The organism is Streptomyces sp. NPDC001493, assembly GCF_053597235.1.
Map to the genome: position 1 here is coordinate 1 of NZ_JBSFHV010000028.1, position 92,644 is coordinate 92,644.

Below are 92,644 nucleotides of genomic sequence, written 5' to 3' on the forward strand. Positions count from 1 at the left end.
GTACTGCAGGGGGGACCCTGTGGGAGAGTAGGACGCCGCCGAACAATTTTTCCGGGAGACCCCCGTGCCTTTGGGCACGGGGGTTTTCTGCGTTTACGGCGTTTACGGGATATCGCGGGCCGTCTCCGCCGGGAGGCCGGCAGGCGGTGCGGGTGGTGCGGACCGTACGGACGGAGGGACGGACGTGCAGGCAGGCACGTTCGGATCGGTGAGCCGGCGGACCCGGCCGCCCGTCGGCCCGGTCCATCCGGCCGCACCGCCGGTGCACCAGCCCCGTCGGGCGGCCCGAGGTGGGCTGCGGAGCGGTTGCTTCCTGGCGAGCACGCGAGAAGCAGGCGGGGCGAACACACGCTGAAGTGGCTGCCCGTGACGGGTTCTCATGACTGTCCGGACTCCGCGTGGCAGGTGGTTCTGAAGACCCCGGAACTGGGGTATGCTTATCTCGTTGCACAGCAGAGCGCAGCAAGCCCCAATAGCTCAGTCGGTAGAGCGTCTCCATGGTAAGGAGAAGGTCTGCGGTTCGATTCCGCATTGGGGCTCAGCAAAGAAGAAGGCCCCCACCATTCGGTGGGGGCCTTCTTGCTTTCCGAATTCTTCCCGGTCCTCCCCGGGCCGTCTCTCGGCGGCCCGGGGCAGTTCCGGATCAGATGGTCTGCGGCTCCGGTACGCGCATGGCGAGGATGGCCATGTCGTCCGAGGCCGGCTCGGCGGCGAACCGCTCCACGGCCCGCAGGACCCGCGCGGCCACCGCACCGGCCGTCAGCCCTGTGCAGTTGGCCAGGACCTCCGCCAGGCCGTCGTCCCCGAGCATGCGGGTCCCCTCACGGCGTTCGGTGATGCCGTCCGTGACACAGAGCAGGACGTCGCCCGGGGCGAGCGTGACCTCCTCCTCGTACAGCTCCAGGTCCTCGATGACGCCGAGCAGCGGCTGAGGCTCGGCGGCTGCCTGGACGGAACCGTCCTGACGGAGACGGAGCGGCAGGGGGTGGCCGGCGCACACGACCTTCAGGAGGGCGCTGCCGTCCTCCTGGGGACGCAGCTCGCCGTAGAGGAGCGTGAGGAAACGGCTGCGGGAACCCTCGTCGAGGATGGCCGCGTTGAGCCGCTCCAGCACCGCGGGGCCGCTGAAGCCCTCGCGGGCCAGCAGCCGCAGGGCGTGCCGGGCGAGGCCCGTGACGGCCGCGGCCTCGGGGCCGGTACCGCACACGTCGCCGATGGCGAAGCCGTAGACGCCGTCGCGGATCGGGAAGACGTCGTAGAAGTCGCCGCCGACCTCGTTGCCCTCGCCGGCCGCGCGGTAGATGACCTCGATCTCGACGTTCGGCACCACCGGCTGGCTCGGGGGCAGCAGGCTGCGCTGGAGCGCCTGACTGATGGCCGTGCGCTCCGAGTAGAGGCGGGCGTTGTCCAGCGCGAGGGCGGCCCGGCGGGACAGGTCCTCGGCGAGCTCCAGGATCTCCTGGCGGAAGTGGTCGTCCGACGGTTTGCCCAGCGTCAGCATCCCGATGACGCGGTTGCGGGCGACGAGGGGGAGAACGACCGTCTCCCCGCCCACCGCGGCGGCCGTGGCGAGGGTCGTGCGGGTGGAGTTCGCCATGCTCAGCGGGGCGTCGCTGCTCAGGCTCCGCATCGACGTGCGCAGCGCGGCCTCGTGGGCGGCCTTGGTCGGGGCGCCCCACACCCGGGCGCCCGGGGAGGGCACCGGCTCGGGCGGATCGATGCGGGACAGCAGGGCCTTGAGCCCGTCGATCAGATCCTCGTCCTCGTGCAGGACGTAGGAGAGGAAGGGCTCCGAGGCGGGGTCGGCGATGGTGTAGACGGCGCACCAGGTGGCGAGGGTCGGGACGGTCATCTGGGCCATGAGGGCCAGGGTCTGGTCCCGGTCGAGCGTCCCCGCCAGCAGGTCGGACGCCTCGACGAGGAAGGAGAGGGAGCCTCTGCGGAGCCGTTCCAGCTCGCCCAGGCGGGCCGACTCGACGGCGAGCGCGATGCGGTCGGCGGCGAACTGGAGGCGCAGGGCCTCCTCGTTGGTGTACCGGCCCGCTGCCTCCGCCGCGACGCCCAGCGACCCGGTGAGCCGGCCCTCCACCTTCAGCGGGACCGTCACCACCGAGCGCATCCCCGTGCCGCCCAACAGCGGAACGGCACCTTCGACGGCCGTCAGGTCCTCGTGGACGGCCGGCATCCGGGCGGAGCCGTAACGGCCGGCGCCCGCCTCGACGGGGACCCGGGCGAAGCGCTGGCGGGCGGACGGCAGACCGGTGGTGGCACGGACCTCGAGCTCGGTCTCGTCGTCCGTGGCCAGCAGCAGGAAAGCGGCGTCGGCGTCGAGCATGTCCCGCGCCCGCTCGACGGTGCGCTGGAGCAGGCCGTCCAGGTCGTCGGGGGCGGGGGAGCCGATGAACACCTCGAAGGGGTCCGCCGAGCGGCTCTCGCCGGTGTCGGTGACCGGCGCCCGTACCGGGCTCTGCAGCACCGCGCGCTCGTCGTCACGGACCATCAGGCAGACCGTGGACGGAGTGCCCCCGGTGTCCCGGACGCGCAGGTGCGAGGCGTAGACGGGGACGACCCGGCCGTCCGCGCACCGGAAGCCGTAACTGCCCTCCCAGCGCGAGAGTTGCAGGGCCGCGACGATGCCGGTGCTGGTGCCGGGGGTCTGCGGCCAGGCGGCGAACTCGGTGAGCTGCTTGCCGACGACCTGCTCGGGGGCGTACCCGAAGAGGAACGAGGCGTCCTCGTTCCAGGAGGCCACGGCACCGGACATGTCGATCTGCACGACGGCGACCCGGATGCGCCGGTCGGCGACCGGCAGGCTCTCGACGGGCAGCAGCGGACCGGCGGAGCGGATGCCCACCGGCCGGTCGGGCAGATCCAGCTGGAACCAGACGTGTTTGCGAGTGGGGGTGTACTCCACGCCCCAGCGGGAGGCCAGTGCGGCGCAGAGCAGAAGGCCCCGGCCGCTCTCCCGGTCGGGGCTGCCGAAGTCGACCGCCGTGCTCTGGAGCGGGACTTCACGCTCCGGATAGTGGTCGGCGACCTCGACGCGTACGCCGTCCTCCGCGCGCAGGCAGAGGACGTCCGCGGCGGTGCCCGCGTGCACGACCGCGTTGGTCACCAGTTCGCTGGTGAGCACGACGGCGTCGTCGATGACGTCGGTGTAGCCCCATCCCTGGAGCGTGTCCCTGACGAAGGCGCGGGCTGTCGCTACCGAGCGACCGGCCGGCTCGAAGGTGGCGGCCGCCCGCGCGGTGATCACTGCACTCCCCATATGGTGTCGCGTCGCTTCCCCGAGTCCAGTGCCCGTATCTCGCAGCTTCGATTCGCCCGACAGCTGTCCCGTGGTCCCTGGCGGATGCGCGACGAACCACCGGACGGCCCTCAGCCAGGCTAGACGCTCGCCGGGGCCGCCGGGTACACGAGGCCGGACTTCACCCCGGACGAGCGGAATGGGCGTACGCGGGCGCGCGCAAGGGGCGCCGCCCGGTGTGACGGCTGGGTGGAGCGGGTGTCGGTGGAGTGACGAATCCCATCGGTGCCCGCGGGCGGAGTGCGGCCTGGTACGTTTCAAGGATTTGACGTTTCCATGGGCACCCGTCGACGGTGTGCTGTGGCGGTGAGGTACCTCGGAACTGGGAAGGCTCCCAGAATCACCCGAGCGAGACGGTCAACCCTGCGGGAGGGACACGGTGGAGTCTGACGTGGCGGCGCGGGGTTCAAGCACGCGTACAAGAGGCGGACAGCCCGTGAAAAAACAGCGCCAAGGAACCGTCGAGGTGGACGCGGCGGCTCTCAGCAGACTGCTCTCCGCCCTGCTCGCGATGCGCGACGGCAACTTCCGCAGGCGGCTCACCGTCTCCGGGGACGGACCGCTGACGGAGATCGCGGCCGTCTTCAACGAGGTGGCCGACCGCAACCTCCACCTCACGGGTGAACTCGCCCGTGTCCGGCGGGTGGTGGGCCGCGAGGGCAAGCTCACCGAGCGGCTGGAGACGGGGGCCTGCGAAGGTTCCTGGGCCGCCGCCATCGACGCGTCCAACGAGCTCGTCGACGACCTCGCGCGGCCCGTGTCCGAGGTCGGCCGGGTGCTGTCCGCGGTGGCCGACGGCGACCTCGACCAGCGGATGGAGCTGCGCTCCCACACCGCGGACGAGACGGTACGGCCGCTGCGCGGCGAGTTCCTGAAGGTCGCCCGTACGGTCAACAACCTGGTCGACCAGCTGTCGGCGTTCACCGAGCAGGTGACGCGGGTCGCGGTCGAGGTGGGTACCGAGGGCAAGCTGGGCGGCCAGGCGCAGGTACGCGGCATGTCCGGTTCCTGGAAGGACCTCACGGACTCCGTCAACACGATGGCGTACCGGCTCACCGCACAGGTGCGGGACATCGCGCTGGTGACGACGGCGGTGGCCAAGGGCGATCTGTCGCGCAAGGTCACCGTCCACGTGGCCGGGGAGATGCTCCAGCTGAAGAACACCGTCAACACGATGGTGGACCAGCTCTCCTCGTTCTCCTCCGAGGTCACCCGGGTCGCCCGCGAGGTCGGCACCGAGGGCGAGCTCGGCGGGCAGGCCACCGTGCCGGGTGTCGCCGGTGTGTGGAAGGACCTCACCGACTCCGTCAACACCATGGCGGGCAACCTCACCAACCAGGTGCGCGGCATCGCCGAGGTCACCACGGCGGTGGCCAACGGCGACCTGTCGCAGAAGGTCACCGTGAGCGCGCGCGGCGAGGTCGCGCAGCTCGCCGAGACGATCAACCAGATGACCGAGACACTGCGCACCTTCGCGGACGAGGTGACCCGGGTCGCCAGCGAGGTCGGCGGCGAGGGTCTGCTCGGCGGCCAGGCGCAGGTGCCCGGCGCCGCGGGGACGTGGAAGGACCTGACCGACTCGGTCAACACCGTCTTCCGCAACCTGACCACCCAGGTGCGCGACATCGCCCAGGTGACGACGGCGGTGGCCAGCGGCGACATGTCGCAGAAGGTCACCGTCGACGTGGCCGGGGAGATGCTGGAGCTGAAGAACACCGTCAACACGATGGTGGACCAGCTCCAGTCCTTCGGTTCCGAGGTGACCCGGGTCGCCCGGGAGGTCGGCGTGGAGGGCCGGCTGGGCGGCCAGGCCGAGGTGCCCGGCGCCGCCGGCACGTGGAAGGACCTCACCGACTCCGTCAACACGGCGTTCCGCAACCTCACCGGACAGGTGCGGGACATCGCCCAGGTGACGACCGCGGTGGCCAACGGCGACCTCTCGCAGAAGGTCACCGTCGACGTGGCCGGCGAGATGCTGGAGCTGAAGAACACCGTCAACACGATGGTGGCGCAGCTGTCGTCCTTCGCCGACCAGGTGACCCGGATGGCCCGCGAGGTCGGTACGGAGGGCATGCTCGGCGGCCAGGCCCGCGTCGACGGCGTCTCCGGTACGTGGAAGGAACTCACCGACTCCGTCAACTTCATGGCGGGGAACCTCACCGACCAGGTCCGCCAGATCGCCCAGGTGACGACGGCGGTGGCGCGCGGTGACCTGTCGCAGAAGATCGACGTGGACGCGCGCGGCGAGATCCTGGAGCTGAAGAACACCATCAACACGATGGTCGACCAGCTCTCAGCCTTCGCGGAACAGGTGACCCGGGTCGCCCGCGAGGTCGGTACGGACGGCCGGCTCGGCGGCCAGGCGCAGGTGCCCGGAGTGGCCGGCGTGTGGCGCGACCTGACCGACTCGGTGAACGGCATGGCCGGCAACCTCACCGCCCAGGTCCGCAACATCGCGCAGGTCGCCACGGCGGTGGCGCGCGGTGACCTGTCCCAGAAGATCGACGTGGACGCGCGCGGCGAGATCCTGGAGCTGAAGAACACCCTCAACACGATGGTGGACCAGCTCTCGAACTTCGCCGAGCAGGTGACCCGGGTGGCCCGCGAGGTCGGTACGGAGGGCATCCTCGGCGGTCAGGCCGAGGTGCAGGGGGTCTCCGGTACGTGGAAGGACCTCACCCAGTCCGTGAACGGCATGGCCAACAACCTCACCCTCCAGGTGCGGAACATCGCCGAGGTCACGACCGCGGTGGCCAAGGGCGACCTGTCGAAGAAGATCACCGTCGACGCCAAGGGCGAGATCCTCGAACTCGTCACGACCGTGAACACCATGGTCGACCAGCTGATGAACTTCGCCGACGAGGTCGCCCGGGTGGCCCGTGAGGTGGGTACCGAGGGCATCCTCGGCGGCCAGGCCCGGGTGCGCGGCGCGACGGGCATCTGGAAGGACCTCAGCGACAACGTCAACCTGATGGCCAACAACCTGACCAGCCAGGTGCGGAACATCTCCCGGGTCTCCTCGGCGGTGGCCAACGGCGACCTGACGAAGAAGGTCACCGTCGAGGCGCGGGGCGAGGTCGCCGAACTGGCCGACACCGTCAACACGATGGTGACGACGCTCTCCTCGTTCGCGGACGAGGTGACCCGGGTGGCCCGTGAGGTGGGTACCGAAGGCATCCTCGGCGGCCAGGCGCGGGTCCCGGGGGTGTCGGGGACCTGGAAGGACCTCACCGAGTCCGTGAACTCGATGGCCTCCAACCTCACCGGACAGGTGCGGCAGATCGCGACCGTCACCACGGCCATCGCCAAGGGCGATCTGACCAAGAAGATCGACATCGACGCGCAGGGCGAGATCCTGCAGCTCAAGGACACCATCAACACGATGGTCGACCAGCTGTCGTCCTTCGCCGACCAGGTGACCCGGGTCGCCCGCGAGGTGGGTACGGAAGGCCAGCTCGGCGGCCAGGCACGGGTGCGGGACGTCGACGGCACCTGGCGCGACCTCACCGAGTCGGTGAACGAGATGGCCGGCAACCTCACCCGGCAGGTGCGGGCCATCGCGGCCGTCGCCACCGCGGTGACGCGCGGCGATCTGAACCTCAAGATCGACGTGGACGCGGCCGGTGAGATCCAGGTGCTGCAGGACAACATCAACACGATGATCGCCAACCTGCGCGACACCACCCTCGCCAACAAGGAGCAGGACTGGCTGAAGGGCAACCTCGCCCGGATCTCCGGCCTGATGCAGGGCCGCCGCGATCTGGACGACGTCGCCTCGCTGATCATGAGCGAGCTCACCCCGGTGGTCTCGGCCCAGCACGGCGCGTTCTTCCTGGCGATGGGCGCGGGCGACAACGACGAGGTGGGCGCGGACAGCAGCGCCGAGGGCGCGTACGAGCTCCGGATGCGCGGCAGTTACGGATACTCGGCGGGCTCCATGCCGACCTCCTTCCGGCCCGGCGAGTCGCTCATCGGCGAGTCGGCGGCGGAGCGGAAGACCATCCAGCTGGACCACGCGCCGCCCGGATACCTGAAGATCTCCTCCGGCCTCGGCGAGGCGCCCCCGGCCCATGTGATCGTGCTGCCGGTGCTCTTCGAGGGCAAGGTCCTCGGGGTGATCGAGCTGGCCTCCTTCCAGCCGTTCACCCAGATCCAGCGGGACTTCCTCAACCAGCTCGCCGAGATGATCGCGACGAGCGTCAACACCATCAGCGTCAACACCCGGACCGAGAAGCTGCTGGAGCAGTCGCAGGAGCTCACCGAGCAGCTCCGCGACCGCTCGGAGGAGCTGGAGAACCGGCAGAAGGCCCTCCAGGCCTCCAACGCCGAACTGGAGGACAAGGCCGAGCTGCTGGCCCGTCAGAACCGCGACATCGAGGTGAAGAACACCGAGATCGAGGAGGCCCGGCAGATCCTGGAGGAGCGCGCCGAACAGCTCGCCGTCTCGATGCGCTACAAGTCCGAGTTCCTGGCGAACATGTCGCACGAGCTGCGCACTCCGCTCAACTCCCTGCTGATCCTCGCCAAGTTGCTCGCCGACAACGCCGAGGGCAACCTCTCTCCCAAGCAGGTGGAGTTCGCCGAGACGATCCACGGGGCCGGTTCCGACCTGCTCCAGCTGATCAACGACATCCTCGATCTCTCCAAGGTCGAGGCGGGGAAGATGGACGTCAGCCCGACCCGTATCGCACTGGTCCAGCTGGTCGACTACGTGGAGGCGACCTTCCGGCCGCTCACCGCCGAGAAGGGGCTCGACTTCTCCGTACGTGTCTCGCCCGAACTCCCCGCCACCCTGCACACCGACGAGCAGCGGCTGCTCCAGGTGCTGCGCAACCTGCTCTCCAACGCGGTGAAGTTCACCGACAGCGGGGCGGTGGAGCTGGTGATCCGGCCGGCCGGACCGGACGTGCCGAACGCCATCAGGGAGAACCTGCTGGAGCAGGGCATGCTGCGGGACTCCGACGATCTGATCGCCTTCTCGGTCACCGACACCGGGATCGGGATCGCGTCCAGCAAGATGATGGTGATCTTCGAGGCGTTCAAGCAGGCGGACGGCACCACCAGCCGCAAGTACGGCGGGACGGGCCTCGGCCTCTCCATCAGCCGGGAGATCGCGCGGCTGCTGGGCGGGGAGATCCACGCGGCGAGCGAGCCCGGCCGCGGTTCCACTTTCACTCTCTACCTCCCGCTGCGCCGCGGTGAACTTCCCGCCCAGGGGTACCCACAGGGGGGCTCCGGCGCCTACGAACCGCCTTCCGGTACGGGGGAGTACACGCCCCCGGCCGACTCCGCGCCGCTGGGCGACCCGGCCAACTCGGCGGGGGTGTTCCGGCGTCGGCGCCAGGCGCTCGGCGATGCGCGCCGCCGTCCGGAGCTGCCCGCGCCCAACCGGCCCGGCGCCGGGGCGGGCTCGGACGCGGAGAGCGCCGCGCAGGAGGACTGGGTCCAGGGCGGGCAGACGCCGGAGGCCCGGAAGTCCTTCAGGTTCCGCGGCGAGAAGGTGCTGATCGTCGACGACGACATCCGTAACGTCTTCGCTCTCACCAGCGCCCTGGAGCAGCACGGACTCTCGGTGCTCTACGCGGAGAACGGGCGCGAGGGGATCGAAGTGCTGGAGCAGCACGACGACGTGGCGGTCGTGCTGATGGACATCATGATGCCCGAGATGGACGGGTACGCGACGACGACGGCGATCCGGCGGATGCCCCAGTTCGCGGCTCTGCCGATCGTCGCGCTGACCGCGAAGGCCATGAAGGGCGACAAGGAGAAGGCGCTCGACTGCGGTGCCTCCGACTACGTCACCAAGCCGGTCGATCCCGACTACCTGCTCGGCGTCATGGAGCGGTGGATGCGCGGGGAATGACGCGGTCGCCGGGGACGGTGCCGGGTCTCCGGCCGGTGCCGCCCCCGGTGGTGGTTCCGGCACCCCCCGGCGGACGCTCCCGCGCCGCCTTCCCGGGAGAAGTACGGAGACGCTTTTCGCCGGGAACCTTCTGAACTCCCGCCGCGTTCTTGTTGTGTGCACAGTGACATCGCGGTGACAGGGTGTGGCGGCGGCCGGGGTGCGGCTACGATGACCGGCACAAGACGGACGGCGATACGGAGCCGTCCCCTGGGGCGGCACCCGGTGCGACGCCGGGATGAGGAGGGCGGGCCATGATGCAGAAGGCCAAGATCCTCCTGGTCGATGACCGGCCGGAGAATCTGCTCGCGCTGGAGGCCATCCTCTCTGCGCTGGATCAGACGCTGGTGCGGGCATCGTCAGGGGAGGAAGCGCTCAAGGCGCTGCTCACGGACGACTTCGCGGTCATCCTGCTCGATGTCCAGATGCCGGGCATGGACGGCTTCGAGACGGCGGCGCACATCAAGCGCCGTGAGCGGACGCGGGACATTCCGATCATCTTCCTCACCGCGATCAACCACGGCCCGCACCACACCTTCCGGGGATACGCGGCCGGCGCCGTCGACTACATCTCGAAGCCGTTCGACCCCTGGGTGCTCCGCGCCAAGGTGTCGGTCTTCGTCGAGCTGTACATGAAGAACTGCAAGCTGCGCGAGCAGGCGGCCCTGCTGCGGGCCCAGCTCGACGGCGGGCGCTCGGGCGAGGACCGGGAGCCGGCCGGGTTGCTGGCCGAACTCTCCGCCCGCCTCGCCGCGGTGGAGGAGCAGGCCGAAGCGCTCTCCAAGCAGTTGGACGACGAATCCGCCGACGCGGCGGCCGTCGCCACGGCGGCGCACCTCGAACGCAAGCTGACGGGTCTGCGGCGGGCCCTCGACGCCCTGGAGCCCGGTACGAACGGCGCCACCGGCATCCTGCCGTCACCGAACTGACAGCCCGGCACCGGCAGATCGGTGAAGGGCGGGCCGGACGGGAACGGGCGGACCGGGGCGGGCGGCCACGGGGCTGACGGCGTACGGAACCAGCGCCGCCGGTCCGCTTGCCGCTGCCCCACGTAGCGCCGTTCAACCCTCCCGCAAGGGTGAGCTGGCGTCAGTTTTCCTCCCCTGCAAGGCGACACGGTCGGGTGAACCCGACGGGCACGTGTCCCGACGCGTCGGCACCGGTAACCTCGGCCCATGGCCTCACGTACGTCCGGCAAGGGTTCCCAGAGCTCGGCGGGCACCGCCAAGAGTGCCGGCCGTACCCCGGGGCCGGCGAGAAAAGCCGCGCCCGCGAAGAAGGCGCCGGCCGGGAAAGCGGCGCCCCCGCGCCGGGCGCCCGCCAACAAGGTGCCCGTCAAGAAGGCGGCGGCCAGGAAACCCGCGCCAAAGCCCGCCGCGTCCCCCACCAACGGGGTCTTCCGGCTGGTGCGTGCCGTCTGGCTCGGCATGGCGCACGGTGTGGGTGCCCTGCTCCGTTCGATAGGGCGTGGTGCCAAGGGGCTCGACCCGGCCCACCGCAAGGACGGGCTGGCGCTGCTGCTGCTGGGGCTCGCGCTGATCGTCGCCGCGGGCACCTGGTCGAATCTGCGCGGACCGGTCGGTGACCTCGTCGAGATGCTGGTGACCGGGGCGTTCGGACGGCTCGACCTCCTCGTACCGATACTGCTGGGCGCGGTCGCCGTGCGGCTGATCCTCTATCCGCAGAAGCCCGAGGCCAACGGACGCATCGTCATCGGTCTCTCCGCGCTGGTCATCGGCATCCTCGGCCAGGTCCACATCGCCTGCGGCAGCCCCGGCCGCGGGGACGGCACGCAGGCCATACAGGATGCCGGCGGCCTGATCGGCTGGGGTGCCTCCACCCCCCTCGTCTTCGCGATGGGCGACGTCCTCGCCGTTCCGCTGCTGCTCCTGCTGACGGTGTTCGGCCTCCTCGTCGTCACGGCCACGCCCGTCAACGCGATTCCGCAGCGGCTCCGGCTGCTCGGGACGAAGCTCGGCCTCGTGGACTCGCCGGACGCGCGCGAGGACGGTTACGAGGAGTACGCCGACGACGAGCGGTACGACGACCAGTGGCGCGAGGCGCTGCCCGGCCGGACACGCCGCGCCCCCGGCCGCCGCCCCGAAGGGGTGTACGACCCGGACGACGCCGAGAACGAGGCGCTGGCCCAGCGCCGCAGGCCCCGTCGGCAGACGGCGCAGCCCGGTACGAACCGGCCGATGGACGCCGTCGACGTCGCGGCGGCCGCCGCGGCCGCGCTGGACGGAGCGGTGCTCAACGGCATCTCGCCCTCACCCGTCGTCGCGGACCTCACGCAGGGGGTCTACGGCGACCGGGACCACACCGGCGACCGGGACCGCACCGGGGAGCGGACCGGCACGCCCGTCCCGGGCGCGCGCGGGGCCCGGTCCGCCGGGGAGGCGGACAAGGAGCGGACCGGCCGCAGGCCCGCCGGTGCGCCGCCCGCCGGCGTACCGGACCTGACCAAGCCCGCGCCGGAGCAGACCCGGCCGCTGCCCGCCCGGGCCGAGCAGCTCCAGCTCTCCGGCGACATCACCTACTCGCTGCCCTCCCTCGACCTGCTGGAGCGCGGCGGCCCCGGCAAGACGCGGAGCGCGGCGAACGACGCGGTCGTCGCCTCGCTGACCAACGTCTTCACGGAGTTCAAGGTCGACGCGGCCGTCACCGGCTTCACCCGGGGCCCGACGGTCACCCGGTACGAGGTGGAGCTCGGCCCGGCGGTGAAGGTCGAGCGGATCACGGCGCTCACCAAGAACATCGCCTACGCCGTCGCCAGCCCCGACGTCAGGATCATCTCGCCGATCCCCGGCAAGTCGGCGGTCGGCATCGAGATCCCCAACTCCGACCGGGAGATGGTCAACCTCGGTGACGTCCTGCGGCTCGCGGACGCGGCCGAGGACGACCACCCGATGCTGGTCGCGCTCGGCAAGAACGTCGAGGGCGGCTACGAGATGGCCAACCTCGCGCAGATGCCGCACGTGCTGGTCGCGGGGGCGACCGGCTCCGGCAAGTCGTCCTGCATCAACTGCCTGATCACCTCGATCATGGTCCGGGCCACCCCGGACGACGTACGCATGGTCCTCGTCGACCCCAAGCGGGTCGAGCTGACCGCGTACGAGGGCATTCCGCACCTGATCACGCCGATCATCACCAACCCGAAGAAGGCCGCCGAGGCGCTCCAGTGGGTGGTGCGGGAGATGGACCTGCGCTACGACGACCTCGCGGCGTACGGCTTCCGGCACATCGACGACTTCAACCACGCGGTGCGCGACGGCAAGGTGAAGGCGCCCGAGGGCAGCGAGCGGGAGCTGTCGCCGTACCCGTACCTGCTGGTGATCGTCGACGAGCTGGCGGACCTGATGATGGTCGCGCCGCGCGACGTGGAGGACTCGATCGTCCGCATCACCCAGCTCGCCCGGGCCGCGGGGATCCATCTGGTGCTCGCGACGCAGCGGCCCTCCGTCGACGTTGTCACCGGACTCATCAAGGCCAACGTGCCCTCCCGGCTGGCGTTCGCCACCTCCTCGCTCGCGGACAGCCGGGTCATCCTGGACCAGCCCGGCGCCGAGAAGCTCATCGGAAAGGGTGACGGTCTGTTCCTGCCGATGGGGGCGAACAAGCCGACCCGTATGCAGGGCGCCTTCGTCACCGAGGAGGAGGTCGCCGCCGTCGTCCAGCACTGCAAGGACCAGATGACCCCCGTCTTCCGGGAGGACGTGGTGGTCGGGACCAAGCAGAAGAAGGAGATCGACGAGGACATCGGCGACGACCTCGACCTGCTCTGCCAGGCCGCGGAACTCGTCGTCTCGACGCAGTTCGGCTCGACCTCGATGCTCCAGCGCAAGTTGAGAGTCGGCTTCGCCAAGGCCGGAAGGCTCATGGACCTGATGGAGTCACGGAACATCGTCGGTCCCAGCGAGGGGTCGAAGGCCCGCGACGTGATGGTCAAGCCCGACGAGCTCGACGGGGTGTTGGCTCTCATCCGCGGGGAAACCGCTCCCTGAGGCCGGCGGCTCCCCGAGGCCGGCCGCTCCTTGAGGCCGACAGCTGCGTGAGGTCACGGAAACATCGCGGAATCCTCTTCCCGGCAGGGCGGGGGCAACCGTTTACTCCGGTCGTACGTCAAGTTCAAGTGGAGGGTGCGGCCGTGGCCGCTCCCGCGGTACGGCCCAAGGGGTTGTCCGTCGGGCCCGATGGCGTACAAAGTCGTCGCGCCCGGTTGCCCCACCCTTTCGTACCCCCCCTAGACTGAACATCCAGCAGGTGGCTCACGCTCGAAAGGCGCCCCCGTGTCCATCGGCAACTCCCCCGAAGACGACCGGCCTTCGATCGGTCGTGTGCTTCAGCAGGCTCGTATCGCCGCAGGTCTGACGGTCGACGAAGTCAGCGGCTCCACCCGGGTGCGCATCCCCATCGTGCACGCGATCGAGGACGACGACTTCTCGCGCTGCGGCGGAGACGTCTACGCGCGCGGTCACATCCGTACCGTCGCCCGCGCCGTCGGCATCGATCCGGAACCGTTGGTTCAGCAGTACGACGCCGAACACGGCGGCCGTCCTGTGCCCACGCCCGCGGCTCCGCTCTTCGAAGCGGAACGCATCAGATCCGAACCCCGGCGTCCCAACTGGACCGCGGCCATGGTCGCGGCCATCGTCGCCGTCGTCGGGTTCGTCGGCTTCACCCTCTTCCACGGTGAGGACGACGGAACCAGCACCGCACATGTGGCCGAGGGCTCCACGCCCGACAAGACGGCCACGGCCAAACCGACCCCCACCAAGCCCGCCGACCCCAAGCCCGTGCCGTCGGAGAGCGCCATCGCGGCGGCTCCGCTGGACAAGGTGACGGTCAAGCTCAGCGCCACCGAGGGCAAGAGCTGGATCTCCGCCAAGGACCACAGCGGGCAGATCCTCTTCGACGGACTGCTCCTCCAGGGCCAGTCGAAGACGTTCCAGGACGAGGAGCGCGTCGACCTCGTCCTCGGCAACGCCGGATCCATCGACCTCTTCGTGAACGGCAAGAAGGTCCAGGACCAGTTCGAACCCGGACAGGTCGAGCGGCTTTCCTACGCGAAGGGCGACCCCGAGGCGGGCTGAGAAGGCCCCGCCTCCCGCACGACCCCAGCCGTCAACGACGAGCGCCCGGCCCAGCCACCGGGCGCTCGTCGCGTTTCTGCGCCCCCTCGGTGGGAGGCGCCGGCCGTGTCCGGCACCACTCCACCACCGGCGCGTTCGTCGCGTTTCCGGGTGGGCGACGTGACTTTGGGTAGCGGGGAACCCTGCGCGGCGGGAGGCCCGCCGCGACAAAGTAGTCTTGATTCCATGCCCGAACGCCGTACCGTCGCCCTCGTCACTCTTGGCTGCGCCCGTAACGAGGTGGACTCGGAGGAGCTTGCAGGCCGCTTGGCAGCGGACGGCTGGGAGCTCGTCGAGGATGCCTCCGACGCGGATGTCGCCGTCGTCAACACCTGCGGCTTCGTCGAAGCCGCCAAGAAGGACTCCGTCGATGCCCTCCTCGAAGCCAACGATCTGAAGGATCACGGCAGGACCCAGGCCGTCGTCGCGGTCGGCTGCATGGCCGAGCGCTACGGCAAGGACCTCGCCGAGGCCCTGCCGGAAGCGGACGGAGTCCTCGGATTCGACGACTACGCCGACATCTCCGACCGGCTCCAGACCATCCTCAACGGCGGCATCCACGCCTCGCACACCCCGCGCGACCGGCGCAAGCTCCTCCCGATCAGCCCGGCCGAACGGCAGGACGCCGCGGTGGCCCTGCCCGGGCACGCGCAGGAGATCGCCCCGGCCCCCGCCGACCTCCCGGAAGGCGTCGCTCCGGTCTCCGGTCCGCGCGCGCCGCTCCGCCGTCGCCTCGGCACCAGCCCCGTCGCCTCGGTGAAGCTGGCCTCCGGCTGCGACCGCCGCTGCTCCTTCTGCGCCATCCCGTCCTTCCGCGGCTCGTTCATCTCCCGGCGTCCCTCCGACGTGCTGGGCGAGACCCGCTGGCTGGCCGAGCAGGGCGTCAAGGAGGTCATGCTGGTCTCCGAGAACAACACCTCGTACGGCAAGGACCTCGGCGACATCCGCCTGCTGGAGACCCTGCTGCCCGAGCTCGCCGACGTCGACGGCATCGAGCGCATCCGCGTCAGCTACCTCCAGCCCGCCGAGATGCGCCCCGGACTGATCGACGTCCTGACCTCCACGCCGAAGGTCGCCCCGTACTTCGACCTGTCCTTCCAGCACTCCGCTCCCGGCGTGCTGCGCGCCATGCGCCGCTTCGGCGACACGGACCGCTTCCTGGAGCTCCTGGACACCATCCGCTCCAAGGCCCCGCAGGCCGGCGCCCGGTCCAACTTCATCGTCGGCTTCCCCGGCGAGACCGAGGCCGACCTCGCCGAGCTGGAGCGTTTCCTCACCGGCGCCCGGCTCGACGCCATCGGCGTCTTCGGGTACTCCGACGAGGAGGGCACCGAAGCGGTCGGCTACGAGAACAAGCTGGACGCCGACACCATCGCCGAGCGCCTCGCCCACATCTCCCAGCTCGCCGAGGAGCTCACCTCCCAGCGCGCCGAGGAGCGGGTCGGAGAGACGCTGCAGGTGCTCGTCGAATCCGTGGAGTCCGAGGAGGACGGGCCGGTCGCCATCGGCCGCGCCGCCCACCAGGCACCCGAAACGGACGGCCAGGTGGTCTTCACCACACGCGAAGGCCTCGTCCCCGGCCTTATGGTCGAGGCGAAGGCAGTGGGCACCGAGGGAGTCGACCTGGTGGCCGAACCCCTCACAACACTCTCGGAGGCGGCCAGATGACGGGAGCCCCGGCATCCGCGACAGGCGGTTCCGGCGCGACGCCGGTCCGCGGCGGCAAGCTGGGCACCGCGGCCGTGAACCAGGCCAGCCTGTGGAACATCGCCAACATCCTCACCATGATCCGGCTGCTGCTCGTGCCCGGCTTCGTGATGCTGCTGCTGGCCGACGGCGGGTACGACCCCGCCTGGCGGTCCTTCGCGTGGGCGGCCTTCGCCATCGCGATGATCACGGACCTGTTCGACGGGCACCTCGCCCGGACGTACAACCTGGTCACCGACTTCGGGAAGATCGCCGACCCCATCGCCGACAAGGCGATCATGGGGGCCGCGCTGATCTGCCTGTCGTGGCTGGGCGACCTGCCGTGGTGGATCACCGGAGTGATCCTCTTCCGTGAGCTGGGCATCACGCTCATGAGGTTCTGGGTGATCCGGCACGCGGTGATCCCGGCCAGCCGGGGCGGCAAGATGAAGACGCTGGCCCAGGGAACGGCCGTCGGGATGTACGTCCTGGCGCTCACCGGGCCACTGGCCACCTTCCGCTTCTGGGTGATGATGGTCGCCGTCGTGCTGACGGTGGTCACCGGACTCGATTACGTACGCCAGGCGGTCGTGGCGCGCCGCAAGGGGCTCGCCGCCGAGCGGGTCGCGGCGCTGGAGGCGGCCGTTCTGGCGCTGGACCCGGAGCACGCGGAGACCGGCGCGGTCGCTCCGACGGCGGCCCCCACGGCCTCCTCGGCCGCTCCGGCCGCTGCAGCCCCTTCGGTCCCTGCCGCCGGCAGTGCGAGCGTCGACGCGGCCGCGGTGGCCGGCGGCGAGACACTCCCCGGAGCCGCGGTGGGCGACCCCGCCGAGGCCGAGAGGTGACCCTCGCGGCCCGGGTACTGCGGCAGCTCGCGGAGCGGGGGGAGACCCTCGCCGTGGCCGAATCGCTGACCGGTGGCCTGGTCGCGGCCGAACTCACTTCCGTACCGGGCGCCTCCCTCTCCTTCCGCGGCTCCGTGACGGCGTACGCGACACCCCTGAAGCACGAGCTGCTGGGGGTCGACCCGGCGCTCCTCGCGGAGCGCGGGGCGGTGGACGCCGAGGTCGCGCGCGGGATGGCCGCCGGCGTGCGCCGGGCGCTCGGCGCCGACTGGGGAATCTCGACGACCGGGGTCGCCGGCCCCGAACCGCAGGACGGTCAACCCGTGGGTACCGTCTTCGTCGCGGTTGCGGGCCCCGCAGGGCTCGGTAAAGTCTCCGCACTGCGGTTGAACGGCGAGCGGACGGACATCCGTAGAGAGAGCGTGCTCGGCGTCCTTGAGCTGCTCTCCGGCGAACTCGCAGAAAATGCGGGGGCACAGGATACGGAACAGAACGGGGGGAATTGATGTTTGCAGCCCTGAGAGAACACGACATCGCTCCCCGCACGGCCGCAGCGCTAAGCGGTACGGTGGGGCGTGAAGGATGCGGCTACGCGGTCCGAGGAGGGAGCCACCGATGATTCTGCTCCGTCGCCTGCTGGGTGACGTGCTGCGTCGGCAGCGCCAGCGCCAAGGCCGTACTCTGCGCGAAGTCTCCTCGTCCGCCCGGGTCTCGCTCGGCTATCTCTCCGAGGTGGAGCGGGGGCAGAAGGAGGCATCCTCCGAGCTGCTCTCCGCGATTTGCGACGCGCTTGACGTACGGATGTCCGAGCTCATGCGTGAAGTGAGCGATGAGCTGTCACTCGCCGAACTCGCCGAGTCGGCAGCAGCCAGTGATCCGGTCCATGTGCCGGTGCGCCCCATGCTCAACTCCGTCTCCGTGGCATCGGTGGCGGGTGTACCGGCGGGACGGGTGACGATCAAGGCGCCCGCGGAAGCGGTGGATGTCGTCGCCGCCTGACCCGCACGGTCCGGTGTGACAGAACCCCGGTCGGCCCTTCGAGGGCGGGCCGGGGTTCTGCCGTGTGCGGGGGCGGTGTGCGCGTGTACGGGCTGCGCGACGGGTGTACCGGCTGCGGGGCGGGTGCACGGGCTTGTGGGGCGGTGTACCGGCTGCGCGACGGGTGTACGGGCTGTGGGGGTGTGCGCGGCGGTTCGCGGGGCAGACGGAGAGCGAGGCTGCGGATGGTCGCTTTGTCAGCTTCTGTGCCATCGTGGATGGCGTGCTGACCGCGGCTGTCGAACCAGCCGACGAAACCGTCGGCGCGACGGGACAGGGCCTTCGGTGCCCGGTCCACCGCCGACAGAACGGAGAGAGTGCATGTCTGTCGTGAAGAGCCCGCTTTCCGATGCCGACCTGAAGACAGTGGGCGAGGCCCTGCAGGGCGCCCTGGTCGATCTGGTCGACCTCTCGCTGGCCGCGAAGCAGGTCCACTGGAACGTCGTCGGCCCGCGCTTCCGCTCCGTGCACCTTCAGCTCGACGAGGTCGTGGACACCGCGCGCCAGCACTCCGACACGGTGGCCGAGCGCGCCTCCGCCATCGGCGTCAACCCGGACGGACGGTCCGCGACCATCGCCCGGACGACCGCCATCAACGTCGTGCCGGACGGCTGGATCAAGGACGTCGACGCGGTGAAGGTTCTGGTGGACGCGTTGGGGATCGTGATCGGCCGGATGCGGGAGCGCATCGAGGCCACCGCCGACCCGGACCCGGTGAGCCAGGACACGCTGATCGCCGTGGCCGCCGACCTCGAGAAGCACGCGTGGATGTTCCAGGCGGAGAGCGCCTGAGCCGGTCGGGGGCGACCGGGGCCGTCGCGACGGCCCCGACCCACCGAAAAGCAGCCGTCGAGGCCGCAGAGCGAGAACTGCCCCGTCACCGGGTGATCCGGTGACGGGGCAGTTCTGTGTGCGGGGGCGGTGGCCTGCGGCTCGGGTGTGCGCGGCATTCGTCCTCGCCGTCACCCCCGGAGGAATTTGCCGTCACCCCCGCAGGAAGGAGTGGCTGCGGCCGATCCCGGTGAACCCGCGGCGGACGTACCAGCCGCGCGGCCAGTCCGTCTCGTCCGCGACGAGGAAGAGCCGGGGGATACCGGCGGTGGCGGCCAGCGCCAGGCCGGTGGCGAGCAGGGTGTCGCCGTGGCCCCGGCCGCGATGCGGCTCGGCGGTGACCAGATCCTCCAGTTGGGCCAGCCCGCCGGCCCGGTCGAGATAGAGGTCGGCCCAGGCCGAGATCTCCCCCTCCGGTGTCCGGACGGCGAGGAAGAGCACCTCCGGCGCACCGCGCAGCCGGGCGGCGCGGCGGTCGGTGAGCTGCTGGGCGAGTTCCTGGTCCTGGAACCAGAGCAGCTGCTGGCGGAGGACCGCGTCCCGCAGCCCGGCCAGGGCGACCGGGTGCGCGGCGGTGTCGGGCAGCGCGCAGCCGGCCGTATCCCGTGCCAGCACCACATGGGTGTCCCGGTGGTAGCCGGCCGCCGCCAGCGCCGGGGTGACCCGCTCGCCCAGCGCGTCGTCCAGCACGGTGATCCGGTACTGCGCACGCGGCCCGAGGCTCTGCGCGGCCTGCCCTGACAGCGCCACCGGATCGGCGTCGGGCGCGTCGACGATCAGCTGGTTGTGCTCCTGGGAGAGGAAGAACTCCGGGTCGCGGACCGCGAAGGCGCCGGTCAGCTGGACGGTCTCGGCGGCCTGGCGCCGGGCGAAGGCGGTACGGAAGGCGGTCACGCGCTCAAGCTGATGCGGCATCCCGCCATGATCGGTCCGCCCGGGGGCGGTGGGCCAGGGATTTTCGTACCGGCGGCGCCCTCTCCGGGCGGGCCCGCGGGCGCGGACCGGGCCCGGCTCTGGATGCAGCGAGGCCCGTCCCGGGGCAGACTGCCGGACAGAGGCCCGACCGGCGGGCCGGTCCCGGCGTTCGGTTCGTCCCGGCTCATGGCCGGGGTGCCCGGCCGGAGGAGGCCGCAGTGATACGGAGACGGGTGCGGCCGGTCCTGATGTCCGCCGGACTCCTGATATGCGGCGGACTGTGGTGGTGGGCCGCGCTGCGGCTCGTCCTCGTCCCGGGACAGGCCGGAACGCTGGAGGGCACGGTGGTGGCGGGCGGCTGGGGGCTGAGCCTGCTGCCGGTCCACGTGACGGCGGCCGGGACGAGAAGCCGGGCTCCCCGGTACGACGGCTACCGGGCTCCCCGCTACGACGGCTCCATATCCGGCCGGCCGTTCCTCCGCCACGCGCGCCGATGGTTTGGGCGCAGGCGTGGCGTACGGAGAGAGGGACGGCCGGGCATCGGATTCCGCGGGAGGCGGCCGGGCCGGTGAGATCCGGCGGGTGGCATGCGGCCTGCGGGCCAGCGGGCCTTCTGGCGGGAGGCGGTCAGTGCGGGACGGGGCCCGACTGGCAGTGGGGACACCAGTACGTGGGGCGGTCGTCCTGGTCCACCTTGCGGACGGGGGTGCGGCAGCGGAGACAGGGGCGACCCGCGCGCCCGTAGACGTACACCGGTTCGCGGGTGCGGCTGAGGGCCGCGATCCGTCCGGTGGTGGTGCGGGTCGAGCGGTCGCGGTTCGCGTCCAGCAGCCGTGCGGCGGCGCCCACCAGTCGGGGGAGGAGGGGAGCGGGTAGCTCGCCCACCGGGAGCCAGGGGGTGACGCGCGCCAGGAAGCAGAGCTCGCACTTGTAGACGTTGCCGATCCCGGCCAGATTGCGCTGGTCGAGCAGCGCCTCGCCGAGCGGGCGGTCCGGCGCGGAGAGCAGGTTCTCCACGGCCGTGTCCGCGTCCCAGTCGGGCCCCAGCAGGTCCGGGCCCAGATGCCCGACCACCCGGTCCTCGTCGGCGGTGCGCAGGAGCTCCAGTACCGGGAGGCGGTAGCCGACCGCGGTGTGCTCGGTGTTGCCGAGGACGGCCCGGATCTCGTACGCCGGACCGCCGCGCCACCGCTCCCCTGGGGCGAAGATCCGCCAGGCGCCGTCCATCCGCAGATGGCTGTGGAGCGTGAGGCCGCCCTCCAGCCGGGCGAGGAGGTGCTTGCCCCTCGGGGTCACGTCGAGGACGGTGCGGCCGGTCAGGTCGGCGGTGGCGAACCGGGGCACCCGCAGATCGGCGTGGGTGAGGACTCTCCCGGCGAGAGCGGCGTGCAGATGCTTCGCCGCCCGCGCGACCGTGTCTCCTTCGGGCATGCCTCCATCATGCGGCAGTGGCGCCGCCGGGGCGGGGGGCTCGGTGGTGTCCGGCGGATCGGAACCGGACACCACCCGGGCCGCGTACCTGGGGCTGCGCGCCGCCCGCGACCGCCCGTCTCCGGTCAGGCGCGCAGCCGCATCCCCTTGGGGGTGGCCAGGAAGCCGGCCGCCTCCAGCACCCGGCCCACCGGCGAGGTCAGCGAGGACACGCCGTTGGTGCGCTCCACCGTGACCGTGCCCAGGGACCCCGCCTTCGCAGCCGCCGCGAGCGCCTCGGCCGCGGCGCGCAGCGCTGGGTCCTCGGGGTCGGAGGGCCAGGCCAGCAAGGATTTGCCGCCGCGCTCCATGTACAGCGTCAGCTCCCCGTCGACCAGCACCACCAGGGCGCCCGCCTTGCGGCCCGGCTTGTGACCGGCGCCGTCCGGGGACTCGGGCCAGGGCAGCGCCGCGCCGTAGGCGTTGGCCGGGTCGGCCGCCGCCAGCACCACGGCGCGCGGCACGCTCCCCGGGTCCCGGCGGTCCCGGGCGGTCGACGCCGCCCGCAGCCGGTCCACGGCACCGTCCATCGCGAACTGCGCGGCCCCGAGCCCCTCGACGACGTACCCGCGCCTCGCCTGCCCGTTGTCCTCGAAGGCGGCGAGGATGCGGTACGTCGCGGAGAAGCCGCCCTCCACGCCCTCCGCCTGCACCGCGCCCCGGGTGACCACGCCGTGCCGGTCCAGCAGGGTGCGGGCCAGCGCGTGGGCGCGGTGGGTGGGCTCGGGTTCGCTCGCCGGCAGCAGCGCCCACCGGCCCGAAACGGTCGGCGGGCCCGTCCGGGAGGCCGGGCGGGCGGAAGCGGTGAGCGAGCCGTACCGGCCACGCGGCACCGAGCGCCTGGCCCGGTGCGCGGTCGACCCGGCCGTACGCCCCGACCCGAGGAGCGAGCGCAGCGGCGCCAGCGTGTCGTTGGTGAGCCGCCCGGACCACGCGAGGTCCCAGAGCGCGTCCGCCAGCTGCGCGTCCGAGGCGGACGGGTGCGTCGTGGCGCGGACCTGATCGGCGATCTGGCGGAAGAAGAGGCCGTAGCCGCCGCGGAGCGCGGTCAGGACCGACTCGTGCAACGCGGTCAGCTCCAGCGGATGGGGCGGCGGCAGCAGCAGCGGGGCGTTGTCCGCCGGGTAGAGCGCGAGCCAGCCGTCCTTGCCGGGGAGGGCCCCCGCCCCGGCCCAGACGACCTCGCCGGTCGTGGTCAGCTCGTCCAGCAGGGCGGGGGTGTAACCGGTGACCCGGCTCGGCAGGATCAGCCGCTCCAGCGCGGAGGCCGGGACCGGCGCGCCCTGCAACTGTTCGACCGCCCGGGCCAGCCCGTCGATTCCTCGCAGCCCGTGGCCGTCCAGGTGCTGCCACTGCGGCAGGAACGTCGCCAGCGCGGCGGGCGGCACCGGCTCCAGCTCGTGGCGGAGGGCCGCCAGCGAGCGGCGCCGCAGCCGGCGCAGCACGGTGGCGTCGCACCACTCCTGTCCGATGCCCGCCGGATGGAACTCGCCCAGCACGACCCGCCCCGAAGCGGACAGGCGCTGCAGAGCGCCCTCCGTCACCGCCGCGCCGAGCCCGAAGCGCTCCGCCGCCCGCGCCGAGGTGAACGGGCCGTGCGTACGGGCGTACCGGGCGAGGAGATCCCCCAGCGGGTCCTTCACCGGCTCGGTGAACGCCTCGGGCACACCGACCGGGAGGGCGGTGCCGAGCGCGTCGCGCAGCCGGCCGGCGTCCTCGACGGCGGCCCAGTGGTCGGCGCCCGCGATACGGACCCGCAGCGCCCGGCGGGCCGTCTCCAGCTCGGGCGCCCAGGACGGCTCCGCGCCGCGCTCGGCCAGCTCCGCCGGGGTGAGCGGGCCAAGGACCCGCAGCAGGTCGGCGACGCCCTCGACGTCCTTGACCCGGCGCTCCTCGGCCAGCCACTGGAGCTCCCGCTCCAGCTCGGTCAGCACGTCGGCGTCGAGCAGCTCGCGCAGCTCCGCCTGGCCGAGCAGCTCCGCCAGCAGGTGAGAGTCGAGCGAGAGGGCGGCGGCGCGCCGCTCGGCGAGCGGCGAGTCGCCCTCGTACAGGAACTGGGCGACGTAACCGAAGAGGAGGGAGCGGGCGAAGGGGGAGGGCTCGGTGGTGGTCACCTCCACGAGGCGGATGCGGCGGGCTTCGAGGTCGCCCATGAGCTCGGTCAGTCCGGGTACGTCGAACACGTCCTGGAGGCATTCGCGCACCGCTTCGAGGACGATCGGGAACGACCCGAACTCGGAGGCCACCTGGAGCAGCTGGGAGGCGCGCTGGCGCTGCTGCCACAACGGGGTGCGCTTGCCCGGGCTGCGCCGGGGCAGCAGCAGGGCCCGCGCGGCGCACTCCCGGAAACGCGAGGCGAACAGGGCCGACCCGCCCACCTGGTCGGTGACGATCTGCTGGACCTCGCCCTTGTCGAAGACGACGTCGGCGGCGCTCACCGGTGCCTGCCCGCTGTCGTAGGCGGCGTCCGGGAGCATGAGACCCCGGTCGGGGTGCGTACCGTCGCCGGAACCGCCGGAACCGCCGGAACCGCCGGAACCGCCGGAACCGCCGGAACCGCCGGAACCGCCGGGCGCGTCGAAGTCGAGCAGATCGAGGCTCATCAGGTCCGCGTCCGGCAGCCGGAGCACGATGCCGTCGTCGGCATGCATGACCTGGGCGTCCATGCCGTACCGCTCGGCCAGGCGGGCGGAGAGGGCGAGCGCCCACGGGGCGTGCACCTGCGCGCCGAACGGGGAGTGCACCACCACCCGCCAGTCGCCCAGTTCGTCCCGGAAGCGTTCGACGAGGATCGTCCGGTCGTCCGGGACGTGGCCGCAGGCCCGCCGCTGCTCGTCGAGGTAGGAGAGGATGTTGCCGGCCGCCCAGGCGTCCAGACCGGCGGCGAGCAGCCGGAGCCGGGCGTCCTCCTCGGAGAGCCCCCCGACCTCCCGGAGGAACGCGCCCAGCGCGCGGCCCAGCTCCAGCGGACGCCCCAGCTGGTCGCCCTTCCAGAACGGCAGGCGCCCCGGCACCCCCGGTGCGGGGGAGACCAGCACCCGGTCGCGGGTGATGTCCTCGATCCGCCAGGACGTGGTGCCGAGCGTGAAGACGTCCCCGACCCGGGACTCGTACACCATCTCCTCGTCGAGCTCGCCGACCCGGCCGCCGCCCTTCTTGGGGTCCGACCCGGCGAGGAAGACGCCGAACAGCCCCCGGTCCGGGATCGTGCCGCCGGAGGTGACGGCGAGCCGCTGCGCCCCGGGCCGCCCGGTCACCGTGCCCGCGACCCGGTCCCACACCACCCGCGGACGCAGCTCCGCGAAGGCGTCCGAGGGATAGCGGCCCGCCAGCATGTCGAGCACGGCCGTGAACGCCGACTCCGGCAGCGACGCGAACGGCGCGGCGCGGCGGACGAGGGCCAGCAGGTCGTCCGCCTGCCGGGTGTCCAGCGCCACGATCGCCACCAGCTGCTGCGCCAGCACGTCCAGCGGGTTCGACGGGACGCGCAGCGCCTCGATGGCGCCCTCGCGCATCCGCTCGGTGACCACGGCCGCCTGCACGAGGTCGCCCCGGTACTTCGGGAAGACCACGCCCGTCGACACGGCCCCCACCTGGTGGCCCGCCCGGCCCACCCGCTGGAGGCCGGAGGCCACCGAGGGCGGGGACTCGACCTGGATCACGAGGTCCACGGCGCCCATGTCGATGCCGAGCTCCAGGCTGGACGTGGCGACCACGGCCGGCAGCCGGCCCGCCTTGAGGTCCTCCTCCACCTGGGACCGCTGCTCCTTGGAGACCGAGCCATGGTGCGCCCGGGCCAGCAGGGCCGGAGCACCCTTCGCGCCGCCCGACTGCGCCATGAGCTCGGCGGGGGAGTGCGCCTCCGGCATGGCCTCGCCGGTCGCGCGTTCGTACGCGATCTCGTTGAGCCGGTTGCAGAGCCGCTCGGCGAGACGCCGGGAGTTGGCGAAGACGATCGTGGAGCGGTGCGCCTGGACGAGGTCGGCGATCCGCTCCTCGACCTGCGGCCAGATCGACGGCTTGTCGGACTGGTCGGCCCCGCTGTCGGGGGCCGGTGAGCCGCCCAGCTCGCCGAGGTCCTCCACCGGTACGACGACGGAGAGGTCGAACTCCTTGGCCGAAACGGGCTGCACGATCTCCACCCGGCGCTGCGGCGAGAGGAACCGCGCCACCTCGTCGACCGGCCGGACCGTGGCCGACAGCCCGATCCGGCGGGCGGGGCGCGGCAGCAGCTCGTCGAGCCGCTCCAGGCTCAGCGCGAGGTGCGCGCCGCGTTTCGTGCCGGCGACGGCGTGCACCTCGTCCAGGATCACCGTCTCCACCCCGGCGAGGGCGTCCCGCGCCGAGGAGGTCAGCATCAGGAAGAGCGACTCGGGGGTCGTGATCAGGATGTCCGGCGGTTTCGTCACCAGGGTCCGGCGCTCCGCCGGAGGCGTGTCGCCCGAGCGGATGCCCACCCGGACCTCCGGCTCCGGCAGCCCCAGCCGCACCGATTCCTGACGGATGCCGGTCAGCGGCGAGCGGAGGTTGCGCTCCACGTCGACGGCGAGGGCCTTCAGCGGGGAGATGTACAGGACGCGGCAGCGCTTCTTCGCCTCCGCGGGGGGCGGTACGGAGGCCAGCTGGTCGAGGGAGGCGAGGAAGGCCGCCAGGGTCTTGCCCGAGCCGGTCGGCGCCACGACCAGCACGTCCGACCCCTCCGCGATCGCGGACCAGGCGCCCTCCTGCGCGGCCGTGGGCGCGTGGAAGGCACCCGCGAACCAGCTGCGGGTCGCGGGCGAGAACGAGTCCAGGGCAGAGCCGACCATGCCCACCATCGTGCACCCCGCCACTGACATCGGCCGGTGCACACGGGCGGACCTGCGAGAATGCCGGTATGGCGGCAGGTCCGGAGGGAGATCCGGCGACGAGGGAATGGGCGAGGCACTGGCAGTACGCCGCCCTGCCCGGCCTCGACCTGCTCCGGGCCCACTACGTCCGCCACACCTTCCCCCGCCACAGCCACGAGGGGTACGTCGTCGCGGCCGTCACCCGGGGCATAGAGGACGTCGGGCTGCCCGGCGGCACCCTGCACGCGGGCCCCGGCACCGTGGTGATGATCAACCCCGAGGTGCCGCACACCGCCCGCGCCGGAGCCCCGGAGGGCTGGGCGTACGCCACGCTCTACCCGTCCGCCCGCGCCGTGCACGCGGTGGCGGCCGAGGTCACCAGCGTGCGCGGCACGGTCGGCTTCGACACCTCCTGCACCGCGGACCCCGAGGCGGGCCGGCTGATCCACGAGGTGCACCGCGCCGCCGAAGAGGGCAACGCCCTCGCGGCCGACACCCTGTTGCGGGTCGTGCTCGCCCGCCTGCTCGGCCGGCACGGCGGCCCGCTGTCACCCGCCCCCTCCCTCAGCGCCGGTGCCCGTGCGGCGGGCCTCGCCAGGGCCGTACTGGAGGACCGGCTGACCGCGCCGCCCACCCTGGAGGTGCTCGCGGCGGAGGTCGGCGCCACCCCGTTCGCGCTGCTGCGCGCCTTCAAGAAGCGGTACGGAATGCCCCCGCACGCCTGGCTCACCAACGCCCGGGTGCGGCGGGCGCGGGAGCTGCTGGAGGCGGGGATGCCTCCCGCCGCCGCGGCCGCCGCGGTGGGTTTCACCGACCAGCCCCATCTGAACCGGCATTTCACCCGGATCGTGGGCGTGCCACCCGGCGCCTACCAGCGCGAACGCGCAAGAACGTACAAGACCGGGACCGGCCCCCGCCCCTAGGGTCGCGGACGTGGCAGAACAGACGACACCCCTTTCCACACCTCTCCCCGAGCCCCTTCCCACCGTCGGCCCCGGCGGCAGAACCGTTTCCTCAGGCGCATCCGGAGAAGCTGACACATCTGGCATACCCGGCAGTACCGGTGCGACGAAGACCGACGCGGCCGTCGTCCGGGACGCGCTGGGCGTCGGCGTGGCCGTCGGGCTCTCCGGATTCGCCTTCGGCGTCACCTCCGCCGGCGCCGGACTCACGCTGCTCCAGACCTGCGCGCTGAGCCTCCTCGTCTTCACCGGCGCCTCGCAGTTCGCCCTGGTCGGAGCCCTCGCGGCCGGCGGCAACCCGTACACCGCGGCGGCCGGGGCCTTCTTCCTCGGCGTACGCAACGCGTTCTACGGGCTCCGCCTCTCCCAGCTGCTCGCCCTGCCCCGCGCGCTGCGCCCGCTCGCCGCGCACTGGGTGATCGACGAGACCACCGCCGTCACCCTGGCCCAGCCCACCCGCCGGGCAGCCCGCCTCGGGTTCACCGTCACCGGCGCCTCGCTCTACGTGCTCTGGAACCTCACCACGCTCGCGGGGGCGCTCGGCGCCGAGAAGCTCGGCGACACCGACGCCTGGGGGCTGGACGCCGCCGGACCGGCCGTGTTCCTGGCGCTGCTCGCGCCCATGCTCACCAGCACCACGGAACGGATCACGGCGGCGCTCGCCGTCGTCCTCGCCCTCGGACTGCTGCCCGTGCTGCCCGCCGGGGTGCCGGTCCTGCTCGCCGGACTCGCCGCTCCGGCCGTGCTCTTCCTCAAGGGGCGGGCGGGACGCGGCTCCGCCGGCCCGGACACCACCACCACCCCGGGAGTCGGCCGATGACCGTCTGGATCGCCGTCGCGCTCACCGCGGGCGGCTGCTACCTCGCCAAGCTCCTCGGGCTCCTGGTGCCCGCCGGCGTCCTGGAACGGCCGCTGGTCCAGCGGCTGGCCGCGCTGCTCCCGGTGGCGCTGCTCGCCGCCCTCACCGCGCAGCAGACGTTCGGCGACGGCGCCCGTCTCGTCCTCGACGCCCGGGGCGCCGGGCTCGCGGCGGCGGCGCTCGCCCTCGTACTGCGCGCGCCGTTCCTGGTCGTCGTGGCCGTCGCGGTCGCCGTCACCGCCGGGGTGCGGGCTCTCGGGTGGTAGCGGGTGGCGGGCCCGTCACCCCAGGTCGCGGCCGTGCGCCCGCAGGATCTGGAGGGCGCGCAGGGTGACGAGCGGCCGCCCCTCCAGGGCCGTACCGGGGGCCCACCGCCGCCAGGTGAGCGGCCAGCCGCCGTCCTCGCGCTGTTCGGACGCGAGATGGTCGAGGGAGGCGGACAGCTCCTCCTCGGTGAACCATCCGCAGGCCAGCGAGGCGGGCGTACGGGCGTAGTCGTACGGGAAGTGGTACTCGCCCGGCGCGTACCCCGGTGCCAGGGGGTAGTCCTCGCGCCGCCGCGGGTCCAGCACCGCCAGGCGCTGCTGCCGCACCAGCCGGCCCAGCCGCCGGGCCGCCGCCCGGGCCCGCTCCTGGTCCGGAGCGCCGTCCAGGAAGGCGACCGCCGCCTCGATCTCGTACGGATGCGAGACGGTCAGCGACTCCACGGCCGACCAGCAGAAGTCCGTCGCGCGGAAGAGCCACGCGTGCCAGACCTGGTTGCGGTGGAGCAGGCCGACCACCGGTCCGGTGGCCAGCAGTTCGGCGGGCGGATCGTCGACGATCGGGATGAAGGGCGCGGCGGGGTACCCGCGCTGGGTGGGTCTGAGCGCGGGCAGCGCCCCTTCCGTGGTGGAGACCGCTGTCAGATAGCGGCAGATCCGGTCCACCCTGGGCCCGTGACAGCGGCCGACGGAGTCCAGGACGCTCAGCGCGTGCGCGGTGTGCAGGGGCTGGCTGACCGGACCCCGCAGATCGGGTTCGAGGGCGTGGCCGTAACCGCCGTCCTCGTTCAGATAGGCCGCGAGCGCGGTCTCGACCGCGTCCGGGTCTCCGTCGAGAAAGTCGTGGGCGAACCTCCGCTGTTCGAGTACGCGGGCCGTGAGCCAGATGAACTGCTCGGCGCGGGCGAGGGGACGTGCTGCGGTTCCGGGCATGGACCGACCGTAGAGCGGAAAGCACCCCGCGGTGCCTCACGCGTCGGAGCGCACCCCGGGAGCGGGATACTGGGGTCATGCGGTTGACGATTTTCTGGGAGCGGATGGCCGACCACTTCGGCGGCGGGTACGCGGAGTCCTTCGCGCGTGACCACGTCATGGCGGAGCTGGACGGTCTCACCGTCCATCAGGCGCTCGACGCGGGGTGGGAGACGAAGGACGTCTGGCGTGCGGTCTGCACGGCGATGGACATCCCCGCCGAGCGCCGCTGAGCCACCGCGCACCCCGGCGACGCGCCCCCGGTGGACCGCCGGCACGGCGGGTGCCGCAGGCTTTGGGGCCGACGGGCCGGGGGACCGGGGGCTCCGTCCGTAGGCGAGACTTGTGGGCGTGGCCCCGACAGACGAGACCGTGCAGAACCCGCAGCACTCCGCCGCGCCTCCCGTCCCGCCCGCCGTGCCACCGGAGCCCCCGGTGGACGACGGACCCGAACGCATGCCCCGGTGGCTCCCGCGTGCCGTGGTCATGGCATTGGCGCTCTACGCCTGCTTCCGCCTCGGAAGCTGGGCGTTCGACCAGCTCATCGGTCTGCTGGTCAACATCCTCATCGCCTTCTTCCTCGCCCTGGCCATAGAGCCGGCGGTCGGCCGTATGGCCGGGCGGGGCATGCGACGCGGTCTGGCGACCTTCCTCGTGTTCATCGTCGTGTTCATCCTGGGCATCGGGTTCGTCTTCCTGCTGGGCTCGATGCTCGCCGGACAGATCGTGGACATGTTCGACGAGTTCCCGAAGTACCTCGACTCGGTGATCAAGTGGGTCAACCAGACGTTCCACACGGAACTCTCCCGGGTCGAGGTCCAGGACAGCCTGTTGCACTCGGACTGGCTCCAGAGGTATGTGCAGAACAGCGCGACCGGAGTGCTCGACGTCTCCACCACCGTGCTCGGAGGACTGTTCCGGCTGCTGACGATCTTCCTGTTCTCCTTCTACTTCGCGGCCGACGGGCCCCGGCTGCGCCGCGGGCTCTGTTCCGTACTGCCGCCGTCCCGCCAGGCCGAGGTGCTGCGGGCCTGGGAGATCGCGGTCGACAAGACCGGCGGCTACCTCTACTCGCGCGGTCTCATGGCGCTCATCTCCGGCATCGCGCACTACATCCTGCTCGTCGTCCTCGGAGTGCCCTACGCCCCGGCGCTCGCGGTGTGGGTCGGCCTGGTCTCCCAGTTCATCCCGACCATCGGCACGTATCTCGCGGGCGCCCTGCCGATGCTGATCGCGTTCACCGTCGATCCCTGGTACGCGCTCTGGGTGCTCGGCTTCGTCGTGATCTACCAGCAGTTCGAGAACTACGTGCTGCAGCCGAAGCTGACCTCGAAGACCGTCGACATCCACCCGGCGGTGGCCTTCGGATCGGTGATCGCCGGTACGGCCCTGCTCGGCGCGGTCGGCGCGCTGATCGCGATCCCCGCGGTGGCCACGCTCCAGGCCTTCCTCGGCGCGTACGTCAAGCGGTACGCGGTGACCGACGACCCCCGTGTGGGCGGTGGCAGCAGCAGGCAGCCCGGCGAACCCGTCTGGACACGGGCGCGGAGGCTGGCGCAGAGGGCGGGACGAGGACCCGGCCCGCACTCCGGCGGCGACCGGCGTGCGAGCGGGGCGCGCGAGGTGACGGGTCCGGGCGGTTCCGGCGGGGCCGCAGGTACGGACGACGGGAGCGGCGGTACGGACCACGGGGGCCCGGACGGCGGGAGCGGCGGTACGGGCCACGGGGGCCCGGACCGGGGTTAGCAGGTGCGGTCGGCGGGCCAGGGGCAGGGATCAGGGGCCGGGGATCAGGGTCAGTGGGCGAAGAGGGGTGACACGGCGCTCCGCGCGTCGCTCTGCCAGAACGTCACGCGGGCCATCCTGTCCACGTAGACGCCTTCCTCCCGGGGCGGCTCGATGAGCGCGCCCTCGTCCGTACCGCCGACGGCGGTTTTCCTGCCCGGAGGGCCGAGCACGATGGTCGTCTCGGGGGAGCTGTTCTCCTTGTTGCTCTGGCGGGCCAGCAGGCCCGCGTACGCCTTCTGGCCGGGAGCCAGCTCCACCGGGGTCCGCGGTTCGGAGTTCTTGAGGACCGGCAGCACGTACCCGGCATCTCCGAACGTGATCACCGGATAGTCGTACAGTGTGCAGGGCTGGTCGCCGGTGTTGGTGGCGACGAGCAGGTACTTCGCGTCGTCCTCCTCGGGCGACAGGGCGAAGTCCATGGTCACCTCGGTGTTGGCGTTCGCGTCGCCGCAGGTGCCGTCGTACGGCACGGGCTCACCGTCTCCGGGGGCGCCGAGGGCGGTGCGCGAACCACTCGACCCGCTCGGAGTGGGCGACGCGGAAGCGGAGGGCCGGGGCGGCGGTGTGCCGTCCGCCCGGTCGTCTCCCGCCCCGCAGGCCGTGGCCGCCAGAAGCACGGCGGCGGTGAGGCCCGGGACGACGAGTCCCCCGGCGCGATGTGCGGTCGTGCGGAAGGCGCCCATCGCGTTCCCCCGTGGTTGTTGATCGACGTACGTTCACCGTTCGGCGTTCAGCATGCGGTGCCCGGGCGCCGGGTTCACGTCCTGCGCGTGATCGTTACGGGACGCGTACGTGGAAGGCGTGGTTCCGCGGTGACGCGCCGGGGCCGGGGCCGGGGCCGGAGCCCGCGGGGCCCGGAGCCTCCGGAGCTTTCGGAGCGCAGACCTCGCCGGCCCGCGGGCCGTTCAGGACCGCTGCCGCTCCGGGGCCCGTGCCGACTTCTCGGATATCCCTGCGCGGACGTGATTCTCGTCCCAGCTGCCCATCGGGAGACCGTGGCAACGGCGTCCGCGCAGGTGGGCGCGCGGTACCGCCCGGGCCGTGCGCGCGGGGCGGCGTGGTGCGCTTGACACCAAAATCGAACATCCATTCTCATGGCAACCGGGCCCGGGTTTCCCGGGCACGGCCGTGGAGTTTTCCACAGGCCGGGAGGACGTCGAGGCCCATTGTCAGTGGCAGGGGTTAGCGTCTTTGACGTGAAGCGATCGACTCAAGCAAATCGGGTGGAACCCATGGCAGGCAACGACCGCGAGAAGGCGCTGGACGCCGCTCTCGCACAGATTGAGCGCCAATTCGGCAAGGGCGCGGTGATGCGCCTCGGCGAGCGGCCGAACGAACCCATCGAGGTGATCCCCACGGGATCCACCGCGCTCGACGTCGCCCTCGGCGTCGGCGGTCTCCCGCGTGGCCGCGTGGTGGAGGTGTACGGCCCGGAGTCCTCCGGCAAGACGACCCTGACCCTGCACGCGGTGGCCAACGCGCAGCGGCTCGGCGGCCAGGTGGCCTTCATCGACGCCGAGCACGCGCTCGACCCGGAGTACGCCAAGAAGCTCGGCGTCGACATCGACAACCTGATCCTCTCCCAGCCGGACAACGGCGAGCAGGCTCTGGAAATCGTGGACATGCTGGTCCGCTCCGGCGCGCTCGACCTGATCGTCATCGACTCCGTGGCGGCCCTGGTGCCCCGCGCGGAGATCGAGGGCGAGATGGGTGACTCGCACGTGGGTCTCCAGGCCCGTCTGATGAGCCAGGCGCTCCGCAAGATCACCAGCGCGCTCAACCAGTCCAAGACGACCGCGATCTTCATCAACCAGCTCCGCGAGAAGATCGGCGTCATGTTCGGCTCCCCGGAGACCACGACCGGTGGCCGCGCGCTGAAGTTCTACGCCTCGGTCCGTCTCGACATCCGCCGCATCGAGACGCTGAAGGACGGCACCGACGCGGTCGGCAACCGTACCCGCGTCAAGGTCGTCAAGAACAAGGTCGCGCCGCCGTTCAAGCAGGCCGAGTTCGACATCCTCTACGGCCAGGGCATCAGCCGCGAGGGCGGTCTGATCGACATGGGCGTGGAGCACGGCTTCGTCCGCAAGGCCGGCGCCTGGTACACGTACGAGGGCGACCAGCTCGGCCAGGGCAAGGAGAACGCCCGGAACTTCCTCAAGGACAACCCCGACCTCGCCAACGAGATCGAGAAGAAGATCCTGGAGAAGCTCGGCGTCGGTGTCCGCCCGGAGAGCGACGCTCCGGCAGCCGGTACGGACGCGGCGGACGCCGCGACCGCAGGGGCCGCCGACAGCACCGCGAAGCCGGCGACCACGGCTGCGGCGGCCAAGGCCAAGGCCACCAAGACCGCCGCGGCGGCCAAGAGCTAGGGCTCTCGTTCCCGTGACACGGCGTACGGAGTGGTCGGAGCCGGCCACCGGATTCGGTGCGGAGCCCCACCCGCGGCATGCGGGCGGCTTCGCGGGCGGACCGGGGGCGGGTCCGGAGTCGGACAGCGAAGCGGAGTTTCGTTCCGGAGCCCGTCGGGGGGCGGGCCCGGGGACGGGATTCGGCGGCGGTGCGGGATTCGGCGAGGGAGCGGGCCGTCGCTCCCGTTCCAGAAGCAGCGGTTCCCCCGGCTCGTCGAGGGCCGAGACGGGGGAACCGCGAGACCCGGTCGAGCAGGCGCGCAACATCTGCCTGCGCCTGCTCACCGGGACCCCGCGCACCCGCAAGCAGCTCGCGGACGCGCTGCGCAAGCGGGAGATTCCCGACGAGGCGGCCGAGGAGGTGCTGTCGCGCTTCGAGGACGTGGGGCTGATCGACGACGCGGCGTTCGCGGACTCCTGGGTGGAATCCCGGCACCACGGCCGAGGTCTGGCACGCCGGGCGCTCGCCCGTGAGCTCCGCACGAAGGGCGTCGATTCCGCGGTGATCGACGAGGCGGTCGGGCAGCTCGACTCCGAGCAGGAGGAGGAGACGGCCCGCGAACTGGTCGCGCGCAAGCTCCGGTCCACGCGAGGGCTCGACCGGGACAAGCGGCTGCGCCGCCTCGCGGGCATGCTCGCCCGCAAGGGATACGGAGAGGGCATGGCACTCCGCGTGGTGCGCCAGGCGCTGGAGGCCGAGGGGGAGGACACGGAGGGCCTGGACGAATCGTTCTGACGCGCGCCGAGGAGGCTCGGCCCTTACGGACGTGCTCGGTGACGTGTCGAGGTGGTCCGTGGGGGTGGTGCGGAGTGCGGGCTGCCGGATCCGGCAGCCGAACTCCGGCCCATGGTCAGGCTGGCCGATGGTCAGCCCCGGTCGACGGGGCGATCCTGGTCGACGGTCGATCCCGGCCGACGGTGAGTGGCCGGCCGACGGTCAGTGGCTGGCCGACGGTCAGTGGCCGGCCAGGGAGGCGCGTCGGATGGTGGCGTCGATCAGGGCGAGCGCGTCGGAGGCGGTGCGGCCGGGCGCCCGGTTCCAGGGGCCGATCAGATCGGTCCAGCCCTGCGAGCGCAACTCGGTGATCATCCACGCCCCGGCCCGGTCCACGGTCTCGGCGGAGCCGTAGCCGAGCCGGTGTGCCGTGAGCATCGCCCCGCACACGCACCGTGCGCCGCGGGCGTTGCGCAGCCGGTACGGAGTGTTCTGCCACCCCCACTCCGTCAGGATCAGCCGCGCGTACGCCAGGTGGACCGAAGGGCGTACGTCGCTCCGGCCGATGCGCCGCCAGGAGTGGAGCCGGTCCGGCAGCATCGCGCCGAGCCGCCCGGGAAGGCGCCGCTCGGCGGGGGACGCGGCGGGCAGCGCGCGCAGGGAGTCCGCGACGAGCTGATCGACGGGTACGGAGAGCAGCCCGCGCCAGTGCTCCGGTGACCGCGCGGGGAGTACGTCGGCGGGGTCGGGGGCGGTCGTGAGCGCACCGGCGGGCTCGTCGGGTTCGGCGGCCGGGCGGAGCCGCGCGGGTTCGGCGGCCGAGTGGTCCCAGCCGGTGACGATCCGGCGCCAGGCCTCCGATTCCTGGAGGCGGGACGCCTGGAGGTCGAGTTCGTCCGGGGTGAGGACGGGGGAGTCCATGTCCATCAGCGCGCCGTCTCCGTACACATTCGCCTCGTGGTGCATGAGGCGAATGTCGGGCCTGCGCGGGGACCGCTCCACCGGGGAGCGGCCGTTCGGGTAGGCCGCGGGAGCGGTGTGCCTGCGAACGGGGGCCCGTGCCGCCCCAGGAACAGGAGTGAGCGGTACGGGCCGGAGAGGACGGTAAGCCGAGGCGGGGGCGTTTCCCGCTCACCCCTCTGTCCGCCGGAACGCGGTGCGGGCCTCAGGCCGAGGGGTCCACGTTCCAGAGCGCGGGCAGCTCCCCGTCGCAGAACACGCAGACGAAGTGGCCCTCGCGGACGATGTTGTGTGCCCGGCAGCCGGGGCAGCGCCGGAACACCACCTCATGGGTGAAGCCGTCCGGCCGGGCGAGTCCCGCGCGGTCCAGCGCCCGCGCGACGGCGTGCCAGGAACTGGTGTCCGGGCAGTAGCCGGTCGACTGGTTGCTGATCCCGTCGACCGCCCACTTGCCCCCATCACGGGTGAAGCCGATCTCTCCCGCGCCCAGTACGGCCTCCCCGTCGGCGCAGGCCACATGTTCGCTGCGGCGCGGGGCCAGCCGCAGGGTGCCGTCCCCGGCGACGACGTAGGTGAACGGCTCACGCAAATCGGGCGCCGGGCGCAGGGCCACCCATCCATCGAAGTCCGCCGCCGAGGCGATCCGGCAGCCGCCAACGGACCGGATGCCGTCGGAGGGGTCGGCGTGGGGCCTGACGTCGTGGGGCCGAGCCATGGGCCACAGGTCGGCCGGCCCCACGTAGCGGTAGCTCCGCACCCGTACGGTCACTTGGGGGCGGTGACCGGGAGGCCGGCCGCCCGCCATGCCTGGAAGCCGCCGATCAGATCGGTGGCGCGGGTCAGGCCGAGCTGGTGCAAGGAGGACACGGCGAGGCTGGAGGCGTACCCCTCGTTGCAGACGATCACGATCCGCAGGTCGTGGCCGACCGCCTGTTCTGCGCGGTGGCTGCCCCACGGGTCGAGCCGCCACTCCAGTTCGTTCCGTTCGACGACCAGCGCGCCCGGGATCAGACCGTCGCGTTCGCGCAGAGCGGCGTAGCGGATGTCGACGAGCAGGGCGCCCCCGGCGGCTTCCGCCGCGGCCTTTTCCGGGCCGATCCGCTCGAAGCCCTTCCGTACCCGTTCGAGGAACTCGTCGATGCCGACCGGCGCGGACGCCGAGTCGCCGCCCGAAGCGTCGTCGCCCGCCGTGCGGATGTACTCGTGTTCGCTCACTGCCAGTCCTCCGGAATCTCGGTCTGCTCCAGCCGGAGCACCGCGCCCGTACGGCTGTAGCGGCGGATGCGGGGCAGCGGCGGGTAGTAGGCGTGCACGGAGACGGCGTGCTCGGTGGTGGACTCGTTGAGCACCTCGTGCACATGGTGGCGACCGAACGCGCGTCCCTGACCTGTCGTCAGTTCACGGCTGCGGTCGATCCCTTCGGTCAGCTCCAGGGTCTTCCAGCCGTCGGTGGGCAGCCGGGCGGCCAGCGAGTGCTCCTTCAGGGTGCCGGAAGCGGTGAGGAAGGCGCCGACCGAGTCCGCGTGGTCGTGCCAGCCGGTACCCGTGCCCGGTGGCCAGCCGATCAGCCACGCCTCGCTGCCCGCCGGCCCGTCCAGCCGCACCCAGGTGCGGCCCTCGGGGTCGAGCGGCAGGGAAGCGATCAACTCGGCGTCGGCCGCGGCCCGGCGGGCGAAGTCGAGCAGTTCCGCCACCGTCGGCGCGGTTGCCGGGGGTGGCGCGACCGGGGGCGTACCGGCTTCGGCCGGAAGCCCGAGGGCCTGGAGGCCTTCGGGGGCTTCGAGGGCTTCGGGGCTTTCGGGGGCAACGGCGGTTGCGGAGGCAGCCGCCGACGCCGGGGAGGCAGCGGGCACGGAAGAGGCGGAGAGCGCAGACACGATGACCGTCCTGAGAGTTCGCGTGGAGGCGCGTGCCGGTGCGGAGGCAGCACGGCACGGCGGGGAAGGCGAGTCAGCAGGAAGGGCGACACACGCAGCCCGCGTAGCGGACGAGGTCCATGTGGACTCTCCGCCACAGGCGTACGCAGGTGTCGTCGGTCATGTTCTGGAGTACACCACGCGTGTTGACGCCGGTCAATTGAGTGTGGCGGCCCTCTCGGAGCGCGCGGAGGTGCGCGGGGTCGAGTCGTCGTCCGCGGGGGGAGCGCCGGGCGTACCGGGTGTTCCGGGCGGACCGCCCCGCGCGGCGTCCGCCGCGGCGAAGAGTTCCGCCGGCCGCACCCCGGCGAACGAGGCCACCAGGTGTCCGTCCGGCCGGATCAGCAGAACCGTGTGGGCCGCCGCGCCCGGATAGCTCTCCGTGACGAGGAGTTCGCTCTCCACCGGGAGGGCGCGCACGGCTTCCGCGAGACGGGGCATCACGCCCGCCGTCATCCAGTGCCGCCGGTCCCAGACGCCGGTGCCCGGGGCGATCAGCACCACCAGGAACCGGCCACGCCCCAGCCGGGCCCGCAGTCGTACGGATGTTCCGTCCGGAGCGGTCGCCCGAACCTCGGCGACCGGCGCACCGGGGGGCGTACCGACCGGGACGTGCGCCTGGGCGTGCTGTGGTGCGAGGGGGGAGTGCGTGTACGAAGGGGGCGCGCCGAGCGGGCCGTACCCGAGGTGTGCGTCGAAGAAGAGGGTGTCGTGCCCGCGTGCGCCGCCCGCCACCAGGGTCCGCAGGCCGCCTCCGCCGCGCAGTATCGGCAGCGACTGGTCGGCGGCGCGCAGCCGGGCGGCCACGGCGGCCCGGCGCTCGGCCTGGTAGCTGTCGAGCAGGAGTTCGGATGCCCCGTGGTGCCAGGCATGGGCCAGTTTCCACGCGAGGTTCTCGGCGTCCCGCAGTCCCTCGTCCACGCCCTGGGTCCCCAGTGCGCCCATCAGGTGGGCGGCGTCCCCCGCCAGGAAGGCCCGCTTCACCCGCCAACGCAGAGCGAGCCGGTGGTGGACCGTGTGGACACCGGTGTCCAGCAGCTCGTAGGGCGGGGTCTCCCCGCACCAGCCGGCCAGGGTCTCCCGGGTACGGGCGACCAGCGCCTCGGGCGTGACCAGTTCACCGCCGGTCGGGAGCAGCCAGTCGAGCCGCCAGACCCCGCCCGGCAACGGGCGGGCCGTCACCTCCGTGCCGACCGCGCGCCACGGCGGCTGACGGTGCAGCACGGCCTGTCGCGGCCACGGGAGTTCGACCCGCAGCGCGGCGACGGCGTGACGTTCCACGGCGGTCCGGCCCGGGAACCGGACGTCCAGGAGTTTGCGCACGGTGGAGCGTGCTCCGTCGCATCCGACCAGGTAACTTCCGCGCCACCAGGTCGCGTCGGGGTCCTTGGTGTGCACGGTAACGCCGGACGCGTCCTGCTCCAGGGTGTCGACCCGGCTGAGCGGCACGAGCCGGATCAGCTCGTGCGCGGCCACGGCGGCCCGCAGCCCCCGGGTGAGCGCGTGCTGCGGCAGGTGGACGGGCGCGGGCACCGATCCGCTTCCGGGGCCGCCCTCGCCGAGCGGTACCTCACGTACCAGCTGGTTCCGGCGGAGCGAACGCCAGCCCGACCAGCTCAGTGCCGCGCGGTCCGGAGTGGCGCAGCCGAGCCGCATGACCAGGTCGGCGGTGTCCTCGCGCAGCACCACCGTGCGCGCGGGGCGCGGTTCGTCCTTGCCGAGCCCCTCGTCGAGGAGGACGGAGGGCACGCCGTGCGCCGCCAGGGCGAGGGCGAGCGTCAGACCGACGGGTCCGGTGCCGACGACGATCACCGGGTCCACGGTGCGTACCCTCCGGCTCGAACGGTCATGCGAAACCTGGTAGTCGAAGCGGTCGAAGTCCGGTGCGTGATCACAGAACGTATGCAACCCACTGGGGGTGCCCGCGTCAAGCGAGCGAGGCAGCGGCGCATGCGCCGCTGCCTCGAATGCTCCCCGCTCCGGGCGGGCCGTTACGACTTCCCGATGGTCCCGGGGTCCCCTTCGGTCCCCCCGGTCCCGTCGGTCGCGACCGTCTTCGCGACGGTCTCCGCGGCCGGCGGAAGGTCCGCGCCCCCTGCGCCCCCCGGCCGGGCGGCCGGGATGCCGGCCGTTGCGACGGGCGCGTCGATGCCGGCGGCCGGAGCGGCCGACGCCACGGCGATGCCCGTCTTGGCGCGCCGGCCGCGCCGCTCGATCCAGGTCGCGAGCGCCGACAGCAGCAGACACATCGTCACGTAGATGGTGCCGATGACGACGATCGTCGAGACGTACGGGTACTTGCCGTCGACCAGAGTGTTGGAGGCGATCAGACGCGCGGTCTGGAGCAGCTCCGGGTACAGGATGATGTAGCCGAGCGAGGTGTCCTTGAGCGTCACCACCAGCTGGCTGATGATCGTCGGCAGCATCGCCCGCACGGCCTGCGGCATCAGTACGCCGAGCATCACCTGCGTCTTGCTCATGCCGAGCGCGTACGCGGCCTCGCTCTGGCCCCGGGGGACCGAGTTGATTCCGGCCCGCAGCACCTCGGCCTGGACGCAGCCGTTGTAGACGGAGAGGCCCAGGGCCAGCGCCCACATCGAGTAGTCGGTCAGGAAGCCGACCCAGATCGCGTAGATCGTGATGAGCAGCGGGATCGAGCGGAACAGCTCGATGAACGTGGTCGCCACCCAGCGCACCGGCCGGTGGTCGGAGAGGCGGCCGACCGCGAGCACCACGCCGAGGACGACCGATCCGACCGCCGCCAGGCCGAAGACCTTGAGCGTGGCCAGCACCGCGTCGGCGATGTTCTGCCGGATGCCCGCGTAGTTGAAGATGTCCCACATGCCGGAATCGAGGTTGCCCGTGTCCGACAGCCGTTTGATGGCGAAGACGATCAGCGCCAGGATGGCGACGCCGCCGACCACCGCGTAGACGCGGTTCCTTACGGTGGCCTTCGGGCCCGGCGCGTCGTAGAGAACGCTGGCACTCATCGGGCGACCTCCATGCGGCGCTCCAGCAGCCGGAAGAGACCGCTGATGACAAAGGTGACGACCAGGTAGCCGAGGGCGACCCAGATGAAGACGGGGGTGATCGCGTAGCCGCGGTCGCTCATCAGCTTCTGCCAGCCGAACAGCTCGGTGACGCTGAAGGCGCCGGCGATGGCCGAGTTCTTCGTGAGGGCGATGAAGATGCTGCTCAGCGGCGGGATCACGGACCGGGTCGCCTGCGGGAGGACGACGAGGCGCAGGGTCTGCGGGAAGGACATGCCGATCGAGCGGGCGGCCTCGGCCTGGCCCAGCGGCACGGTGTTGATGCCGGAGCGGACGGCCTCGCAGACAAAGGACGAGGTGTAGAAGCCCAGCGCCAGCGAACCGAGGACGAACGGGCTCAGGCCCGAGAAGAAGACCTGCGGCACGACGAAGAAGAAGATCAGGAAGAGCAGCGTCAGGGGGGTGTTGCGCAGCAGCGTCACCCAGGCCGTGCCGAAGATCCGCAGGGGCGGCACCGGTGAGACCCGCATGCCGGCGATGACGACGCCGAGCACCAGCGCGATGACCGAGCTGACGGCGGTGATCGACACCGTGCCTATGAAGCCGTCGCGGAACTCCGGGAAATTGTCGAGCAGTACGTTCATGAGGTCTCCGCGTCGGCTGTCAGCGGCATCGGGCGTACGGGGCCGGTCGGGCGTACGGGTCGGGTCGTGCGGGCGGTGCCGCCCGGCGTCGGGGAAGTGACGCCGGGCGGCACGCCGTCAGTAGCGCTCGATGGCCGGCGGGGCGGTGTACGCCGAGCCGGACAGGCCGAGGGTCGCGTCGTAGATCTTCTTGTACGAGCCGTCCTGGACGTGCTTCTCGAGCGAGTCGTTGATCGCGTCCCGCAGAACCTTGTCGTCCTTGTTCAGGCCGACGCCGTAGGGCTCCTCGGTGAAGGGCTTGCCGATGACCCGCAGCTTCTTGGGGTTCTGGGCGGCGTAGCCCTTGAGGATCGAGTCGTCGGTGGTGACCGCGTCGACCTGGTTGGTCAGCAGCTGCTGCACGCAGTCCGAGTACTTGGCCAGCTCGACGACGCTCGCGCCGTACTCCGGCTTCTTGATCTCCTGGAGCGGGGTGGAACCCACGATCGAGCAGACCTTCTTGCCCTTCAGCGTGTCCGTGCCGGTGATGGCCTTCTCGTCGGAGCGGACCAGCAGGTCGGCGCCCGCCTTGTAGTACGGACCGGCGAAGCCGACCAGCTGCTTGCGCTTGTCGTTGATCGTGTACGTACCGACGAAGTAGTCGACCTGGCCCTTGGAGATCGCCGTCTCGCGGATGCCGGAGTCGACGGTCTTCCACTCGATCTGCTTGTCCGAGAAGCCGAGGTCCGCGGCGATCATCTTGGCGATCTCGATGTCGAAGCCGGAGCGCTCCTTCGTGGACTGGTCCTCGAAGCCCAGGTACGGCTGGTCGGCCTTGGCGCCGATGATCAGCTTGCCGCGCTTCTTCGCCTCCTTGAAGGCCGGCGAGTCCAGGTCGACGCCGGTGGCGACGGTGTACGTGGGAAGGGCGGGCGCGTCGGAGGCGCCGGGCTTGGTGCCCGCGGGCTTGTCCCCGGCCGAGCCTTCCTTGCCCCCACAGGCGGTGGCGGTCAGAGCGATGACGGCGATGGCCGCGAGGGCGGCCGACTTGCGGAGCTGCATCTGAACTTTCCTTCTGTCGTAGGTCGTTGACGTCAGTGGTGAAGGATCTTCGACAGGAAGTCCTTGGCCCGGTCGCTGCGGGGGTTGCTGAAGAACTGGTCGGGCGTGGCCTCTTCGACGATCTTTCCGTCCGCCATGAAGACGACGCGGTTGGCGGCGGAGCGGGCGAAGCCCATCTCGTGGGTGACGACGATCATCGTCATGCCGTCCCGGGCCAGCTGCTGCATGACTTCGAGGACCTCGTTGATCATCTCCGGGTCGAGCGCCGACGTGGGCTCGTCGAAGAGCATGACCTTCGGGTCCATCGCCAACGCCCTTGCGATGGCGACGCGTTGCTGCTGACCGCCGGAGAGCTGGGCAGGGTACTTGTCCGCCTGGACGCCCACCCCGACCCGGTCGAGCAGAGTCCGGGCCTTCTCCTCCGCGGCCTTCTTGTCGGTCTTGCGGACCTTGACCTGGCCCAGCATGACGTTCTCCAGCACGGTCTTGTGCGCGAAGAGGTTGAACGACTGGAAGACCATGCCCACATCGGCGCGCAGCCGGGCAAGTTCCTTGCCCTCCTGGGGAAGTGGGCGTCCGTCGATCGTGATCGATCCCGAATCGATCGTCTCCAGGCGGTTGATCGTGCGGCACAGCGTGGACTTGCCGGACCCGGACGGTCCGATGACGACCACGACCTCGCCGCGGGCGATGGTCAGATCGATGTCCTGGAGCACATGCAGCGCGCCGAAGTGCTTGTTGACGTTGCTCAGTACGACGAGGTCGTCGGCCTCGGGTGCGGCATCCTCGGCGGCCTTCGTCACTGAAACTCCGCTCATCGGCTCTTGCTCCGTCCTCCTCGGGTGGCCAGCACCTCGGCCCGCAAGGCGAACCCTGCGTGTCGAGGCACTTGGACACTAGTGACGCAGCGCGATGACCGTCAGTAGATCTGAGCGAGAATTGAGGATAACGATCCGGCATTCCCTGGATACTCGGTGTGAAGGGGCCGGGCGCTCCGTGTCCGTCGGCGTACCGGGTGGGTAACGGAAACCCCGTCGTAACGGGCCGGGACTTGACTGGATCCCTCGCGTCGGCGTTGATGCCCAGGAGGGTGACGGAGGCGGACCGGAGGCCGGCGGCACGTCCCGCGGGCGTGCCGGGGGGAGCGAACGCCGTCTATCGTCTCCTCCTGGGGTAACGCCCTGTAGGCGGCGCCCGGGGATCACCACCGGCGAACACGGAGAGGAGGGCCAGTGAGACTGCTGCTCGTCGAGGACGACAACCACGTCGCCGCGGCCCTGTCCGCCGTGCTCGCCCGCCACGGCTTCCGGGTCGTGCACGCCCGCGGTGGCGAGGAGGCGCTGCGCGCCCTGCTCCCCGCCGAGCGGGAACCCTTCGGGGTCATCCTGCTGGACCTCGGGCTGCCGGACCAGGACGGTTACGAGGTGTTCGGCAGGATCCGCAAGCGGACCTCCACCCCCGTCATCATGGTGACCGCCCGGGCCGACGTCCGTTCGCGCATCCACGGTCTCAACCTCGGCGCCGACGACTACGTCACCAAGCCCTACGACACCGGTGAACTGCTCGCCCGCATCCACGCCGTCGCCCGCCGCACCACCAGCGGCGAGGACACCGCGCAGATCCCGCTCGCCGCACTGCTCCTCGGAGCCGTACGGGTCGAACTGCCCACCCGCCGCGTCAGCGTCGACGGCACCGAAGTCCAGCTCACCCGCAAGGAGTTCGACCTCCTCGCCCTCCTCGCCCAGCGCCCCGGCGTGGTGTTCCGGCGCGAACAGATCATCAGCGAGGTGTGGCAGACCAGTTGGGAGGGGACCGGCCGGACGCTGGAGGTGCACGTCGCCTCGCTCCGCGCCAAGCTGGGGCTGCCCGCGCTCATCGAGACGGTGCGAGGGGTCGGCTACCGGCTCGTCCCGCCGGCCGTCTGAGGACCCGTCGCTCCGGTGCGTACCCGTCTGCTGCCCCTGCTCATCGTGCTCATGGCCGCCGTGCTGCTGGCGCTCGGCTTCCCCCTCGCGATGAGCGTGGCCGGCGCCGAGCAGCAGAAGGTCGTCATCGACCGCATCGACGACACCGCGCGCTTCGCCGCGCTCGCCCAGTTCATCAGCGAACCGGTCGCCCCCGACGACGAGCGCCGCCGCACCCTCCAGGCGGATCTCGACGCCTACGCCACCGTGTACGGCATCCGGGCCGGGATCTTCTACCGCGACGACCGCTACCTCGCCAGGGCCCCGTCCACCTGGAACCTGCCCCGGGAGGGCGAGGGCCGCGCCGCCTTCCAGGAGGCGCTGCTCGGCCGCCGCTCCCACGACCCGCCCCAGGTCTGGCCCTGGCAGCACGGCCGGATCGTCGTCGCCTCGCCCGTGGTGCGCGACGGGGACGTCGTCGCCGTCGTCGTCATCGACTCGCCCACCGACGAGATGCGGGCCCGCATCCTGCACGGCTGGCTGATCATCGCCCTCGGCGAGGCGGCGGCGATGCTGGTGGCGGTCGGGGCCGCGTTCCGGCTCACCGGCTGGGTGCTGCTCCCGGTGCGCACCCTGGACGCCGCCACCCACGACATCGCGCGCGGCCGGATGCGCTCCCGCGTGGTCGAAGGCGGCGGCCCTCCCGAACTCCGCAGACTGGCACGCTCCTTCAACGAGATGGCCGACAACGTCGAAGAAGTCCTCGAACAGCAGCGGGCGTTCGTCGCGGACGCCTCCCACCAGCTGCGCAATCCGCTCTCCGCGCTGCTGCTGAGGATCGAGCTGCTCGCCCTCGAACTCCCCGAAGGCAACGAGGAGATCGCCTCGGTGCGGCTGGAGGGGAAGCGGCTGGCCCAGGTCCTCGACGACCTGCTGGACCTGGCGCTCGCCGAGCACGCCGAGGCCGACCTCGCCCTCACCGACGTCGCCGCCCTCACGGCGGAGCGCGTCGCGGCCTGGCACCCGGTCGCCGACGGGAAGGGCGTGGGCCTCACCCAGGACGGGGCTCCGGCCGTCACCGCCTGGGCCGACCCGATAGCGCTCTCCAGCGCGCTGGACGCGGTGATCGACAACGCGCTGAAGTTCACCCCGCCCGGCCAGGACGTGACCGTGTCGGTCGCCGCGGAGGGCCCCGTCTCCACCGTCGTGGTCGCCGACCGGGGCCCCGGACTCACCGACGAGGAACTGGACCGCGTGGGCGACCGCTTCTGGCGGAGCAACCGCCACCAGAACGTCCGGGGCTCCGGCCTCGGGCTCTCCATCTCGCGAGTGCTGCTCGCGGCGGGCGGCGGCACGATCGACTACGGCCGCAACGACCCCCACGGCCTGCGGGTCACGGTGTCCGTACCGCGCGACGCCCCGAACCACTGACGGACACCGCTACCTCAAAGATCCAGCTAAGGCTTGACCGACCGGTAGTACTCCTGGGCGCCGTCGTGCAGCCGCAGCGGATCGGTGTAGATGGCCGTCCGCAGGTCCACCAGCTGCGCCGAGTGGACCTCCCGTCCGATCCGGTCCCGGCTGTTGATGACGGTACGGGTGAACGCCTCGGTCATCGCCGCGTCGGTCCGGTCCGTGGTCACCAGCAGATTGGCGACGGCGACCGTGGGCACGGACTGTCCGCGCTGCACGTCCGGGTAGGCATCCGCCGGCATGACGGCCGCGCGGTAGTAGCGGGTCGAACCGCCCGCCGCCTGGAGCCGGTGGATCAGCTCGTCCTCCAGCGGCACCAGCCGGACGTCGGTCCGCCGCGAGAGCTGCTGGACCGCGTTGGTCGGCAGCCCGCCGGACCAGAAGAAGGCGTCGAGCTTCCCCTCCACCATCAGCGAGGGCATGGTGTCGATCCCGGCCGTCACCGGAGTGACCCCCTTCGCGGGATCGACCCCGGCGGCGGTCATCAGCCGGTCGGCGACGAGCTTCACCCCGGACCCGAGCTGCCCCACGCCCACCCGCTGGCCCCGCAGGTCGGCGACGCTCCGCACGGAGGAGGACCGGGGCACGATCAGCTGTACGTAGTCGTCGTAGAGGCGGACGCAGCCGCGGAGCCGCCGGGCCCCGGGCCTGCCGCTGCGCAGATACGTCGCGACGGAGTCGGCGGTGGCGATGGTGAAGTCCGCCTCACCCGCCGCGACCCGCTCGATGTTCTGCTGCGAGCCCTGACTGGTCCGCAGCTGTATGGAGACCCCCGGCATGTCCGTCGCCAGCGCCCCTTCGAGCCGCTCCCCGTAGAGCTGGTAGACCCCGGTCCGTACGCCGGTGGAGAAGACCAGGGAGCCGCTGGGCGAAGGGCTGTCGAGCGGCAGCACCCACCAGAGCAGGAGTCCCAGCGAGACCGCCGAGGCACCGCCCGCGCGCAGCAGGCGGCGACGGGCGGGGGACGGGCCGGTCGGGGACATGGCCGCGATCCTGCCAGCCCGGGGCCCGCGCTGACCAGAGCCACCCGCGAACGGGCGGGAGAGGGGGCTTTCCCGGAGCGCCTACCCTTGAGGGATGACCAGCAGCAGCGACCGGAGCCTCGCAGTGGACGTTCAAGAACTCAAGAGCTACGAAATCCGTACGTACGGATGCCAGATGAACGTCCACGACTCGGAGCGGCTGTCGGGCCTGCTGGAGGACGCCGGTTACGTCCGTGCCCCCGAGGACGCCGACGGCGACGCCGACGTCGTGGTCTTCAACACCTGCGCGGTCCGTGAGAACGCCGACAACAAGCTCTACGGCAACCTCGGCCGGCTCGCCCCGATGAAGACCAAGCGCCCCGGGATGCAGATCGCGGTCGGCGGCTGCCTCGCGCAGAAGGACCGCGACACCATCGTGAAGCGGGCCCCGTGGGTCGACGTGGTCTTCGGCACCCACAACATCGGCAAACTCCCGGTGCTGCTGGAGCGCGCCCGCGTCCAGGAAGAGGCGCAGATCGAGATCGCCGAGTCGCTGGAGGCGTTCCCCTCCACGCTCCCCACCCGCCGCGAGTCCGCCTACGCCGCGTGGGTCTCCATCTCGGTCGGCTGCAACAACACCTGCACCTTCTGCATCGTGCCCGCCCTGCGCGGCAAGGAGAAGGACCGCCGCACCGGCGACATCCTGGCCGAGATCGAGGCGCTGGTCGCCGAGGGCGTCTCCGAGATCACCCTGCTCGGCCAGAACGTCAACGCCTACGGCTCCGACATCGGCGACCGCGAGGCGTTCTCCAAGCTGCTGCGGGCCTGCGGGAAGATCGAGGGCCTGGAGCGCGTCCGCTTCACCTCGCCGCACCCCCGCGACTTCACCGACGACGTGATCGCCGCGATGGCCGAGACGCCCAACGTCATGCCGCAGCTCCACATGCCGATGCAGTCCGGCTCGGACTCGATCCTGAAGGCCATGCGCCGCTCCTACCGGCAGGAACGCTTCCTCGGCATCATCGAGAAGGTGCGCGCCGCGATGCCGGACGCCGCCATCTCCACCGACATCATCGTGGGCTTCCCCGGCGAGACGGAGGAGGACTTCGAGCAGACCATGCACGCCGTGCGCGAGGCACGCTTCGCCAACGCCTTCACCTTCCAGTACTCCAAGCGCCCCGGGACCCCGGCCGCCGACATGGACGGGCAGATCCCCAAGGAGGTCGTGCAGGAGCGCTACATGCGCCTCTCCGCCCTCCAGGAGGAGATCTCCTGGGAGGAGAACAAGAAGCAGGTCGGACGCGTGCTGGAGGTCATGGTCGCGGAGGGCGAGGGCCGCAAGGACGGCTCCACCCACCGGCTCTCCGGCCGCGCCCCCGACAACCGTCTCGTCCACTTCACCAAGCCGGAGGGCACCGTGCGCCCCGGTGACGTGGTGACCGTCGAGATCACCTACGCCGCCCCGCACCACCTGCTCGCCGAGGGCGCCACCCTCGCCGTGCGCTCCACCCGGTCCGGCGACGCCTGGGAGAAGCGGAACGCGGCCGCTGCGGCCAAGCCCGTCGGCGTGATGCTGGGCCTGCCCACCATCGGCGCCCCCGCCCCGCTGCCGGCCGCCTCCGCCCCGGGCTGCGGCTGCGACTGACCCGTCCCCACGGCCCTGCCCGGAGTTCACGGGCAGGGGCCGCTCGGCGGCGGGGGCGCGGCCAGTACGCTGACCGGCATGCTTGTCGCCGCCGTCGTGAGCCCCTGCCCGCCCCTGCTGGTCCCCGAGGTCGCCGCCGGGGCCGCCCCCGAGCTCGACCCGGCCCGGGCCGCCTGCGCCGAAGCCCTCGCCGTCCTCGCCGAGGCCCGCCCCGATCTGCTGATCGTGGTCGGGCCGGCGGCGGAGGGCGAGCGGGGCACCTTCCCGGCGGGGAGCACCGGGAACTTCCGCGGCTTCGGCGTCGACCTCGACGTCCGGCTGGGAGCCGGCACCTCTGCCGGCTCCGGCCCTGACGACGGCGCGCCCTCCCGGCCGCTGCCCGCCTCGCTCGCCGTCGGCGCCTGGCTGCTCGCGACGGCCGGCTGGACCGCGTCCCCCGTCGAAGGGCTCGGCGTCGGCGAACCGCTCTCCCCGGAGCGCTGCGCCGAGGCCGGCCGGGGGCTGGCGGAGCGCGCGGAGCGGGTGGCCCTGCTGGTGATGGGCGACGGCAGCGCCTGCCGCACGGTCAAGGCGCCCGGCTATCTGGACCCCCGCGCCGAGGGATTCGACGCCTCCACCGCACGGGCCCTGGGCGCGGCGGACGTGCGGGCCCTCGCGGAACTCGACGCCCCCCTCGCGTACGCCCTGAAGGCGGCGGGCCGGGCCCCCTGGCAGGTGCTCGCCGGCGCCGCGGACGGGGCGGGCCTCCGGGGCCGGGCGCTGTACGAGGACGCGCCGTACGGAGTGGGCTACACCGTCGCCGCCTGGTCCTGAGCCAGTGATGGTCCCGGCCCTGAGCCGGTGGTGGAACCGGCCCTTAGCCAGTGATGGTCTCGGCCCTGAGCCGGTGGTGGTCCCGGTTCCTGAGCCGGTCGTCGCCGGTCCGGGGCACTCCGTCCGGCCGCGGATTCACCCGTACGGGCCCCGCGAACGGGTGACGGCCGCGGAGCCGGGCCCCGCGGCCGTCCTTCCGATCCTCCGTACCGGGGCGCCGCCCGGCCGTGCCGTGTCCGGCCTCAGTGGGCCGGCGGCGGGGGCGTACCCCCCGTGCCGTCGAAGCCCGTGGTCGGGCCCGGGCCGTGCGCGTCCTTGTGGCCGAGGCGGTCCACCGTGTCCTTCGCCTTCTGCGTACCGCTCTGGATCTTGTCGCTGTACTTGCCCTTGGTCTTCTGGTCGACCGTGCGCGCGGCCTTGTCCAGACCCTGCTCGATCTTGCCTCCGTGCTGGTGCGCGAGGTCGCCGACCTTGTCGCCGACCTTCTCCTTCGCCGGTCCCAGCCGGGCCTTGAGATTGTCCAGGAACCCCATGGGTCATCCTCCGTGCCGTGGTCGCTCGGGCCGAGTCAGCTCCCGCACCGGCACTCCTGTCCGGTGCCGACGATTTTACTCGTGAGGAACAAAAGGCGCGCAGTCGTACAAATGGGTCGGCCGGGTCGGCGGGGCGCGGGAGGTTTGGGAGACTGGGGCGGTGAGAAACCCAGTTCCGGCCCCGCGCGTCATCACCGTCGTCGGCCCCACGGCAGCAGGCAAGTCCGATCTGGGGGTGTTCCTCGCCCAGCGGCTCGGCGGCGAGGTGGTCAACGCCGACTCCATGCAGCTGTACCGGGGCATGGACATCGGCACCGCGAAACTCACCCTTCCCGAGCGCGACGGCGTCCCGCACCACCTGCTGGACGTCTGGGACGTGACCCGCACGGCCAGCGTCGCGGAGTACCAGCGCCTCGCCCGCGCGGAGATCGACCGGCTGCTCTCCGAAGGCCGCTCCGCGATCCTGGTCGGCGGCTCCGGGCTGTACGTGAAGGGCACCATCGACGCCCTGGAGTTCCCGGGCACCGACCCCGAGGTGCGCGCCCGGCTCGAACAGGAGCTGGCCGAACGCGGCCCCGGCGTCCTCCACGAGCGGCTCGCCACCGCCGATCCCGGCGCCGGCCGGGCGATCCTGCCCAGCAACGGCCGCCGCATCGTCCGCGCCCTCGAAGTCATCGAGATCACCGGAAAGCCGTTCACCGCCAACCTCCCCGGCGAGGAACCGGTCTACGACGCCCTGCAGATCGGGGTGGACGTCGAACGCCCGGAGCTCGACGCCCGGATCGCGCTGCGCGTCGACCGGATGTGGGAGGCGGGCCTGGTCGACGAGGTCCGGGCGCTGGAGGCCCAGGGGCTGCGCGAGGGGCTCACCGCCTCCCGCGCGCTCGGCTACCAGCAGGTGCTGGCGGCCCTCGCCGGAGAGTGCACCGAGGACGAGGCGCGCGCCGAGACCGTCCGTGCCACCAAGCGTTTCGCGCGCCGCCAGGACTCCTGGTTCCGCCGCGATCCCCGGGTCCACTGGCTCGGCGGCGGGGAGCTGGACCGGGAAGAGCTCCCGGGCCGGGCCCTGGAATTGGTCGAACGAGCGGTCGCACTCTGACCACGTGACGGGAGCGGCGCGACTCCTCGGCGTGGCTCCCGCGGACGCCGGGGCGGCTGTGCGCTCCTTCCGGCTCCGGGCGGCCCCCCCTGAGGCCCGCTTCGCCCGCGCGCTGCTCGCAGGCGTCCGGGAGGCCGGACCAACCTGCAGTCGATACAGCGAAGGCGAGAAGATGAAGATCTCAGTGGACGATCTCTCCGGACGGGACATCGCCGAGTTCCTCCAGGCCCACGTGGACGAGATGCGGGCGATCACCCCGCTGGAGAGCAAGCACGCCCTCGACCTCGACGGACTGCGCGTGCCCGAAGTCACCTTCTGGACCGCCTACGACGCCGACGTCCTGGTCGGCTGCGGAGCGGTCAAGCGCATCGAGGAAGGCCACGCCGAGATCAAGTCGATGCGCACCGAACCCACCCGCAAGCGGACCGGAGTGGCCTCCCAGCTGCTGGCCCACATCATCTCCTCGGCCCGCTCCATGGGTTACCGGCGCCTCAGCCTGGAGACCGGCGCCACCGACCACTTCGCCCCGGCCCGTGCGCTGTACGAGAAGTTCGAGTTCACCTACTGCGGCGCCTTCGCGAACTACCGGGAAGACCCCAACAGCGCGTTCATGACGCGCCTCCTGTAACGCCCACCCCGAAGGCGACGTCGCAGCGCCCCATGTACGGCAGGGGGCAAAAGTCCTCATCCGCAAGGTATATGACGGTGTGTGAGCTAACGGGTCGGGGTGATGTTCCTCGGGTCGGCTTCGCGAACCGGGTCGGCGGTCGGACGCCCGACGACGGTGTCCCGGGTGGGGAATCCTGGCGCCTCGGACCGCTTGCCGGGGCGTCGCGGAAGCGGATCGCGCAGAGACGCGGGCGGCCCGAGGGCCTGTGCGACTCGCGGCGCCCGGGTGGGGAAGCCGCCCGTACCCCGCGCAAGCCTGTTCGGTACAGGGGTGGGACGGATCCGGCTCCGAACCGGTCGCGAGCGGCCAATCGGGCGCTGACCTGGGGCTATTGCCGGCGCACGCTGAAACGCCGACCGGCGGCAGGCGTCTGACCTGCATAAACTCTGAAACGGGGGCTATAACAGCCTGATCACGTGATGGCATCGGGACGCCCCGCGCGTCCTTTCCGCCCACGCGGGCATGCCATCATCGAGCATCGATCGATACAGGAAGTCCGAGTCGGGAGGGCGCGTGGCGATGGAGGCCGGCCCTCGTGACACGGAGCAGGAGGCGGCGGAGCGACGGCTCGCCGCCGAGCGGCTCAATTCCGACCTGCCCGACGAGAGCGTCGTGACGCCCGAGGTCGAGGTCGAGCTCAGGCCGGCCCGCCGGCTGCGGATCTGGCAGCTCGCCCCGATCGTGGTCCTCGCCGCGATCGGCTCGCTGATGTTCGCGTTCCCGCTCGCCTTCGAGTTCGGCGACGGCGGGGCCGTCGTCGCCATGCTCGGCCTGCTGATCAGCGGCTGCGCCGCCGGCTGGGGCATGATGGCCGCCCGCCGGGTCGGCTACACCTGGCCCGGCCTGCCCGTCAGGGGCTCCGGCACCCGCCCCGACTGGCGGGTGATCGCGCTCTACGGGGTGCTCGTCCTCGCCCTCGTCGGCCTGGCCGTCTGGCGCGTGGCCCGCCTGCGCTGATCGCGCACACCCCGGCGCCCGTACGATTGCTCTGTGAGCACCGAGCAGATCACCTTCTTCAAGGGTCACGGCACCGAGAACGACTTCGTGATCATTCCGGACCCGGACAACCTCCTCGACCTGCCCCCGGCCGCCGTCGCGCGGCTCTGCGACCGCAGGGCCGGAATCGGCGGGGACGGGCTGCTGCACGTCGTGCGGTCCGCGGCCCACCCCGAGGCCCGCGCCATGGCGGACGAGGCCGAGTGGTTCATGGACTACCGCAACGGCGACGGTTCGATCGCCGAGATGTGCGGCAACGGCGTGCGCGTCTTCGCCCGCCACCTCCAGCGCGCCGGGCTGGCCGAGGCGGGGGATCTCGCGATCGCGACCCGCGGCGGGATCAAGCGGGTGCACCTCGCCAAGAACGGCGACATCACCGTCTCCATGGGAGTGGCCGAGCTGCCCGCCGAGGGCGTCACCGTCACCGTGGACGGCCGGAGCTGGGAAGCGCGCAACGTCAACATGGGCAACCCGCACGCCGTCGCCTTCGTGGACGACCTGGCGCACGCCGGGAACCTCTTCGCCGAGCCCGCGTACGGCCCCGCGGCGGTTTACCCCGAGGGCGTCAACATCGAGTTCGTCGTCCGCCGGGGCACCCGGCACGTCGCGATGCGGGTGCACGAGCGCGGATCCGGCGAGACCCGCTCCTGCGGCACCGGCGCCTGCGCCGTCGCCGTCGCCTCGGCCCGCCGGGACGGCATCGACCCCGCGGTGACCGGAACGCCCGTCACGTACACCGTGGACCTCCCCGGCGGCACGCTGGTGATCACCGAACACCCGCACGGCGCCATCGAGATGACCGGCCCCGCCGTCATCGTCGCCGAAGGAGTCCTCGACGCGGAGTGGCTCGAACCGGTTCTCGGACGATAACCCGACAACGTTTCGCTCGAACGGGTGATCCGCTTCACGCTGCGCGAGAGGCGGACTGCCCTACGTGGTGGGGTCGGTAGCATCAAGCACCGGCCCGGGGACACCAAGGTCCGCCTCTCATCGCCGGTCGACGTCGCCGGAGGTGCCCATGAGTGCAGAGGCCGCCAGCCCAGGTGTCCCCGTCCGCAAACGCTCCCGCCCCCGGATCGATCTGCGCAGACTCGGCCGGGTGGCGCTCCTCGGCCCGGTCTCCCGGGGAAGGCTGCCGGACGCGATCGGTCACGTGGCGGAGGCGCACCGGGCGCATCACCCGGACGCCGACCTCTCCGTCCTGAGCCGCGCCTACGTCCTCGCCGAGTCCTCCCACCGCGGCCAGATGCGCAAGAGCGGCGAGCCCTACATCACCCACCCGCTCGCCGTGACCCTCATCCTCGCCGAACTCGGCGCCGAGACAACGACTCTGACGGCCTCTCTGCTCCACGACACGGTCGAGGACACCGAGGTGACGCTGGATCAGGTGCGTGAGGAGTTCGGCGAGGAGGTCAGCTATCTCGTCGACGGCGTCACGAAGTTGGAGAAGGTCGACTACGGCGACGCCGCCGAACCCGAGACCTTCCGCAAGATGCTCGTCGCCACCGGCAACGACGTCCGGGTCATGTCGATCAAACTCGCCGACCGCCTCCACAACATGCGCACCCTCGGCGTGATGCGCCCGGAGAAACAGGCGAGGATCGCCAAGGTCACCCGCGACGTCCTCATCCCGCTCGCCGAACGCCTCGGCGTGCAGGCGCTGAAGACCGAGCTGGAAGACCTCGTCTTCGCCATCCTCCGCCCCGAGGAACACGCGCACACCCAGACGCTGATCGCCGAGTCCGAGAGCGGGCAGAACCCGCTCGCCACCATCGCGCAGAACGTCCGCAGCACCCTGCGCGAGGCAGGCATCGCCGCCGAAGTCCTCATCAGGCCACGCCACTTCGTCTCCGTGCACCGGGTCCGGATGAAACGCGGGGAGCTGCGCGGCACCGACTTCGGCAGGCTCCTGGTGCTGGTCGGCGAGGACGCGGACTGCTACGCGGTCCTCGGCGAACTCCACACCTGTTTCACCCCGGTGATCTCCGAATTCAAGGACTTCGTCGCCGCTCCCAAGTTCAACCTGTACCAGTCGCTGCACACCGCGGTCGTCGGCCCGGGCGGCGCGGTCGCCGAAGTCCTCATCCGTACGCACCGGATGCACAAGGTCGCCGAGGCGGGGGTGGTCGCCCTCGGCAATCCGTACGCCCCCGACACCACCGCCCCCGCCGGGGAGGAGCCGGCCGACGGTCAACCGGCCGACGGCGACCCGGCCGACGGTGAACGCGCCGACCCCACCCGGCCCGGATGGCTCTCCAGGCTGCTCGACTGGCAGGAGTCCGCGCCCGACCCGGACACCTTCTGGAGCACGCTCCGCGCCGACCTCGCCGAGGACCGCGAGATCACCGTCTTCCGCACCGACGGCCGCACCCTGGTGCTCCCGGCCGGCGCCAGCTGCGTGGACGCCGCCTACGCGCAGTACGGCGACGGGGCGCACCGCTGTATCGGCGCACGGGTCAACGGCCGCCTCGCGACGCTGGCCACCGCCCTGGGGGACGGCGACACCGTGCAGCTGCTGCTCGCCCGGGACACCGCATCCGGCCCCTCCCGCGAATGGCTCGACCACGCCCGTACCCCCGCCGCGCGCATCGCGATCGCCGGCTGGTTCGACGCGCACCCGGAGGACGCCGCCTCGCAGGACGCCGAGGACGCGCGGTACGCCCCGTGCACCGACGGCCCGTACACCGACGGCCCGGCCGGTGCGGAGCCCGGCGGCGACGGGGGCGCCGACGGGCCGGGCTGGCCTCCGGCACACCCCCGGGAGGCCCCGGCCGCCCAGGACGCGGGTGACGGGGCCCCCGAATGCCTGGTCACCCTGGTCGCGGAATCCTTCGGGCGCCCCCGGCTCCTCGCCGACCTCACCGAGGCGATCGCGACCGCCGACGCGGCCATCGTCTCCGCCACCGTCGAGCCGCCCAGCGAGCAACGGGTGCGCCACACCTACACGTTGCAACTCACCGACGCGGACGGGCTGCCCGCCCTGGTGCGAGCCATGCGGGACGTCGCCGGGGTCTACGACGTCAGCCGCGCCTGACGGGCCGTCGGCCGGGCGTCCGGTGGACCGTAGGGTGCCGGGCGGACGGCGGGCGGCGGGCGGGCGGTCCCCGCCGCCGGGCGGGCCCTGCGGCCACCTCGTTCGGGTGGCCCGGCCGCGCGTCGACCCCCGGCGGGGCGAAGGCCGCTGATAGCGGTGATCCATGCCGCCCACCTCCCGCCGCCTGCGCACCGTCCTGCTGGCCGCCGCGTCGGCCGGCCTGATCGCCGCCGCCCCGCCCGCTCCCACCGGAAGCGGCCCCCTCGGAATCGGGGACCGGCTCTTCCCGACGCTCGGCAACCCCGGCTACGACGTCCTCTCGTACGACATCGCCCTCGACTACGACGGCAGCAACACCGACCCGCTGGAAGCCGTCACCGTCATCAGGGCCCGCACCACCGAGCCGCTGGAGCGGATCAACCTCGACTTCGCCCGGGGCGAAGTCCACTCGGTCGCCGTCAACGGGCTGGCAGCCAGGTTCACCGGAGAGGACGAGGACCTCGTCGTCACGCCGGTCGCACCGCTGCCGGCCGGGGTGCCGGTGCGCATCACCGTCCGGCACACCAGCGACCCCGACCAGGGCGCGGACAGCGGCGGCTGGGTCCGCACCGGCGACGGCCTCGCCCTCGCCGGACAGGCCGACGCCGCGCACCGGGTCTTCCCCTGCAACGACCACCCGGCCGACAAGGCGTACTTCACCTTCCGGATCACCACCCCCGAGCGGCTCACGGCCGTCGCCAACGGGCTGCCGGCCGGGGAGAGCCACCGGGGCACCACGGTGACCAGGACGTTCCGCACCGCGCACCCGATGGCCACCGAGCTCGCCCAGGTCTCCCTCGGCACTTCCGAGGTCCTGCACCGCGACGGCCCCGGTGGCCTGCCACTGCGCGACGTCGTCCCGGCGGCCGACGCGGCGGTCCTGGAACCCTGGCTGAGCAAAACCCCCGGCCAGATGGAGTGGATGGAGCGGCAGGTCGGCCCGTACCCCTTCGAGACGTACGGGGTGCTGGTGGCCGATTCGGTCACCGGCTTCGAGCTGGAGACCCAGACGCTGTCGCTCTTCGAACGCCGGCTCTTCACCGGCACCACGCACCCCGGGTGGTACGTCGACTCGGTCATGGTCCACGAGCTGGCGCACCAGTGGTTCGGCGACAGCGTCTCCCCGGCGTCCTGGTCCGACCTCTGGCTCAACGAGGGGCACGCGAGCTGGTACGAGGCCCGTTACGCGGAGGAGCGGGGCGGGCCGTCGCTGGAGCGTCGCATGCGGGACGCGTACACCCACTCCGACGGCTGGCGCGCGGCCGGCGGGCCCCCGGCCCGGCCGGCCCTGCCGACGGCCGGGCACAAGCTCGACCTGTTCCGGCCGGTGGTCTACGACGGCAGCGCCCTCGTGCTCTACGCGCTGCGCCAGGAGATCGGCGCCGAGGCCTTCGACCGGCTGGAGCGCGCGTGGGTGCGCAGGCACCGCGACGAGTCCGTCACCACGGCCGATTTCGTGCGCCTCGCCTCGCGCGAGGCCGGACGCGATCTCTCCGGGTTCCTGGACGGCTGGCTGTACGGGGCGAAGACCCCCGCGATGCCCGGCCACCCGGACTGGCACGGCGCCGCTCCGACGGCGGCCCCCGGGCCCGCTCCGACGACGACCGCGGAGCCCGCTCCTACGGCGGCCCCCGGGCCCGCTCCTGCGGCGGCTCCGGAGCCGGTTTCGCGTACGGCCCCACCGGCCGGCCGGTCGACGGGCCCGGTCCGTGACGCCGCGGGGAAACCCGCATGACGGGCCCGGCGGGCGCATGCCACTATCAGGGGTCGGCAACGCGGCCGGACCGGCGGATTCCTTCGGGAATCATCCGGGGACGTGACGCGTTGTGACTGTCACTACGAGAAATCTTCGACGTAAGGATCCAATGACCTCCTCTTCTTCCCTTCCCCAGGACGCGCAGGACGCGCAGAGCGCCACGGAGTCCGCCTCCGCACGTGCCACCGAGAGCCTTCGGGCCGACGCCCTGATGGAAGAGGACGTCGCCTGGAGCCACGAGATCGACGGAGAGCGGGACGGCGAACAGTTCGACCGCTCCGAGCGTGCCGCGCTGCGACGCGTGGCCGGCCTCTCCACCGAGCTCGAGGACGTCACCGAGGTCGAGTACCGGCAGCTCCGTCTGGAGCGTGTGGTGCTCGTCGGTGTGTGGACCTCCGGGACCGTGCACGACGCGGAGATCTCCCTCGCGGAGCTGGCCGCACTCGCCGAGACGGCGGGCGCCCAGGTGCTCGACGCCGTCTACCAGCGCCGCGACAAGCCGGACCCGGCCACCTACATCGGCTCCGGCAAGGCGCTGGAGCTGCGCGACATCGTGCTCGAATCCGGTGCCGACACCGTCGTCTGCGACGGTGAGCTCAGCCCCGGCCAGCTCATCCACCTCGAAGACGTCGTCAAGGTCAAGGTGGTCGACCGGACCGCGCTGATCCTCGACATCTTCGCCCAGCACGCCAAGTCCCGGGAGGGCAAGGCGCAGGTCTCCCTGGCGCAGATGCAGTACATGCTGCCGCGCCTGCGAGGCTGGGGCCAGTCGCTCTCCCGGCAGATGGGCGGCGGTGGCTCCAGCGGCGGTGGCGGCATGGCCACGCGTGGTCCGGGTGAGACCAAGATCGAGACCGACCGGCGCCGCATCCGCGAGAAGATGGCGAAGATGCGCCGGGAGATCGCGGAGATGAAGACCGGCCGCGAGATCAAGCGGCAGGAGCGCAAGCGCAACAAGGTGCCCTCGGTCGCCATCGCCGGTTACACCAACGCAGGCAAGTCCTCCCTGCTCAACCGGCTGACCGGGGCCGGTGTCCTGGTGGAGAACGCCCTGTTCGCCACCCTGGACCCGACCGTCCGCAGGGCCGAGACGCCCAGCGGCCGGGTCTACACCCTGGCCGACACCGTCGGGTTCGTACGGCACCTGCCGCACCACCTGGTCGAGGCGTTCCGCTCCACCATGGAGGAGGTCGGCGACTCCGACCTCATCCTGCACGTGGTGGACGGCTCGCACCCCGTCCCGGAGGAGCAGCTCGCCGCCGTCCGCGAGGTGATCCGGGAGGTCGGCGCCACCGACGTCCCCGAGATCGTCGTGATCAACAAGGCGGACGCGGCGGACCCGCTGGTCCTGGCGCGGCTGATGCGCGCCGAGCGGCACGCCATCGCCGTCTCGGCCCGCACGGGCGCCGGGATCGACGAGCTGCTCGCGCTGATCGACGCCGAACTGCCCCGGCCGTCCGTGGAGATCGAGGCCCTGGTCCCGTACATCCAGGGCGCCCTGGTCTCACGGGTGCACGCCGACGGCGAGGTGATCTCCGAGGAGCACACCGCGGAGGGCACCCTGCTCAAGGCCCGGGTCCACGAGGAACTCGCCGCGGAACTCGCGGTGTTCGTCCTCGCGGCCCACTGACCGCGAGGACGGAGCACGACGTACCGGAGGCCCGGCCGATCCCCCAGGGGAACGGCCGGGCCTCCGGCGTGAGCGTCACCGCGGTCACTGTCCCGCGTACTTCCGGCTCACCCCGTCGTAGACCGCCTTCGCCTCCTTGCCCAGGCGCGGTCCCGCGAGCCAGCCCGCCGTGACCGGGCCGATCGAGGTGTTCGAGAACAGGGCGGGCTTGCCGTCGGCGCCCTCGCCGACCCAGCCGCCGCCCGAGGCGCCCCCGGTCATCGTGCAGCCGATGCGGTACATCGTGGGCTGGTCCTGGAAGACCGAGAGCCGGCCCGGGGTGTCGTCGCACTGGAACGCCTTCTGCCCGTCGTACGGGGGAGCGGCCGGGTAGCCGGTCGCCGTCAGCGAGGAGATCCCCGAGACCGCGGGCGCGTCGAAGTCGACGGGCAGCGCGAAGCCCACCGTCTCCTCCAGGGACTTGCCCGTCGACCCCGTCTCCGGCGTCACGTGCAGCACGGCGAAGTCGTACGGGGCGCCCTGGCCGCCGGTGGACGCGCCCTGCGCGATCCACTGGTCCGAGGTGGAGGCCCAGTCGCTCCACCACACGCCGTACGGAGCGATCTCCTCCTTCGAGGCCGCCTCCAGCTTCGCCGTCTCCATGCCGCTGTCGTTGTACCCGGGGACGAAGGCGATGTTGCGGTACCAGCCGCCCTCCTTGCCCGCGTGCACGCAGTGCCCGGCGGTCCACACCAGATTCGACTTGCCCGGGTGCGCCGGGTCCTTCACCACCGTGGCGGAGCAGACCATCGAGCCCTCCGGACCGTCGAACAGCAGCTTGCCGCTCTCCGGCACGCTGTCGTGGTACGGCGCGTGCGCCTCGACGGCCTCCCGGACGGCGGGCGTCGGGTCGGTCACCCCCTCGTCGCCGGAGATGTCGTCGGCGACGGGCTGCTCCGGGGCCGGGTCGGCGTCCCGCATCCGCTCCGGGTTCCAGAGGTTCTCGATGATCGGGTTGACGTAGTCCTTCGCCTCACGGAGCCACTGGTCCTTGTCCCAGTTCTTCCACTCGCCGTTCCGCCACTTGTCGAGATCGATTCCGTGCGCCTTGAGCCGGTCCTTCAACTCGTCGGGGATGACGATCTTCCCGTCCGAGGAAGCGGTGGCCGAACCGCTGGGCTCCTTGGCCGCGCCGTCGTCCTCGGGCCCGCAGGCGGTCGCGGTGAGGGCGAGTGCCGTCGCGAGGGCGGCGGCGGCCAGCACGGACGAGGACCTGCGGCGCCCGCCCCTTCCGTTCCGGGCGGCATCGATCGGGTGAATGGGTCGCATCTGGTGATCCCCCTGGGACTTCGTCGTTCGTCGCTGCTGCGGCACCCCGGTCATCCCGGTGTGCCCTGCCTTCCGGGCATGCGGCTCCGCGCCGGGCGGGCCGTGGACGGCTCGTGAATGCCCCTTCCCCGGCGCCCGGTTGGGCAACGGCCCTATGCTGAGCGGCCTCTACTATGCCGGTGCTCCCGAAGACCGTGCCGGGCAGGTCCGTGGTTCCGCTCCGTCAGGACCGGTCGCCCGCAAGGATCTTCCGATTTACCCGTGATCCCCGGCCCATTGGCTCGTTGGTCCGTACGGGGGACACGTGCTCGGAGTTCACCCGCGCACTCCGCCGCCGGGAGAACGTACTCCGGGACGACGCAACGACGTGCAACGCAACCGTGAACGCAGGAGGATCAACAGCCGTGGCCGTGACCGAATCAGCACCGGCGGCCCTGCCCGCGGCGCACGAGGGCATTCTGCGCCGCCAGTCGCTGCGCGAGTCGGCGGCGCGCACCTACGCGCGCTCCCTGCCGATCGTGCCCGTGCGGGCACGCGGGCTGACCATCGAGGGCGCCGACGGCCGCAGATACCTCGACTGTCTCTCCGGCGCGGGCACCCTGGCGCTCGGCCACAACCACCCCGTGGTGCTGGAGGCCATCCGCAAGGTCATCGACTCCGGGGCACCGCTGCACGTCCTCGACCTCGCCACCCCCGTGAAGGACGCCTTCACCACCGAACTGTTCGCCACGCTCCCGGGCGAACTGGCCCGCGACGCCCGCATCCAGTTCTGCGGACCCGCCGGAACCGACGCCGTCGAGGCCGCGTTCAAGCTGGTACGCGCGGCCACCGGCCGCACCGGGCTGCTCGCCTTCACCGGCGCCTACCACGGCATGACCTCCGGGGCGCTCGACGCGTCCGGCGGCGCCCAGGAAGTGCGCGTCACGCGCCTGCCCTTCCCGCAGGACTACCGCTGCCCCTTCGGGATCGGCGGGGACCGGGGAGCCGAGATCGCCGCCCACTGGACCCAGCACCTGCTGGACGATCCCAAGGGGGGTGTCCCCGCCCCGGCGGGCATGATCCTCGAACCCGTGCAGGGCGAGGGCGGGGTCAACCCGGCCCCCGACGCCTGGATGCGCAGGATGCGCCGGATCACGGCCGACCGCTCCATCCCGCTGATCGCCGACGAGGTGCAGACCGGCGTCGGCAGGACCGGCCGCTTCTGGGCGGTCGAGCACAGCGGGGTGGTCCCCGACGTCATGGTGCTCTCCAAGGCGATCGGCGGCTCGCTGCCCCTCGCGGTGATCGTGTACCGCTCCTCGCTCGACCTCTGGCAGCCCGGCGCCCACGCCGGCACCTTCCGCGGCAACCAGCTCGCCATGGCGGCGGGCGCGGCCACCCTGGCGTACGTCCGTGAGAACGGCCTGGCCGAACGCGCCGCCGAACTCGGCGAGCGCATGCTCGGCCGGCTCCGCGAGCTGGCCGCGCACCACCCCGCCATCGGGGACGTCCGGGGGCGCGGCCTCATGATCGGCGTCGAACTCGTCGACCCCGAGGCCGCCCCCGAACAGGACGGCGGCGCGCCCCCGCCCGACCCGGGCTTCGCCGTCGCCGTGCAGCAGGAATGCCTGCGCCGCGGCCTCATCGTCGAACTCGGCGGGCGCCACGACGCCGTCATCCGGCTGCTGCCGCCCCTCACCCTCACCGACGAACAGGCGACGGCGGTCCTCGACCGCCTCGCCGACGCGCTGCAAGCCGCAGAAGGCTCGCCGCACCGGCGGGCCGCTGCCGGGTCGCTCCGCTGACCCCGCACCCCCTCACAAGGAAGAAGCCGTGAACCCCACCCCCGCGCCCGAGGCCGACACCCCTCTCACCAGCCAGCTCCGAGGGCAGGAAGCGCCGCTCGGCCCGCGTACGGCCGAGGCGACGACCGTTCCCCGCCAGAAGGCCGGCCACCACGAGGACGAGAGCGCCCCGGCCCCGCACGCGGACCCGCTGGACGATCCGGACCCGTACCGCGCGGCCGACGTCGCGGGCGCCGAGAGCCTGCTGCGCTGCTGGGCGCGGGAGATGGACCTGCCCCGCCCGGAGCGGGACACTCTGCGCATCCCCCTTCCGGCCAGCGGCACCGCCCTCCTCGTGCCGGTCCTGTACTGGTCGCCCACCGGACACCACCGCTTCGGACCGCCCGCCCTCGAAGGCGCCCCCGCGGGATCCCCGTCCGCCGACGCGGTCACCGTCGCCGCCCTGCTCTGCCGCGAGGGGGACCGGCACGCCGCCGCCGAACTCGTGGGCCGGGTCGCCGACTCCGTACGCCACACCACCGGATTCCTCACCCAGCGGCGTCGTACGCCCGAGGAGCCCCCCGGCACCGACCCCTTCCTCGCCGCCGAACAGTCCCTGCTGCACGGACACCCGCTCCACCCCACGCCCAAGAGCCGCGAAGGGCTCTCGGAGTCGGAGGCCCGGCTCTACTCGCCCGAACTCCACGGCAGCTTCCCGCTCCACTGGATGGCCGTCGACCGCTGCGTGCTCGCCACCGACTCCGCCTGGACCCGCGACGGCCGCCCGGTCACCGCCGAGGAACTCCTCGCCCCGCACACCGAGGGGCTGCGGCTGCCCGAGGGCACGGTCGCCCTGCCGGTCCACCCCTGGCAGGCCGAAGAGCTGCGGCGCCGCACCGAGGTCACCGAACTCCTGGACGCGGGGCTCCTGCACGACCTCGGCGAGGCGGGCGGACGCTGGCACCCCACCTCCTCGGTGCGGACCGTCTACCGGCCGGGCGCGGGCGTCATGCTCAAGCTCTCGCTGGGCGTACGCATCACCAACTCCCGCCGGGAGAACCTCCGCAAGGAGCTGCACCGGGGCGCGGAGGTGCACCGGCTCCTCAGCGGCGGCCTCTCCGCCGACTGGCGCCGGGCCCACCCCGGGTTCGACATCGTCCGCGACCCGGCGTGGCTCGCGGTCGACACCAAGGACGGCAGCCCGGTCCAGGGACTCGACGTGGTCCTGCGCAACAACCCCTTCGGCCCGCACGACGACGCCCTCTGCGTCGCGGGCCTCACCGCCGTCCGGCCCCGGCGCGGCCGCACCGCGATGCGCTCACGCCTGGCGGAGACGGTCTCCCGGCTCGCCGAGCGCACCGGACGCACCGTCGGCGCCGTCTGCGCGGAGTGGTTCCTGCGCTACCTCGACCGCGTCGTACGCCCCGTCCTCTGGCTCGACGCGAACGCCGGGGTGGCACTGGAGGCCCATCAGCAGAACACCCTCGTGCTGCTCGACGCGGACGGCTGGCCCGTGGGCGGCCGGTACCGCGACAACCAGGGGTACTACTTCCGCGAGTCCCACCGGGACGCGCTCGACGCCCGGCTGCCCGGCATCGGGACCGCGAGCGACACCTTCGTCTCCGACGCCGTCACCGACGAACGGTTCGCCTACTACCTCGGCATCAACAACGTCCTCGGGCTGATCGGCGCCTTCGGCTCCCAGCACCTCGCCGACGAACGCCTCCTGCTCGACGCGTTCCGCCGCTTCCTGCGCTCCGCCGCTCCGATGGGCTCGCCCCTTCCCGCGTACCTCCTGGAGACCACCCGGCTGCGCTGCAAGGCGAACCTGCTGACCCGGCTGAACGGCATGGACGAACTCGTCGGCCCCGTCGACACCCAGTCCGTGTACGTCACCATCACCAACCCGTTGCATTCCTGACCGCAGGGCACCCACGGGACCCGGGCCCGGGGGCCCCGCTCGCCGACCGGGGAGTCCCGGCCCGAAGCCCGGGCCGGGACTCCCGCCGGTTCCCGAGAGGCCCGGGCGCCGGACCCCCGGTACCAGGAGAGGAGAACGCCGCTGTGCCATCCGCCGACACGCCCGGGAACGGGGCAGCTGGACCGGTTTCACGGGAGGCCGACGACGGACAAGATCCCAGGATGACGAGAGCGGAGGATGCCCGGACCACCGGCGGGGCGGGCCGAAGACACGCCCCGGCCACCGCCGTCGAGGACACCCTGGACCTTCGCCTGACCGAGGAACTGCTCGCCCTGTTCGCCGCGGACACCCCGCCCGCCGACGGTCCCGCCGCCTCGCCGCTGCTGGACGCGCCCGGCAGCTGGCGCCCCGTCACCACGTCCGCCGGGATCTTCCAGCTCGTCCCCGTACGGCTCGAACGCGACCTCGCCGTCGTCACCCGCTGGATGAACGATCCGGCCGTCGCCGCCTTCTGGGAGCTCGCCGGGCCCGAGGAGGTCACCGCCCGCCATCTCGCCACGCAGCTCGAAGGCGACGGACGGAGCGTCCCGTGCCTGGGCGTACTCGACGGCAAGGCGATGAGCTACTGGGAGATCTACCGCGCGGACCTCGACCCGCTCGCCCGCCACTACCCCGCCCGCCCCCACGACACCGGGGTGCACCTGCTGATCGGCGGAGTCACCGACCGGGGCCGGCGGGTCGGCACCACCCTGCTGCGCGCGGTGGCCGACCTCGTGTTCGACCACCGTCCCTCCTGCGCACGCGTCGTCGCGGAACCCGACCTGCGCAACACCCCTTCCGTCTCGGCCTTTCTGAGCGCCGGATTCCGTTTCTCCGCCGAACTCGAACTGCCCGAGAAGAAGGCCGCCCTGATGGTCCGCGACCGAGCCCACCGAGACCACCTGTGAAGAACACACCGAAGCACGCACACCGCTCGAACCCCATCGGTTCCGTCCCGAGGAGTCCCCGTGCAGAAATATCCCGTGAGCCCTGAACCGGCGGGGCGCCAGCAGCTCCCGGACCGCCCGGAACTGAACAGAGCCGTCTGGGACCGGGTCACGGCCCAGCTGCTCGCGAAGATGCTCGGCGAGTTCGCCTACGAGGAGATCCTCACGCCGCTCCCGCAGCAGCCGCCGGTCACCACGGACGGCACCGGCGAACCGTACGTCCTGCTCCTCGACGACGGTGCGGCCCTCGCCTTCCGGGCCCGCCGCGGGGTGTACGGCAGCTGGCGCGTCGACCCCGGCTCGGTCCGCGAGACACGGCCGGAGGACGGTGACGGGGATACGGACGGCCCGCCGCAGGGGCGGCCGTTCAGCGATCCGCTGCTCTTCCTCACCCGCGCCCGCGGCCTCCTCCGCCTGGACGGCGCCACCCTCGGACACCTCGTGCGCGAGCTCACCAGCACCCTGGCCTCCGACGCGCACCTCGCCCACACCGCCCTCGGCGCGGCCGAACTCGCCGAACTCGGCTACGCCGAACTCGAAGGCCACCAGACCGGCCACCCGTGGCTCGTCGCCAACAAGGGCCGCCTCGGGTTCTCCGCAGGCGACGCCGCCCGCTTCAACCCGGAGGCGCGGGCCACCACCACCCTCCCGTGGATCGCCGTCAGCACCCGGATCGCCGGCTACCGCGGCGTACCCGCGCTCGCCACCCCCGACCAGCTGTACGCCCGCGAGCTCGACCCCTCCGTACGGGACGCCTTCGCGGCCCGGCTCGCCGACCGCGGGCTCGACCCGCGCGCGTACGTCTACCTGCCGGTCCACCCCTGGCAGTGGGACGAGTGGATCGTGCCGCTCTACGCCCCCGCCATCGCCGCGGACGACATCGTCCCCCTGCACGACGACGGCGATCTGCGGCTGCCGCAGCAGTCGATCCGGACCTTCGCCAACGTCGGGCGCCCCGAGCGGTTCACGGTGAAGCTCCCGCTGTCGATCTTCAACACCCTCGTCTGGCGGGGACTGCCGACCGAGCGCACCCTCGCCGCGCCCGCCGTCACCGGCTGGGTGCAGGGGCTGTGCGACACCGACCCCTTCCTGCGCGACACCTGCGCGGTGATCCTGCTCGGCGAGGTCGCCTCCGTGGCGGTGGAACACCCGCTCTACGACCGGCTGCCCGAAGTGCCCTACCAGTTCAAGGAGATCCTCGGCGCGATCTGGCGCGAGCCGCTGCCGCCGAGACTGGCGGCCGGGGAGCGGGCCCGGACCCTCGCCTCCCTCCTGCACACCGACCCCGACGGCCGCGCCTTCACCGCCGAACTGGTCGAACGTTCCGGGCTGGCCCCCCGCGACTGGCTGGTCCGCCTCTTCGCCGCCCTGCTCCCGCCGCTCCTGCACTTCCTCTACCGGTACGGGACCGTGTTCTCGCCGCACGGCGAGAACGCCATCGTGGTCTTCGACGAACGGGACGTGCCCGTGCGGCTCGCGATCAAGGACTTCGTCGACGACGTCAACATCAGCGCCCACCCGCTGCCCGAACACGCCACCATGCCCGCCGACGTGCGCGCCGTGCTGCTGACCGAGGAACCCTCCTTCCTCACCCAGTTCATCCACTCCGGTCTCTTCGTCGGCGTCTTCCGCTATCTGTCGCCGCTCTGCGAGGAACAGCTGGGGGTTCCCGAGGACGAATTCTGGTCACTCGTCCGGGCCGAGGTCCTGCGCCACCACGCCCGGTTTCCCGAGCTCAAGGACCGGTTCGAGATGTTCGACATGCTGACGCCGGAGATCGAGAGACTCTGTCTCAACCGCAACCGCCTGCTGGTGGACGGCTACCGGGACCGCCCGGACCGCCCGCACGCGGCCGTCCACGGCCTGGTCCCGAATCCGCTGCACTTCGCCGGATCCGTCCAGGAGTGATCAGCCGGGCGTTCAGGAGTGATCCGCCGGATCCGGCCTGTCCGTCGGATCCGCCCCGGAGCATCCGCCGATCAGGCCGGGAGTGATCGCCGCTGTCACTGCCGCGCCGTAGGCTGGTGCGGCTATGACGAAGCCATCCCTCACCGAGCTCCTCCACGCCGCCGTCTCCGCCGTCGGCGGTTCGGAACGGCCCGGCCAGGCCGCGATGGCCGAGGCCGTCGCCGGGGCCGTGGACGACAACTCCCACCTCCTCGTCCAGGCCGGCACGGGCACGGGCAAGTCCCTCGGCTATCTCGTCCCCGCGCTGGCGCACGGGGAGCGGGTCGTGGTCGCGACGGCCACGCTCGCCCTCCAGCGCCAGCTCGTGGAGCGGGACCTGCCGCGCACCGTGGAGGCGCTGCACCCGCTGCTGCGCCGCCGCCCCCAGTACGCGATGCTCAAGGGCCGCTCCAACTACCTCTGCCTGCACCGCCTCCACGAGGGCATGCCGCAGGACGAGGAGGAGGGGCTCTTCGACCAGTTCGAGGCGGCGGCGCCGTCCAGCAAGCTGGGCCAGGACCTCCTCCGGCTGCGGGACTGGTCGGACGAGACCGAGTCCGGCGACCGCGACGACCTGACCCCCGGTGTCTCGGACCGCGCCTGGGCCCAGGTCTCCGTCTCCTCCCGTGAGTGCCTGGGCGCGTCGAAGTGCGCGTACGGCGCCGAGTGCTTCGCGGAGTCCGCCCGGGAGCGGGCGAAGCTGGCCGACGTCGTGGTCACCAACCACGCCCTGCTCGCGATCGATGCCATCGAAGGCGCTCCGGTGCTTCCCCCGCACGAGGTGCTCATCGTCGACGAGGCGCACGAGCTGGTCTCGCGGGTCACCGGCGTGGCGACCGGCGAGCTCACGCCCGGCCAGGTCGCCCGCGCGGTGCGCCGCGCCGCCAAACTGGTCAACGAGAAGGCGGCCGACGCGCTCCAGACCGCGTCCGAGGGGTTCGAGCGCGTCATGGAGCTGGCGCTGCCCGGCCGGCTCGAAGAGGTCCCCGAGGACCTCAACTACGCGCTGATGGCGCTGCGCGACGCCGCCCGCACGGTGATCTCCGCGCTCGGCGCCACCCGTGACAAGTCCGTCACGGACGAGGACGCGGTGCGCAAGCAGGCGATGGCCTCCGTGGAATCGGTCCACGCGGTGGCCGAGCGGATCACCCAGCACTCCGAATGGGACGTCGTCTGGTACGAACGTCACGACCGGTTCGGCGCGTCCGTGCGGGTGGCGCCGCTCTCCGTCTCGGGGCTGCTGCGCGAGAAGCTCTTCACGGAGCGCTCGGTGGTGCTCACCTCGGCCACCCTGAAGCTCGGCGGGGACTTCAACGGCGTCGGCGCCTCCCTGGGCCTCGCCCCGGAGGGCACCGCGGGGGAGGACGTCCCGCAGTGGAAGGGGCTCGACGTCGGCTCGCCCTTCGACTACCCGAAGCAGGGCATCCTCTACGTCGCCCGCCACCTGGCCACCCCCGGCCGGGAGGGTTCGCGCACCGACATGCTGGACGAGCTGGCCGAGCTGATGGAGGCCGCGGGCGGGCGCACGCTCGGGCTGTTCTCCTCGATGCGCGCGGCGCAGGCGGCGGCGGAGGTGCTGCGCGAGCGGCTGGAGAAGCCGATCCTGCTCCAGGGCGAGGAGACCCTCGGCGAGCTGATCAAGAACTTCGCGGCCGACCCGGAGACCTGCCTCTTCGGCACCCTGTCGCTCTGGCAGGGCGTCGACGTGCCGGGTGCGAGCTGCCAGCTCGTGGTCATGGACCGCATCCCCTTCCCCCGGCCCGACGACCCGCTGATGAGCGCCCGTTCGAAGGCGGTCGAGCAGGCGGGCGGGAACGGCTTCATGGCGGTCGCCGCCACCCACGCGGCGCTGCTGATGGCGCAGGGCGCGGGCCGGCTCGTCCGGGCCACCGGCGACAAGGGCGTCGTGGCGGTCCTGGACCCCCGCCTCGCGACCGCCCGGTACGGCAGCTATCTGCGGGCCTCGCTGCCCGACTTCTGGTACACCACGGACCGCAACCAGGCCCGCCGGTCCCTGGCGGCGATCGACGCGGCGGCGAAGGCCGAGGGACGCTGACCGTCCGGCGCTGGGACCGCGCCGATCCGCGCACGGGGGTGCCCGAGCTTCCCGCGGGCCCCTGAGTCGCGGGCCGCCCGAGCCACCGGGCCCCGACGCGCTCACGGGGCCCAGTGCGTTCACGGGGCCCGGTGCGGGCCGGTGAGCGCGTCGCACGCAGGGCGCAGCGCCCCGGTGCGGGCCCGTGGCCGGTCGCGCGCAGCACAGAGCCCCGGTGGGGCCGCCCGTACGTCCTCGGGGCGTTCACCGGGGCTCTGTGCGCCAGGGCCGGGTCTTCCGGAGTGGGTTGCCGCGCCGCGGCTCAGACGCGCCGCAGCACCGCCACGACCTTGCCGAGAATGGTGGCCTCGTCACCGGGGATCGGCTGGTACGCGGCGTTGTGCGGGAGCAGCCACACGTGACCGTCCTCGCGGCGGAACCGCTTGACCGTGGCCTCGCCCTCCAGCATGGCAGCGACGATGTCGCCGTTCTCGGCGACCGGCTGGCGGCGTACAGTGACCCAGTCGCCGTCGCAGATCGCGGCTTCGATCATGGAGTCGCCGACGACCTTCAGCACGAACAGCTCGCCGTCACCGACCAGTTGGCGCGGGAGCGGGAAGACGTCCTCCACCGACTCCTCGGCGAGGATCGGACCACCGGCCGCGATCCGGCCGACCAGGGGGACGTACGAGGCGGCGGGCTTGCCGGTCGTGTCCGTCTGCTGCGAGATGGGCTGGTCCGAGCCGCGGACTTCGTACGCCCGCGGGCGGTGCGGGTCTCTGCGCAGGAAACCCTTGCGCTCCAGGGCCATCAGCTGGTGGGCCACCGACGAGGTGCTGGACAGGCCGACGGCCTGCCCGATCTCCCGCATCGACGGTGGGTAGCCCCGGCGCTGCACCGAGTCGCGGATGACCTCGATGACCCGCCGCTGCCGGTCGGTGAGGCCCGAACTGTCGGCCCGGATGCCAGGAGGTCGCCCGGGCAAGGAGCGCGCGGCCCTGGGGGGCTCCGGCCCGTCCGGGTTCGTGACAGAGTCATTCATTGCATGCACCGGCTCAGGTCGGCTCGGAGAGCGGTGGTCCCGGGCAGTGATCGTGGCACTGTCGGCGCTGGTGGTCACATCGGCCCCTCTCGAAATGTTCTCCCTGGCTGGGACAACGGTAGTAGCTTTCGAAAGGTTGCGCCAAACACACGTTCGAGTGAAAAACGAATAAAGGCCTGCCGTGCCTTTGTGACCGGGTGTATGCGCTCGGGTGTGGGCGGCTCGTGGATCCCGGGTGCGGGCGGCTCGCGAATTCGGTTCATAACGGTACCGCCGCACTTTTCGCGCGGTGGCCGCGGGGCCCTCTCCGGGGCCTCCCCTTGGCGCGCCCGGGGACGGTGCGCGCGAGTCGCCCGGGAGGCCCCCGCCGGTCCCGGCGGACGCGCCGGAGGGGTGCCACCCCGCGTCCCGGAGCGCGGGCGTTTCCCGTACCCTCGTGCCTTGGCCGTGCGCGGCCCGGGCGTCCCGGGCCGGTCCGACACGCCTGGGGCCGAAACCGAGTGAAACCCTAGATCTAGTGGTTGGATGGCCCGGGTCGCCCAGAAGTTGTGGTCCCCGGTCCGAACAAGCGCCGGGAATCCCCTATGCTGGTGACTGCTTCGAAGGGCCCCGGCGGGGCGCTGTGAGGCTTATTACTCGTGCCGTGAAGGAGGCTTGGGAACCATGCACTGCCCCTTCTGCAGGCACCCCGACAGCAGGGTCGTCGACAGTCGCACGACGGACGACGGCACGTCGATCCGGCGCCGCCGGCAGTGCCCCGACTGCTCCCGCCGGTTCACCACGGTGGAGACCTGCTCGCTCATGGTCGTCAAGCGCAGCGGGGTGACCGAACCCTTCAGTCGCACCAAGGTCATCTCCGGCGTCCGCAAGGCATGCCAGGGGCGGCCGGTCACCGAGGACGCTCTCGCCAAGCTCGGCCAGCGGGTCGAGGAGGCGGTGCGCGCCACCGGGAGCGCCGAGCTGACGACCCACGACGTGGGGCTGGCCATACTCGGCCCCCTGCGGGAACTCGACCTCGTCGCGTACCTGCGCTTCGCGTCCGTGTACCGGGCGTTCGACTCGCTCGAAGACTTCGAGGCCGCCATCGCGGAACTGCGCGAACGGCGGCTTCCCGCCGGAGAGGGCGGGGAGACCCCTGAGGTCCCCGCTCCCTCCGTTCCCGCCCACTGAGTGGTACACGCCCTCCGGCTGAGGTCTGCCGGTCGGCGACAGGGTGGTCCACAGACCTGCTTCCGGCGCCGAGGGCGGCGTCCGGAGCACCAGACACAGCACCGTGCCCCGGGAAGAACTGGGCACTTCAGGGCGTTTTTGCCCACATATGGGAGGCGGCATGACAGAGACGGCGAGCGGCCCGGCACGGAGTTCCCGCACCAAGGGAGCCAAGCCGAGCAAGGGTCTGCGTATCGAGCGCATCCACACCACCCCCGGCGTGCATCCGTACGACGAGGTGGCGTGGGAGTCCCGTGACGTCGTCATGACCAACTGGCGCGACGGCTCGATCAACTTCGAGCAGCGTGGCGTCGAGTTCCCCGACTTCTGGTCGGTGAACGCGGTCAACATCGTCACCAGCAAGTACTTCCGCGGAGCTGTCGGTACGCCGCAGCGCGAGACCGGTCTGCGTCAGCTGATCGACCGGATCGTGAAGACGTACCGCAAGGCCGGCGAGGAGCACGGCTACTTCGTCACTCCCGAGGACGCGGAGATCTTCGAGCACGAGCTGGCGTACGCCCTCCTGCACCAGATCTTCAGCTTCAACTCCCCGGTCTGGTTCAACGTCGGCACCCCCCAGCCGCAGCAGGTCTCCGCCTGCTTCATCCTGTCCGTCGACGACTCCATGGAGTCGATCCTCGACTGGTACAAGGAAGAGGGAATGATCTTCAAGGGCGGTTCCGGCGCAGGCCTGAACCTGTCCCGCATCCGTTCCTCCAAGGAGCTCCTCTCCTCCGGCGGCAACGCCTCCGGCCCGGTCTCCTTCATGCGCGGTGCCGACGCCTCCGCCGGAACCATCAAGTCCGGTGGCGCCACCCGCCGCGCGGCCAAGATGGTCATCCTCGACGTCGACCACCCCGACATCGAGAACTTCATCGAGACCAAGGTGAAGGAGGAGGAGAAGATCCGCGCCCTGCGCGACGCGGGCTTCGACATGGACCTGGGCGGCGACGACATCACGTCCGTCCAGTACCAGAACGCCAACAACTCCGTCCGCGTGAACGACGAGTTCATGAAGGCCGTGGAGTCCGGCGGCACGTTCGGTCTGCGTGCCCGCATGACCGGCGAGGTCATCGAAGAGGTCGAGGCGAAGTCCCTCTTCCGCAAGATGGCCGAGGCGGCCTGGGCCTGCGCCGACCCGGGCATCCAGTACGACGACACCATCAACGCCTGGCACACCTGCCCGGAGTCCGGCCGCATCAACGGCTCGAACCCGTGCAGTGAGTACATGCACCTGGACAACACCTCGTGCAACCTCGCCTCGCTGAACCTCATGAAGTTCCTCAAGGACGACGGCGAGGGCAACCAGTCCTTCGAGTCCGAGCGCTTCGCCAAGGTCGTCGAGCTGGTCATCACCGCGATGGACATCTCGATCTGCTTCGCGGACTTCCCGACGGAGAAGATCGGCGAGAACACCCGCGCCTTCCGCCAGCTCGGCATCGGCTACGCCAACCTCGGCGCCCTGCTGATGGCGACCGGCCACGCGTACGACAGCGACGGCGGCCGCGCGCTCGCCGGCGCCATCACCTCGCTGATGACCGGTACCTCCTACCGCCGCTCCGCCGAGCTCGCCGCGGTCGTCGGCCCGTACGACGGCTACGCCCGCAACGCCGAGCCCCACCAGCGCGTCATGCAGCAGCACGCCGACGCCAACACCAAGGCCGTCCACGTGGACGACCTGGACTCGCCGATCTGGGCCGCCGCCACGGAGGCCTGGCAGGACGTGATCCGCCTCGGCGCGAAGAACGGATTCCGCAACGCCCAGGCGTCCGTCATCGCCCCGACCGGCACCATCGGTCTGGCGATGTCCTGCGACACCACCGGCCTGGAGCCCGACCTCGCCCTGGTCAAGTTCAAGAAGCTGGTCGGCGGCGGCTCGATGCAGATCGTCAACGGCACCGTGCCGCAGGCGCTGCGCCGTCTCGGCTACCAGCCGGAGCAGATCGAGGCGATCGTCGCCCACATCGCGGAGAACGGGAACGTCATCGACGCCCCGGCCCTGAAGACCGAGCACTACGAGGTCTTCGACTGCGCCATGGGCGAGCGTTCCATCTCGGCCATGGGCCACGTCCGGATGATGGCGGCCATCCAGCCGTGGATCTCCGGCGCGCTCTCCAAGACCGTGAACCTGCCGGAGACGGCCACGGTCGAGGACGTCGAAGAGGTCTACTTCGAGGCGTGGAAGATGGGCGTCAAGGCGCTCGCCATCTACCGCGACAACTGCAAGGTCGGCCAGCCCCTCTCCGCCAAGACCAAGGAGAAGGAGAAGGAGGCGGTCACCGCCAAGGCCGAGGAGACCATCCGCACCGCGGTCGAGAAGGTCGTCGAGTACCGTCCGGTCCGCAAGCGTCTCCCCAAGGGCCGTCCGGGCATCACCACCTCCTTCACGGTCGGTGGCGCCGAGGGTTACATGACCGCCAACTCCTACCCGGACGACGGTCTCGGCGAGGTCTTCCTGAAGATGTCGAAGCAGGGCTCCACCCTCGCGGGCATGATGGACGCCTTCTCCATCGCCGTCTCGGTCGGTCTGCAGTACGGCGTCCCGCTGGAGACGTACGTCTCGAAGTTCACCAACATGCGCTTCGAGCCGGCCGGCATGACGGACGACCCGGACGTGCGGATGGCGCAGTCGATCGTCGACTACATCTTCCGTCGCCTGGCGCTCGACTTCCTGCCCTTCGAGACCCGCTCGGCCCTCGGCATCCACTCTGCTGAGGAGCGTCAGCGTCACCTCGACACCGGCTCCTACGAGCCGGCCGAGGAGGACGAGGACCTGCACACCGAGTCGCTGGCCCAGTCCGCCCCGCTGCACGTGGAGCCGCTGAAGGCCGTCGCCGCCCCGGTGGAGGCAGCCGAGAAGCCGGCGCCGCGGACCGCGCACACCTCGGCCGAACTGGTCGAGATGCAGCTCGGCATCAGCGCCGACGCCCCGCTCTGCTTCTCCTGCGGGACGAAGATGCAGCGCGCCGGCTCCTGCTACATCTGCGAGGGCTGCGGCTCGACCAGCGGTTGCAGCTGATCCCAGCCGCTCGCACGCGCTGTCGCACGCACGAGTGACAGCTGAGTGACCGCCGAGTGCGGTGGACCCGGGAGACCGGGACCACCGCCCTCGGCGCGTTTCCGTCGGACTCAGGGAGCTCGGGACACCCCTGAGCGTTCCGGCGTTCGGTCTGCTGCCCGTTCTGCTGCCTGTTCTGTTGCTCGTCCTGCTGGCTCGTCCTGCTGTACGTCCGGACCTGCTGGTTCTACCGGTCCTTCAGGGCCTTCGGGGCCCCCGCGGCTCTCCGGGCCTTCACGCCGAGGGTCCTGCGTCCCTGCCCATCTCGGCGGCGAAGGTGCCCGGGTCGCCGTCGAAGCCCCGGAGCACGGAGTGGAAGGTCCAGAGGCCCGCGCCGTCCCGGGTGAACTCGGCCACGACCGCCGCAGTCGCCGAGGCGACGCGCGAGAAGTCGTCCTCGGCCAGCTCGGTGTACCCCTCGCGGATCTGCACGCCGGTGTGGGCCACCGCCCCGAACGTCTTGCGGCCGTCGCGCTGCTGGATCGCCACGCCGACGACGACCCGTACGTACCGCTCCGCGAGCCGGTCGAGTTCCAGGGTCATCACCTCGTCGAACCCGAACCCCTGGCCGTTCCTGCTGTCCCGGTTGAGGGTGATGGTGCCGTCGGGGGAGCGGCTGTCGAAGTGCACGAGGTAGTCGGGGTCTCCGAACGGGGCGTCGGCGACGTACGTGCCGGCGATGATGTCCAGGTCGTTGGGCGGTTCACCGAGCTCGCTGGGGTCCCACTTGAGCCGTACTTCGACCTTCTCGATGTCCTTGTTGGGAGTGCTGTTGGGGGTGCTCATCGGACTTCCCTTCATGCCGCTGCGCCATCGATCCGGTCCTATCACCTGATGATGGCTATAACTCTTCCCGGATCCAACCGCGTTGGCGCCGGGCGGCCGGATCGGGCCAGGTCCGGCCCGAAGTGGCGTGAAGCGGCCGTGTGGTGAGGGCCGCGGATGCTCAGGGTTGGGTGCTCTGGGAGCTCTGGGAGCTCTGGGTGCTTCTCAGTGCTCTCGGTGATTCTCGGTGCTCCGGGTGCTCCGAGTGCTTCTCAGTGCGGGATGCGGAGGGGTGCGCGCTGGACGGTCTCCTCGCGGAACAGCTCGATCCGGCTGCTGACCTGGCGCAGGAGATGGGTGTCCTCGATGCGGTCGAGATAGAGGCAGTTGCGGGCCACGCCTTCCAGCTCGAAGGCGAAGCAGAGCGACATCAGGGGGTTGATGAACAGTTCACTGCCCCGGGTGCGCGAGGTGAACCGTACGTCCCCGAACGAGCCACGGACCGCTGCGGCGATTGACCCGTTGACGATGCTGGGGTGGTCCGGGGTGCTCTCCTGGGCGTGCGCGACCGCGTCGAGATAGAGCGCGCCCTCGCGCGTCGAACGGGACAGGGAGAACGCGCCGAGGTAGGCGCCGTCCCGCTCCAGGGCGGCGATGTTCTCCAGCACGAGCCCGTGGCTGACCCCGTGGTACGCGTCGATCCCGAAGCCGACGGAGACGATCAGCCGCTCCGCCACGTCGATCCCGGCGAGCGCGGCGACGGAGGTGAGGTCCTCCTCCGGGGTGCCGAGACCTGACTCGTCGCCCCGCATGAGGATGTCCGTACCGCCGTCGACGAGGACGACCGCGTCAATGGCGTACCGCTCGATCAGCGCCCGGTACGCGTCGCGCAGTGGCTGGACACCCACGCGCGCGAGGGCGTGGACGGTGCTGGGGTACCCGTTCAGCGCCAGCCACTGGGCGAGGGTGCGTTCGGGAAAGTACGTCTGGTACGGGGAGCTGTCGGGGGTGACGGCCGCGACGTCCGGCGCGACCCAGTCGTCCAGGGGAAGGCTCTCGATCGAGCTGAAGGTGAGATTGGCCAGCGTGACGTCCTTCCCCCGGTGCAGGAGCGACAGGGCTATCGGCAGGCCTGCGTAGATGTCGAAGCCGCCGCCGGCCCCGGCGACGAGTATGTGCTGGGCGGATTCCAGCCGGGAGAACAGGGGATGGGCATGCAGTCCGGTCATGGTGATCATTCTGTGTATCCCGCACCCTGTTGTGGACGGAGTTCGGACGTTCTCCACGGGAGAGTGACGCGCGCCACGCCCGGAGCCGTACGATGGCGCGGTGCTGGTCAAGTGGATGCGTTGCGCCGTAGTGGACCGTCATGGGTTCGAACAGGGGCAGCGACAGGGGGCGGGGCTGCTCGATGAGCCGGGGTTCCGAGGACAGGGCGGCGGGTGGAGCCGGGGACGTCCGGACGTCGCGCACGTCTTCGCGTTCTGGGAGAACCGGGTCTTCTACGACTCCTACATGGCGCGGACGGGCGACGGCGCGACCGCCGGGCGGCCGGGTGCGTACGGCGAGGCGCAGGTCAAGCTGTTCGAGTACCGCTTCGACGTGAAGACGGGCTTTGAACCGGATTTCACCGACGCCGATGTCGTCCGGGTGGCCCACAGCAAGGTCCGCGAGGACCGGGTCGAGCACTTCGCGCTCATGCAGCAGCGGGTCTGGAATCCGGCCATGGCGGGATCTCCGGGCATGCTGCGAGGGGTCTTCGGCGAGGCGCCGGGCCACGAGTTCCTGGTGCTGTCCATGTGGCAGTCGAGTTCGGAGCGCGGTAAGTACCGGGTCCAGAGCGCCGAGCGGCTGTCGGAGCGCGCCGAGACCGAGACGGACGTACTGGCGCTGAGCGGGGACGTCGTCCAGCTGGAGCCGTCCTGGACGGTCGCCTGACCCGGCCACGGCGTCATGCGGTCCGGCCCGGCCGTCGGACCTGGGCCTGAACCGGCCGTGCCCGGCTGTGCGCGGCCGGGTGCCGGAGAGTTCGCGCCTCCGTTCGAACAAGGCGTATTCGTTCGCAGCCCTTAGGGTCGTTCCATGGCACGACCGCAGCGCATCGTCCTCGTACGGCACGGAGAGTCCGAGGGCAATGTGGACGACACGGTGTACGAGCGTGAGCCCGACCACGCCCTGCGGCTGACGCATACCGGGCTCCAGCAGGCGGAGGCGACGGGTTTCCGGCTGCGTGAGCTGTTCGGCGACGAGCGGGTGAGTGTGTACGTCTCCCCCTACCGCCGCACCCACGAGACCTTCCGCGCGCTCGGGCTCGACCTGACCCGGGTGCGGGTGCGCGAGGAACCCCGGCTGCGCGAGCAGGACTGGGGAAACTGGCAGGACCGGGACGACGTGCGGCTCCAGAAGGCGTATCGGGACGCCTACGGGCACTTCTTCTACCGCTTCGCCCAGGGCGAGTCCGGAGCTGACGTCTACGACCGGGTCGGCGCCTTCCTGGAGAGCCTGCACCGGAGTTTCCAGGACCCCGACCACCCGCCGAACGTGCTGCTCGTGACGCACGGGCTCACGATGAGACTGTTCTGCATGCGCTGGCTGCACTGGTCGGTCGCCGAGTTCGAGTCGCTGTCCAACCCGGGCAACGGCGAGACCCGGATGCTGCTGCTCGGACCCGACAACCGCTACACCCTGGACCGCCCGTTCGCGCGCTGGCGGACCCCGGAGCCGTACGGCATCACTGGGTAGAGCGGCAGAGCGGCAGAGCGTTTCGCTGAGCCGTCATGGAATTCCTGAGCCGTCATGGACCTAGTGAATAGAGTGGTAGGAAGATGATCTCTTACTCCTCCGAAACATTCGAACGTCGTTACGAATGCACCCTCGCCAGCCTGCGCGGACTCTCCGTCGGAGACGCCCTGGGCTCCCAGTTCTTCGTCCCCGTGAACTACCCGTTGCTGCGCAGCCGCACGGTGCCGTCCGGGCCCTGGCAGTGGACCGACGACACCGAGATGGCCTGCTCGGTGGTGGCGGTGCTCGCCGAGCACGGCCGCATCGACCAGGACGCGCTAGCCCACTCCTTCGCCGAGCACCACGACTTCGACCGCGGTTACGGCCCCGCGGTGAACCGGATGCTCCGGCTCGTGCGAGAAGGCGGCGACTGGCAGGAACTCGCCGCCGGGCTGTTCCAGGGCCAGGGGTCCTGGGGCAACGGTTCCGCCATGCGCATCGCCCCGCTCGGCGCCTGGTACGCCGGCGATCCCGAGCAGGCCACCCACCAGGCCGAGATCTCCTCCTACACCACCCACCAGCACCGTGAGGCCGTCACCGGGGCGATGGCCGTGGCCGCCGCGGCGGCGCTCGCCGCCGCCCCCGGAGGACCGCCCCCGCCGGAGGAGCTGCTCGACACGGTGATCGCCCTGCTGCCGCGCAGCGCGGTGGTGGCCGGGCTGCGGCGGGCGAAGGACATGCTCGACTACGAGGACCCCACGACGGTTGCCGCGGTCCTCGGCAACGGCCGCCGCACCAGCGCCCAGGACACCGTCCCCTTCGCCCTCTGGTCGGCGGCCCGCTCCCTCGGCTCGTACGAGGAGGCGTTCTGGGTCACCGCCCAGGCGGGCGGTGACGTCGACACCACCTGCGCCATCGTCGGCGGAATCGTCGCGGCGGGCCAAGCCGGCGCCCCGCCGGCCGGATGGCTGGCACAGACCGAGGATGCGCCCTTCTGGGTGCCCGCCGAACCTCGCCGCTGACAGCCGCGTCGGCCAGACGCCGGGATGGGCGTGCCCGTACGGATCGGGCGCTCGACCGAGTCCGCACCCGGGAGCCCGGCGAACGTGTTCGGGTGCGGAGCGTGACCATGCCGCCCTTCCTGTCACGGTCCTGCCACAGGGACCCGGGAGCCGGTGCGCGCGGGCCCCGCGCCGCTACTGTTTCGGCCACGCGCCGCCCGGTGATCTGCACCGGTGCGCGAGGAACGAGACAGCGGGTGACGCGCCGACGCTCGGCCGTACGGCGGGCCCGCGTGGGGGAGGGGTCCCATGACCACGTCCGACCAGCCGCCCGGGATACCGGGCCCGCAGGACGCGTCGTCGCCGTCAGGCGAGTCCGGTGAGTCCGGTGAGACCCATGCGGCCGGGGGGCCCGAGGACGGCGGATCCGGGAGTTCCGGAGGTGCCGGAGGGCCCGTGGGTTCCGAGGGTGCCGGGAGCGGCGGGGGCTCCGGCTCCGGTGGGGCGGACGGGGGGCCCGTGTCCCCGGTGGCCGCCCCGGTGGCCGGTAAGCAGTCCGGCGGCAGTGCGCATCCGCGTGCGGCGTCCCGGGCATCGGATCCGGTCCCGGCATCCCAGGCCCCGCTCCAGCCGCACCCGACCCCGCCCCAGGCGTCCTCGGCGCCGCCTGCCAACCCCTGGCAGCTCCGGCCCGCGCAACCGGGGGTGTTCGCGCAGGTCCGCCCTGCCGCTCCGCCGCCCATCGGGGGCGCGACCCTGTGGGCGGTCCTCGCCACCGGCATCCTCAGCGCGCTGCTGCTCGGCGACGGCCTCGGGATCAATCTTCTCCTCGTGGCGCTGCCCGCCGCGGCCGGAGCCTGGCTGGAGGCGCGCAGGGCCGGGCGCGGCGCGCGCGCGTGGACGCTGACCTGGGCGGCCGGGGGGCTGGCGCTGCTGGCGATCCCGGCGCTGTTCGACGCGGGCTGGCCCACCTTCCTCGCCGTGGTGTCCGCGGTCGCCCTGGGCTCCCTCGCCCTGCATGGCAGCCGGAGCTGGCTCGGCGTGTTCGCGGGCTCGCTGGGGGTGTTGGACGGGGTGGTCCCGGGCGTCGGATGGGGTTTGCGCGGTGTCCGTGCGCGGGCCACCGGCTCGCGGGCGCACTGGGGCACCGTGCTCCGGACGGCGGCCGTCGCCGTGGTGCTGCTGCTGGTGTTCGGGACCCTTTTCGCCAGTGCCGACGCGGCCTTCGCGGACCTGCTCGGCGATGTTCTGCCGGACGTCTCGGTGGGCGACGGGCCCGTGCGGGTCCTTCTCCTGGTGCTGGGCCTGGCCGGCGCGCTCGCCGCCGCGCACACGGCCGCCGCACCCACGCGCTGGGACGGGATCACCGTCCGGCCGGGTCGGGCGCGGGGGCGAGTGGAGTGGGCGCTTCCGCTCATCGTGCTCGACGTGTTGTTCGCCGCGTTCATCGCGCTTCAGCTCGTCGTGCTGCTCGGCGGCTACGACAAGGTCCTGGAGGAGACCGGCCTGAAGCCCGCGGAGTACGCCCGTGAAGGCTTCTGGCAGCTGCTGTGGGCCACTCTGCTGACCCTGGTGGTCATCGCCCTGGCCCTGCGGCTCGCCCCGCGCGGTGGGGCGAAGGACCGCCTGCTCGTCAAGGGTGTGCTCGGTACCCTCTGCGTCCTCACACTCGTCGTCGTGGCCTCCGCGCTGCGTCGCATGGACCTGTACGTCGACGCGTTCGGCCTCACCCGGCTGCGCATCTCGGTGGCGGCGGTCGAACTCTGGCTCGGCGTCGTGCTGGTGCTGATCATCGCGGCCGGCGTCTTCGGCGCCCGGCATCTCCCCAGGGCGGTCGCGGTCAGCGCCGCAATCGGCGTACTGGCCTTCGGCCTGATCTCCCCCGACCGGCTGATCGCCGAACAGAACGTCCAGCGCTACCGCGAGGGCAAGGCGATCGACATCACCTACCTCCAGAACCTGTCGGCCGACGCGGTGCCCGCCCTGGACAAAATTCCCGACGTGAACATGCGTGCCTGCGCGCTCCGGGAGATCCAGAGCACGCTCCGGCGTTCGGACGCACCGTGGTACGCCACGAGCTGGAGCGAGGCGAAGGCGCGGGACATCCTCGCCAAGCGCCCCGTCGCCCCGACCGGGTCCCCGTGCTACGCGCTGAACGACACCGATTACCGCATCGGCCGCGACCCCGTCGATCCCGGCCACTCCGACCCGTACGACCCGTACGACCCGTACTGACGGGAGCGGTCCACACCGCATCCGACACGGGGGGCGCGCCGGATCCGCCCGCCGACTGCCTGCCGGAATCGACCACCGCCCTCGCCGCTGGCCGCACCGCTGGCCGCACCGCCCGCTGTCGCCGGCGGTGCGGCCGTCGAACAGCTCCCGCGGGCGGCTGGGCGGCTGGGCTGCGTGGGGCGGCCGGGCGGGTCGGAACGAACATCCCGGCGCTCCGGACGGATGCCCGTGACGGGCATGGGACACCGCGTGTGCCGGGCAGTTCACGGAATGCCCGGTCCCCCGGGGTGTCGTCGCCGCCGCCATCGGCGTACGCTGTCTGGCGCCATGCCGTACGAACCACCCACGCACACCGTCGAGCGCTCGCTCCGTGCCACCACCGGTGCCCGGACCGTCGCCGGTGTCGACGAAGTCGGACGCGGAGCGTGGGCAGGTCCCGTCACCGTCTGCGCGGCGGTCACCGGTCTGCGCAGGCCCCCCGAGGGGCTCACCGACTCCAAGCTGATCACGCCCCGGCGCCGTGCCGAGCTGGCGCCCGTCCTGCGTGACTGGGTCACCGCCTTCGGTCTCGGCCACGCCTCTCCCGAGGAGATCGACGACCTCGGGATGACGGCCGCGCTGCGTCTCGCCGCCGTCCGTGCCCTGGACGAGCTGCCGGTACGCCCCGACGCGGTGATCCTCGACGGCAAGCACGACTACCTCGGAAGCCCGTGGCGGGTACGTACCGTCATCAAGGGGGACCAGTCCTGCATCGCGGTCGCCGCCGCTTCGGTCATCGCCAAGGTGCACCGCGACACGATGATGGCGGAACTCGGTGCGGACACCGGAGAGTTCGAGGACTTCGCCTTCGGAGCCAACGCGGGATATCCCTCACCGACGCACCGGGCGGCGCTGGAGAAGCTGGGGCCCACCCCCCACCACCGCATGTCCTGGTCGTACCTCGACGCGCTGCCGCGTTGGCAGCACCTGAAGAAGGTCCGCTTCTCCGCCGAGGCGGCAGCACTCGAAAGCGGGGGCCAGCTCGGCTTCGACTTCTGATCGCGCTTGCGCACCCACCCGCCGACACCAGGCGTATCGGCATTTGATAGACAACCATCCATGCCTCTCACCCCGAGGAGCCTCAGATTCACGAGAGCGCTCAGGGTCCCCGTGTGATTCCGGCCGCCGGCCGCACCGCGTCGACCCCCCGTCCCGTTCCTGGTCCGCGTTCCGCGGCCACACCGCGTCCCGGACACCCGGGACCCGCACGGCCTGCGCCCCCGGTGCAGCGCCCCCACCCTGCCCCCGGCCCGTCCGCGCACACGGAGAATCGTTCCGTGCCGCAGCTGCAGGTGATCCCGGCCCCTGTCGCCGGCGCGCTCGACGCCGCCGAGGAGGCCGTCGACCTGCTGCTCGACAACGGTCGCGCTCCGGGCGACGTCCTCGTGCTCACCACGGGTGAGCAGCACCCGTGGGCGACGCACGAACTCTCCTTCGGCGAGGCCGCCTACTGGGCGCAGCACGATGCCCGTGACGACGTGTTCTTCGCGGACCTGTCGGCGATCGGCCGCGCGGCCGGGCGTCCGGTCGTGGTCGTCGCCGTCAACGGCGACCTGGCCGGCGAAGCCGCCCAGCGGCTGTCCCTCGCGCAGGAGCGGGCCGGCGCGCTGCTGATCGTGTGCGGCGATCCGAAGGCGATCAACTCCGCCCTCGGCGCGAGCGTCTGATCCGACCGGGAGCCCGCTGTCCGGGCGTTCCGGGCCGGCCGTCCCGCACGGGGCGGCCGGATTCCGGTCCGCCGGGCGTCGCGGTCCGCCAGGTGTCTCGGTCCGCCGGGCGCTTCGGGTAACTGGGCGTCTCGGTCGGCCGGGTTCAGCGGGCAGCCGTGCGCAGCATCGCCTCGGTCGCCCGGCCGCCCGTGCGGAGTGGAGACGGAGCGGGGGCGAACGCCTCCGCGAGCGAGGCGGGCGTGGACAAGGAGCTCGGCTGCCTGCCGCCCCTTCCCTCGCCCAGTACCTGCCAGCCGCCCCGGGTCAGCGTGATGTACGCACCGCAGCGCAGCCCGTGCAGGGTGCAGGCGTCCCGCAGCCCCCACATCCAGGCGCCGTCCTCCTCCGTCCAGCGCTCGTCGCCCTCCCGGCAGTAGAGCAGGACCGCCGTACGGGCCGGAGTACGGCGACGCAGGTCGTGCGGGATGACCCGGCGCAGGTGGGAGAGGAGCGCGTTGCGGAACTCCCAGCCGTCCGCGGCAGCGGAGCCACGCCTGACGAACGAGGCGCTGGCGTTCAGCCGTTCCTCGTGGTCGAGGACGGCCACGACGGCGGTGGCCGGAGTGGGACGGTGGCGGGCGTGGAGCCCGCTCACCACCTCACGGGGGTTTCGCAGCAGGGGTATACCTGCCGATGCCCACTCGGTGGGCTCCAGCATCCGGGCGAGACGACTGGTGGAGCCGGCCGACATCGAGGACGCCGCCCACGGTGAGGTGTCTGCGGACGGTGCGAATCCGAAGGTCACGGTTCTCCCTTCGTTACGCGCCCACGGTGCGGGCAGGATGACAGAGGGCACGCCCATACGGGCCGTGAAATGACCGTGCGGGAGGCAACTCCAATTCTTCCTGGCGTATCGGCGGGCGGCAACGAGCAATTGGAACACCTGACGGATATCTGCCGTAAAGACCTGGATATCCCTGCCCGCCGAGGGCTCCCACGATGCCTCCCGCCTCCTTCGAACAGCGGGGCACGGAAGGAACACCCCGGAACGGCATCCGGCACGGGAGCCTTCCGTACCCGTGTTCGTCACCCTGCGTGAGGTGGCCGTGCTGCCCGGACATCGGGTTGCATGGGGGGCATGAACACCCTGGATCTCCGCACCGAAGCAGACGCCATCCTCGCCGAACTGGTTGGTGACCCGGGCGGCTCGGCGCGGCTGCGGGAGGACCAGTGGCAGGCGGTGGCGGCTCTGGTGGAAGACCGCCGCCGGGCCCTGGTGGTGCAGCGCACCGGGTGGGGTAAGTCGGCTGTGTACTTCGTCGCCACCGCCCTGCTGCGCCGACGTGGAGCCGGCCCCACGGTGATCGTCTCGCCGCTGCTCGCCCTGATGCGCAATCAGGTCGACTCGGCGGCGCGGGCCGGTATCCAGGCACGCACCATCAACTCGGCCAACCCGGAAGAGTGGGAGACCATCTACGGCGAGGTCGAGCGTGGCGAGACGGACGTCCTTCTCGTCAGCCCGGAGCGTCTCAACTCCGTGGACTTCCGGGATCAGGTGCTGCCCCGGCTCGCCGCCACGACCGGTCTGCTGGTGGTCGACGAGGCGCACTGCATCTCCGACTGGGGCCATGACTTCCGGCCGGACTACCGCCGGCTGCGGGCGATGCTCGCCGAGCTCGCACCCGGGGTGCCGGTCCTGGCCACCACCGCCACCGCCAACGCACGCGTCACCGCGGACGTCGCCGACCAGCTCGGCACGGGCGCCGGCGAGGCGCTCGTGCTGCGCGGGCCGCTGGAACGGGAGAGCCTGCGGCTCGGAGTCGTACGGCTGCCGGACGCCGCGCACCGCCTGGGCTGGCTGGCCGAGCACCTGGAGGAGCTACCCGGTTCGGGGATCATCTACGCCCTCACCGTCGCCGCCGCCGAGGAGGCCACCGCCTTCCTGCGGCAGCGGGGCTTCGCTGTCGCCTCCTACACGGGGCGCACGGAGAACGCGGACCGCCTCCAGGCGGAGACCGACCTGCAGGAGAACCGGGTCAAGGCGCTTGTCGCCACTTCGGCCCTCGGTATGGGCTTCGACAAGCCCGACCTGGGCTTCGTCGTCCACCTCGGCTCGCCGTCGTCGCCCATCGCCTACTACCAGCAGGTGGGACGAGCCGGCCGAGGTGTGGCCCACGCCGACGTACTGCTGCTGCCGGGCAAGGAGGACGAGGCCATCTGGCGCTACTTCGCCGACACGGCCTTCCCGCCCGAGACCCAGGTGCGCCAGACCCTCACGGCCCTTGAGGGTGCGGGGCGACCGCTGTCGGTCCCCGCGCTGGAGGCGTCGGTCGAGCTCCGGCGCAGCCGGCTGGAGACGATGCTGAAGGTCCTTGACGTCGACGGCGCGGTGAAGCGAGTGAAGGGCGGCTGGACGGCCACCGGCGCCCCGTGGGTGTACGACGCCGAGCGCTACGCCTGGGTGGCGCGGCAACGGGCGGCCGAACAGCAGGCCATGCGCGACTACGTGAGCACGTCCGGCTGCCGGATGGAGTTTCTGCGCCGTCAGCTGGACGACGAGGGCGCGGCCCCGTGCGGCCGCTGCGACAACTGTGCGGGGGCCTGGGCCGATTCCTCCGTATCGGCGGAGACGCTCACAGGTGCGGCGAAGGAACTGGACCGGCCGGGAGTGGAGATCGAGCCGCGCCGGATGTGGCCGACCGGGCTGCCCGTCCTGGGCATCGAGCTGAAGGGGCGTATCCCGGCCAAGGAGCAGTGCTCCGGCGGGCGGGCCCTGGGCCGGCTCTCGGACATCGGCTGGGGCAACCGGCTGCGTCCGCTGCTGGCCGAGAACGCACCGGACGTACCCGTCCCCGACGACGTCCTGCGGGCGGCCGTGGACGTCCTCGCCGACTGGGCCCGCTCCTCGGGGGGTTGGGCGACCAACACCCCGGACGCCTCCGCCCGGCCGGTGGGGGTCGTCGCGGTCCCGTCCCTCTCGCGCCCACAGCTGGTCGGCTCCCTCGCCCAGGGGATCGCATCCGTCGGTCGCATGCCCTTCCTCGGCACGCTGACGCACACCGGTCCGGAAGGTGCGCACACCGCGCGCCGCAGCAACTCCGCGCAGCGCGTCCGAGCCCTGTCCGGTGCTTTCGCCGTCTCCGACGAACTGGCGGCCGCGCTGGTCGCGTCGCCCGGGCCCGTCCTGCTCGTGGACGATTCCACCGACTCCGGCTGGACCCTCGCGGTCGCCGCACGCCTGCTGCGCAAGGCAGGCGCGGAAGAGGTCCTTCCACTGGTGCTGGCCGCCGCGGGCTGAGTCCGCGGCCACCCGTTCCGTACGCTTCGTCTCCGGTGCCGAGCAGCCCGGTCGGATCCCGCGTCGGCGCGAAAGAGCCTGGCCAGGAGGACGATCGAGTGACTGGAGGAGGGAGAGGCGGCCGTACCGGCGGCCGTCAGCATGGTGGGCGTGTACGAAGAGCGCGGCCGCGCGTCGAGTGCCGAGAGCGTCTACGTGCTTGTGAGTGGTCATGGCCCCATGAGAACCCCGGGTACTGACAACCCGCCAGTGACGCTGCGTGTCTGTGGATAAGGTTATCCACAGGGGTCGCGGAAATTGGCGTGGTGCGGGACGGTCAAGCCATGAACAAGCACCATGAATCCACCGGTTCCTCCGACACCCAGCAGGTCACTCTCCGTGGCCCCGCAGATCTCGCCGACGCCCTTCCCTATCTGCTGGGGTTCCACCCGACCGACAGCGTCGTCATGGTGGGACTGCACGGCGGCCGGGGCCGCTTCGGGGGGCGACTGCGCCATGGGATCCCGCGGTCGGAGAAGGAATGGGGCCCGGCAGCAGACGAGTTGGCGGGGTGTCTGATCTCGGGAAGCGGGCAGCGCCGTGGCCGGCCGGACGCGATCGTCCTCTTCCTGTGCCAGGACCCGGTCACCGGGGAGACCGCCCGCGAGGTCATGGAGAGGCTGCGGCCCTTCGCCCAACTCCTGCGCACCGCTTGCGGTTCGCTCGACGTTCCCGTCCTGGAGGCGCTCTGCATCTCCAACGGCAGGTACTGGTCGTACTGTTGCCCGGACGGCCGGTGCTGCCCGAAGGGCGGCAACCTGCTCGCTCTTCCGGGCACCACTGTGATGGCCGCGGCGGCGACCTACGCGGGGATCCAGGTCAGAGGGTCGCTCCGGGAGCTGGAGCAACGGCTCGTGCCCTGGTCCGGCGCGCACGAGCCGGAACAGCTCCGCGCGCTGGACGAGGTGGGCGCGGCGATGGTGACCCGCATCCTCGACACCCACGGACGCAGCCAGGTGGCCAGGGAGACCCTGGATCTGGCGAGGGGTCTGCTGCAGCGGGTCGGCGATACTCCCGTCCCCGCGGCCGCGGGCGTCGCCGACTTCCGCGACGACGGCCTGATCAGCCACGACGAGGCCGCCGCCGTGATCCTGGGGCTTCAGGACAGGGAGACCCGGGACCGCGCCGCGCGATGGATGGAGGGCCCGGAGGCCCATGCGGCACTGCGTCTCTGGCGAGCCCTCGCCCGGCGCTGCGTGGGCCCGTACGTGGAGCACGCCGCCGCCCCGTTGGCGCTGGCTGCCTGGGTCTCGTGGTCCACCGGGGACGAACCCGGCGCACGCGTGGCCCTCGATCTCGCCCTGCGGGCGGACCCCGACTACACCTTCGCCAGGCTCCTCCACCAGGCGTGCAACGAGGGCGTGGACCCGGAGAAGCTGCGGCGCTGCCTTCGGGAGGAGGAAGAAGAGGCCCGAAGGTCGGCCGCCGGACCAGCCGCCCAGCCGCCGGATGCGACGGCGCCCCGCCACGCGAGCCGGGTGGGAACCTGTGCGTCGGCAGGGCCGTCGGCCGCCACCCGCAGCAGGAGGGCCCCCGGCCGTACCCGCCCCGTCACCCCGGCCAATCCGGGTACGGCGCGGGTCCGGCGCCGGGAGCGGCTGCCACGCGGGCAGCAGGGGGACGGTGACGGCACCAGCGGCTGAGCCGCCCGAGCCCGCGCTTCCCGTGCGGCCCGCGCTTCCGTACGGCCCGGTCTCCGTACGGCTCCGTCCCGGTATGTGCGGTGTGGTCCCGCGGGGGAGACCGCACCGCATCCGACGGCGTCGAGGGCACCGGAGTGCGGCCCCGCGCCGTGCCGTCGGCCGCGTTTTCGGACGTGGCGGAATGGAGTGTTTATCGTCAGGGAGACGACTATGATCACCGCATGCCGTCCTACGACCCGTCGACGTTCCCGCCCTTCGCTGTCACCGTCGACCTGGTCGTGCTGACAGTGCGGCGCCACGCGCTCTGCGCGCTGGTCGTACGCCGGGGGGAATCCCCCTTCCAGGGCCGCTGGGCGCTGCCCGGCGGCTTTGTCCGCGCGGACGAGGACCTGAGCGCCGCAGCCGCCCGAGAGTTGGTCGAGGAGACCGGGCTCTGCGCACACGACCCGGCTGCTCCGGTCGCCGGAAACGGCGCCCACCTCGAACAACTCGCCACGTACGGCGCCCCGTCCCGTGACCCGCGCATGCGGGTCGTCAGCGTGGCCCACCTGGCGCTCTCGCCCGACCTCCCCGCTCCCCGCGCGGGAGGAGACGCCAACGGGGCGCGTTGGGCGCCGGTGGACGACCTGCTCGCGGCAGGCAGTGACACGGTGGGGGAGGAGGAGTCGTCCGCACCGCTCGCGTTCGACCACGCACGCATCCTCGCGGACGGAGTGGAGCGGGCCCGGTCCAAGATCGAGTACTCCTCGCTCGCCACGGCGTTCTGCCCGCCGGAGTTCACGGTCGGAGAGTTGCGCCGCGTCTACGAGGCCGTGTGGGGAGTGGTCCTGGATCCCAGGAATTTCCACCGCAAGGTCACCGGCACGCCAGGATTCCTGGTGCCCTCGGGTGGTACGACGACACGACAGGGCGGCCGTCCCGCCCAGTTGTTCCGTGCTGGTTCCGCCACCGTGCTCAACCCGCCCATGCTGAGGCCGGAGGTCTGAGACCCGGAGCCCGAGGCCGGGAGCCCGACCGCTGATCCGTCGGCCGGAGAGGCCTGCGGGCGGTCTCGCGCACGGTGACTCCGCGGTTCTCCAAGAGCGCGAGCGCGGAACACTCGTAAGCTTCCAGCTGCACCAAAAGTCGCAAATGTCGCGTTATGTTGCTGAGGTACGCACGCTCCCTGCCGCCGAGCGGTCACACCTTCCGCGAGAGAAGCGATGCTCCAGGCCATCGGACTGACCAGTGCCCGCCGCCGCGACCTGCCGCCCGTGGTGGACGATCTCACCTTTGAAGCCCGCTCGGGCCGTGTCACCGCGCTCCTCGGTGTCCCCGGCGCCGGAAAGACGACGGCCCTGCGCCTGATGCTGGAACTCGACCCCGGGCGCGGAGTCACCTACTTCAGAGGCCGCCCCCTGCACCGGATCGGGCACCCGCCCCGGGAGGTGGGTGTGCTGCTCGGGGACGTACCCGGTCATCCGGCGCGGACCGCACGGGGGCAGCTGCGCATGCTCTGCGCCGCCGCGGGCGCGCCTCTGTCGCGTGCCGACGAGATGCTCGACGTCGTCGGTCTCTCCGGGCTCGGCGACCAGCGCATCGGAGGGCTTTCCGTCGGGATGGACCGCAGACTGGGGCTCGCCTCGGCCCTGTTGGGCGACCCGCACACGCTGCTGCTCGACGATCCCGCCGACGGTCTGTCCTCCCGTGAGAGTGGCTGGCTGTACGGGCTGATGCGCGCGCACGCGGCCCAGGGCGGCACGGTGCTGTGGACCACCAGCGACCCCAAGGAGGCCATCCGCTCGGCGGACCGAGTCGTCACCATCGGCGGCGGCAGGCTCGTGGCCGACCAAGAGGTCGCCGACTTCGCCCGCACCCGTCTCCGTCCCCGTGTCGCCGTGCAGTCCCCGCATGCCGCCCGCCTCGCCGCGGTGGTCGGCCGGGAAGCCCGGGACAACCGCAGGTCCGTGGAGATCGTGGCCGAGGAAGGGGCCCGCCTCTCGGTGTACGGGAGCAACTGCGCGGAGATCGGGGACGCCGCGTTCCGGCACGGCATCCCCGTACACCTGCTCGCCGACGAACTCGGCGACGCGGGCCCTCCCGCGCCCCCCGCGCCGGCTCCCGCCTCCGCGGCGGCGCTCTCCGAACTGCCCCCGCCCATCACGGTGCGCCCCCCGCGGGGCCCGCTGCGCCCGATGCGGTACGAGGTGAGGCGCATGCTGGGAGTGCGGACAACGGCGTTGATCGTGGCGGCGGTTCTGGTCGTCTCGGCTGCCGCATCCGTTCTGCTGGCGCGCGTCGGGGGAACCTCCCAGCCGCATCTGCTCGCCGGCTGGCCGGCATTGCTGCCGCTTCCCCCGGCGGCACTCGGGGCCGGACTGCTGGGGGCGCTCTCCTACGGCGACGAATTCCGCTACCCGGCTCTCGCGGCAAGCCGGGGCACGGTGCCGAGGCGGCTCGGCCTGCTCGTGGCGAAACTCCTCGTCACCGGCGCGGTGGCGGCGACGCTCGCACTCCTCTCCGTGGTCTGTGACGTCCAGCTGCTCCGTCTTTTCTACGGAGATGAACTGGCCGCGGTGCCGGGGAACGCGACTCTCCTGGGCGCCAGTTGGATCGGTCTTTCGGTCGGCTGTGCCTGGGCAGGGCTGCTCGCGGCGGGAACCTTCCGGGTGGCCGTGGCCGGAGTAGCGGCGGTGCTCGCCGTTCCCGTACTCGTGGTGCCGCTGCTTCAGAAGGTGTTCGCCGGGCCCGCCGCGCACGCGCTCACCGGCCTTCCCGCCCGCCTGCGGCAACTGGCCTGGCTCGACATCCCGCCGGGGCCGGACCGGTGGCTGCTGGCGGCCGGCCGGATTCTGGCCCAGCCCGTCGGTCTGGCGCTCCTTGTCTCGCTGGCGGCTCTGATCTGCGCCTACGTCGGTACCGCCCTCCGGAACAGGGCGCGTTGGTGACCATGGAGAGTCGACGGTCGAGCGCCGAACCTCAACTCGGCTTCGTGTGACCGAATTGAGACGATAAAGCGTCAATTGCGGCGCGAGCGACGATCACCCTTTCGTGTGCTTTTCAGCAAAGACCTCAAGGGGCGCGCGAGCCACGCCGACAAATGATGCGTGAGTACCCTTGCGCACACCATGATGACCACCGCCCGCTCCGCCGATTCCGGCCTCGCCGGCCCGGGCGACCTCGACCGTTACCCCTACGCGGAGCCGGCCGGTGAACGCGCGGCGCTGCGTTCCTGGGGCGGTTCCGAATCCGAGCTCGGGCGCACCGGTCGGCGGGGGTCGGCCAGTCGTGGCCGAGGCCTGCACGGCCAACTCGTCCAGCAGCTCGGTCAGATGATCGTTTCAGGTGACCTCGGCGCGGACCGCCCTCTCGTTCCCGAAGAGATCGGGCAGCGTTTCGAAGTCTCCCGCACCGTCGTGCGCGAGTCCCTGCGTGTCCTCGAAGCCAAGGGTCTGGTCAGCGCCCGTCCCAATGTGGGGACCCGGGTGCGCCCGGTCAGTGACTGGAATTTGCTCGACCCCGACATCATCGAATGGCGCGCCTTCGGCCCTCAGCGCGACGACCAGCGTCGCGAGCTGGCGGAGCTGCGGTGGACGATCGAGCCCCTCGCGGCGCGGCTCGCCGCCGGGCACGGCCAGGAGGACGTTCAGCAGCGGCTCGGCGAAATGGTCGAGATCATGGGGCATGCGCTGGGGCAGGGGGACGGGGTCACGTTCTCCCGCGCCGACGCGGAGTTCCACGCCCTGCTGATCCAGGCCGCCGGCAATCGCATGCTGGACCACCTCTCCGGCATCGTTTCCGCCGCCCTCCACGTATCCGGCAGTCCGGTCACCGGGTGCGACCGGCCCAGCGAGGCATCGGTCGGCCAGCACGCCCGGATCGCCGACGCCCTCGCCTCGGGCGACTCGGCGGGCGCCGAGTCGGCCATGCGGCAGCTCCTCGTCGTCCACCCCGAGGTGGAGCGCGTGGTTCCGGCTCCGCGCGAGCACTGAGGGCGGTACGGCCGGGGTACACGCACCCTGTGCCGCCGGACCGTGCGGTCCGGCGGCACAATTGTGGGGAGATGTCACCCTTGGCACTGTTCGTCGTACATGGGGTGTGACTCGGGCCACGCGGATTGGGCGTAACACTCCTCGAAACAGTGCGATGACCTAAGAGGTGACCGCCGCGGAAGGAATACAGCAGCCATTCGGTGTGCTGTGCAGTTCCCCGGCCAAGCCCGCGCCGTCGGCGACCATCCAGTCGACGGACGTCGGCTCCAGCCCTCCAGGGCCGGGCCGGAAGCCGTTTCCATCGTTCCGAGAGGTTGTTCGTGTCGGCCAGCACATCCCGTACGCTCCCGCCGGAGATTGCCGAATCCGAGTCCGTCACGGCGCTCATCGAGCGGGGAAAGGCTGATGGGCAGATCGCCGGCGACGACGTGCGTCGGGCCTTCGAGGCTGACCAGATTCCGCCAACCCAGTGGAAGAATGTTCTGCGCAGCCTCAATCAGATCCTCGAGGAAGAGGGTGTGACGCTGATGGTCAGTGCCGCGGAGTCGCCGAAGCGCGCCCGCAAGAGCGTCGCAGCGAAGAGCCCGGTCAAGCGCACCGCCACCAAGACCGTCGCGGCGAAGACGACCGTGACGAGGACCGTCGCGGCCTCCGCCGCCCCGGCCGTCGACAGCGCGGACGCGTCCGGTGAATCCGGTGCCGTTCCCGCGAAGAAGGCGGTGGCCAAGAAGGCCGCCGTGAAGAAGACCGCCGTGAAGAAGACGGTGGCCAAGAAGACCGCCGCCAAGAAGTCCGGCAAGCAGGACGACCTCCTCGACGGTGACGAGGCGGTCGAGGACGTCAAGGTCGGCAAGGGCGAGGACGAGGAGGGCGAGGGCGAGAACAAGGGCTTCGTCCTCTCCGACGACGACGAGGACGACGCGCCCGCGCAGCAGGTCGCCGTCGCCGGTGCCACCGCCGACCCGGTCAAGGACTACCTGAAGCAGATCGGTAAGGTCCCCCTCCTCAACGCCGAGCAGGAGGTGGAGCTCGCCAAGCGGATCGAAGCGGGTCTGTTCGCCGAGGACAAGCTGGCGAACGCCGACAAGCTCGCGCCGAAGCTCAAGCGCGAGCTGGAGATCATCGCCGAGGACGGTCGGCGGGCCAAGAACCACCTGCTGGAGGCCAACCTCCGTCTCGTGGTCTCGCTCGCCAAGCGCTACACCGGTCGCGGCATGCTCTTCCTGGACCTGATCCAGGAGGGCAACCTCGGTCTGATCCGCGCGGTCGAGAAGTTCGACTACACCAAGGGCTACAAGTTCTCCACGTACGCCACCTGGTGGATCCGTCAGGCGATCACCCGCGCCATGGCCGACCAGGCACGCACCATCCGTATCCCGGTGCACATGGTCGAGGTCATCAACAAGCTGGCGCGCGTCCAGCGGCAGATGCTCCAGGACCTGGGCCGTGAGCCCACCCCGGAGGAGCTGGCCAAGGAACTCGACATGACCCCCGAGAAGGTCATCGAGGTCCAGAAGTACGGGCGCGAGCCGATCTCCCTCCACACCCCGCTGGGTGAGGACGGGGACAGCGAGTTCGGTGACCTGATCGAGGACTCCGAGGCAGTCGTTCCGGCCGATGCGGTGAGCTTCACCCTTCTCCAGGAGCAGCTGCACTCGGTGCTCGACACCCTCTCCGAGCGTGAGGCGGGCGTGGTGTCCATGCGCTTCGGTCTCACCGACGGCCAGCCGAAGACGCTGGACGAAATCGGCAAGGTCTACGGGGTGACGCGTGAGCGCATCCGGCAGATCGAGTCGAAGACCATGTCGAAGCTCCGCCACCCGTCGCGTTCGCAGGTTCTGCGCGACTACCTCGACTGAGCCGACCAGGCAAACCGAATGGGCCGGGGGGGCCGGACCCAAAAGTTGAGGGGCGCCCGCCCCAAAGGGGTTTCGGGGGGCGCGCCGGCGGGCGGGGTCAAGCAGAGGATGGGAGAAAAAAGAGA

Annotated in this window: 69 protein-coding genes, 1 tRNA gene and 1 pseudogene; 48 read left to right on the top strand and 23 right to left on the bottom strand. The window is 71.8% G+C overall.

The window, feature by feature from the left end:
- Window positions 1-466 precede the first annotated feature (466 nt).
- Window positions 467-539: transfer RNA gene (locus ACWCWD_RS30700), tRNA-Thr, on the top strand.
- Between the two features lie 104 nt (window positions 540-643).
- Here the strand turns inward: ACWCWD_RS30700 and ACWCWD_RS30705 are convergent.
- Window positions 644-3,268 carry a SpoIIE family protein phosphatase gene (locus tag ACWCWD_RS30705; protein ID WP_450777843.1) on the bottom strand — a complete coding sequence of 875 codons (2,625 nt, stop codon included), beginning with the start codon at window positions 3,266-3,268 and terminating at the stop codon, window positions 644-646.
- A 475-nt stretch (window positions 3,269-3,743) separates the two neighbouring features.
- On the opposite strand from ACWCWD_RS30705, the gene ACWCWD_RS30710 reads away from it, so the two are divergent.
- The 9 genes and pseudogenes from ACWCWD_RS30710 to ACWCWD_RS30750 all read left to right on the top strand — a co-directional run bounded on the left by ACWCWD_RS30710 (window position 3,744) and on the right by ACWCWD_RS30750 (window position 18,702).
- On the top strand, window positions 3,744-9,170 hold the full coding sequence (locus ACWCWD_RS30710; RefSeq protein ID WP_450777845.1) for a HAMP domain-containing protein: 5,427 nt from the start codon (window positions 3,744-3,746) through the stop codon (window positions 9,168-9,170).
- 293 nt (window positions 9,171-9,463) lie between these two features.
- A complete protein-coding gene (locus tag ACWCWD_RS30715; protein ID WP_327178314.1) occupies window positions 9,464-10,138 on the top strand; it encodes a response regulator in 675 nt (224 codons plus the stop codon).
- A gap of 211 nt (window positions 10,139-10,349) precedes the next feature.
- A pseudogene (locus ACWCWD_RS30720) lies at window positions 10,350-13,213 on the top strand (DNA translocase FtsK).
- Between the two features lie 285 nt (window positions 13,214-13,498).
- Window positions 13,499-14,302, top strand: a complete 804-nt coding sequence (locus ACWCWD_RS30725; protein ID WP_450777847.1) for a RodZ domain-containing protein — start codon at window positions 13,499-13,501, stop codon at window positions 14,300-14,302.
- 225 nt (window positions 14,303-14,527) lie between these two features.
- Complete coding sequence (gene rimO, locus ACWCWD_RS30730) at window positions 14,528-16,009, top strand: 30S ribosomal protein S12 methylthiotransferase RimO (protein WP_450777848.1); 1,482 nt, start codon at window positions 14,528-14,530, stop codon at window positions 16,007-16,009.
- Entirely contained in the window at window positions 16,006-16,872 is an 867-nt protein-coding gene (gene pgsA, locus ACWCWD_RS30735; protein WP_450777850.1) for a CDP-diacylglycerol--glycerol-3-phosphate 3-phosphatidyltransferase, read from the top strand. Before rimO ends, pgsA begins: the two co-directional genes overlap by 4 nt.
- On the top strand, window positions 16,869-17,378 hold the full coding sequence (locus ACWCWD_RS30740) for a CinA family protein (protein WP_450777852.1): 510 nt from the start codon (window positions 16,869-16,871) through the stop codon (window positions 17,376-17,378). Before pgsA ends, ACWCWD_RS30740 begins: the two co-directional genes overlap by 4 nt.
- A gap of 109 nt (window positions 17,379-17,487) precedes the next feature.
- Complete coding sequence (locus ACWCWD_RS30745; RefSeq protein WP_275491759.1) at window positions 17,488-17,871, top strand: helix-turn-helix domain-containing protein; 384 nt, start codon at window positions 17,488-17,490, stop codon at window positions 17,869-17,871.
- A gap of 360 nt (window positions 17,872-18,231) precedes the next feature.
- Window positions 18,232-18,702, top strand: coding sequence for a Dps family protein (locus ACWCWD_RS30750; RefSeq protein ID WP_450777854.1), 471 nt, complete (start codon window positions 18,232-18,234; stop codon window positions 18,700-18,702).
- Between the two features lie 192 nt (window positions 18,703-18,894).
- Here ACWCWD_RS30750 and ACWCWD_RS30755 read toward each other — a convergent pair whose 3' ends face one another.
- A complete protein-coding gene (locus ACWCWD_RS30755) occupies window positions 18,895-19,656 on the bottom strand; it encodes a GNAT family N-acetyltransferase (protein ID WP_450777856.1) in 762 nt (253 codons plus the stop codon).
- A 248-nt stretch (window positions 19,657-19,904) separates the two neighbouring features.
- Between ACWCWD_RS30755 and ACWCWD_RS30760 the strand changes: the two genes are divergently transcribed.
- On the top strand, window positions 19,905-20,228 hold the full coding sequence (locus ACWCWD_RS30760; protein ID WP_450777947.1) for a hypothetical protein: 324 nt from the start codon (window positions 19,905-19,907) through the stop codon (window positions 20,226-20,228).
- Between the two features lie 55 nt (window positions 20,229-20,283).
- On the opposite strand, the gene ACWCWD_RS30765 is transcribed toward ACWCWD_RS30760, so the two are convergent.
- Together ACWCWD_RS30765 and ACWCWD_RS30770 are read right to left on the bottom strand one after the other, a co-directional pair.
- On the bottom strand, window positions 20,284-21,087 hold the full coding sequence (locus ACWCWD_RS30765) for an Fpg/Nei family DNA glycosylase (protein WP_450777858.1): 804 nt from the start codon (window positions 21,085-21,087) through the stop codon (window positions 20,284-20,286).
- Between the two features lie 125 nt (window positions 21,088-21,212).
- The gene (locus ACWCWD_RS30770; RefSeq protein ID WP_450777860.1) at window positions 21,213-25,934 is read right to left on the bottom strand and encodes a DEAD/DEAH box helicase; all 4,722 of its coding nucleotides are present in this window, start codon (window positions 25,932-25,934) and stop codon (window positions 21,213-21,215) included.
- Window positions 25,935-26,002: 68 nt separating this feature from the next.
- Here ACWCWD_RS30770 and ACWCWD_RS30775 point away from each other — a divergent pair, with 68 nt between their 5' ends.
- The 3 genes from ACWCWD_RS30775 to ACWCWD_RS30785 are packed head-to-tail and all read left to right on the top strand — an operon-like array spanning window position 26,003 to window position 28,042.
- Entirely contained in the window at window positions 26,003-26,878 is an 876-nt protein-coding gene (locus ACWCWD_RS30775; RefSeq protein WP_450777862.1) for an AraC family transcriptional regulator, read from the top strand.
- Between the two features lie 10 nt (window positions 26,879-26,888).
- Entirely contained in the window at window positions 26,889-27,737 is an 849-nt protein-coding gene (locus tag ACWCWD_RS30780; RefSeq protein WP_450777864.1) for an AzlC family ABC transporter permease, read from the top strand.
- Window positions 27,734-28,042: an AzlD domain-containing protein gene (locus ACWCWD_RS30785; RefSeq protein ID WP_390958332.1), complete on the top strand. Its 309-nt coding sequence runs from the start codon at window positions 27,734-27,736 to the stop codon at window positions 28,040-28,042. The genes ACWCWD_RS30780 and ACWCWD_RS30785 overlap by 4 nt, the downstream gene beginning before the upstream one ends.
- 15 nt (window positions 28,043-28,057) lie before the next feature.
- Here the strand turns inward: ACWCWD_RS30785 and ACWCWD_RS30790 are convergent, their stop codons facing one another.
- A complete protein-coding gene (locus ACWCWD_RS30790) occupies window positions 28,058-28,972 on the bottom strand; it encodes a hypothetical protein (protein WP_450777866.1) in 915 nt (304 codons plus the stop codon).
- 77 nt (window positions 28,973-29,049) lie between these two features.
- Between ACWCWD_RS30790 and ACWCWD_RS30795 the strand changes: the two genes are divergently transcribed.
- Together ACWCWD_RS30795 and ACWCWD_RS30800 are read left to right on the top strand one after the other, a co-directional pair.
- Entirely contained in the window at window positions 29,050-29,244 is a 195-nt protein-coding gene (locus ACWCWD_RS30795; protein ID WP_450777868.1) for a DUF3046 domain-containing protein, read from the top strand.
- Between the two features lie 223 nt (window positions 29,245-29,467).
- Window positions 29,468-30,757 carry an AI-2E family transporter gene (locus ACWCWD_RS30800; protein ID WP_450777949.1) on the top strand — a complete coding sequence of 430 codons (1,290 nt, stop codon included), beginning with the start codon at window positions 29,468-29,470 and terminating at the stop codon, window positions 30,755-30,757.
- Between the two features lie 50 nt (window positions 30,758-30,807).
- Here the strand turns inward: ACWCWD_RS30800 and ACWCWD_RS30805 are convergent, their stop codons facing one another.
- The gene (locus ACWCWD_RS30805) at window positions 30,808-31,482 is read right to left on the bottom strand and encodes a DUF4232 domain-containing protein (protein ID WP_450777870.1); all 675 of its coding nucleotides are present in this window, start codon (window positions 31,480-31,482) and stop codon (window positions 30,808-30,810) included.
- A 549-nt stretch (window positions 31,483-32,031) separates the two neighbouring features.
- Here ACWCWD_RS30805 and recA point away from each other — a divergent pair.
- The gene (recA, locus tag ACWCWD_RS30810) at window positions 32,032-33,171 is read left to right on the top strand and encodes a recombinase RecA (protein WP_450777872.1); all 1,140 of its coding nucleotides are present in this window, start codon (window positions 32,032-32,034) and stop codon (window positions 33,169-33,171) included.
- 13 nt (window positions 33,172-33,184) lie between these two features.
- A complete protein-coding gene (gene recX / locus ACWCWD_RS30815; RefSeq protein WP_450777874.1) occupies window positions 33,185-33,946 on the top strand; it encodes a recombination regulator RecX in 762 nt (253 codons plus the stop codon).
- A gap of 219 nt (window positions 33,947-34,165) precedes the next feature.
- Here recX and ACWCWD_RS30820 read toward each other — a convergent pair whose 3' ends face one another.
- From ACWCWD_RS30820 to ACWCWD_RS30865, 10 genes are all read right to left on the bottom strand, one after another.
- A complete protein-coding gene (locus ACWCWD_RS30820) occupies window positions 34,166-34,846 on the bottom strand; it encodes a DUF6197 family protein (protein ID WP_450777951.1) in 681 nt (226 codons plus the stop codon).
- 244 nt (window positions 34,847-35,090) lie between these two features.
- Window positions 35,091-35,600, bottom strand: coding sequence for a hypothetical protein (locus ACWCWD_RS30825; protein ID WP_450777953.1), 510 nt, complete (start codon window positions 35,598-35,600; stop codon window positions 35,091-35,093).
- Window positions 35,601-35,650: 50 nt separating this feature from the next.
- The gene (locus ACWCWD_RS30830; RefSeq protein ID WP_450777955.1) at window positions 35,651-36,082 is read right to left on the bottom strand and encodes a rhodanese-like domain-containing protein; all 432 of its coding nucleotides are present in this window, start codon (window positions 36,080-36,082) and stop codon (window positions 35,651-35,653) included.
- Window positions 36,083-36,096: 14 nt separating this feature from the next.
- Window positions 36,097-36,738, bottom strand: coding sequence for a cysteine dioxygenase (locus tag ACWCWD_RS30835; RefSeq protein ID WP_450777956.1), 642 nt, complete (start codon window positions 36,736-36,738; stop codon window positions 36,097-36,099).
- Window positions 36,739-36,835: 97 nt separating this feature from the next.
- Window positions 36,836-36,925, bottom strand: coding sequence for a putative leader peptide (locus ACWCWD_RS30840; protein ID WP_328719044.1), 90 nt, complete (start codon window positions 36,923-36,925; stop codon window positions 36,836-36,838).
- Window positions 36,926-36,957: 32 nt separating this feature from the next.
- Window positions 36,958-38,622 (bottom strand): FAD-dependent monooxygenase, encoded by a 1,665-nt coding sequence (locus ACWCWD_RS30845; RefSeq protein ID WP_450777877.1) that lies wholly within the window; start codon window positions 38,620-38,622, stop codon window positions 36,958-36,960.
- A gap of 170 nt (window positions 38,623-38,792) precedes the next feature.
- Entirely contained in the window at window positions 38,793-39,791 is a 999-nt protein-coding gene (locus tag ACWCWD_RS30850) for an amino acid ABC transporter permease (protein ID WP_450777879.1), read from the bottom strand.
- Entirely contained in the window at window positions 39,788-40,435 is a 648-nt protein-coding gene (locus tag ACWCWD_RS30855; RefSeq protein WP_390958309.1) for an amino acid ABC transporter permease, read from the bottom strand. Before ACWCWD_RS30855 ends, ACWCWD_RS30850 begins: the two co-directional genes overlap by 4 nt.
- A 117-nt stretch (window positions 40,436-40,552) precedes the next feature.
- Window positions 40,553-41,476, bottom strand: a complete 924-nt coding sequence (locus ACWCWD_RS30860; protein ID WP_390958307.1) for a glutamate ABC transporter substrate-binding protein — start codon at window positions 41,474-41,476, stop codon at window positions 40,553-40,555.
- A 32-nt stretch (window positions 41,477-41,508) separates the two neighbouring features.
- Window positions 41,509-42,294: an amino acid ABC transporter ATP-binding protein gene (locus tag ACWCWD_RS30865; protein ID WP_450777881.1), complete on the bottom strand. Its 786-nt coding sequence runs from the start codon at window positions 42,292-42,294 to the stop codon at window positions 41,509-41,511.
- Between the two features lie 414 nt (window positions 42,295-42,708).
- Here ACWCWD_RS30865 and ACWCWD_RS30870 point away from each other — a divergent pair, with 414 nt between their 5' ends.
- Both ACWCWD_RS30870 and ACWCWD_RS30875 read left to right on the top strand, forming a co-directional pair.
- Window positions 42,709-43,401, top strand: coding sequence for a response regulator transcription factor (locus ACWCWD_RS30870; RefSeq protein WP_450777883.1), 693 nt, complete (start codon window positions 42,709-42,711; stop codon window positions 43,399-43,401).
- Window positions 43,402-43,416: 15 nt separating this feature from the next.
- Window positions 43,417-44,811, top strand: coding sequence for a sensor histidine kinase (locus tag ACWCWD_RS30875; RefSeq protein WP_450777885.1), 1,395 nt, complete (start codon window positions 43,417-43,419; stop codon window positions 44,809-44,811).
- Between the two features lie 26 nt (window positions 44,812-44,837).
- On the opposite strand, the gene ACWCWD_RS30880 is transcribed toward ACWCWD_RS30875, so the two are convergent.
- The gene (locus ACWCWD_RS30880; protein ID WP_450777887.1) at window positions 44,838-45,836 is read right to left on the bottom strand and encodes a TAXI family TRAP transporter solute-binding subunit; all 999 of its coding nucleotides are present in this window, start codon (window positions 45,834-45,836) and stop codon (window positions 44,838-44,840) included.
- A gap of 94 nt (window positions 45,837-45,930) precedes the next feature.
- Here ACWCWD_RS30880 and miaB point away from each other — a divergent pair, with 94 nt between their 5' ends.
- Window positions 45,931-47,460, top strand: a complete 1,530-nt coding sequence (miaB, locus tag ACWCWD_RS30885) for a tRNA (N6-isopentenyl adenosine(37)-C2)-methylthiotransferase MiaB (RefSeq protein ID WP_450777889.1) — start codon at window positions 45,931-45,933, stop codon at window positions 47,458-47,460.
- Window positions 47,461-47,538: 78 nt separating this feature from the next.
- The gene (locus ACWCWD_RS30890) at window positions 47,539-48,273 is read left to right on the top strand and encodes a class III extradiol dioxygenase subunit B-like domain-containing protein (protein WP_450777891.1); all 735 of its coding nucleotides are present in this window, start codon (window positions 47,539-47,541) and stop codon (window positions 48,271-48,273) included.
- Window positions 48,274-48,515: 242 nt separating this feature from the next.
- Here ACWCWD_RS30890 and ACWCWD_RS30895 read toward each other — a convergent pair whose 3' ends face one another.
- Window positions 48,516-48,806 carry an antitoxin gene (locus ACWCWD_RS30895; protein WP_450777893.1) on the bottom strand — a complete coding sequence of 97 codons (291 nt, stop codon included), beginning with the start codon at window positions 48,804-48,806 and terminating at the stop codon, window positions 48,516-48,518.
- Window positions 48,807-48,966: 160 nt separating this feature from the next.
- Between ACWCWD_RS30895 and miaA the strand changes: the two genes are divergently transcribed.
- The 7 genes from miaA (at window position 48,967) to hflX (ending at window position 58,030) form a co-directional block, all read left to right on the top strand.
- A complete protein-coding gene (gene miaA / locus ACWCWD_RS30900; protein ID WP_450777895.1) occupies window positions 48,967-49,905 on the top strand; it encodes a tRNA (adenosine(37)-N6)-dimethylallyltransferase MiaA in 939 nt (312 codons plus the stop codon).
- Between the two features lie 172 nt (window positions 49,906-50,077).
- Window positions 50,078-50,533 carry a GNAT family N-acetyltransferase gene (locus tag ACWCWD_RS30905; protein WP_450777897.1) on the top strand — a complete coding sequence of 152 codons (456 nt, stop codon included), beginning with the start codon at window positions 50,078-50,080 and terminating at the stop codon, window positions 50,531-50,533.
- A gap of 561 nt (window positions 50,534-51,094) precedes the next feature.
- Window positions 51,095-51,532, top strand: a complete 438-nt coding sequence (locus ACWCWD_RS30910) for a hypothetical protein (protein WP_450777957.1) — start codon at window positions 51,095-51,097, stop codon at window positions 51,530-51,532.
- 33 nt (window positions 51,533-51,565) lie between these two features.
- On the top strand, window positions 51,566-52,441 hold the full coding sequence (dapF, locus tag ACWCWD_RS30915; protein WP_450777899.1) for a diaminopimelate epimerase: 876 nt from the start codon (window positions 51,566-51,568) through the stop codon (window positions 52,439-52,441).
- Between the two features lie 148 nt (window positions 52,442-52,589).
- A complete protein-coding gene (locus ACWCWD_RS30920) occupies window positions 52,590-54,605 on the top strand; it encodes a RelA/SpoT family protein (protein ID WP_450777901.1) in 2,016 nt (671 codons plus the stop codon).
- Window positions 54,606-54,768: 163 nt separating this feature from the next.
- Window positions 54,769-56,379 (top strand): M1 family metallopeptidase, encoded by a 1,611-nt coding sequence (locus ACWCWD_RS30925; protein ID WP_450777903.1) that lies wholly within the window; start codon window positions 54,769-54,771, stop codon window positions 56,377-56,379.
- Window positions 56,380-56,509: 130 nt separating this feature from the next.
- Complete coding sequence (gene hflX / locus ACWCWD_RS30930; RefSeq protein WP_450777905.1) at window positions 56,510-58,030, top strand: GTPase HflX; 1,521 nt, start codon at window positions 56,510-56,512, stop codon at window positions 58,028-58,030.
- An 84-nt stretch (window positions 58,031-58,114) separates the two neighbouring features.
- On the opposite strand, the gene ACWCWD_RS30935 is transcribed toward hflX, so the two are convergent.
- Window positions 58,115-59,338, bottom strand: a complete 1,224-nt coding sequence (locus ACWCWD_RS30935) for a trypsin-like serine peptidase (protein WP_450777907.1) — start codon at window positions 59,336-59,338, stop codon at window positions 58,115-58,117.
- Between the two features lie 404 nt (window positions 59,339-59,742).
- Between ACWCWD_RS30935 and ACWCWD_RS30940 the strand changes: the two genes are divergently transcribed.
- The 5 genes from ACWCWD_RS30940 (at window position 59,743) to ACWCWD_RS30960 (ending at window position 68,011) form a co-directional block, all read left to right on the top strand.
- Window positions 59,743-61,122: a diaminobutyrate--2-oxoglutarate transaminase family protein gene (locus ACWCWD_RS30940; protein WP_450777908.1), complete on the top strand. Its 1,380-nt coding sequence runs from the start codon at window positions 59,743-59,745 to the stop codon at window positions 61,120-61,122.
- A 28-nt stretch (window positions 61,123-61,150) separates the two neighbouring features.
- A complete protein-coding gene (locus ACWCWD_RS30945; protein WP_450777910.1) occupies window positions 61,151-63,022 on the top strand; it encodes an IucA/IucC family protein in 1,872 nt (623 codons plus the stop codon).
- Between the two features lie 221 nt (window positions 63,023-63,243).
- A complete protein-coding gene (locus tag ACWCWD_RS30950; RefSeq protein WP_450777912.1) occupies window positions 63,244-63,969 on the top strand; it encodes a GNAT family N-acetyltransferase in 726 nt (241 codons plus the stop codon).
- Window positions 63,970-64,029: 60 nt separating this feature from the next.
- Window positions 64,030-65,916 (top strand): IucA/IucC family protein, encoded by a 1,887-nt coding sequence (locus ACWCWD_RS30955; protein ID WP_450777914.1) that lies wholly within the window; start codon window positions 64,030-64,032, stop codon window positions 65,914-65,916.
- A 124-nt stretch (window positions 65,917-66,040) separates the two neighbouring features.
- Window positions 66,041-68,011 carry an ATP-dependent DNA helicase gene (locus tag ACWCWD_RS30960; protein WP_450777916.1) on the top strand — a complete coding sequence of 657 codons (1,971 nt, stop codon included), beginning with the start codon at window positions 66,041-66,043 and terminating at the stop codon, window positions 68,009-68,011.
- A 301-nt stretch (window positions 68,012-68,312) separates the two neighbouring features.
- Here the strand turns inward: ACWCWD_RS30960 and lexA are convergent, their stop codons facing one another.
- Window positions 68,313-69,110, bottom strand: a complete 798-nt coding sequence (gene lexA / locus ACWCWD_RS30965) for a transcriptional repressor LexA (RefSeq protein WP_386888532.1) — start codon at window positions 69,108-69,110, stop codon at window positions 68,313-68,315.
- Window positions 69,111-69,695: 585 nt separating this feature from the next.
- Here lexA and nrdR point away from each other — a divergent pair.
- Together nrdR and ACWCWD_RS30975 are read left to right on the top strand one after the other, a co-directional pair.
- A complete protein-coding gene (nrdR, locus tag ACWCWD_RS30970; protein ID WP_327178357.1) occupies window positions 69,696-70,202 on the top strand; it encodes a transcriptional regulator NrdR in 507 nt (168 codons plus the stop codon).
- A 160-nt stretch (window positions 70,203-70,362) separates the two neighbouring features.
- On the top strand, window positions 70,363-73,260 hold the full coding sequence (locus ACWCWD_RS30975; protein WP_450777919.1) for a vitamin B12-dependent ribonucleotide reductase: 2,898 nt from the start codon (window positions 70,363-70,365) through the stop codon (window positions 73,258-73,260).
- 273 nt (window positions 73,261-73,533) lie between these two features.
- Here ACWCWD_RS30975 and ACWCWD_RS30980 read toward each other — a convergent pair whose 3' ends face one another.
- Window positions 73,534-74,085, bottom strand: a complete 552-nt coding sequence (locus ACWCWD_RS30980; RefSeq protein ID WP_450777921.1) for a TerD family protein — start codon at window positions 74,083-74,085, stop codon at window positions 73,534-73,536.
- Window positions 74,086-74,336: 251 nt separating this feature from the next.
- Window positions 74,337-75,293, bottom strand: coding sequence for a DUF1152 domain-containing protein (locus ACWCWD_RS30985; RefSeq protein WP_450777923.1), 957 nt, complete (start codon window positions 75,291-75,293; stop codon window positions 74,337-74,339).
- A gap of 100 nt (window positions 75,294-75,393) precedes the next feature.
- Between ACWCWD_RS30985 and ACWCWD_RS30990 the strand changes: the two genes are divergently transcribed.
- The 6 genes from ACWCWD_RS30990 to ACWCWD_RS31015 all read left to right on the top strand — a co-directional run bounded on the left by ACWCWD_RS30990 (window position 75,394) and on the right by ACWCWD_RS31015 (window position 81,727).
- Window positions 75,394-76,002, top strand: a complete 609-nt coding sequence (locus ACWCWD_RS30990) for a DUF4937 domain-containing protein (protein WP_450777925.1) — start codon at window positions 75,394-75,396, stop codon at window positions 76,000-76,002.
- Between the two features lie 144 nt (window positions 76,003-76,146).
- Entirely contained in the window at window positions 76,147-76,806 is a 660-nt protein-coding gene (locus tag ACWCWD_RS30995; RefSeq protein WP_390958216.1) for a histidine phosphatase family protein, read from the top strand.
- A gap of 83 nt (window positions 76,807-76,889) precedes the next feature.
- On the top strand, window positions 76,890-77,807 hold the full coding sequence (locus tag ACWCWD_RS31000; protein ID WP_450777927.1) for an ADP-ribosylglycohydrolase family protein: 918 nt from the start codon (window positions 76,890-76,892) through the stop codon (window positions 77,805-77,807).
- 288 nt (window positions 77,808-78,095) lie between these two features.
- Window positions 78,096-80,021, top strand: a complete 1,926-nt coding sequence (locus ACWCWD_RS31005; protein WP_450777929.1) for a DUF4153 domain-containing protein — start codon at window positions 78,096-78,098, stop codon at window positions 80,019-80,021.
- 327 nt (window positions 80,022-80,348) lie between these two features.
- The gene (locus ACWCWD_RS31010; protein WP_450777931.1) at window positions 80,349-81,059 is read left to right on the top strand and encodes a ribonuclease HII; all 711 of its coding nucleotides are present in this window, start codon (window positions 80,349-80,351) and stop codon (window positions 81,057-81,059) included.
- A 56-nt stretch (window positions 81,060-81,115) separates the two neighbouring features.
- A complete protein-coding gene (locus ACWCWD_RS31015) occupies window positions 81,116-81,727 on the top strand; it encodes a hypothetical protein (RefSeq protein ID WP_450777959.1) in 612 nt (203 codons plus the stop codon).
- Window positions 81,728-81,872: 145 nt separating this feature from the next.
- Here the strand turns inward: ACWCWD_RS31015 and ACWCWD_RS31020 are convergent, their stop codons facing one another.
- On the bottom strand, window positions 81,873-82,514 hold the full coding sequence (locus ACWCWD_RS31020; RefSeq protein WP_450777933.1) for a hypothetical protein: 642 nt from the start codon (window positions 82,512-82,514) through the stop codon (window positions 81,873-81,875).
- A 333-nt stretch (window positions 82,515-82,847) separates the two neighbouring features.
- Between ACWCWD_RS31020 and ACWCWD_RS31025 the strand changes: the two genes are divergently transcribed.
- The 6 genes from ACWCWD_RS31025 to ACWCWD_RS31050 all read left to right on the top strand — a co-directional run bounded on the left by ACWCWD_RS31025 (window position 82,848) and on the right by ACWCWD_RS31050 (window position 92,519).
- Window positions 82,848-85,007 carry a RecQ family ATP-dependent DNA helicase gene (locus ACWCWD_RS31025; protein ID WP_450777935.1) on the top strand — a complete coding sequence of 720 codons (2,160 nt, stop codon included), beginning with the start codon at window positions 82,848-82,850 and terminating at the stop codon, window positions 85,005-85,007.
- Window positions 85,008-85,330: 323 nt separating this feature from the next.
- Window positions 85,331-86,689, top strand: coding sequence for a DUF4192 domain-containing protein (locus tag ACWCWD_RS31030; protein WP_450777937.1), 1,359 nt, complete (start codon window positions 85,331-85,333; stop codon window positions 86,687-86,689).
- Window positions 86,690-86,910: 221 nt separating this feature from the next.
- On the top strand, window positions 86,911-87,675 hold the full coding sequence (locus tag ACWCWD_RS31035; protein ID WP_450777939.1) for an NUDIX hydrolase: 765 nt from the start codon (window positions 86,911-86,913) through the stop codon (window positions 87,673-87,675).
- Between the two features lie 216 nt (window positions 87,676-87,891).
- Window positions 87,892-89,616, top strand: a complete 1,725-nt coding sequence (locus tag ACWCWD_RS31040) for an ATP-binding cassette domain-containing protein (RefSeq protein WP_450777941.1) — start codon at window positions 87,892-87,894, stop codon at window positions 89,614-89,616.
- Between the two features lie 159 nt (window positions 89,617-89,775).
- Entirely contained in the window at window positions 89,776-90,660 is an 885-nt protein-coding gene (locus ACWCWD_RS31045) for a FadR/GntR family transcriptional regulator (RefSeq protein ID WP_450777943.1), read from the top strand.
- Between the two features lie 320 nt (window positions 90,661-90,980).
- Window positions 90,981-92,519, top strand: coding sequence for an RNA polymerase sigma factor (locus ACWCWD_RS31050; RefSeq protein WP_450777945.1), 1,539 nt, complete (start codon window positions 90,981-90,983; stop codon window positions 92,517-92,519).
- Window positions 92,520-92,644 lie beyond the last annotated feature (125 nt).

Excerpts from the sequence above, each read along its gene's own strand:
- ACWCWD_RS30705 (WP_450777843.1), bottom strand. The coding sequence starts at position 3,268 with ATGGGGAGTGCAGTGATCACCGCGCGGGCGGCCGCCACCTTCGAGCCG.
- ACWCWD_RS30715 (WP_327178314.1), top strand. The coding sequence starts at position 9,464 with ATGATGCAGAAGGCCAAGATCCTCCTGGTCGATGACCGGCCGGAGAAT.
- rimO (WP_450777848.1), top strand. The coding sequence starts at position 14,528 with ATGCCCGAACGCCGTACCGTCGCCCTCGTCACTCTTGGCTGCGCCCGT.
- pgsA (WP_450777850.1), top strand. The coding sequence starts at position 16,006 with ATGACGGGAGCCCCGGCATCCGCGACAGGCGGTTCCGGCGCGACGCCG.
- ACWCWD_RS30745 (WP_275491759.1), top strand. The coding sequence starts at position 17,488 with ATGATTCTGCTCCGTCGCCTGCTGGGTGACGTGCTGCGTCGGCAGCGC.
- ACWCWD_RS30750 (WP_450777854.1), top strand. The coding sequence starts at position 18,232 with ATGTCTGTCGTGAAGAGCCCGCTTTCCGATGCCGACCTGAAGACAGTG.
- ACWCWD_RS30755 (WP_450777856.1), bottom strand. The coding sequence starts at position 19,656 with ATGCCGCATCAGCTTGAGCGCGTGACCGCCTTCCGTACCGCCTTCGCC.
- ACWCWD_RS30760 (WP_450777947.1), top strand. The coding sequence starts at position 19,905 with ATGTCCGCCGGACTCCTGATATGCGGCGGACTGTGGTGGTGGGCCGCG.
- ACWCWD_RS30765 (WP_450777858.1), bottom strand. The coding sequence starts at position 21,087 with ATGCCCGAAGGAGACACGGTCGCGCGGGCGGCGAAGCATCTGCACGCC.
- ACWCWD_RS30770 (WP_450777860.1), bottom strand. The coding sequence starts at position 25,934 with ATGGTCGGCTCTGCCCTGGACTCGTTCTCGCCCGCGACCCGCAGCTGG.
- ACWCWD_RS30775 (WP_450777862.1), top strand. The coding sequence starts at position 26,003 with ATGGCGGCAGGTCCGGAGGGAGATCCGGCGACGAGGGAATGGGCGAGG.
- ACWCWD_RS30785 (WP_390958332.1), top strand. The coding sequence starts at position 27,734 with ATGACCGTCTGGATCGCCGTCGCGCTCACCGCGGGCGGCTGCTACCTC.
- ACWCWD_RS30790 (WP_450777866.1), bottom strand. The coding sequence starts at position 28,972 with ATGCCCGGAACCGCAGCACGTCCCCTCGCCCGCGCCGAGCAGTTCATC.
- ACWCWD_RS30795 (WP_450777868.1), top strand. The coding sequence starts at position 29,050 with ATGCGGTTGACGATTTTCTGGGAGCGGATGGCCGACCACTTCGGCGGC.
- ACWCWD_RS30800 (WP_450777949.1), top strand. The coding sequence starts at position 29,468 with ATGCCCCGGTGGCTCCCGCGTGCCGTGGTCATGGCATTGGCGCTCTAC.
- ACWCWD_RS30805 (WP_450777870.1), bottom strand. The coding sequence starts at position 31,482 with ATGGGCGCCTTCCGCACGACCGCACATCGCGCCGGGGGACTCGTCGTC.
- recA (WP_450777872.1), top strand. The coding sequence starts at position 32,032 with ATGGCAGGCAACGACCGCGAGAAGGCGCTGGACGCCGCTCTCGCACAG.
- ACWCWD_RS30820 (WP_450777951.1), bottom strand. The coding sequence starts at position 34,846 with ATGGACTCCCCCGTCCTCACCCCGGACGAACTCGACCTCCAGGCGTCC.
- ACWCWD_RS30825 (WP_450777953.1), bottom strand. The coding sequence starts at position 35,600 with ATGGCTCGGCCCCACGACGTCAGGCCCCACGCCGACCCCTCCGACGGC.
- ACWCWD_RS30840 (WP_328719044.1), bottom strand. The coding sequence starts at position 36,925 with ATGACCGACGACACCTGCGTACGCCTGTGGCGGAGAGTCCACATGGAC.
- ACWCWD_RS30850 (WP_450777879.1), bottom strand. The coding sequence starts at position 39,791 with ATGAGTGCCAGCGTTCTCTACGACGCGCCGGGCCCGAAGGCCACCGTA.
- ACWCWD_RS30855 (WP_390958309.1), bottom strand. The coding sequence starts at position 40,435 with ATGAACGTACTGCTCGACAATTTCCCGGAGTTCCGCGACGGCTTCATA.
- ACWCWD_RS30860 (WP_390958307.1), bottom strand. The coding sequence starts at position 41,476 with ATGCAGCTCCGCAAGTCGGCCGCCCTCGCGGCCATCGCCGTCATCGCT.
- ACWCWD_RS30865 (WP_450777881.1), bottom strand. The coding sequence starts at position 42,294 with ATGAGCGGAGTTTCAGTGACGAAGGCCGCCGAGGATGCCGCACCCGAG.
- ACWCWD_RS30880 (WP_450777887.1), bottom strand. The coding sequence starts at position 45,836 with ATGTCCCCGACCGGCCCGTCCCCCGCCCGTCGCCGCCTGCTGCGCGCG.
- miaB (WP_450777889.1), top strand. The coding sequence starts at position 45,931 with ATGACCAGCAGCAGCGACCGGAGCCTCGCAGTGGACGTTCAAGAACTC.
- ACWCWD_RS30890 (WP_450777891.1), top strand. The coding sequence starts at position 47,539 with ATGCTTGTCGCCGCCGTCGTGAGCCCCTGCCCGCCCCTGCTGGTCCCC.
- ACWCWD_RS30895 (WP_450777893.1), bottom strand. The coding sequence starts at position 48,806 with ATGGGGTTCCTGGACAATCTCAAGGCCCGGCTGGGACCGGCGAAGGAG.
- ACWCWD_RS30905 (WP_450777897.1), top strand. The coding sequence starts at position 50,078 with ATGAAGATCTCAGTGGACGATCTCTCCGGACGGGACATCGCCGAGTTC.
- ACWCWD_RS30910 (WP_450777957.1), top strand. The coding sequence starts at position 51,095 with ATGGAGGCCGGCCCTCGTGACACGGAGCAGGAGGCGGCGGAGCGACGG.
- ACWCWD_RS30920 (WP_450777901.1), top strand. The coding sequence starts at position 52,590 with ATGAGTGCAGAGGCCGCCAGCCCAGGTGTCCCCGTCCGCAAACGCTCC.
- ACWCWD_RS30925 (WP_450777903.1), top strand. The coding sequence starts at position 54,769 with ATGCCGCCCACCTCCCGCCGCCTGCGCACCGTCCTGCTGGCCGCCGCG.
- hflX (WP_450777905.1), top strand. The coding sequence starts at position 56,510 with ATGACCTCCTCTTCTTCCCTTCCCCAGGACGCGCAGGACGCGCAGAGC.
- ACWCWD_RS30935 (WP_450777907.1), bottom strand. The coding sequence starts at position 59,338 with ATGCGACCCATTCACCCGATCGATGCCGCCCGGAACGGAAGGGGCGGG.
- ACWCWD_RS30950 (WP_450777912.1), top strand. The coding sequence starts at position 63,244 with ATGACGAGAGCGGAGGATGCCCGGACCACCGGCGGGGCGGGCCGAAGA.
- ACWCWD_RS30960 (WP_450777916.1), top strand. The coding sequence starts at position 66,041 with ATGACGAAGCCATCCCTCACCGAGCTCCTCCACGCCGCCGTCTCCGCC.
- nrdR (WP_327178357.1), top strand. The coding sequence starts at position 69,696 with ATGCACTGCCCCTTCTGCAGGCACCCCGACAGCAGGGTCGTCGACAGT.
- ACWCWD_RS30975 (WP_450777919.1), top strand. The coding sequence starts at position 70,363 with ATGACAGAGACGGCGAGCGGCCCGGCACGGAGTTCCCGCACCAAGGGA.
- ACWCWD_RS30980 (WP_450777921.1), bottom strand. The coding sequence starts at position 74,085 with ATGAGCACCCCCAACAGCACTCCCAACAAGGACATCGAGAAGGTCGAA.
- ACWCWD_RS30985 (WP_450777923.1), bottom strand. The coding sequence starts at position 75,293 with ATGACCGGACTGCATGCCCATCCCCTGTTCTCCCGGCTGGAATCCGCC.
- ACWCWD_RS30995 (WP_390958216.1), top strand. The coding sequence starts at position 76,147 with ATGGCACGACCGCAGCGCATCGTCCTCGTACGGCACGGAGAGTCCGAG.
- ACWCWD_RS31000 (WP_450777927.1), top strand. The coding sequence starts at position 76,890 with ATGATCTCTTACTCCTCCGAAACATTCGAACGTCGTTACGAATGCACC.
- ACWCWD_RS31005 (WP_450777929.1), top strand. The coding sequence starts at position 78,096 with ATGACCACGTCCGACCAGCCGCCCGGGATACCGGGCCCGCAGGACGCG.
- ACWCWD_RS31010 (WP_450777931.1), top strand. The coding sequence starts at position 80,349 with ATGCCGTACGAACCACCCACGCACACCGTCGAGCGCTCGCTCCGTGCC.
- ACWCWD_RS31025 (WP_450777935.1), top strand. The coding sequence starts at position 82,848 with ATGAACACCCTGGATCTCCGCACCGAAGCAGACGCCATCCTCGCCGAA.
- ACWCWD_RS31030 (WP_450777937.1), top strand. The coding sequence starts at position 85,331 with ATGAACAAGCACCATGAATCCACCGGTTCCTCCGACACCCAGCAGGTC.
- ACWCWD_RS31035 (WP_450777939.1), top strand. The coding sequence starts at position 86,911 with ATGCCGTCCTACGACCCGTCGACGTTCCCGCCCTTCGCTGTCACCGTC.
- ACWCWD_RS31040 (WP_450777941.1), top strand. The coding sequence starts at position 87,892 with ATGCTCCAGGCCATCGGACTGACCAGTGCCCGCCGCCGCGACCTGCCG.